The sequence below is a fragment of the Kitasatospora sp. NPDC088779 genome, from assembly GCF_040685395.1.
In the GTDB taxonomy this organism is placed as follows: Bacteria; Actinomycetota; Actinomycetes; order Streptomycetales; family Streptomycetaceae; genus Kitasatospora.
Window position 1 is genome coordinate 1 of the sequence record NZ_JBFBHW010000034.1, and the last position, 92,804, is coordinate 92,804.

At 73.8% G+C, this 92,804-nt stretch carries 86 protein-coding genes and 2 pseudogenes; 49 read left to right on the forward strand and 39 right to left on the reverse strand.

Annotated elements, in window-relative coordinates; genetic code table 11:
- The 5 genes and pseudogenes from AB0P03_RS27300 to AB0P03_RS27320 all read right to left on the reverse strand — a co-directional run.
- A pseudogene (locus AB0P03_RS27300) lies at positions 1-113 on the reverse strand (electron transfer flavoprotein subunit beta); the annotation flags it as partial.
- 235 nt (positions 114-348) lie between these two features.
- The gene (locus AB0P03_RS27305) at positions 349-1,146 is read right to left on the reverse strand and encodes a family 1 encapsulin nanocompartment shell protein (RefSeq protein WP_350884446.1); all 798 of its coding nucleotides are present in this window, start codon (positions 1,144-1,146) and stop codon (positions 349-351) included.
- 28 nt (positions 1,147-1,174) lie between these two features.
- Positions 1,175-2,245 (reverse strand): Dyp-type peroxidase, encoded by a 1,071-nt coding sequence (locus tag AB0P03_RS27310; RefSeq protein WP_363631374.1) that lies wholly within the window; start codon positions 2,243-2,245, stop codon positions 1,175-1,177.
- 309 nt (positions 2,246-2,554) lie between these two features.
- The gene (locus AB0P03_RS27315; RefSeq protein ID WP_363631375.1) at positions 2,555-3,178 is read right to left on the reverse strand and encodes an FMN reductase; all 624 of its coding nucleotides are present in this window, start codon (positions 3,176-3,178) and stop codon (positions 2,555-2,557) included.
- Positions 3,175-4,302 (reverse strand): LLM class flavin-dependent oxidoreductase, encoded by a 1,128-nt coding sequence (locus AB0P03_RS27320; RefSeq protein WP_363585627.1) that lies wholly within the window; start codon positions 4,300-4,302, stop codon positions 3,175-3,177. The genes AB0P03_RS27315 and AB0P03_RS27320 overlap by 4 nt, the downstream gene beginning before the upstream one ends.
- Positions 4,303-4,459: 157 nt before the next feature.
- Here AB0P03_RS27320 and AB0P03_RS27325 point away from each other — a divergent pair, with 157 nt between their 5' ends.
- The gene (locus tag AB0P03_RS27325) at positions 4,460-5,221 is read left to right on the forward strand and encodes a protein phosphatase 2C domain-containing protein (protein ID WP_363585628.1); all 762 of its coding nucleotides are present in this window, start codon (positions 4,460-4,462) and stop codon (positions 5,219-5,221) included.
- A 128-nt stretch (positions 5,222-5,349) separates the two neighbouring features.
- Here AB0P03_RS27325 and AB0P03_RS27330 read toward each other — a convergent pair whose 3' ends face one another.
- Both AB0P03_RS27330 and AB0P03_RS27335 read right to left on the reverse strand, forming a co-directional pair.
- On the reverse strand, positions 5,350-7,581 hold the full coding sequence (locus AB0P03_RS27330) for a M9 family metallopeptidase (protein WP_363631377.1): 2,232 nt from the start codon (positions 7,579-7,581) through the stop codon (positions 5,350-5,352).
- Between the two features lie 313 nt (positions 7,582-7,894).
- Complete coding sequence (locus AB0P03_RS27335; protein ID WP_363585630.1) at positions 7,895-8,464, reverse strand: DoxX family protein; 570 nt, start codon at positions 8,462-8,464, stop codon at positions 7,895-7,897.
- Positions 8,465-8,647: 183 nt separating this feature from the next.
- On the opposite strand from AB0P03_RS27335, the gene AB0P03_RS27340 reads away from it, so the two are divergent.
- A complete protein-coding gene (locus AB0P03_RS27340) occupies positions 8,648-9,244 on the forward strand; it encodes a TIGR03086 family metal-binding protein (protein WP_363631379.1) in 597 nt (198 codons plus the stop codon).
- Positions 9,245-9,324: 80 nt separating this feature from the next.
- A complete protein-coding gene (locus AB0P03_RS27345) occupies positions 9,325-9,846 on the forward strand; it encodes a hemerythrin domain-containing protein (RefSeq protein WP_363631380.1) in 522 nt (173 codons plus the stop codon).
- A 3-nt stretch (positions 9,847-9,849) separates the two neighbouring features.
- Here the strand turns inward: AB0P03_RS27345 and AB0P03_RS27350 are convergent, their stop codons facing one another.
- Together AB0P03_RS27350 and AB0P03_RS27355 are read right to left on the reverse strand one after the other, a co-directional pair.
- Positions 9,850-10,638, reverse strand: coding sequence for a VOC family protein (locus AB0P03_RS27350; RefSeq protein ID WP_363585633.1), 789 nt, complete (start codon positions 10,636-10,638; stop codon positions 9,850-9,852).
- Positions 10,639-10,758: 120 nt separating this feature from the next.
- Complete coding sequence (locus tag AB0P03_RS27355) at positions 10,759-11,340, reverse strand: Uma2 family endonuclease (RefSeq protein ID WP_363631382.1); 582 nt, start codon at positions 11,338-11,340, stop codon at positions 10,759-10,761.
- Positions 11,341-11,577: 237 nt separating this feature from the next.
- On the opposite strand from AB0P03_RS27355, the gene AB0P03_RS27360 reads away from it, so the two are divergent.
- From AB0P03_RS27360 to AB0P03_RS27375, 4 genes are all read left to right on the forward strand, one after another.
- Positions 11,578-12,255, forward strand: coding sequence for a TetR/AcrR family transcriptional regulator (locus tag AB0P03_RS27360; protein WP_363631384.1), 678 nt, complete (start codon positions 11,578-11,580; stop codon positions 12,253-12,255).
- A 171-nt stretch (positions 12,256-12,426) separates the two neighbouring features.
- The gene (locus AB0P03_RS27365) at positions 12,427-13,956 is read left to right on the forward strand and encodes an MFS transporter (protein WP_363585636.1); all 1,530 of its coding nucleotides are present in this window, start codon (positions 12,427-12,429) and stop codon (positions 13,954-13,956) included.
- A gap of 251 nt (positions 13,957-14,207) precedes the next feature.
- A complete protein-coding gene (locus AB0P03_RS27370) occupies positions 14,208-15,818 on the forward strand; it encodes a cytochrome bc complex cytochrome b subunit (protein ID WP_363631386.1) in 1,611 nt (536 codons plus the stop codon).
- Positions 15,819-15,854: 36 nt separating this feature from the next.
- Positions 15,855-16,295 (forward strand): PPOX class F420-dependent oxidoreductase, encoded by a 441-nt coding sequence (locus tag AB0P03_RS27375; protein WP_363585638.1) that lies wholly within the window; start codon positions 15,855-15,857, stop codon positions 16,293-16,295.
- 105 nt (positions 16,296-16,400) lie between these two features.
- Here the strand turns inward: AB0P03_RS27375 and AB0P03_RS27380 are convergent, their stop codons facing one another.
- Entirely contained in the window at positions 16,401-16,604 is a 204-nt protein-coding gene (locus AB0P03_RS27380) for a hypothetical protein (RefSeq protein ID WP_363585639.1), read from the reverse strand.
- Complete coding sequence (locus AB0P03_RS27385) at positions 16,601-16,870, reverse strand: DUF1876 domain-containing protein (RefSeq protein WP_063346968.1); 270 nt, start codon at positions 16,868-16,870, stop codon at positions 16,601-16,603. Before AB0P03_RS27385 ends, AB0P03_RS27380 begins: the two co-directional genes overlap by 4 nt.
- Before the next feature lie 155 nt (positions 16,871-17,025).
- Here AB0P03_RS27385 and AB0P03_RS27390 point away from each other — a divergent pair, with 155 nt between their 5' ends.
- The 9 genes and pseudogenes from AB0P03_RS27390 to AB0P03_RS27430 all read left to right on the forward strand — a co-directional run bounded on the left by AB0P03_RS27390 (position 17,026) and on the right by AB0P03_RS27430 (position 24,522).
- Positions 17,026-17,868: a YndJ family protein gene (locus AB0P03_RS27390; protein WP_363631387.1), complete on the forward strand. Its 843-nt coding sequence runs from the start codon at positions 17,026-17,028 to the stop codon at positions 17,866-17,868.
- A complete protein-coding gene (locus tag AB0P03_RS27395) occupies positions 17,865-18,377 on the forward strand; it encodes a DUF1990 domain-containing protein (RefSeq protein WP_363631389.1) in 513 nt (170 codons plus the stop codon). The genes AB0P03_RS27390 and AB0P03_RS27395 overlap by 4 nt, the downstream gene beginning before the upstream one ends.
- A gap of 85 nt (positions 18,378-18,462) precedes the next feature.
- Positions 18,463-19,203 carry a hypothetical protein gene (locus AB0P03_RS27400; protein WP_363631391.1) on the forward strand — a complete coding sequence of 247 codons (741 nt, stop codon included), beginning with the start codon at positions 18,463-18,465 and terminating at the stop codon, positions 19,201-19,203.
- Positions 19,204-19,317: 114 nt separating this feature from the next.
- Positions 19,318-19,719: pseudogene (locus AB0P03_RS27405) on the forward strand (thioredoxin domain-containing protein); the annotation flags it as partial.
- Positions 19,720-19,873: 154 nt separating this feature from the next.
- On the forward strand, positions 19,874-20,608 hold the full coding sequence (locus AB0P03_RS27410; protein WP_363631392.1) for an alpha/beta hydrolase: 735 nt from the start codon (positions 19,874-19,876) through the stop codon (positions 20,606-20,608).
- Positions 20,609-20,765: 157 nt separating this feature from the next.
- Positions 20,766-20,984, forward strand: coding sequence for a hypothetical protein (locus AB0P03_RS27415; protein ID WP_363631394.1), 219 nt, complete (start codon positions 20,766-20,768; stop codon positions 20,982-20,984).
- Positions 20,981-22,423 (forward strand): NAD(P)/FAD-dependent oxidoreductase, encoded by a 1,443-nt coding sequence (locus AB0P03_RS27420; protein ID WP_363585645.1) that lies wholly within the window; start codon positions 20,981-20,983, stop codon positions 22,421-22,423. The genes AB0P03_RS27415 and AB0P03_RS27420 overlap by 4 nt, the downstream gene beginning before the upstream one ends.
- A 169-nt stretch (positions 22,424-22,592) precedes the next feature.
- Positions 22,593-23,687: an exo-alpha-sialidase gene (locus tag AB0P03_RS27425; protein WP_363631395.1), complete on the forward strand. Its 1,095-nt coding sequence runs from the start codon at positions 22,593-22,595 to the stop codon at positions 23,685-23,687.
- 73 nt (positions 23,688-23,760) lie between these two features.
- Positions 23,761-24,522, forward strand: a complete 762-nt coding sequence (locus AB0P03_RS27430) for a GNAT family N-acetyltransferase (RefSeq protein WP_363631397.1) — start codon at positions 23,761-23,763, stop codon at positions 24,520-24,522.
- A gap of 62 nt (positions 24,523-24,584) precedes the next feature.
- Here the strand turns inward: AB0P03_RS27430 and AB0P03_RS27435 are convergent, their stop codons facing one another.
- Positions 24,585-25,442 (reverse strand): DMT family transporter, encoded by an 858-nt coding sequence (locus AB0P03_RS27435; protein WP_363631399.1) that lies wholly within the window; start codon positions 25,440-25,442, stop codon positions 24,585-24,587.
- A gap of 74 nt (positions 25,443-25,516) precedes the next feature.
- Here AB0P03_RS27435 and AB0P03_RS27440 point away from each other — a divergent pair, with 74 nt between their 5' ends.
- Positions 25,517-26,383: a MurR/RpiR family transcriptional regulator gene (locus tag AB0P03_RS27440; RefSeq protein ID WP_363585649.1), complete on the forward strand. Its 867-nt coding sequence runs from the start codon at positions 25,517-25,519 to the stop codon at positions 26,381-26,383.
- A 66-nt stretch (positions 26,384-26,449) separates the two neighbouring features.
- The gene (locus tag AB0P03_RS27445; RefSeq protein WP_063346980.1) at positions 26,450-27,496 is read left to right on the forward strand and encodes a LacI family DNA-binding transcriptional regulator; all 1,047 of its coding nucleotides are present in this window, start codon (positions 26,450-26,452) and stop codon (positions 27,494-27,496) included.
- A 70-nt stretch (positions 27,497-27,566) separates the two neighbouring features.
- On the opposite strand, the gene AB0P03_RS27450 is transcribed toward AB0P03_RS27445, so the two are convergent.
- On the reverse strand, positions 27,567-28,079 hold the full coding sequence (locus tag AB0P03_RS27450; RefSeq protein ID WP_363631401.1) for a GNAT family protein: 513 nt from the start codon (positions 28,077-28,079) through the stop codon (positions 27,567-27,569).
- A gap of 158 nt (positions 28,080-28,237) precedes the next feature.
- A complete protein-coding gene (locus AB0P03_RS27455; protein ID WP_363631402.1) occupies positions 28,238-28,690 on the reverse strand; it encodes a molybdopterin-dependent oxidoreductase in 453 nt (150 codons plus the stop codon).
- 414 nt (positions 28,691-29,104) lie between these two features.
- Between AB0P03_RS27455 and AB0P03_RS27460 the strand changes: the two genes are divergently transcribed.
- Positions 29,105-30,700, forward strand: coding sequence for a PucR family transcriptional regulator (locus AB0P03_RS27460; RefSeq protein WP_363631403.1), 1,596 nt, complete (start codon positions 29,105-29,107; stop codon positions 30,698-30,700).
- A gap of 82 nt (positions 30,701-30,782) precedes the next feature.
- On the opposite strand, the gene AB0P03_RS27465 is transcribed toward AB0P03_RS27460, so the two are convergent.
- Positions 30,783-31,250, reverse strand: coding sequence for a MarR family transcriptional regulator (locus AB0P03_RS27465; RefSeq protein WP_063350998.1), 468 nt, complete (start codon positions 31,248-31,250; stop codon positions 30,783-30,785).
- Positions 31,251-31,379: 129 nt separating this feature from the next.
- On the opposite strand from AB0P03_RS27465, the gene AB0P03_RS27470 reads away from it, so the two are divergent.
- On the forward strand, positions 31,380-32,162 hold the full coding sequence (locus AB0P03_RS27470; protein WP_363631404.1) for a class III extradiol ring-cleavage dioxygenase: 783 nt from the start codon (positions 31,380-31,382) through the stop codon (positions 32,160-32,162).
- 22 nt (positions 32,163-32,184) lie between these two features.
- Here AB0P03_RS27470 and AB0P03_RS27475 read toward each other — a convergent pair whose 3' ends face one another.
- From AB0P03_RS27475 to AB0P03_RS27485, 3 genes are all read right to left on the reverse strand, one after another.
- Positions 32,185-32,832 (reverse strand): NAD(P)H-binding protein, encoded by a 648-nt coding sequence (locus tag AB0P03_RS27475; RefSeq protein ID WP_363585655.1) that lies wholly within the window; start codon positions 32,830-32,832, stop codon positions 32,185-32,187.
- Positions 32,833-33,065: 233 nt separating this feature from the next.
- On the reverse strand, positions 33,066-33,452 hold the full coding sequence (locus tag AB0P03_RS27480) for a VOC family protein (RefSeq protein WP_363585656.1): 387 nt from the start codon (positions 33,450-33,452) through the stop codon (positions 33,066-33,068).
- Between the two features lie 4 nt (positions 33,453-33,456).
- Positions 33,457-34,023 carry a GNAT family N-acetyltransferase gene (locus AB0P03_RS27485; protein WP_363631406.1) on the reverse strand — a complete coding sequence of 189 codons (567 nt, stop codon included), beginning with the start codon at positions 34,021-34,023 and terminating at the stop codon, positions 33,457-33,459.
- A 260-nt stretch (positions 34,024-34,283) separates the two neighbouring features.
- On the opposite strand from AB0P03_RS27485, the gene AB0P03_RS27490 reads away from it, so the two are divergent.
- A complete protein-coding gene (locus tag AB0P03_RS27490; RefSeq protein ID WP_363585658.1) occupies positions 34,284-35,822 on the forward strand; it encodes an AMP-binding protein in 1,539 nt (512 codons plus the stop codon).
- A gap of 27 nt (positions 35,823-35,849) precedes the next feature.
- Here AB0P03_RS27490 and AB0P03_RS27495 read toward each other — a convergent pair whose 3' ends face one another.
- Positions 35,850-36,632, reverse strand: coding sequence for a LuxR C-terminal-related transcriptional regulator (locus AB0P03_RS27495; RefSeq protein ID WP_363631407.1), 783 nt, complete (start codon positions 36,630-36,632; stop codon positions 35,850-35,852).
- Positions 36,633-36,791: 159 nt separating this feature from the next.
- Here AB0P03_RS27495 and AB0P03_RS27500 point away from each other — a divergent pair, with 159 nt between their 5' ends.
- Entirely contained in the window at positions 36,792-37,619 is an 828-nt protein-coding gene (locus AB0P03_RS27500; protein WP_363631409.1) for a TIGR03084 family metal-binding protein, read from the forward strand.
- Positions 37,620-37,683: 64 nt separating this feature from the next.
- On the opposite strand, the gene AB0P03_RS27505 is transcribed toward AB0P03_RS27500, so the two are convergent.
- The 3 genes from AB0P03_RS27505 to AB0P03_RS27515 form a co-directional block, all read right to left on the reverse strand.
- Positions 37,684-40,926 (reverse strand): error-prone DNA polymerase, encoded by a 3,243-nt coding sequence (locus AB0P03_RS27505; RefSeq protein ID WP_363631411.1) that lies wholly within the window; start codon positions 40,924-40,926, stop codon positions 37,684-37,686.
- An 81-nt stretch (positions 40,927-41,007) separates the two neighbouring features.
- A complete protein-coding gene (locus AB0P03_RS27510) occupies positions 41,008-42,699 on the reverse strand; it encodes a DNA polymerase Y family protein (protein WP_363631413.1) in 1,692 nt (563 codons plus the stop codon).
- Between the two features lie 3 nt (positions 42,700-42,702).
- A complete protein-coding gene (locus AB0P03_RS27515) occupies positions 42,703-43,422 on the reverse strand; it encodes a hypothetical protein (RefSeq protein ID WP_363631415.1) in 720 nt (239 codons plus the stop codon).
- Between the two features lie 200 nt (positions 43,423-43,622).
- On the opposite strand from AB0P03_RS27515, the gene AB0P03_RS27520 reads away from it, so the two are divergent.
- From AB0P03_RS27520 to AB0P03_RS27530, 3 genes are all read left to right on the forward strand, one after another.
- The gene (locus tag AB0P03_RS27520) at positions 43,623-44,225 is read left to right on the forward strand and encodes a DinB family protein (RefSeq protein ID WP_363631416.1); all 603 of its coding nucleotides are present in this window, start codon (positions 43,623-43,625) and stop codon (positions 44,223-44,225) included.
- 188 nt (positions 44,226-44,413) lie between these two features.
- A complete protein-coding gene (locus AB0P03_RS27525) occupies positions 44,414-45,568 on the forward strand; it encodes an SUKH-4 family immunity protein (RefSeq protein ID WP_363631418.1) in 1,155 nt (384 codons plus the stop codon).
- Positions 45,569-45,608: 40 nt separating this feature from the next.
- Positions 45,609-45,983 carry a hypothetical protein gene (locus AB0P03_RS27530; protein ID WP_159398386.1) on the forward strand — a complete coding sequence of 125 codons (375 nt, stop codon included), beginning with the start codon at positions 45,609-45,611 and terminating at the stop codon, positions 45,981-45,983.
- Positions 45,984-45,986: 3 nt separating this feature from the next.
- Here the strand turns inward: AB0P03_RS27530 and AB0P03_RS27535 are convergent, their stop codons facing one another.
- Both AB0P03_RS27535 and AB0P03_RS27540 read right to left on the reverse strand, forming a co-directional pair.
- Positions 45,987-47,351: an MFS transporter gene (locus AB0P03_RS27535; protein WP_363631420.1), complete on the reverse strand. Its 1,365-nt coding sequence runs from the start codon at positions 47,349-47,351 to the stop codon at positions 45,987-45,989.
- Between the two features lie 7 nt (positions 47,352-47,358).
- Positions 47,359-48,258 carry a DMT family transporter gene (locus tag AB0P03_RS27540; RefSeq protein ID WP_363631461.1) on the reverse strand — a complete coding sequence of 300 codons (900 nt, stop codon included), beginning with the start codon at positions 48,256-48,258 and terminating at the stop codon, positions 47,359-47,361.
- A 235-nt stretch (positions 48,259-48,493) separates the two neighbouring features.
- Here AB0P03_RS27540 and AB0P03_RS27545 point away from each other — a divergent pair, with 235 nt between their 5' ends.
- From AB0P03_RS27545 to AB0P03_RS27555, 3 genes are all read left to right on the forward strand, one after another.
- A complete protein-coding gene (locus tag AB0P03_RS27545) occupies positions 48,494-49,366 on the forward strand; it encodes a LysR family transcriptional regulator (protein WP_363585710.1) in 873 nt (290 codons plus the stop codon).
- 101 nt (positions 49,367-49,467) lie between these two features.
- Entirely contained in the window at positions 49,468-50,508 is a 1,041-nt protein-coding gene (locus AB0P03_RS27550; RefSeq protein ID WP_363631422.1) for a DUF2332 domain-containing protein, read from the forward strand.
- Between the two features lie 88 nt (positions 50,509-50,596).
- Positions 50,597-51,364, forward strand: a complete 768-nt coding sequence (locus AB0P03_RS27555) for a MerR family transcriptional regulator (protein WP_363631423.1) — start codon at positions 50,597-50,599, stop codon at positions 51,362-51,364.
- 42 nt (positions 51,365-51,406) lie between these two features.
- Here AB0P03_RS27555 and AB0P03_RS27560 read toward each other — a convergent pair whose 3' ends face one another.
- Positions 51,407-53,800: an FtsX-like permease family protein gene (locus AB0P03_RS27560; protein WP_363631424.1), complete on the reverse strand. Its 2,394-nt coding sequence runs from the start codon at positions 53,798-53,800 to the stop codon at positions 51,407-51,409.
- A gap of 118 nt (positions 53,801-53,918) precedes the next feature.
- Complete coding sequence (locus AB0P03_RS27565) at positions 53,919-54,632, reverse strand: ABC transporter ATP-binding protein (protein WP_363585671.1); 714 nt, start codon at positions 54,630-54,632, stop codon at positions 53,919-53,921.
- A 233-nt stretch (positions 54,633-54,865) separates the two neighbouring features.
- Between AB0P03_RS27565 and AB0P03_RS27570 the strand changes: the two genes are divergently transcribed.
- The 4 genes from AB0P03_RS27570 (at position 54,866) to AB0P03_RS27585 (ending at position 59,316) form a co-directional block, all read left to right on the forward strand.
- Positions 54,866-56,317, forward strand: coding sequence for a sensor domain-containing protein (locus AB0P03_RS27570; RefSeq protein ID WP_363631426.1), 1,452 nt, complete (start codon positions 54,866-54,868; stop codon positions 56,315-56,317).
- Positions 56,269-56,916 carry a response regulator transcription factor gene (locus tag AB0P03_RS27575; RefSeq protein ID WP_363585673.1) on the forward strand — a complete coding sequence of 216 codons (648 nt, stop codon included), beginning with the start codon at positions 56,269-56,271 and terminating at the stop codon, positions 56,914-56,916. The genes AB0P03_RS27570 and AB0P03_RS27575 overlap by 49 nt, the downstream gene beginning before the upstream one ends.
- A gap of 325 nt (positions 56,917-57,241) precedes the next feature.
- On the forward strand, positions 57,242-58,282 hold the full coding sequence (locus tag AB0P03_RS27580) for a 2-oxoglutarate and iron-dependent oxygenase domain-containing protein (protein WP_363631428.1): 1,041 nt from the start codon (positions 57,242-57,244) through the stop codon (positions 58,280-58,282).
- Between the two features lie 278 nt (positions 58,283-58,560).
- Positions 58,561-59,316, forward strand: a complete 756-nt coding sequence (locus AB0P03_RS27585) for a MerR family transcriptional regulator (RefSeq protein WP_363625264.1) — start codon at positions 58,561-58,563, stop codon at positions 59,314-59,316.
- Between the two features lie 187 nt (positions 59,317-59,503).
- On the opposite strand, the gene AB0P03_RS27590 is transcribed toward AB0P03_RS27585, so the two are convergent.
- The 4 genes from AB0P03_RS27590 to AB0P03_RS27605 are packed head-to-tail and all read right to left on the reverse strand — an operon-like array spanning position 59,504 to position 65,307.
- Complete coding sequence (locus AB0P03_RS27590) at positions 59,504-61,696, reverse strand: 3-hydroxyacyl-CoA dehydrogenase NAD-binding domain-containing protein (RefSeq protein WP_363631430.1); 2,193 nt, start codon at positions 61,694-61,696, stop codon at positions 59,504-59,506.
- 38 nt (positions 61,697-61,734) lie between these two features.
- Positions 61,735-62,949, reverse strand: coding sequence for an acetyl-CoA C-acetyltransferase (locus tag AB0P03_RS27595; RefSeq protein WP_363631431.1), 1,215 nt, complete (start codon positions 62,947-62,949; stop codon positions 61,735-61,737).
- Positions 62,950-62,989: 40 nt separating this feature from the next.
- The gene (locus tag AB0P03_RS27600) at positions 62,990-64,132 is read right to left on the reverse strand and encodes an acyl-CoA dehydrogenase family protein (protein WP_363585678.1); all 1,143 of its coding nucleotides are present in this window, start codon (positions 64,130-64,132) and stop codon (positions 62,990-62,992) included.
- Between the two features lie 2 nt (positions 64,133-64,134).
- On the reverse strand, positions 64,135-65,307 hold the full coding sequence (locus AB0P03_RS27605; RefSeq protein ID WP_363585679.1) for a CaiB/BaiF CoA-transferase family protein: 1,173 nt from the start codon (positions 65,305-65,307) through the stop codon (positions 64,135-64,137).
- 212 nt (positions 65,308-65,519) lie between these two features.
- Here AB0P03_RS27605 and AB0P03_RS27610 point away from each other — a divergent pair, with 212 nt between their 5' ends.
- The 4 genes from AB0P03_RS27610 (at position 65,520) to AB0P03_RS27625 (ending at position 69,885) form a co-directional block, all read left to right on the forward strand.
- Positions 65,520-65,981 carry a hypothetical protein gene (locus AB0P03_RS27610; protein WP_363631432.1) on the forward strand — a complete coding sequence of 154 codons (462 nt, stop codon included), beginning with the start codon at positions 65,520-65,522 and terminating at the stop codon, positions 65,979-65,981.
- 58 nt (positions 65,982-66,039) lie between these two features.
- Positions 66,040-68,160, forward strand: coding sequence for a hypothetical protein (locus tag AB0P03_RS27615; protein ID WP_363631433.1), 2,121 nt, complete (start codon positions 66,040-66,042; stop codon positions 68,158-68,160).
- Between the two features lie 5 nt (positions 68,161-68,165).
- Entirely contained in the window at positions 68,166-69,248 is a 1,083-nt protein-coding gene (locus AB0P03_RS27620) for a hypothetical protein (protein WP_363631435.1), read from the forward strand.
- A 91-nt stretch (positions 69,249-69,339) separates the two neighbouring features.
- Positions 69,340-69,885: a GNAT family N-acetyltransferase gene (locus tag AB0P03_RS27625; RefSeq protein ID WP_363631437.1), complete on the forward strand. Its 546-nt coding sequence runs from the start codon at positions 69,340-69,342 to the stop codon at positions 69,883-69,885.
- A 60-nt stretch (positions 69,886-69,945) separates the two neighbouring features.
- Here AB0P03_RS27625 and AB0P03_RS27630 read toward each other — a convergent pair whose 3' ends face one another.
- Together AB0P03_RS27630 and AB0P03_RS27635 are read right to left on the reverse strand one after the other, a co-directional pair.
- Positions 69,946-70,329, reverse strand: coding sequence for a DUF5955 family protein (locus AB0P03_RS27630; RefSeq protein ID WP_363631439.1), 384 nt, complete (start codon positions 70,327-70,329; stop codon positions 69,946-69,948).
- Positions 70,330-70,354: 25 nt separating this feature from the next.
- Positions 70,355-72,136 (reverse strand): hypothetical protein, encoded by a 1,782-nt coding sequence (locus AB0P03_RS27635; RefSeq protein ID WP_363631441.1) that lies wholly within the window; start codon positions 72,134-72,136, stop codon positions 70,355-70,357.
- Positions 72,137-72,753: 617 nt separating this feature from the next.
- Here AB0P03_RS27635 and AB0P03_RS27640 point away from each other — a divergent pair.
- The 3 genes from AB0P03_RS27640 (at position 72,754) to AB0P03_RS27650 (ending at position 74,494) form a co-directional block, all read left to right on the forward strand.
- Positions 72,754-73,527, forward strand: a complete 774-nt coding sequence (locus AB0P03_RS27640; RefSeq protein WP_363631442.1) for a histidine kinase — start codon at positions 72,754-72,756, stop codon at positions 73,525-73,527.
- Positions 73,524-73,652 (forward strand): hypothetical protein, encoded by a 129-nt coding sequence (locus AB0P03_RS27645; protein ID WP_363631444.1) that lies wholly within the window; start codon positions 73,524-73,526, stop codon positions 73,650-73,652. Before AB0P03_RS27640 ends, AB0P03_RS27645 begins: the two co-directional genes overlap by 4 nt.
- A gap of 194 nt (positions 73,653-73,846) precedes the next feature.
- Positions 73,847-74,494, forward strand: a complete 648-nt coding sequence (locus AB0P03_RS27650) for a Pr6Pr family membrane protein (protein WP_363371201.1) — start codon at positions 73,847-73,849, stop codon at positions 74,492-74,494.
- Between the two features lie 86 nt (positions 74,495-74,580).
- On the opposite strand, the gene AB0P03_RS27655 is transcribed toward AB0P03_RS27650, so the two are convergent.
- Both AB0P03_RS27655 and AB0P03_RS27660 read right to left on the reverse strand, forming a co-directional pair.
- On the reverse strand, positions 74,581-74,955 hold the full coding sequence (locus AB0P03_RS27655) for a toxin Doc (RefSeq protein ID WP_363625242.1): 375 nt from the start codon (positions 74,953-74,955) through the stop codon (positions 74,581-74,583).
- Positions 74,956-74,977: 22 nt separating this feature from the next.
- Positions 74,978-75,190 carry a hypothetical protein gene (locus tag AB0P03_RS27660; protein WP_063351004.1) on the reverse strand — a complete coding sequence of 71 codons (213 nt, stop codon included), beginning with the start codon at positions 75,188-75,190 and terminating at the stop codon, positions 74,978-74,980.
- 320 nt (positions 75,191-75,510) lie between these two features.
- On the opposite strand from AB0P03_RS27660, the gene AB0P03_RS27665 reads away from it, so the two are divergent.
- Positions 75,511-76,944: a S41 family peptidase gene (locus AB0P03_RS27665; protein ID WP_363631446.1), complete on the forward strand. Its 1,434-nt coding sequence runs from the start codon at positions 75,511-75,513 to the stop codon at positions 76,942-76,944.
- A gap of 43 nt (positions 76,945-76,987) precedes the next feature.
- Here AB0P03_RS27665 and AB0P03_RS27670 read toward each other — a convergent pair whose 3' ends face one another.
- Entirely contained in the window at positions 76,988-78,595 is a 1,608-nt protein-coding gene (locus AB0P03_RS27670) for an ABC-F family ATP-binding cassette domain-containing protein (protein WP_363631447.1), read from the reverse strand.
- Positions 78,596-79,123: 528 nt separating this feature from the next.
- On the opposite strand from AB0P03_RS27670, the gene AB0P03_RS27675 reads away from it, so the two are divergent.
- From AB0P03_RS27675 to AB0P03_RS27690, 4 genes are all read left to right on the forward strand, one after another.
- Positions 79,124-80,356 carry a hypothetical protein gene (locus AB0P03_RS27675; RefSeq protein WP_363631449.1) on the forward strand — a complete coding sequence of 411 codons (1,233 nt, stop codon included), beginning with the start codon at positions 79,124-79,126 and terminating at the stop codon, positions 80,354-80,356.
- Positions 80,357-80,460: 104 nt separating this feature from the next.
- A complete protein-coding gene (locus tag AB0P03_RS27680) occupies positions 80,461-82,098 on the forward strand; it encodes an ABC-F family ATP-binding cassette domain-containing protein (protein WP_063347012.1) in 1,638 nt (545 codons plus the stop codon).
- A gap of 134 nt (positions 82,099-82,232) precedes the next feature.
- Entirely contained in the window at positions 82,233-82,907 is a 675-nt protein-coding gene (locus AB0P03_RS27685) for a nitroreductase family protein (RefSeq protein ID WP_363631451.1), read from the forward strand.
- A 140-nt stretch (positions 82,908-83,047) separates the two neighbouring features.
- A complete protein-coding gene (locus tag AB0P03_RS27690; protein WP_363585693.1) occupies positions 83,048-83,668 on the forward strand; it encodes a GNAT family N-acetyltransferase in 621 nt (206 codons plus the stop codon).
- Positions 83,669-83,768: 100 nt separating this feature from the next.
- On the opposite strand, the gene AB0P03_RS27695 is transcribed toward AB0P03_RS27690, so the two are convergent.
- Positions 83,769-84,722, reverse strand: coding sequence for an aldo/keto reductase (locus tag AB0P03_RS27695; protein ID WP_363585694.1), 954 nt, complete (start codon positions 84,720-84,722; stop codon positions 83,769-83,771).
- Between the two features lie 496 nt (positions 84,723-85,218).
- Here AB0P03_RS27695 and AB0P03_RS27700 point away from each other — a divergent pair, with 496 nt between their 5' ends.
- Together AB0P03_RS27700 and AB0P03_RS27705 are read left to right on the forward strand one after the other, a co-directional pair.
- Entirely contained in the window at positions 85,219-85,815 is a 597-nt protein-coding gene (locus AB0P03_RS27700; RefSeq protein ID WP_363631452.1) for a choice-of-anchor C family protein, read from the forward strand.
- Positions 85,816-86,427: 612 nt separating this feature from the next.
- Positions 86,428-87,945: a carbohydrate binding domain-containing protein gene (locus tag AB0P03_RS27705; RefSeq protein WP_363631454.1), complete on the forward strand. Its 1,518-nt coding sequence runs from the start codon at positions 86,428-86,430 to the stop codon at positions 87,943-87,945.
- Between the two features lie 102 nt (positions 87,946-88,047).
- On the opposite strand, the gene AB0P03_RS27710 is transcribed toward AB0P03_RS27705, so the two are convergent.
- Together AB0P03_RS27710 and AB0P03_RS27715 are read right to left on the reverse strand one after the other, a co-directional pair.
- The gene (locus AB0P03_RS27710) at positions 88,048-88,554 is read right to left on the reverse strand and encodes a hypothetical protein (protein WP_363631455.1); all 507 of its coding nucleotides are present in this window, start codon (positions 88,552-88,554) and stop codon (positions 88,048-88,050) included.
- Positions 88,555-88,668: 114 nt separating this feature from the next.
- A complete protein-coding gene (locus AB0P03_RS27715; protein ID WP_363585698.1) occupies positions 88,669-89,412 on the reverse strand; it encodes an SDR family oxidoreductase in 744 nt (247 codons plus the stop codon).
- A gap of 98 nt (positions 89,413-89,510) precedes the next feature.
- Here AB0P03_RS27715 and AB0P03_RS27720 point away from each other — a divergent pair, with 98 nt between their 5' ends.
- Positions 89,511-90,092: a TetR/AcrR family transcriptional regulator gene (locus tag AB0P03_RS27720; protein WP_363585699.1), complete on the forward strand. Its 582-nt coding sequence runs from the start codon at positions 89,511-89,513 to the stop codon at positions 90,090-90,092.
- 116 nt (positions 90,093-90,208) lie between these two features.
- Positions 90,209-90,757 carry a hypothetical protein gene (locus AB0P03_RS27725; RefSeq protein ID WP_363585700.1) on the forward strand — a complete coding sequence of 183 codons (549 nt, stop codon included), beginning with the start codon at positions 90,209-90,211 and terminating at the stop codon, positions 90,755-90,757.
- A gap of 94 nt (positions 90,758-90,851) precedes the next feature.
- Here the strand turns inward: AB0P03_RS27725 and AB0P03_RS27730 are convergent, their stop codons facing one another.
- The gene (locus AB0P03_RS27730) at positions 90,852-91,445 is read right to left on the reverse strand and encodes a TetR/AcrR family transcriptional regulator (RefSeq protein ID WP_363631457.1); all 594 of its coding nucleotides are present in this window, start codon (positions 91,443-91,445) and stop codon (positions 90,852-90,854) included.
- Between the two features lie 164 nt (positions 91,446-91,609).
- On the opposite strand from AB0P03_RS27730, the gene AB0P03_RS27735 reads away from it, so the two are divergent.
- Positions 91,610-92,629, forward strand: a complete 1,020-nt coding sequence (locus AB0P03_RS27735; RefSeq protein WP_363631459.1) for a hypothetical protein — start codon at positions 91,610-91,612, stop codon at positions 92,627-92,629.
- The last annotated feature ends 175 nt before the right edge of the window (positions 92,630-92,804 follow it).

A 92,804-nucleotide genomic window follows, 5' to 3' on the forward strand; every position in this document is an offset into this window, starting at 1 on the left:
TCCGACAGGAGGCCGTCCACGCCCTCCCGGTCGGTGGTGTGGTCGTCCGCGAACCGACGGTCACCCGTCGCGTCCGGCACGTACTTCACACAGACGACGATCCTCAAGCTCATGAGTGGTTCTCCTGTCACGGTCGCGCTGGTCGATGGCCTCACGTCATGCCGAGGGTACTGAGTGCCAATCCCGGCCCGGCCGCGCCCTGCGCGCCGTGGGCGCCGCCTGGACCGGCATACCGTGTCGGCGCTCTTCGACTGGTGTCGGAGGCTCCGTGAAGAGGATACGGCACTCAGTACCCCTGGTAAAGGAACTCAGTACCCTTCCCGGTGTGTGCTGGGCCTCAGGACGCCCTCAGGCGGCCAGCACCACGGCGGCCTCTCCCGTGTAGACGCGGAAGGTGAGGGACTCCTGGAGGTAGAGCCGCACGGTGTCGGCGTCGTGGGAGAGGTAGCCGACGGAGACGTCCTGGCCGAGGAAGAGTTCGAAGTCGCCGCCCCGGGTGGAGAGGAGGAGGGCGCCCTCGATGGCGGGGGCCCAGATGATGTCCCCGTCGAGGAGGCGGGCGAGGTGGTTGTGGACGGGGTAGCCGTGGTCGCTGGTCTCGTTGACGGCGGTGAAGGTGTCCGCGCCGAGCAGGAGCGAGTAGGGGCCGCCGACGCCGGCCAGGCGCAGCGCGGTGAGGGCGCGGCTGACCGCCTCGGGGTACTCGCGGACGTCCTCGGGGAGCTGGACCGGCGGGTTGGTGGAGCCGGCTCGGATGCCCTCGATGGCGGCGGCGCGGTAGCCCTCGAAGACGGCGCGGTCCTCGGCGAGGGCGATGGTGCGGGCGGCGTCCTTCACCGGCTGCCAGTCGGAGTCGCGGGAGCCGCGCTCGACGTCGTCGACGGCCTCGCGGCGGACGGTGAAGGGGACGCGCAGCTCGACCACCGGCTGGGCGGCGCGGGCGTGGGCCTGGACGCCGTCGGCGGGCGGTTCGATGCCGGTCAGGTGGCCGGTGCCGACGGCGGCGAGGGTGGAGCCGTCGGGGCCGTTCAGGTCGACCACGCGGCGGCCGGCGATGTGGAGCTTGAAGGTCTGGCGGGCCTCCTCCTCGATCTCCGCCCAGGCTGCGGCGGAGACGGGGGCGAGGTCGCGGTGCAGGTTGTTCATGGTGCGGGTCCTTGTCGGGAGGTCCGGTTCAGGGCGTGCCGCGCAGGCTGCCGATGCCGAGTGAGCCGGTCGCGGGGGGAGTACTCGGCGCGGGTGGAGCGGGCGGAGCGGGCGGAGCGGGCGGAGCGGGCGGAGCGGGCGGCGCCGACCGCACCGGGGGCGCCGATGGCGCGGGCGGCGGGGCGTCGAGGAAGTCGGCGGTCGGGACGAAGAACAGCGAGCCGGTGGCGGCGGTGGAGAAGTCGAGCAGCCGGTCGGTGGTGCCGGGCGGGCGGCCCACGAACATGTTGCGCAGCATCTCCTCGGTCACCTCGGGATCGCGCGCGTAGCCGATGAAGTAGGTGCCGAACTCGCCGCCGCGGTCGAACGAGCCGAAGGCCATGTTGTAGCGGACGATCTTCCGTTCCTCGCCGTCCGGCCCGGTCACGGTGCTGAGCGCGACGTGCGAGTCGGCCGGTTTGACGGCGTCGTCGAGCTCGATGTCGGTGAGCTTGGTGCGGCCGACCGCCCGCTCCTGGTCCTCGACGCTCAGCGCGTTCCACGCGTCCAGGTCGTGCAGGTACTTCTGGACGATGACGTAGCTGCCGCCGGTGAAGTCCGGGTCCTCGGCGCCGACCACGGCGGCGGTCTCGGCGGCCCGGCCCTCGGGGTTCTCGGTGCCGTCGACGAAGCCGAGCAGGTCCCGGTCGTCGAAGTACTTGAAGCCCTGGACGGAGTCCACCACGGTGGCCGCCCCGGCCAGCCGGCCGGTGAGCTGGCCGGCCAGCTCGAAGCAGAGGTCCATCCGGGCGGCCCGCAGGTGCAGCAGCAGGTCACCGGGGGTGGCCGGGGCCCGGTGGCGGGTGCCGGCCACCTCCCGGAAGGGGTGCAGGCCGGCCGGCCTGGGGCCGTCGAAGAGCCGGTCCCAGGCGTCCGAGCCGACGCCGGTGACGCAGGTGAGGCCCCCCTCGGGGACCCGGAAGCCGACCGCGCGGCGCAGCCCGGCGAGGTCGGGCAGCAGGTCGCGGACGGCGTCCTCGCCGCCGGGCTCGACGGTGAGGACCAGGAAGACCGCCGCGCTGGTCAGCGGGGAGAGCACGGCTTGCGGTTCGGCCTGCATGGCGAGGGTTCCTCCACGGTGGCGCGGGAGGCCGGGCGGCGTCCCGCTCATGGCCGGTGGTCAGCGTGCCGCGGCTGCCGCCGACCGGGCGGGCCGACGGTGTGACGGACCAGCGGCGTGACGGACCAACGGACATCTGATCATGCGTACGATTACACCCCATAGCGGACCATTCGGCGCGGGCGGCACTCCCCCGAACGGCCCTCCCGGACGCGCCGTCCACCGAGGCCGTTCGGGGACGCCCACGGCCGGTGGGCACGCGGAAGGGGCGGACGCGCCGTCACGCGCCCGCCCCTTCCACCCCGGCTGTCAGACCCGCAGGGCCGCCAGCTGCTCGGCGAACGGCACCACCTGTTCGGGCAGCGCCGGCGCCGCCGGGCCGCGGCCGGCCAGCAGTGCCGCCAGTTCGCCCGCCGCGCGGTCGATCCGGCCCGGGAGGCCGTCGGTGAGCCCGTCCCCCGCCGTGCCCCAGTCGTCGGTGGCCGCGTAGACGGCGGTCGGCACCACCACCGCGCGCAGGTAGCTGAACAGTGGCCGGACGGCGTGCTCCAGGGCGAGCGAGTGCCGGGGCGTGCCGCCGGTGGCGGCGATCAGCACCGGCTTGCCGGTGAGCGCGTCGTGGTCGACCAGGTCGAAGAAGGACTTGAACAGGCCGCTGTAGGAGGCGGTGAAGATCGGTGTCACCGCGATCACCGCGTCCGCCCCGGTCACCGCGTCGATCGCCCCGCGCAGCGCCGCGCCGGGGAAGCCGGTGACGAAGTGGTGGGCGATCTCCGTGGCCAGGTCGCGCAGTTCGACCACCGTGACGTCCACCTGCCCTCCGTCATCGGACAGTTGACGGATCGTCGATTCGGAGAGGCGGTGGGCCAGCAGCCGGGTCGAGGACGGCTTGCTCAGCCCGGCGCTCACCACCACCAGCCGGTACGCGCTCACTTGGCCACCTCCACGCTCTCCCCGTCGGCGGACTTCCCGTCGGCGGACTCCTCGTCGCGGGCCGCGACCCGCGCGGCGTGCGTCGGCCCGTCCGGCACCGCGGCCGGGCGGTTCCTGGCGAACTCCTCGCGCAGCACCGGTACGACCTCCTCGCCGAGCAGGTCCAGCTGCTCCAGCACGGTCTTCAGCGGCAGGCCGGCGTGGTCCATCAGGAACAGCTGGCGCTGGTAGTCGCCGAAGGACTCGCGGAAGGCCAGCGTCTTCTCGATGACCTCCTGCGGGCTGCCCACGGTCAGCGGGGTCTGCTCGGTGAACTCCTCCAGCGAGGGCCCGTGCCCGTACACCGGCGCGTTGTCGAAGTACGGGCGGAACTCCCGCACCGCGTCCTGCGAGTTGCGCCGCATGAACACCTGCCCGCCGAGGCCGACGTACGCCTGCTCGGGCGTGCCGTGGCCGTAGTGGGCGTAGCGCTCGCGGTAGAGGGCGATCAGCTTCTGGAAGTGCTCCTTGGGCCAGAAGATGTTGTTCGCGAAGAAGCCGTCCCCGTAGTAGGCGGCCTGTTCGGCGATCTCCGGGCTGCGGATCGAGCCGTGCCAGACGAACGGCGCGACGCCGTCCAGCGGGCGCGGGGTGGAGGTGAAGGACTGCAGCGGGGTGCGGAAGCGGCCCTGCCAGTCCACCACCTCCTCGCGCCACAGCTGGTGCAGCAGCGCGTAGTTCTCGATCGCGAGCGGGATGCCCTGGCGGATGTCCTTGCCGAACCACGGGTAGACCGGGCCGGTGTTGCCGCGGCCCATCATGAGGTCCACCCGGCCGTCGGCGAGGTGCTGGAGCATCGCGAAGTCCTCGGCGATCTTCACCGGGTCGTTGGTGGTGATCAGCGTGGTCGAGGTGGAGAGGATGATGCGGTCGGTCTGCGCGGCGATGTAGCCGAGCATGGTCGTCGGCGAGGACGGGACGAACGGCGGGTTGTGGTGCTCGCCGGTCGCGAAGACGTCGAGGCCGACCTCCTCGGCCTTGCGCGCGATGGCCACCATGGCCTTGATCCGCTCGTGCTCGCTCGGGGTGCGGCCGGTGGTCGGGTCGGGGGTGACGTCGCCGACGGTGAAGATTCCGAACTGCATGCTGCTCACCACACTCCAGGTCGGCCCCTCGCCCGGGCGCTCGGGGCGCACGGGGCTCTCGGGGCGGATCGTTAAACTTTCAACCACCTTAGCACCCGGGTGCGGATCGTTATTCCCGCCCACAATTGAGGGGGGGCTCCGGAAGGGCGGCGAACCGATGGCGACGTACATCGCGGTGAGCGCGCTGAGCCACGAGGGCCTGGTGCGGCAGCACAACGAGGACAGCCTCACGGTCGGGCCGTGGACACTCTGCGCCACCGTGACCGGCAACCCGCAGACCCTGCTGTTCCCGCTCGGCCCGCCCTGCGTGGTCGCCGTGGCGGACGGCCTGGGCGGCCACCCCGGCGGCGAGGTCGCCAGCGCCCTGGTGGCCCGCCGGCTGGCCGCCGACGGCACCGGACTGGACGGCGAGGAGGCCGTCCGGGAGGAACTCCAGGAGTGCAACCGGGCGGTGTACGCGGCCGCCGCCGGCGAACCCGAGCTGGCCGCGATGGGCACCACGGTGGCCGGCCTGGTACTGCTGCCCGACCGGGCGGTGGCCTTCAACGTGGGCGACAGCCGGGTCTACCAGGTCACCCCGGACGGGCTGCGCCGGGTGAGCGTGGACGACAGCCCGCCGCTGCCGCCCGGCCGGCGCACCACCTCGGTGGTCACCCAGACCCTGGGCGGCTCGCTCGGACTGACCTTCGTCGAGCCGCACGTGCGCGCCGCACCGCTGGCCGCCGGCGACCGCTACCTGGTGTGCAGCGACGGCCTGACCGACCCGGTGCCGGAGGAGGAGCTGGCCGCGCTGCTCGCCCGGCCGCACGACGGCTCCGACCGCGCCGACGGGAGGGCCGCGTTCGAGCTCTGGAAGGCGGCGATCGCGGCCGGCGGGCCGGACAACATCACCCTGGCGCTGGTCCGGATCGGCGAATAGGCCCTGTCACCGACCTCCGTGGTCAGTACACCTGGCCGCCGACGGGAACGGACCCGCCCCGGCGGGGCGCCGAAGCGCTCCGCCGGGGCGGTCACCTGTCCGTGTTCGGTCGCTCGACGAGCGTCCGGTCAGAGTTCGCTCGTGACGCTCACCCCGCTGAAGCCCTGCTGGGCGTAGAGGCTGAAGTAGACGTAGCCGGCCGGCGGGTTGGTGATCGTCAGGGTCTCGGAGTTGTCCGGCCCCGCCGAGTGCGCCGTGCTGGCGTCGGTGTACGCCCAGGAGGCCGGGTTGTAGTAGAGGTCGCCGTTGCCGGTGCCGCCGCTGGTGGTGACCTTCACCTGCTTGGTGCCGGCCGGCACCAGGAGGTAGAAGTGCGCGTAGTTGCCGGTGGTCGCCGCGATGTTGCTGCGGGCGCAGTTGGCGTCCAGCTTGCGGATGTCGGTGCCGGCGCACTCCGGCAGCTGCGGCTGGGTGGGCGTGCCACCGCCGGAGGCGCAGGCGCCGTTGGCGCACGCCGTCAGCCAGCTGTCGAAGCCGGCGTCGTAGCGGGTGCCGATGGTGGTCTTGAGCAGGGTGCGGGCGCCGGCCCAGTCGCCCGCGCGGTACTTGGCGAGGACGGAGTCCAGGTCGCCGCGGTGCTGCTCCAGCATGTAGCGGACGGCGAGGTAGCCCCAGCGGTAGACCCGGTCCTGGTCACCGTAGGCGGTGTCGAAGAGGTCGCTCAGCTTGTAGGTGTGCTGGGCGGCCGCCGCGATGGCGGCGTCGTTGGTCACCTTGCGGTACGAGTACGAGATGTACTCGGCGAAGCCCTCGACCCACCAGACGGTCGGGGTGGTCATGCCGGCGTTGAAGTCGCCGTACATGTCGAACCGGCCGTCGAGGTAGTGGGTGTACTCGTGGTTGAGGTTCCAGATCTCGAACGACGGGCGGGCCCACTCGGCCTCGTAGCAGAGGAAGCGCGGCTGGTTGCCGGCCTTGGCCGGGTCGCCCTCCAGGTACATGCCGCCGTTGTTGGTGTCGATGCCGTAGATGGCCGCGGCCAGCACCTGGTAGTCCAAGGAGGAGTGGAAGACCACGACCTCGATCGTGGTGTTGCTGTCGTCCTTGACCGGACCGTTGTCGCGCACCACCGAGTGGAAGTACGCGTCCTGGCCGGTGAGGCTGGTGCAGGCGGTGCCCAGCTGGGTGTTGTCCAGCGCCTGGGCGATCAGCTTGATGCTCGGGCTGCAGGTGTAGTTGACCGTCAGCACGCCCGCCTTGAGCTGGTCGGAGGCGTTGCAGGTGCCGTAGTAGGCGCAGTTGGCGGCGTCGTAGTAGCCGACCCCGTCCGCGACCGCGGCCCACTGGTAGACGGTGCGACCGTTCGGCGCGGACTGCGCGACCAGCGACTTGGCGAGCGGACGGACCTTGGGCTGGAGCGCCGTGTCCTTCAGGAAGCGGGTCAGCTCCTTGGCCGCGTTGTAGACCAGCACGCCGAAGTCGCCACCGAGCTGGTCGTTGTTGCGGGTCGCGAAGCCGGACAGCGCGTCCAGCACGCTCGGGTCGGCCTCGACCGCCGCGTCGAAGCCGGTCACCTGGTGGCCGCGGAACAGCACCGTGAAGACCGGGTTCACCGCCCAGGCCATGCCGGCCGGGTTCCAGGTGGCGCTGTTGTAGTCGTTCAGCAGCTGCTTGACCACCGGGAGGTAGCGGATGTTCTCCTGCGCGCTGTCGATCAGGGTGACGGCCTCGCCCAGGATGGGCGCGTTGCCCGCGGCGACGTCCCGCACGTGCGCGCCGCCGAAGAAGGCGTCCAGCCCGGAGCGGATCGCCGTCTGGAGGGCGGTGCCGTAGGTGCCGACGTCGTCCTTGTGGTACCACTGCGCGAAGTACCCGGCGCGCAGGTACAGCACCAGTTGCTCGACGGAGGTCGAGTTGTCGCCCGGGTAGCTGCCGGACGCGTCGCGCAGCGCGTACGCCACGGTGGTCATCTGCTCCTCACGGAACGCGCCCCTCGCGTCCGCGCCGGTGAGCTGGAAGAGCCCGTTGATGCACTGGATGTCGGCGGCCTTGATGTGCTGGACCAGGTCGCCGCCCGTCCGGCCGGTGAAGTCGCCGACATTGCAGGGCTGTGCGGCCGCCGCGCCGAGGGCGAAGGCCTTGGCGGTCGGCCGGGCCTCGGCCGGCCGAGTGTCGAGCGGGAGCGGGGCTCGCTGGTCGGCAGAGGCGAACTGCCGGTCGGTGTGGCCGCGTTCGGGGGCGCCGGCGGCGGGCTGCGGCGCCGGTCCGGCGGGGGTGGTGGGGACGGACGCGCCGCCGCCGGGAGCGGCGGCGGGGGCGGCCTTGCTCTGCGGGGCGAACAGGCCGATCGTCAGGAACATGGTCAGGGCGAGTACTAACAGCCTTGCCAGCTGTGGGAGTCGCAGCAGACGCGCGGAACTCACGTGGGGGCCTCCGGGCCGTCGTCGGCCGCATTGGGGGTGCGGCCGGTGGGGTGGTGAGGACCGTTGGCGACGGCGCCTCGTGGGCGGCTCCGTCGTGCACACGGTGGGGAGTGTGACATGTACCATGGCACACATCACATGACGTTGGATAGCCCCGCTCATGTGAGCGATTGGCGGGGGAACGACGCAGGGGCCGTGATGGCGAATCGCCACCACGGCCCCTGCGTTTGGGGGTTGACGCCCCGCTCGACTACTTCCGCAGCAGCAGGATCACGCCGGCCGTCACCAGGCCGACCAGGACCGCCGCCGCGCCGTACGCCAGCCGGTGCGCGCGCAGCACCGGCAGGAAGCGGTCCACGGCGTAGCGGCCCGGGCCGGTCAGGGCGAGCGCGGCGGCACCCGCCGTGAGGAGCAGCTCGTACTCGCTGCCCTTCGGGGCGAAGAAGCCGCCGCCCCAGGTGACGGCGATCGCGTTGACCATCGTGCCGACGATCGCGGCGCCCGCCAGCGGGGTCAGCAGGCCGACGGCGAGGGCGAGTCCGCCGAGCGTCTCGGTGAGGCCCGCGACCACGGCCATGGCGTTGCCCGCCGGGTAGCCGCTCATGGTGAAGAACTGACCGGTGCCGTCGATCCCGCCGCCGCCGAACCAGCCGAACAGCTTCTGGCTGCCGTGCGCGGCCATGGTCAGGCCGAGGGCCAGGCGCAGGAGCAGGAGTCCGGCATCGTAGGCGTGCGGGGAGGTCGTCGCGGAGTCGGGGGTCACCCGGCCCGGGAGGACGGTGGTGGTGGGGGCGGTCGTGCTCGGGCTGCTGCTCGGCATGCGCGTCTCCATCGATCGGGATCGGTCGTAGGGGTGTGGTGGCGCGGCCGGGCGGGTCGTCCCGCGGCTGTTGTTCAAATTTGAACCGGCCACTCCTCGACCGTACCTTGGAGTTCGAATTTGAACAACTGACGCATCGTGGACAACTCGCGGGCCGGACCCCGCCCGGGGCAGGGTGGAGACATGGCTCAACGCAGGCAGCACCGGCGGACCGCGAAACCCGGCACGCCCTACCCCGAGGCCCTCGCCGCCTTCGGCGAACGCGTCCGGCTGATCACCCCCCGCCAGTGGGACGCCCCCACCCCGTGCGCCGGCTGGTCCGTCCGCGAGCTCGTCAACCACCTCACCGGCGAACAGCTGTGGATCCCCGAACTGCTGATGGGCGCCACCATCTCCGAGGTCGGCGGCCGCTTCGACGGCGACGTCCTCGGCGACGACCCGGTCACCACCTGGACGGAAGCCGCCGACGCCGCCCGGGACGCCTTCGCCGTCCCCGGCGCCACCGAACTCACCGTCCACCTCTCCTTCGGGGACGTCTCCGGGCAGTACTACCTGGACCAGCTCACCACCGACCTGGTCATCCACAGCTGGGACCTCGCCGAAGCCATCGGACGGCGCACCCGGCTCCCGGCGGAACTCGTCGACTTCGCCCTCGGCGAGTTCGCCGGCTACGGGGACCTCTCCGGGAGCGGCCTGTTCGACCCGCCCCTGCCCGTCCCCGACGACGCCGGTCCGCAGACCCGCCTGCTCGCCCTCACCGGGCGGCGCGACCGGCCCTGACCTGCGGCGACCGGCGTGGTGCCGGACGCCGGATACTGGAAGGAGCGGGGGCCGCGATCCGTGCGAGAGGCGGGCACGCCATGAGCCGCAGGCCGGACATCCTCGGCGAGTTCACCGCCGACCACCGGGCGGTCACCGAGCTGCTCGACCGGATCGAGCAGGCACCCACCGGCGCCGCCGAGCGCACCGACCTGCTGGCCCGGCTGACCGACCTGCTGTTCACCCACTGCGCGGCCGAGGAGGAACACCTCTTCCCGCTCGTGCAGCACGACGTGCCGGACGGCGGGGCGCTGGTGTTCGGCAGCATCCACGAGCACCTGGCGATCGGGCAGTACCTCTCCGACCTCCAGGGGCTCGGCCCGGCCGACCCGGCCTTCGACACCCTGCTGCGCGGCCTCGCCGACACCCTGCGGCGCCACCTCGCCGTCGAGGAGAAGCAGCTCTTCCCGGCCGCCCGCAAGGCCCTGCCGGCCACCACCCGAGCCGCGCTCGGCGACCGGCTGCGGGCCGAACGCGCGGAAACCGCCGAAGACGCCGAAGACGCCGAGGCCACCGGGCCCGCCGAGGCAGGCACCGCCGAGGCAGGCACCGCCGAGCCGTGAGCCTCAGTTCTTCGGGCTGATCACCGCGAAGCGGCCGCCCTCCCGGTCCTGCAACCGGGCCACCCGCCCGTACGGGGAGTCGAAGGCGGCTCCCACCGCCGAACCGCCCAGCTCCACGGCCCGGGCCAGCGCCCGGTCCGCGTCCGGGACGGCGAAGGACACCTCCCAGTGCGGCGGCAGCCCCGCCGCACCGCCCGCCTGCTCCCGCGCCAGCGCGGCCACGCTGTGGCCCTCCGCCCGCAGCACCACCCGGTCGTGCTCCCAGCGGACGTCGAACCGCTCCGGGTCACGGCCGTCCCAGCGGAACACCTGCCCGTAGAACAGGGCCGCCGCGAACGGGTCCGGCGTGCGCAGCTCGATCCAGACCGGTGCGCCCGGCAGGTCCAGCCGCCGGGCCCGGCCCAGCGGGCCCTCCCAGATGCCGAACACCGCCCCGGCCGGGTCCGCCGCGAAGGCCACCCGCCCGGCGTCGAAGGCCAGCGGGCCCACCGCCAGGGTCGCGCCGCGCTCGCGCACCGCGTCGGCGGCCTCGTCCGCGCTCTCCGTGCCGAAGTAGCTGGTCCACGCCACCGGCATCGCCCAGTCGCTGCCCGCGACCCCCAGCCCGGCCACCGCCTCCCCGCCGGTCACCGCATGCAGGTACGGGCCGAAGCGGTCCGGCCCCGGCTCGAACTCCCAGCCGAGCAGCGGCCCGTAGAACGCCTTCGCCCCCTCCAGGTCCCGGGCCGTCAGGCTCACCCAGCACGGAACGGCCGCCACGCAGCGCACCTCGGCGGTCTCACCGCTGCCCATCGCGGACCTCCTCGCCACCCGGCCGCCGGGCCCCTCCCGACTCCCACGGCCCACCGGCCGCCCGGGACGCCCACAGCCTAGGCCGAAGGGCGTAGCGCGTTCCGGGAGGCATGGCCGGGATCAGCGCACCCAGTTCTTGAGCGGCTCGGTGTCCAGCGAGATCCCCACCGGCTCGGGGAGGTGGACGGTCTTGCCGAACGGGAGGATCTGCGCGGTCTCGTAACGGACGCCGTCGGGCTGGCTGTAGACGGTGACCTCGGCGGAGTCGCGGTCGATCAACAGGTAGACGGGGATGCCGGCCTCCGCATAGGCCCGAGGCTTCTCGACACGGTCCCGCTGATTGGTATCGGAGTCGTAGGAGGTGACCTCGGCGACCATCAGCACGCCGCTGGTCTCGGCCCACTCCGCCGTGCCGACGAAGGCGTCTGCGTGCGCCAACGTGCCGTCCGGGCGGGCAAAACTGCCACGGTAGCCCTGGATCTTCAGCCCCTGATCGTGCAGATAGAGCTCAGGCCGAGCCTGAATGCAGATCCGCAGCAGCCACTGAATCATTCGGCCGTGGTCGCCGCCTGGCACGGGCTTGACCCCCAGCTTCCCGTTGATGAGCTCCGGCCGGATGCGTTCGGCAGTTCGAGCCAGAAGACGAGCGAACTCCTCGAACTCCTCGGGCAGCATCTGCGGGCGGTCGGAGATCGCGGTCACGGGCTTTCCTCCTTCGCCTGGGCACCCTGTGGTGCAACGAACACACCGGCAAGTGGTCACGGGCCATCTGGATTCCGACGATAGCGCCCACCGCCCGGCCCTCCCGGTCACACCAGAGCGGGTAAATGTGACCCAGGTCACATGGAAAGGCGAAATTTCCGGGGAGGGAATCCCCGTTTGGTCTTTCGTAGACAGAAGCGGGGAGAACTTCCCCGGTATCCTGAAGGAGCAGTCGCCGTGACCACCGCCGCCACCGAGCCGGTCCGACCCGTGGAGAACGTCCGTGCGCCCAAGCTGCGCGCTGACGCGACCCGCAACCGGGAGCGGATCGTCCTGGCGGCTCGCGACGCCTTCGTCGAGCACGGCGCGGACGTGCCGCTGGACGAGATCGCGAAGCGGGCCGGGGTCGGCAACGCCACGCTGTACCGGAACTTCCCGGACCGCTCGGCGCTGGTCCGCGAGGTGGCACTGCTCGTCAAGAGCCGTATCCTGGCCCTCGCCGAGACGGCGACGGTCGAGGCGGACGCCCCTGACGGCGTCCCGTTCGACGCCCTGCAGCGGTTCGCGCACGCGACCGTCGCGGAGAAGCTCGGCGCGCTCTGCCCGATGTTCACCAGCCATGTCGACCCGTTCGACCCGGACCTCACCGAGGCCCGCGAGCGTCTGACGGCCGCCGTGGGCGGTCTGATGGAGCGCGCCCGGGCGGCGGGTGAACTGCGGGCGGACGTCGACCACGGTGACCTGTTCATCGCGATCAGCCAGCTGACCCGGCCGCTGCCGGGGACGTCCTGCCAACTGCTCGACGACTTCGTCCACCGGCACCTGCAGCTGTTCCTGGACGGGCTGCGCACGCCGGCCCGTTCGGTGCTGCCCGGCCGGGCCGCGACCTTCGAGGACTTCCAACCCCACCACTGACCCACCAGCGGTACCCCGACCGACCGACCGACCCTCCGGACCAGGCCGACCACCGGCCCGCCAGGAGCCGATCCCCGCACGCCCCGCACCGACGCCCCGTACGGCGACCAGCCGTCCCCGTACGGCGGTCGACCCTTGTCGCACGCCACGCACCGTGAAGTGAGTACCCCCATGCCTGAAACCGACGCCCGACCGGCGACGCTGCCCGATCCCCGGCGCTGGAAGGCGCTGATATTCATCGGCCTCGCCCAGCTGATGGTCGTCCTGGACGCCACCATCGTGAACATCGCCCTTCCGTCCGCCCAGCGGGACCTGGGCATCTCCGACGGCAACCGCCAGTGGGTGATCACCGCCTACGCGCTGGCCTTCGGCGGCCTGCTGCTGTTCGGCGGCCGGATCGCGGACCTCTGGGGCCGCAAGCGGACCTTCGTGGTCGGCCTGGCCGGCTTCGCCCTCGCCTCCGCGCTCGGCGGCGCCGCGGCCAACACCGCGATGCTGCTCGGCGCCCGCGCCCTCCAGGGCGTGTTCGGCGCACTGCTCGCCCCGGCCGCGCTGTCGCTGCTGGCGGTGACCTTCACCGAGGCCAAGGAGCGCGCCAAGGCCTTCGGTATCTACGGCGCGATCGCCGGTGGCGGTGGCGCGATCGGCCTGATCCTCGGCGGCCTGCTGACCGAGTACATGAACTGGCGCTGGACCTTCTTCGTCAACGTCCCGTTCGCCATCGTCGCCGCCGCGGGCGCCGTCCTGGTGATCCGCGAGCCCGCCGAGGGCCGCAACCGCAACCGGCTGGACGTCCCCGGCGTGCTGCTGGTGACCACCGGCCTGGTCTCGCTGGTGTACGGCTTCACCCGCGCCGAGTCCAGCGGCTGGACGGCCGCCAGCACGCTGGCGCTGTTCGTCGCGGCCGCCGTGCTGCTGACCGCGTTCGTCCTGGTGGAGCGCCGGGTCAAGGCCCCGCTGCTGCCGCTGCGCGTGGTGCTGGACCGCAACCGCGGCGGGGTGTACCTGTCGCTCGGCCTGGCCGTGATCGGCATGTTCGGCCTGTTCCTGTTCCTGACCTACTACCTGCAGCTCGTGCGCGGCTACAGCCCGGTGCTGACCGGCGTCGCGTTCCTGCCGATGGTGGCGGGCATGATCACCGGCTCGACCCAGATCGGCGCCCGGCTGATGACCCGCGTCCCGGCGCGGTTCCTGATGGCCCCCGGCTTCCTGGTCGCCTCGATCGGCATGCTGCTGCTGAGCAACATCGGCCTGGACACCTCCTACCCGATGCTGATCCTGCCCGGCCTGGTCCTGATGGGCCTCGGCATGGGCACCGCGTTCATGCCGGCGATGAGCCTGGCCACGCACGGCGTCCAGCCGCGCGACGCGGGCGTCGCCTCGGCGATGGTCAACACCTCGCAGCAGGTCGGCGGCGCCATCGGCACCGCGCTGCTGAACACCATCGCGGCCAGTGCCACCACCAGTTGGCTGGCCTCGCACGCGGCCGCCGCGGCGGCCGCGTCGCCGGCCGCCGCCCAGACCCTGCAGTTCCAGGGCATGGTGCACGGCTTCACGACCGCGATCTGGGTGTCCTTCGGGATCCTGGTGGCGGCCTCCGCGATCGCCTTCACCCTCGTGAACGCCGGTCGCCCGGACGCGGCGTCGGCGTCGGGTGCCGGTGCGGCGAAGAACGACGAGGTGCCGGTGCTGGTGCACTGACGCCTGCGGGTTGCTCGGGTGCGTACGCGGCCCGTCCGGTGTCCCCTTCCTGGGGCTCCGGGCGGGCCGCTCGCCGTTCCGGGTCGACGGTTCCGGGGTCGACGGTTCCGGGGTCGACGGTTCCGGGGTCGGCCATTCGGGGTCTGGATCACAGCGACCCCGGGTAGAAGTGGGGACCGCTCCCCGATTATGGTGGCCCCAGCGAGAAGCGGGGAACTATCCCCACTTCCTTCCGACCGAGGTGCGTGCACATGACCCGGAATCAGAACCCAGGACGGGGGCGGCGGGCCGTCGACTGGGCGGACGGCCGGCTGGGGATCCACACCCTGGCCAGGGCCAACCTGCGCAAGATCTTCCCGGACCACTGGTCCTTCATGCTGGGCGAGATCTGCCTGTACACCTTCCTGATCATCATCCTGACCGGCGTCTGGCTGACCCTGTTCTTCAAGCCCTCCATGGGCGAGGTGATCTACGACGGCTCGTACGTGCCGCTCAAGGGCGTGCCCATGTCGCAGGCCTACGCCTCGACGGTGGACATCAGCTTCGAGGTCCGCGGCGGGCTGCTGATCCGGCAGATCCACCACTGGGCCGCCGTGGTCTTCGTCGCGGCCATGTTCGTGCACATGATGCGGGTCTTCTTCACCGGCGCGTTCCGCAAGCCGCGCGAGGTCAACTGGGTCTTCGGCTTCCTGCTGCTCTTCCTCGGCATGCTGGACGGCTTCTTCGGCTACTCGCTCCCGGACGACCTGCTCTCCGGCACCGGCATCCGGTTCATCGAGGGCGTGCTGCTGGCCATCCCGCTGGTCGGCACCTACCTCCAGATGTTCCTGTTCGGCGGCGAGTTCCCCGGGCACGACATCATCCCGCGGTTCTTCACCGTCCACGTGCTGCTCGTGCCCGGCATCATGCTCGGCCTGCTGGTGGCGCACCTGATCCTGGTCTTCTACCACAAGCACACCCAGTGGGCGGGCCCGGGCAAGACCGAGAAGAACGTCGTCGGCATGCCGCTGATGCCGGTCTACATGGCCAAGGCCGGCGGGTTCTTCTTCCTGGTCTTCGGCATCGTCGCGCTGATGTCCGCCGTCGCCACCATCAACCCGATCTGGGCGTACGGCCCGTACCGCCCCGACCAGGTCTCCACCGACGCCCAGCCCGACTGGTACATGGGCTTCGCCGAGGGCCTGATCCGGGTGATGCCCGGCTGGGAGGTCGGGCTCTGGGGGCACACCCTCAACCTCGGCGTGCTGATCCCGTTCACGCTGTTCCCGGTGATCCTCGGCGCGATCGCGGTCCACCCGTTCGTCGAGAGCTGGGTGACCGACGACAAGCGTGAACACCACCTGCTGGACCGGCCGCGCAACGCGCCCGTCCGCACCGCGCTCGGCGCCGCCTGGATCAGCCTCTACCTGGTGATGCTGGCCGGCGGCGGCAACGACCTCATCGCCACCCATCTGCACCTGTCGCTCGACACCATCACCTACGCGGTGCGGATCGGCTTCTTCGCCGTCCCGGTGGCCGTCTTCGTCATCACCAAGCGCTGGTGCCTCGGCCTCCAGCGCCGCGACCGCGACAAGGTGCTGCACGGACGCGAGACCGGCGTCGTCAAGCGCCTGCCGCACGGCGAGTTCACCGAGGTGCACGCCGGGCTCGCGCCCGCCGAACTGCACCGGCTCACCGCACACGAGCAGCCCCGCCCCCTCGAACTGCCGGCCCCCGTCGACGAGAATGGAGTCGCCCGGAGCGCGGGCGTGCTCACCCGCACCCGCGCCCGGCTGTCCCGCGGATTCCACGGCGAACACGCCCGGATCGCCAAGCCCACCGCCGAGGAGTACCGCGAGATCACCGAGGGCCACGGGCACTGACCCACGGCCCCGGTCCCCACGCCAGAGGGAGGACAGATGCACGACCGATCCGACCAGCTCGCCGACAACAGATACCTCCTGCTCACCACCTTCGGCGAGGACGGCACCCGCCAGGACTCGCAGATCTGGGTGGTGCCCGACGGCACGGCGCTCGGCGTCTGGACCCCGGCCCACTCCGGCGAGGCCGAACGGATCCGGCGCCACCCCCGGGTGCTGGTCGGCCCGTGCGACTCCCACGGGCGCCCGACCGGGCGGCCGGTGCCGGCCCGCGCACGGCTCTGCGACCCGGACGACACCGCCCGCTACCGCACCTCGCTGATCAACAAGTACGGCCTGACGGCGCTGATCGCCCTGGCCCGCAGCCGGTTCCGGGTCGGACTGGCCGGGACGGTCGGCATCCGGATCACGCTCAACGAGCTGGAGCAGCGGCTGGTCGGGCCCGAGTGGCAGCTGCCGACGACGTACTGCGTCAACTGACCCCGTCGGGCCACCTGATGACGCCGGGGGCAGGACCGGGCACGGACCGGCCCGGCCCCCGGCGCCGTTCGCGTGGTGAAGCGTTCGCGCTGCCGGGGAGCGCTGTCAGGGCCCGTCGTCCGGCGCCTTCGCCAGGTCCCCGGGTTCGCACGCCTCCCGGCCCGTCGCCACGTGCACGACCCTGACCGCCCGGTCGGGGCCGCCGGGCACGACCTGCTGTTCGTGCCCGCAGCGCGGGCAGATCAGCGGGATGCGCGGACGGTGCTCCCGGCCGCCGGCGTGGCCGCCGTCCGGGTGCGGGGCGCTCACGTCAACGGGTGGGTCGGGACCGGGCTGACCTCCTGGATCTCGCCGTGGGCCTTGGTGAGCAGCTGCGAGGCCAGGTCGTTGAGGGCTCTGGCCCCCGCGATCTCCTCGCCGACCCGCAGCTGTTCCGGGTCCGAGGGGTGGCGGCTGCTGTAGCCGTGGGCCCGTAGTTCCCTGCCGTCGCGCAGCCGCAGCATGGCCGCGGCGGTCGTGCGCGGGCCGTCCTCGCGGAACTCCATCTCGATGTGCCAACCGACCAGAGTCTGCATGGCGGATCACCTCCATCGGTTACTCCTCCAGAGTGCGCCGCACCCACCGTGAACACCAGGGCAGGCGGACCGGGGGCGAGTTGAACGCGTTCAACTCTGCGGCGTAGAGTCGTCGACGACCAAGATTTGAACGCGTTCAAGGAGGCGCTTCCGGCATGGGCAAGGGCACGACGGAGCTGGTGAACCTGCTGGTCCTGCTCGGTATGGGCGCCGTCGTCCCGCTCGGCCTCGCCCTGATCGGCGAACCCGGCCTCGCCCGCGTCCGCCGGCTCTGGCCGCTCGCCGCCGTCCCCGGCGCGCTCTCGCTCTGGCTCCCGCGCGGCGGCCTCGCCACCGGCAGCGCCGCCCTCTACGCGCTCGGCACCCTGGCCGTCGCCCTCCACGCACCGCTGCGGCTGCGCCGGACCCGCTCGCTCGCGCCCGCCGAACTCGCCGTCCTCACCGCGCTCGCCGCCCCGGCGGTGGCCGGCACCGCCCTGGTCGCCGAGCGCTCCGGCTACCCGCTGTTCGACTTCGAACCACACGTCCTGGCGCTGACCGTCCCGCACTTCCACTACGCCGGATTCACCGCCGCCCTCGTCGCCGGGCTGGTCTGCCGCAGCACCCGGGCGGGTTCCGGCGCCGCCCGCTGCGCCGCGCTCAGCGTGCCGGCCGGGACGCTGCTGGTGCTCGCCGGGTACTTCCTCGGCACCTGGGTCCAGTTCGCCGGGGCCTGCGTGCTCACCACCGGGATGTGGCTGGTCGGCCTGGTCACCTGGCGCGACCTGCGGCCGCGCGCCGCCGACCCGGTCACCGCCCGGCTGCTCACCGCCTCCTCGGCCGTCCTCGCCCTCACCATGCTGCTCGCCCTGTGGTGGGCCCTCGGCCAGGCGTCCGGGCTCCCCCACCCCACCCTGGCCTGGATGGCCGCCACCCACGGCGTCGGCAACGCGCTCGGCTTCGCGCTCTGCTCGCTGCTCGCCTGGCGCCGGATCACCACCGCGGAGGACCACCGATGACCGACCTCAGCTACCCGGAGCAGGGCGCCAGCGCCACCGGCCACCTGCCCGGCGGGTACCGCCACCTGCGCCACCGGGCGCTCGTCGGCCGGGGCCGCCCCGCCCTGGAGGTGGCCGGGGCCGCCCTGCTCGGCTGGCGGATGCACCGGCTGGCCGGCGTGCGGATCGACGCCGACGCGGACCAGGCCGCCCCCGGCGTCGCCGTGCACTGCGCGATCGGCGTCGGCCCGCTCCGGGCCGGCGCCCCCAACCGGGTGCTGGCCACCGTCGACGGCCCGGACCGGTACGGCTTCACCTACGGCACCCGGGCCGGCCATCTGGCCCGCGGCGAGGAGACGTTCCTGGTCGAACTGGAGGCGGACGGGGCGGTCTGGTTCAGCGTGACCGCCTTCAGCCGTCCGGTCGCCCGGTACGCCCGGCTGGCGGGGCCGCTGCTGCCGCTCGCGCAACGGGCCTTCGCCCGGCGCTGCGGCCGGGTCCTGGCCCGGATCGCGGCGGACGCGGGGTAACGCCTTGGCCCGACGGGCGGGCCGTCCGACATGATCACCCGGTGATGCGCACACAGTCGGCCCCCGACGTCACCGCGGGGCAGCCGTGACCAGCTTCCTGACCCACCGGGCCCGGGTGCACGACGAGCGGCTGCCGGCGCGCCGCCGGTTCAACGCCCTGCGGACCTGCCTGACCTGCTTCGCGCCGTACGGCTTCCGGGCCACCTACCACCACCTCACGCTCAGCGCCCGGATGCCCCGGCTGCTGGAGGCCGACCCGGACTCGCTGGTGCGGGCCGTGGAGGAACTGCACGAGGCACGGGTCCTGTGGCTGGCCGGGGCGCAGGAGTACGCGGCGCGGCGCCGGGCGGAGAAGCGGGCCGGGCGGCGGCAACCGCCCGAGCCGGTGTGGTGGAACCGCCCCTGGTGGGGCGCACCGGACGCGGCCTGGCGGGCGGACCCCTTCCTCCACCCGCCGCTGCGGCTGCCCGACTACGTCCGTCGGCAGAACGCGCTGCTGGACGGCGCCGAACTGCCCGGCTGCCCGGCCTGCGGGGACGAGGAGCCGGTGCTGTCGCGCTCGACCGGCCACGGCCTGGCCGAACTCTGCCGGACCTGCGCCTGGGTGCGGCAGCCGTGCCCCTGCGGACGGTGGCACAGCTTCGAGCCCGCCCTGCGGGTCGGCTGGAACCGCATCTGGCAACGGCAGCACCTGATCGGCGACGCCACGCCGAACCCGCGCTGGCCCGGCGTGCAGGGGCCGGCCCGGGTCGAGCGGCTGGCGGTGTACGAGGTCTCCCGCCCGTGGGGTTTCCGCTCCGCACGGTGTGTGGCGCCCGGGCGCTGAACCGGCGCGGGCAGCTGCCGGCAGAGGCGGCCACCGGCGCGCGGCCGCGGAATACCCCGTCGGGGCGCGCGGTTGTCGCGAGCACGTGATCGGTAGCGCCGCCTCCGGAAGGGAAGGAATCGCGAGATGAGCAGCACGGTCGAGCTGACCAAGGAGAACTTCGACGACATCGTCCCGGGTCCGGAGGGCCAGGACTTCGTCCTCATCGACTTCTGGGCCGGGTGGTGCGGGCCGTGCCGCCAGTTCGCCCCGGTGTACGAGAAGGCGGCCGAGCGCCACACGGACCTCGTCTTCGCCAAGGTGGACACCGAGGCGCAGGTGGAGCTGGCCGCCGCGTTCGGGATCCAGTCGATCCCCACGCTGGCGATCATCCGTGAGGGCGTGCTCGTCTTCTCGCAGGCCGGTGCGCTGCCGGAGTCGGTGTTCGAGGACCTGATCGGCCAGGCCAGGAAGCTGGACATGGCCGAGGTGAAGCGCAAGGTGGCGCAGGAGCAGGCGGCCGGGGGCCAGGCCTGACCCGCCCGGGCGTCCGGGCGTCCGTTCGTCCGAGGGCCCGGGGAGTCGCGCTCCCCGGGCCCGGCCGCTCGGAAATCCGGACGAAGTCCGGCCGGGGTCGGTCCTAGAGTCGTCCGCGACGGAGATCCCGCCCGACCGCGAGGAGCGACCCACCATGAGCACGTTCGTACTGGTCCCCGGTTTCTGGCTCGGCGCCTGGGCCTGGGACGAGGTCGCCGCGCCGCTGCGCGCCGCCGGGCACACCGTCCACCCCGTGACCCTGCCCGGGCTGGCGGAGCGCGCGGGCGAGGCCGAGCCGATCGGGCTGGCGGAGCACATCGCCGCGCTGGCCGACCTGCTGGTCCGCGAGGACCTTTGGGAGGTGGTGCTGGTCGCGCACAGCGGTGCCTGCGCCCCGGCCGGCGGTATCGCGGACCGGATGCCGGAGCGGATCCGCCGGGTGGTCTACCTGGACAGCGGCCCGATGATCGACGGCGGTTCGCTGTACGACCTCTGGCAGCCCGACCACCGTGCGGCGGCCGATGCCTCGGTGGTCGACGGCCGCCTCCCGATGCCCTCCTGGGCCGACCTCGCCGCCGACGGCGCCGACGTGGAGGGCCTGGACGAGGCCGCGCTCGCCCGGATCCGCGAGCGGGCCACCCCGCACCCGGCCGGGGCGTACCGGGACCGGCTGCGGCTGACGGGCGCCTCGGCCGCGCTGCCGCAGGCGCTGGTGACCTGTTCCTTCCCGCTCGCCCAGGTGCAGGCGATGATCACGGCCGGGCACCCGTGGTTCGCCGGGCTCGACGGGCCGAACTGGGAGCTGCGCGAACTGCCCACCGGGCACTGGCCGATGTTCTCCCGCCCGGCCGACACGGCGGCGGTGCTGGCCGAGCTCGCGGCGCTCTGACCCGCCCTCGGCTCCCACCCGCCCTCGACTCGGGCCCGTCGGCGGGTTCGACTGCGCGAAGCCCCGCCGGCGTCGCAGGATGGGCACGGCGCCGGGCACGCGGCCCGGCGCCCGTCCGGCCGGGGGCCGGATCCCACGGGAAGGCGAGCCCCTGCGGATGCACGCGGAGCGCGAGAAGTGGCCGCCGGAGGCCGTTCGGGTCAGGCTCGGGTACGAGACGAACGGCAGCCGCGGGCCGACCTCCCGGAAGGTCGCCCTCACCGGCGCGCCGGCCGACGCCCGGCGCGCCCGGCTGCTCGACGTCCGCGACCACACGCCCGTCACCCTGGCCCTGCGGGCCGGGGTGGCCATCGACACCACGGAGGACCGGGTATGACCAGCAGCGCCGAGGAGTACGACGTCATCGTCCTGGGGGGCGGCCCGACCGGCGAGAACGTCGCCGACCGGACGGCCTCCGCCGGGCTGCGCACGGTCGTCGTTGAGGCCGAACTGGTCGGCGGCGAGTGCTCGTACTGGGCCTGCATGCCGAGCAAGGCGCTGCTGCGCCCGGTGGCCGCGCTGGCCGAGGCCCGCGCGGTGGCGGGCTCCCGGGAGGCGGTCGGCGGCAGGCGGCTGGACCCGGCCGCGGTGCTGGCCCGGCGGGACTCCTTCACCTCGCACTGGAACGACGACGGCCAGGTGCAGTGGCTGCGGGACGCCGGCATCGAGCTGGTGCGCGGCCACGGCCGGCTGGCGGGCGTGCGGACCGTCACCGTGGAGGCCGAGGACGGCACCGAACGGGTGCTCACCGCCCGGCACGCCGTCGCCGTGTGCACCGGCAGCCGTCCCGTGCTGCCCACGGGCGTGCCGGGGCTGGCGGAGGCCCACCCGTGGACCAACCGGGAGGCGACCGCCGCTCCGGCCGTGCCCGGGCGGCTGGCGGTGGTCGGCGGCGGCGTGGTCGGGGTGGAGCTCGCGACCGCCTGGCGGGCGCTCGGCTCCGAGGTGGTGCTGCTGGTGCGCGGCGACCACCTGCTGCCGCGGATGGAACCGTTCGCGGGCGAGCTGGTCGCGGAGGGCCTGCGCGAGGCCGGGGTGGACCTCCGGTTCGGGACGGAGGCCACCGCGCTGGAGCGGGCGGACGGCGCCGGGCCGGTGGTCCTGACGCTCGGTGGCGGCGAGCGGCTGACCGTGGACGAGGTGCTGTACGCGACCGGACGGGCCCCGCGCACCGCCGACGTCGGGTTGGAGCAGGTCGGGCTGAAGCCGGGCGGCTGGCTGGAGGTGGACGACAGCTGCACCGTGCTCGGCGTCGACGGCGAGTGGCTGTACGCCGCCGGGGACGTCAACCACCGGGCGCTGCTCACCCACCAGGGCAAGTACCAGGCCCGGATCACGGGCGCGGCGATCGTGGCCCGCGCCCAGGGGCGTGCGCTGGACACCTCCCGCTGGGGCGCGCACGCCGCGTCGGCCGACAGCGCGGGCGCGCCGCAGGTCGTGTTCACCCATCCGGAGGTCGCCGCCGTCGGACTGACCCTGGCGGCGGCCGAAGGGGCCGGTCTGCGGGTCAAGGCCGTCGACCACGACTTCGGCGCCGTCGCCGGGGCCTCGCTGTACGGCGACCACTACCGCGGCCGGGCCCGGGTGGTCTTCGACCTGGACCGCGAGGTGCTGGTCGGCGCCTGCCTGGTCGGCCCCGGGGTCGCCGAACTGCTGCACTCGGCGACCGTCGCCGTGGTCGGCGAGGTGCCGATCGACCGGCTCTGGCACGCCGTGCCCTCCTACCCGACGATCAGCGAGGTGTGGCTGCGGCTGCTGGAGGGCTGCCGGGGGTGAGCCGGGCGGGTGAGCCGGACGCACGGGTGAGCCGGACGCACGGGCCTTCCTGGTGAGCGGGCCTTCCGGGTGATCGGGCGCGGCGAGATGTGGCCACCGGTGGACGGCGGGACACTGGGCGCCGGGGGCCGTCCCGGGGGGCCGTACTCGTCACCAGGTGGTGTGGGGCATGACCGAAGTGCTGTTGGCCGTCGGAACCGAGAAGGGCCTCTTTCTCGGCCGCAGCCGCGACCGGCTGGACTGGGAGTTCAGCGGGCCGCACTTCCGGATGAACGCGATCTACTCCGTCTCCATCGACCGCCGCGACGGCCGCACCCGGTTGCTGGTCGGCGCCGACAGCAGCCACTGGGGGCCTTCCGTCTGGCGCTCCGACGACCTCGGCGCCACCTGGTACGAGCCGCCGCGGCCGGCGATCCGCTTCCCCGAAGCCACCGGCGCCTCGCTCACCAGGGTCTGGCAGCTCCAGCCGGCCGGCCCGGAGGCCCCCGGCGTCGTCTACGCGGGCACCGAGCCCGCCGCGCTGTTCCGCTCCGAGGACGGCGGCGAGACCTTCCGCCTGGTCGAGTCGCTCTGGAACCACGCGCACCGGACCGACTGGGGCGCCGGCTACGGCGGCCAGGGCCTGCACACCGTCGTCACCGACCCCCGCGACCCGCAGCGGCTGCTGGTCGCCGTCTCCACCGGCGGCGTCTACCGCAGCAAGGACGGCGGCGACAGCTGGGAGCCCGCCAACACCGGTCTGCGCGCCGAGTTCCTCCCGGAGGAGGGCCAGTACCCCGAGTTCGGCCAGTGCGTGCACAAGATCGCCCCCGACCCCGTCGACCCCGACCGGCTGTACCTGCAGAACCACGGCGGTGTCTACCGCAGCGACGACTGGGGCGCGAGCTGGCGCTCCGTCGCCGACGGACTGCCCGCCGCGTTCGGCTTCGCCGTCGCCGCCCACCCGCGCCGGGGCGACACCGCCTACCTGTTCCCGCTCAGCGGCGCGGACGACCGCATCCCGCCCGACCACCGTTGCCGGGTCTTCCGCACCACCGACGGCGGCACCAGCTGGCAGCCGCTCGCCGACGGCCTGCCCGGCGAGGACCACTACGGCATCGTGCTGCGCGACGCGCTGCGCACCGACGACGCCGAACCGGCCGGGATCTACTTCGGCAACCGGACCGGCGACGTCTACGGCAGCCACGACGAGGGCGAGAGCTGGTCGTTGCTGACTTCCCACCTGCCGGACGTGCTCTGCGTCCGCGCCGCGGTGGTGGCCTGACAATTCGGTTGCCCCCGGGAGCGCTCTCGTCGACCATGACAGCGGACGAACGACCGTACGAATGGGGCTTGGTGTGACCGAGACGGATTTGATGATCGGGCGTAACGGCGAGGGCGTACCGGTGGTGCGCTACCTCCCGGGCGAGCGGGAGGGCCGGCCCTGGGCCGACCTGCTGGAGGTGGTGGACGAGACCGGCGGCATCGACCCGGTGGAGTTCGTGCGCACCGAGATGGCCGGGTGGGTGGTCTCCGGGACGCCCGAATTCGGCCTCGCCCTGCTGGAGCACGGCGCCACCGTGCTCCGGCACGCCCACGCCATGCGGCGCGACCTGGTCGCCGACCCGCCGCCCGCCGACTGGACCGGGGCCCCGCTGCACGGCGGCCTGCGGGCCGTGCCCTGCGACCGCGCGCCCGAGGACCTGTTCGAGGCCTGGCGGGCCGCGTTCGCCCCGGGGCACCCGGACCACTTCGCGGGCGACGACCGGCAGGCGCTGGCGGAACGGATCGCCCCGCTGCTCGCCGGCGAGGTCATCGGGCCGGTGCTGCCGTCCAGCCTGCTCGCCGTGGACGCGCAGGACCGGGTGGTGGCCGGGATCGTCCTCACCGACCGCGGCGGCCTGCCGTGGATCGCCGACGTCTTCCGGCACCCGGAGCTCGGCTACCGGGGCCTCGGCGCGGACCTGCTGCGCCGCGCCCTCGCCGACGCCGCCGAACGCGGGCTCGTCGAGGTGCAGTTGGCCGTCACCGACGGCAACCCGGCCCGCCGGCTCTACGAGTCCCTGGGCTTCGAGCTGCTGAGCACCGCGCTGACCGTGATCGTGCCGGAGAAGGGCTGACGGCCACCGGGCCCTGTCCGGCCGGTCTCGGGGGGATCGGCCCGCGATCGGCCGGACAGGGCCTACGGCCGGGCCAGCTCCAGGACGGCTATCCCGGCCAACACGGTGAGGCTGGCGCTCAGCCGCAGACGGCCGAGCCGCTCGCGGAACACCACGGTGGCGATCAGGGCGGCGATCACGATGCTCGTCTCGCGCAGCGCCGCGATCGTCGCCAAGTCCCCCCGGGACTGCGCCCACACCACCAGGCCGTAGGCCGTCAGCGAGAGCACGCCTCCCGCGATCCCCACCGGCACCACCTTGCCGACCCCGGTCAGCAGCGAACGGCCGCGCCGGGCCCAGGCGATCAGCGCGAGCGTCGGCCCCTGCAACAGGAACAGCCAGGCCACATAACCGCCGACCGTCCCGGCGTGCCGGACGCCGCTGCCGTCCAGCACCGTGTAGACGGCGATCATCACGCCCGTCCCGGCGGCGGCCCCGAGCGCGGGCAGTTGCGCCCGCCCCGGGACGCCCTTGGCGAAGGCCAGCCCGATCAGGCCGCAGGAGATCACCACCACGCCCAGCAGCTCGCCCGCGCCCGGGTGCTGACCGAGCACGGTGGCCGACAGCAGGGCCACCAGCAGCGGCGCCGAGCCGCGCGCGATCGGGTACATCTGCCCGAAGTCGCCCAGCTGGTAGGCGCGTAGCAGCAGGACCGTCGACGTCGTCTGGACGGCGACCGAGGCCAGCAGGTACGGCCAGGACGAGGCCGCCGGCAGCGGGTTGAGCAGCACCAGGGCGAGCGCGCACGCGGTGTAGGTCAGGTTGATCAGCGCGAAGCCGACCAGCTTGTCCGCGATCCGGTGGGCCAGGCCGTTCCAGACAGCGTGCAGCCCGGCCGCGGCGAGCACGGCCACCGGCACGGCCGGCACGATCTCGGACATGGCGAAGCTCCCCTCCGACGGCCTTCCGGCGATCCGGCACGGCCTGGAACCGAATTCCACGCTACCCTAGCGCCATGGAAGGACATTCCGACATGACGCCCCTGGAGTCCCAGCTCGCCGCGCGGATCCGGGCCCGGCTCGGCGACCTGCGCGGCGCCGAGGCGCGGGTGGCCGAGGTGGTGCTCGACCGGGGCGCCGGCCTGGTGCACCTGAGCGTCAGCGACGTCGCCGCACTGGCCGGCACCGCCCCCTCCTCCGTGGTCCGGGCCTGCCAGCGGCTCGGCTTCCGCGGCTACCAGGAGCTGAAGATCGCCGCCGCCCGGCACTCCCCCGCCACGGCCCCGGCCCCCGCCGACGACGCGCGCGACCCGGCCGCCCGGGCCCTCGCCGACACCCTGCGGGCCGCCCGCGCGGCCCTGGACGGGATCACCGCCACGCTCACCGCCGACGACCTGCGGGCGGCCGCCGAGGTGCTGGCCGGCGCCGGCCAGGTGGTACTGGTCGGCTCCGGACTGTCCGGCGCGGTGGTACTCGACCTCGCCTACCGGCTGCGCGCGCTCGGCCTGCGCGTCGACGCCCCCGCCGACCCGCTCACCGCCCAGCTGGCCGCCGCCCAGCTCCCGCCCGGCGGCGTCTGCTTCGCGGTCAGCCACGGCGGCGCCACCCCGCTGGTGATCGACGCCGCGCGCCGGGCCCGGGCGGCCGGGGCGGCCGTGGTCGCGCTCACCAGCTACGCCCGCTCACCGCTCACCGAGACGGCCACCCACACCCTGGTCGCGGGCGGGCAGGACCTGGTCTTCGGCCTGGAGACCACGGCCAGCCGGCTCGCCCACCTGGCCGCCGTCGACGCGCTGGCCCAGACCCTGCTGGCGCTGCGCGGGCGACCCGCCGAACAGGCCCTCGGCCTCTCGGCGGACATCACCGCGGACCACACGTACTGACCGCGGCGGGCGTCCGGCGGCGACGGCAGCCCGGAGCCGTCGGAGGCGCTGTGTAGGCTCGCGGGCATGGCGAGGGTGACACGGGACGATGTGGCGCGGGTGGCGGGGACGTCCACGGCGGTCGTGAGTTATGTGATCAACGACGGGCCGCGGCCGGTGGCGCCCGCGACCCGGGCGCGGGTGCTCGCGGCGGTCGAGGAGCTCGGCTACCGCCCCAACCGGGTCGCCCAGGCGATGGCACGGCGGCGGACCAACCTGCTCGGCATGGTCGTGCCGGACGCCCGCCAGCCGTTCTTCGCCGGGCTCGCGCACGCCGTCGAGCAGGCCGCCGCCGACCACGGCCGGCTCCTGCTGATCGGCAACTCCGACTACGTGGACGAGCGCGAGGCGCACTACATCCGCGCGTTCCTCGGCATGCAGGTCGACGGGCTGATCCTGGTCACCCAGGACCCGGCCACCCCCGGGCTCACCGGCTTCGACGTGGGTGACGGCACCTCGGTCGTGCTGCTGCACCACCGGGCGGAGACCGCCGACGGCGTCGCGGTGGTGGCGGACGACGAGGGCGGCGCCCGCGAGGTGGTCCGGCACCTGCTCGGGCACGGCCACGCCGAGGTGCACTGCTTCGGCGGCACCCTCGCGCTCAGCCCGCACGACCCGGTCACCGGGCGGACGGCCGGCTGGGCCGCCGCGCTGGCCGAGGCCGGGCTGGCGACCGAGGGGCGGCTGGTGCCGGCGCCGTTCGACCGCGTCCGGGCGCACGCCGAGGCGCTCGCCCTGCTGGCCCGGCCCGACCGGCCGTCCGCCGTGTTCTGCACGACCGACGACCAGGCGATCGGCCTGCTGCGGGCCGCCGACGACCTGGGCATCCGGGTGCCGGAGCAGCTCGCGGTGGCCGGTTTCGACGACATCGCCGAGGCGGTGATCGCCGGCCCGGCGCTGACCACCGTCGCGACCGCGCAGGACGAGATGGCCCGCGCCGCGGTGGACCTGGTCCTCGGCGGGGCCGAGCGGCGCTCCACCGGCGCGCGGACCTTCCCGGCCCGGCTGGTGCTGCGACGCACCTGCGGGTGCCCGGCGCCGGAGCGGGCGACCGCGGGCGCAGCCGCGATCTGACTCCGCGTCACGCGCGCTCCGGTTCGGTCGAGGCGCTGCCGGGCCGCCCACCACCGCGCGGGCGCACCGGTCAGCGGAGTTCGTCCGCGAGGAGGTCCATCAGCAGGTTGTCGTGCCAGGTGCCGTCCGGGCCGCGCTCGTACTGGCGCATGGTGCCGACGGAGCGGAAGCCGACCTTCGCGTAGCAGCGGATCGCGGCCGTGTTGTCGGCCGCCGGATCGATGATCAGCCGGTGGTAGTGGTGGTGGTCGACGAGGTGGCGGGCCAGCGTGCGGACGGCGTCGGCGCCGAGGCCGACGCCGTGGACCTCCGGGTCGAGGTAGATGTCGATGCCGGCGTGCCGGTACTCGTCGTCGTTGTTGGCGTACCACTGGATGGCGCCGACGATCTTCCCGCCCACCTCGACGGCGAGGGTCTCGGTGTCGGGCTCCTCCAGGTCGCTGGCGACGGCGTCGGCGAGGTCGTCACCGCCCCGCCAACGGGCGAACACCTCGGGCGTGCCGCGGATGGCCGCGAGCGCCGGGATGTCGTCGGTGTCGGCGGTGCGGAGGGTCACCAGGGTGCCGTGCAGAATCGTCCCCATATGGGGCATGTTGGCACGGAAACAGGCATCCGGCGAGCTGTTTTCCGGTATTCCCCGCGATCGCCCGCACCCCCTCCGAGCAGCGACGATGCTCCACCGCGAAGCACTCGCCGAGAGCGGGCCCCGGGGCGGGGCCAAGGCCCGCCCGCGGCCGGGGCTCAGGCCTCCGGTTCACCCAGCGGGCCGAGCCACACGGCCGTGACCCCGCTGACGTAGCGGGCGCCGCAGTGGTCGTCGGGGACGACGAGCTGCGGGCCGGCGGCGTCCAGCGGGGCGCCGTCCATGCTGGTGGCCAGCAGGATCCGCTGGCCGCCGAAGTCGGGGTCGATCTCGGCCCAGGAGACGACGGCCCGGTGGCCGTCCGCGCCGCTGACCGACAGCAGGAAGCGCAGCCGCTGCTTGCGGCCGGAGAAGTCGATCCGGGGCCGGGCCGCGCACAGCACGTCCCAGAGCGCGGGCCCCTCGTAGTCGTGCCGCTGCTCGCCCTCGGCCAGGCAGTCGAAGCTGACCTCGACGCGGTGCGCGGGGAGGGCGCGCAGCTGGTCGACCGACAGCTCGGCGGGCCGGTCGAAGTGGCCGTGCAACCGGACGGTGGGGCTCGACGGGGTCATGGCGCTCCCTCCTCCCGGGCCGCGCCGCCGCGACCCGGGAGGGGGTTACCCGAGGGAGGGCCCGGGCATTCGCAGCTGCGGCACCGAAAGGATGATTTCAGCGGTATCTGCGATGGGTGAAGCCGCTTACCGCCAGCAGCTGCGATGGCACGGGCGGGCATGTCCGAGGAGACGGCTCGACGCGCCCCGCACCGGCGGAAGCCGATCGAAGCCGGCGGAAACCGCTGGAAGCAGCACCGCAATCGGGTGGACGACTGGTTCCGCACACCCGCCGAGGGGCCCACGCTGGATGATCCGACAAGAAGAATCACTGCCGCATGACTTGCATTTACGATGCCCAAGAGCACCTGAACCTTGCACTTGCGAGGCACAGCCGGGCGCGGCACGCAAGGGCGAGAGCGAGATGAGCGAGAGATGATCGTCGGCGACCTGCTGCACCTCGACGACCTGGACATCCGCCTGGCCTGGGGCACCCCGGACCTGCTCGACCGCCCGGTCACCGGGCTCAGCTCCACCGACCTCCAGGACCCGGCCCGCTACCTCCAGCCCGGCGAACTCGTCCTCACCGGCCTGGTCTGGTGGCGGCCCGCCGACGCCTCCGGCGCGCTGCGCTTCGCCACCGCCCTGCGCAGCGCGGGCGTGGCGGCGCTGCTGGCCGGCGAGGGCACCCACGGCAGCGTCCCGGACAGCCTCGCCGACGCCTGTCGCACCCACGGCATCCCGCTGCTGACGGTGCCCGCCGGAGTCAGCTTCCGCGCCGTCACCGACCGCGTCTACCTGCGGCTCTGGGGGGACCTGCGGGTCGGCGCCCAGGACACCGCGGCAATCCCGGAGACCGTCCGGCACGAGCTGCTCGACCTGCTGCACGCGGACGCCGGGGCCGGCGAGGTGCTGGCCCACGCGGTCGGCCGGCTCGGGGTCCCGGACTGCTCGATCACCACCGCCGGCGGCCGGGCCGTCGCCGCCACCGCCGCACCCGCACCCGCACCCGCCAATGCCGCACCTACCACCGCCGCATCCGTCCCGCCCGCCGGGCGCGGCGACACCGGGCTGCCCGTCGGGCCCCAGGACGGCTCGCCGTTCGACGGTTGGCGGCTGCGCCCGCACCTGCGCTCGGCGGCGGCCGAACCGGCGCTCCAGTCCCTGGCCGAACTGCTCGCCCCGCTCGCCGCCCGTGCCCACGCCGACGCGAGCGCGCGGCGCCGGGCCGCCGGGCGGCTACTGGACGCGCTCGCCGGGGAGGCCGGGCTCACCGAGCCGCTCGCCGCCTGCGGGCTGGGCGGGGCCGAGTCGCTGGTGGCGGTCACCGCGCGGATCGACGGCGGCCGGGCGGGCGAGGCGGGTGCCGCGCCGGGCGACGGCCCGCCCGCCGCCTGGGCGGCGCACGCACTGGCCGAGGCACTGCACTCGCTCGGCGCGCCGTACGCCGCCGGGACCGACCGCGACGGGCGGTCCGCCGCGCTGGTCGCCGCGCCGGTCGAGCAGGTCGCCGAACGGCTGCGCCGGGCCCGGCCCGCGCTGCAGAGCCGGCTGACCGGCCGGCGCACCCTGCGGGTCGGCGTCGGCCCGGCCGCCCCGCCCGCCCCCGCCGCACTGCGGGCGGCGCTGGTGCAGGCCCGCTACGTCCTGGAGGGCTCGGCCGGCCCGGTCGGCAGCGCCGCCGAACTGGACTCGCTGGACGGACTGCTGCGCGGCATCCCGCCGGAGGTGACGGCCGCCTTCCACGTCCGGCTGCTGGCCCCGCTGGCCGCCCACGACCGGGAGAACAGCGTCTCGCTGCTGGGCACCCTGGCGGTCTTCCTGGACCACGACGGCTCGTGGGCGCGGACGGCCGAGGCGCTGTGCATCCACGTCAACACCGTGCACTACCGGATCCGCCGGATCGAGGAGCTGACCGGCCGCAGCCTGGCCAGGCTGCGGGACCGGCTCGACCTGCGGACCGCCCTGCTCTGCGCCCCGCAGCCGGCCCGGGCCCGGGCTCAGGCTCCGGCTCCGGCTCCGGCTCGGTAGATCGCCGAACGGGAGCGGCAGTTGCTGCTGCGGGGAGCGGCGCGGGGGGGGGACCGACTGAGGGGCTCGGGGCTTCAGGAATTCAGGGTGTGTCGTCGAGGCGCAGCCGGGCACTGACCTCGCCGAGGCTTTCGGCGAGCACGGCCAGCTGCTCGCGGGTGAGCACGTCGATCAGCAGCTCGCGGACCAGGGCGACGTGCCCGGGTGCGGCCTGCCGCAGCGACTCCCGCCCCTGGTCGGTGAGTTCGGCGATGACGCCGCGCACGTCGCTGGGACAGGAGCGGCGGGCGACCAGGCCCATCCGCTCCAGCTGGGTGACCTGGTAGGTGAGGCCGCTCTTGGAGGTGACCAGCTTGTCGGCGAGTTCGGTCATCCGCAGCGCGTGGGCCGGGGCCGCGGACAGGTGCACCAGGATCTCGTACTGCTGGTGCGAGAGGCCGGAGTCCTCCTTGAGCTGGCGCTCCAGTCGGCGGTTGAGCAGGTTGCTCGCGACGACGAAGCCCCGCCAGGCAGCCATCTCGTCCTGGTCCAGCCAGCGGGGTTCGTTCAGTGTGGACATGTGGTGAAGTCTACTCCTGTTGTTCAAATTCGAACGAAGGTGTACGGTCAGCGAGTAGAGGTTCAAATTTGAACTACTCTTCTGAGCCACCCGTTCCGTTCGACCCAGGAGGAGGACGCCATGAGCACCGCGGCCCCCGAGCGTATGCCCGCCCTGTACCTCTCGCACGGCGCGCCGCCGCTCGCCGACGACCCGGTCTGGCCCGGCGAACTGGCCGCCTGGTCCGCCGACCTGCCCCGGCCCAAGGCCGTCCTGATGGTCTCCGCCCACTGGGAGGAGGCACCGCTCGCCCTCGGCGCCGTCACCACCGTGCCGCTGGTGTACGACTTCTGGGGCTTCCCCGAGCACTACTACCAGGTCCAGTACGCCGCTCCCGGCGCACCGGCGCTCGCCGACCGCGTCCGCAAGCTGCTGCGCGCCCCCGGCACGCCCGTCCAGGACATCCCCGACCGCGGCCTCGACCACGGCGCGTACGTCCCGCTGGTGGAGATGTTCCCGGAGGCCGACATCCCCGTCCTCCAGATCTCCATGCCCACGCTCGACCCGCAGCGACTGCTGGAGATCGGCCGCCGGCTCGCCCCGCTGCGCGACGAGGGCGTGCTGATCGTCGGCAGCGGCTTCTTCACCCACAACCTGCGGGCGCTCAGCAACGACGGCCGGATCAGCTCGGTGATGGCCGAGTTCGACGACTGGGGCCGGCGCGCCCTGGACGCCCATGACCTGGACGCGCTGCTCGACTTCGAGCGCAAGGCCCCCGCCGGACGGCTCGCCCACCCGCGCACCGAGCACTTCGCCCCGCTCTTCGTCACCCTCGGCGCCGGTGAGGCCGACCTCGGCAGCCAGCGCAGCGTCATCGACGGGTTCTGGATGGGGCTCGCCAAGCGGTCGATCCAGCTGGGCTGACCGGGCTCGCCGTAACCGAGAGTCACAGCGCGCAGCAGGTGAAGCGCTCGCCGATGTGCTCGGGCTGCTCGGCCTCGTCGACCAGGGCGACCGCGTAGTCCGGCACCGAGATCCGGCTGCGCCCGGCAGCATCCGTGAGCAGTTGCTCCAGGCCCGTCCGGTAGCGGCCGGTCCGCTCCCCCGGGCCGATCTCGGCGGCCGGGCTGAGCACCGTCCAGCGGACGTCGGAGACCGCCCGGTAGTAGTCCAGCGCCGCGCCGTGCGCGTGCATGATCTCCAGCACCGGCTCCGGCAGTCCCGGCGCGTCCCAGACCCGCACCCCTGGCGCGGTCTCCAGGCTGCCCGCGCCACCGACCGCGATCAGCCGGGGTGCGGCGTCGCCGAGCGAGCGCAGGCCCTCCACCAGCGACCGCGCGGCCGGCTCGATCAGCGCCAGGTGGCCCGGGCCGTCGCCGCCGCCGACCGCGCTCACCAGGACGTCCTGGCCGGCCGCCACCCGGGCCACCTGGGCCCGATCCAGGACGTCCGCGCGTTCGACGAAGGCCGCCTCACCCCGGTAGTGGTCCGGGTCGCGGACCACCGCGGTGACTTCGTGCCCGCGCGCGGCCGCCTCCGCGACGGCGGCGCTGCCGATGGTGCCGTTGGCGCCGATCACGGCGATCCTGGCCATGGGGTACCTGCCTGTCTCTCGGGTGGTGGGGTCGGGGAAAATCGCCGCGACGTGGCATCAGCCAGGTTCGATTATCGGACGGTTCCACTGCGACGGCCCGAGACATCGGCCTGTCGTGTGACGGGTGCACCGGGCGGGGCGAAACGAACGGCCGCCGGGTCCTCGTGGACTCGGCGGCCGTTCGTTCAGGCGGTGGCCCAGGCGGTGGCCCGAACGTTGGCTCAGGCGTTGGCTCAGGCGTTGCCGGTGGCGATGCGCTCGGCCTGGCTGCGCTCGACGCACAGCTCGTTGCCCTCGGGGTCGCCCAGGGTGACCCAGCCCTTGCCGTCCGGGGTGCGGTGGTCGCCGAGCACCGTCGCGCCGAGCGCGACCAGGCGCTCCACCTCCTCGTCCCGGCTGCGGTCCTGCGGCTGGAGGTCGAGGTGGACCCGGTTCTTCACCGACTTGCCGTCGGGCACCCGGATGAACAGCAGCGAGGCGCCGGCGGACTGCACCACCGCCTCCTCGTCACCCGGGTTGTCGTCCTCGGCCAGGGTGCCGTCCAGCGCCTGGGCCCAGAACTGCGCGAGGCCGTACGGGTCGGCGCAGTCGATCGTCACGTGTCGTACCAGAGATCCCATCCGGCTACTCTGACCTGCCGTGTTCGGTTCCGTCCAGCCTTTTCCTGGAGTGCCGGTGACCGTCCGACGGGAACTCCGGCGGCAAGGCCGTCAGCACCTCCTGGAAGGCGTAGCCGCTCTTCTCCGCGACCCGGCAGGAGGCCGGGTTGTCCACCTGGTGCAGCAGGTCGATCCGGACCAGGCCATCGTCGGCGAGCACGTCGAAGGCCCAGGCGGTGAGCGCCACCACCGCGCGCGGGGCCACCCCCCGGCCGCGGGCGGCGGCCGCCGTCCAGTAGCCCACCTCGGCCGCCTCCCCGCCCGGGGTGCCGCGCTTGAGCGCGACGTTGCCGAGCAGTTCGCCCGTGCCGGGCTCCAGCACCGCGAGGCTGTACCGGCGGCCCTCCGCCCGGCCCCGGTACTGCAACCCGAGCCAGTGCGCGGCCTCCTCGGCGTTCCCCACCGGGACGCGGGTGAAGCGGCGCAGCGTCTCGTCCCGGTACGCCGCTATCAGGGCCGGTGCGTCCGCGTCCTCGAAGGGGCGCAGCAGCAGGCCCTCGGCCCTCGGGTGCGCGGTGGCGGGGGCGGTCACCGCAGTCCCCCGGCCTCGTGGAGGGTGCCCGGGTCGTCGGTCGCTCATGGTGCTTCTCCCCGTGGGTGTGTGGCCGTTCGCCGCGATCTTCCCAGCAGGAGGCCGGCCGGCCCACCGCATTGGTCGCCCGTCCGTTCGCGACGGGCTCAGCAGACGGAATCCGCCCCTTCCGCCCGACTTTCACCCTCCTTCCGCCCTTCCGCAGGTGACACCCCCGATCGGGGGTGTCCGGCGGGCGGCCGGGAGAGGACAGTGGGCGCATGCAGATTCCACTCTCCGTGATGGACTTCCTCGACCGGGCCGAGCTGGTCTACGGCGACCGGGTCGGCATCGTCGACGAGCCGGTGCAGCCGGCCGAATCCTGGGGCGAGCTGAGCTACCGCCGGGTCGCCGAACTGGCCCGGGCGCAGGCGGCCGGGCTGGACCGGCTGGGCGTCGGGCCGGGCGAGCGGGTCGCCGTCGTGTCGCACAACTCGGCCCGGCTGCTGACCTCCCTGTTCGGGGTGAGCGGGCACGGGCGGGTGCTGGTCCCGGTGAACTTCCGGCTGAAGGCCGAGGAGGTGGCGTACATCGTCGAGCAGAGCGGCGCGTCCGTCCTGCTGGTCGACCCCGAACTCGCCGACGCGCTGGACGGGGTGGCGGCCAAGCACAAGTTCGTGCTCGGCGCGGACAGCGACGCGCTGCTGCACGACTTCGACAACTCCCCCCGGCGGTACGAAATCGCCGAGAACGACACCGCCACGATCAACTACACCAGCGGAACCACCGCCCGCCCCAAGGGCGTTCAGCTCACCCACCGCAACATCTGGCTGAACGCGGTACTGATGGGCCTGCACTACGGCGTCGGCGACCGGGACGTCTACCTGCACACCCTGCCGATGTTCCACGCCAACGGCTGGGGCCTGCCGTTCGCCCTCACCGGGCTCGGCGCCCGGCACATCGTGCTGCGCAAGGTGGACGGCGCGGAGATCCTGCGCCGGGTCGAGCGGCACGGGGTGACCTTCCTCAGCGGCGCGCCCGCCGTGGTCCAGATGGTGCTGGACGCGGCCGCCGAGTGGGACGGCCCGGTGCCGGGCCGGGACCGGGTGCGGATCGTGGTGGCCGGCGCGCCGCCGCCGACCTCGGTGGTGCAGCAGGTCGAGTCCGAGCTGGGCTGGGAGTTCATGCAGCTCTACGGCCTGACCGAGACCTCCCCGGCGGTCACGGTCAACCGCTCGCGCGCCGAGTGGGACGCCCTGCCCGCCGCCGAACGGGCCGAGAAGCTGGTGCAGGCGGGCGCCCCGGCGCTCGGCACCCGGCTGCGGGTCGACGCCTCCGGCGAGGTCCTGGTGCGCTCCAACACCGTGCTGGACGGCTACTGGCAGCAGCCCGCGGCCACCGCCGACGCCCTGCGGGACGGCTGGTTCCACACCGGCGACGGCGGCGTCCTCGGCCAGGACGGCCAACTGACCATCTCGGACCGGAAGAAGGACGTCATCATCAGCGGCGGGGAGAACGTCTCCTCGATCGAGGTGGAGGACTGCCTGTACGGCCACCCGGCGGTCGCCGAGGCCGCGGTGATCGGAGTGCCGCACGAGAAGTGGGGCGAGACCGTCAAGGCGCTGGTGGTCCTCCGAGAGGGCCAGGAGGCCGTCACCGAGGCCGAGTTGATCGCGCACTGCAAGCAGCGGCTGGCCGGCTACAAGTCGCCCACCTCGGTGGAGTTCCGGGCGGCCCTGCCGCGGACCGCCACCGGGAAGCTACAGAAGTTCCGGCTGCGCGAGCCGTACTGGACGGGGCGGGATCGGCAGGTCGGCTGAGGCCCGCCACCGGCCGACCGGGCGCGCTCACCGGCCGACCAGGCCGGACTCGCGCGCCGCCAGGGCGAGTTCGGTGCGGTTGCGAACACCGAGCTTGTGCATCGCGGACTTCAGGTAGCCCGTCACGGTGTTGCAGGTGAGGCCCAGCCGGGCGGCGATCTCCGGGTTGGTCCGGCCGGTCGCCGCCCAGCGCAGCACCTCGTGCTCGCGCGGGGTCAACGGCCGTACGGGGGCGGCCCGTCGGGGCGGCGCGGAGCGCCAGGCGGCCGCCCCGGCCAGGGCCCGGGTCGCGGTCGCGGCCAGTTCGCCGACGGCGGCGATCCGCACGTCCCCGAACGGGACGACGGCGCGCAGCGACGCGTACACCACGCCGTACACGGTGTCGCCGTGCAGCAGCGGCACGGTGAGCATCGCGTACAGGTCCTCGGCGCTGACGGCGGCGTCGTGGTCGTGCGAGATCGTGGTGGCGGCACGGTAGTCGGGCACCCAACTGGGCGCCCGCTCGGCCAGTGCCCGCCCGCCCAGGCCGGTGCCGGTCGGGACGGCCCGGTCGTGCAGCAGGTCGGCCCGGGTGCCGGCCCAGTGGCGCAGCACCATGCCCGCGTCGCTCCCCCGGGGCCCGGACGGCGGCTGCGGCACGCCGACCAGTCCGACGTCGGCCCCGCACTCGGCCACCACCCGCCGCGCGAGGTCGCCGAGCACGGCGTCCCGCACCAACTCGGCGGCGCGGGCGGCGAGCCCGGGATCGTCCGGGTGCGCCGGGGTGGTGAGGGTGTCCGCGGCCCCGGGGCCCGTCTTCGCCCTTGTCATCGCGAGATTGTCACACGCGGCACGGCCGCTGGCGAGAGTGCTGACGTGGGTGTTCCCCGCGTCTTCGACGGAGTGGCGGGCGCGGCGGCCGGGCCGGGCGTAGGGTGCGGCCGTGGCTTACCGGCGGGTAACGCGCCGGACCCGGAAGGAGGGAACCCGATGACGGACCCGAACACCCCGACGACGCCCGCGGCGGACGTCCTGACCGCGCTGCTGGACGACCTGCGGGCCGAGAGCGCGGCGCTGGACGCCCTGGTGGCCGGGCTGGACCCGGCCGGCTGGGCGCGCCCGACGCCCGCCGAGGGCTGGACGATCGCGCACCAGATCGCCCACCTCGCCTGGACCGACGACTGGACGGCGCTGGCCGCGCGCGACGCGGACGGCTTCGCCGCCGCGCGCGACGAGCGCTTCGGCACGCTGCCGGCCGCCGGCGTCGACCCGGTGGACGAGGGCGCGGCCGGCGGCGCGGCCGCCGCACCCGCGGACCTGCTCGCCCGCTGGCGCGCCGGCCGGGAGGAGGTGTCGGCCGCACTGGCCGCCACCCCGGCCGGCACCCGACTGCCGTGGTTCGGCCCGCCGATGAAGCCCGCCTCGATGGCCACCGCCCGGCTGATGGAGACCTGGGCACACGGCCAGGACGTCGCCGACGCGCTCGGCGCCGCCCGCGAGCCCACCGCCCGACTGCGGCACATCGCCCACCTGGGGCTGCGCACCCTCGGCTTCGCGTTCACCCTGCACGGGCTGCCCGCCCCCGAGTCGCCCGTCCGGCTCGAACTGACCGCGCCCGACGGCGGCCTGTGGACCTTCGGGCCGGACGGCGCCACGGACCGGGTGACCGGACCGGCCCTGGACTTCTGCCTCCTGGTGACCCAGCGCCGCCACCGCGACGACCTCGCCCTCACCGCCACCGGCCCCACCGCGACCGCCTGGCTCCCCATCGCCCAGGTCTTCGCCGGCGCCCCGGGCAAGGGGCGGACGCCCGCCTGAGCCGACCGGGTCGCCATCTGCGGCGGTGCGGACGGCAGGCCTGGAGGCCACCCCCCTGCCCCGCTCAGAGTCCGATCCGCAGCGGGGTGAGCCGGGTGGCGATCAGGTTGGTGGCGCCGCGGTCGCGCTCGATGCGGCCGTGGACCAGCAGGCCGGCCCGGTCGAGGGCCGTACGGCGCTGGGACTCCCAGACCGGGCGGTTGCAGACCACGTTGATCAGGCCGGTCTCGTCCTCCAGGCTGAGGAAGAGCACCCCGCCGGCCGTCGGCGGCCGCTGCCGGTGGGTGACCAGGCCGCCGACCACCACCTCCGATCCCGGTGCCGTGTCCGGGAGTTCGGCGGCGGACAGGGCGCCGCCGCGCTCCAGGCGGGCGCGCAGGTGCTGGAGCGGGTGGCTGGTGGCGGAGGTTCCGGTGGCCCACAGGTCGGCGATGGTCTCCTCGACCGGGCTCATGCCGGGCAGCGGCGGCACCTCCGTCCCGGGGGTGGTCCCCGGGATCAGTGCGGCCGAGATACCGGCGAACGCACCGGCGGTCCACAGCGCCTGACGTCTCGTCAGCCCGAAGCAGTCGAAGGCGCCCGCCGTCGCCAGCGCCTCCAGCGCCGGCGCGGGCAGACCGGTACGGCGCGCGAAGTCCTCCAGGTCGGCGTACGGTTGACCGGCCGCGATCGCCGCGGCCTGCGGGGCGCCGATGCCGCGCACCGTCTCCAGGCCCAGCCGGATCGCCGGCTGCGGGCGGCCCGCGGTCAGCGGCGGCTCCGGCGTCGGCCCCCGGTGCGGCTCCAGGGTGGGGCGCGGCGCGCTGGCGTTGACGTCCACCCCGCGCACCCGCACGCCGTGCCGCCGGGCGTCCGCGACCAGGCTCAGCGGCGAGTAGAAGCCCATCGGCTGGTTGGCCAGCAGGGCGCAGGTGAAGGCCGCCGGGAAGTGGTACTTGAGCCAGGCGCTGGCGTACACCAGGTAGGCGAAGCTGATCGCGTGGCTCTCCGGGAAACCGTAGTTGGAGAACGCCTCGATCTTGCCGTAGACGTCCTCGGCGACCTCCTCGGGGATGCCGCGCTCGGCCATCCCGCCGAGCAGCCGCTCGCGCAGCCGGGCGACCCGCTCGTGCGAGCGCTTGGCGCCCATCGCCTGCCGCAGCCGGTCCGCCTCGGCGGGCGTGAACCCGGCGCAGTCGATGGCGAGTTGCATCATCTGCTCCTGGAACAGCGGCACCCCGAGGGTCTTGCCGAGCGCGTTCTCCATCAACGGGTGCGGGCAGCCGGCCGGTTCGGCGCCCGCCCGGCGGCGCAGGTACGGGTGGACGGAGCCGCCCTGGATCGGGCCGGGCCGGATCAGCGCGACCTCGACCACCAGGTCGTAGAAGTGGTCCGGCTTGAGCCGGGGCAGCGTCGCCATCTGGGCCCGCGACTCGACCTGGAACACGCCGACGGTGTCCGCCCGGCGCAGCATCGCGTACACGCCCGCGTCGCCGTCCGGGATGGTGGCCAGGTCGTAGCGCAGGCCGTGGTGCTCGGCGACCAGGTCGCAGGCGTCGTGCAGCGCGGCGAGCATGCCGAGGCCGAGCAGGTCGATCTTCACCAGCCCGGCGCCGGCCGTGGACTCCTTGTCCCACTGCAGCACCGAGCGCCCGGGCATCCGGGCCCACTCGGTCGGGCAGATCTCGCCGATCGGCTCCCTGGTGAGCACCATGCCGCCCGAGTGGATGCCCAGGTGGCGCGGCAGGCCGTGGAGTTGGCCGGCGAGCGAGAGCACGTCGGCGGGGATCACGGCGTCCGCGCCGGGCGCGGAGCGGAAGTCGGTCTGCCGGCTGAACGCGTCCACCTGGCCCTGCGGGTAGCCGAGCACCCTGGCCGCGTCGCGGATCGCCAGCCGGGGCCGGTAGGTGATCACGTTGGCGACCTGCGCGGCGTGCTCGCGGCCGTAGCGGCGGTAGACGTACTGGATGACCTCCTCGCGGCGGCGGTTCTCGATGTCCAGGTCGATGTCGGGCGGGCCGTCCCGGGCGATGGACAGGAAGCGTTCGAACAGCAGTTTGTAGTGGACCGGGTCGACGGCGGTGATCCCCAGGGCGTAGCAGACCGCCGAGTTGGCGGCCGAGCCGCGGCCCTGGCACCAGATGTCCTGGCTCCGGCAGAAGTCGACGATGTCGTGCACGATCAGGAAGTAGCCGGCCAGGTCGAGGTCGTCGATGACGTCCAGTTCCAGGGCCAGCTGGCGTCGGGCGGCGGCGTTGCCGGGCCCGAAGCGGACCGGGCCGTCGGCGGCGACCAGGGCGCGCAGGTGGCTGATCTCGCTCTCGCCCTCCGGGACGGGGAAACCCGGGAGCTCCGGGTCCAGCCCGGTGAAGTCGAAGGCGCAGGAACGGCCGAGTTCGGCGGTGGCCCGCCGCACCCCCGAGAAGCGGGCCAGCCGGGCGGCCATCTCCCGGCCGGAGCGCAGGTGCGCGGTGCCCGCGGCCCGTGTCCAGCCGACCGCGTCCTGGAGGGTGCGGCGCCCGCGCAGCGCGGCCAGGCTCTGTGCCAGCCGGCCCTGGGCCGGGCCGGCGTGGTGGGCGTTGGTGGAGGCGACCACCGGGAGGCCCTGCTCGGCGGCGAGCGCGGCGAGGGCGTCATTGCGCCGGTCGTCGCCGGGAAGCCACTGGTCGATCAGCTCCACGTGGACGTTGTCGCGGCCGAACGCATCGGTCAGGGTGCGGAGTTGGTGCCCGGCCGTGCCGTCGTCGAGTTTTGCCGGGACGCGGCCGAGGCGGCAGCCGGTGAGCACCGCCCAGTGCCCGTCGTGCGCCCCGGCCAGTGCCGCGAGGTCGTACGCCGGGCGGCCCTTCGCGCCGCCGGCCAGCTGGGCGGCGGCGATCGCGGCGGACAGCCGGCGGTAGCCGGCCGGGTCTCGGGCCAGGACCAGCAAGTGTTCCACCTCTGCGCCGTTGTGACGGATCGTCAGTTCGGCGCCGAACGCGGTGGCCACGCCCGTCCCCCGGGCCGCCTCGGCCAGCCGGACCGCGCCGTACAGGCCGTCGTGGTCGGTGATCGCCAGCGTCTCCACGCCCAGCCGGGCCGCCTCGGCGACCAGGTCCTCCGGGTCGCTGGCGCCGTCCAGGAAGCTGAAGGCGGAGTGGACGTGCAGTTCGGCCCAGGGCTCGCCGCCGTCGCCGGGGGCTCCGGGGGCGGGGGCTCCGGGGACTCCGGGGGCGGGCTCCTCCTGGGCGGGGCGGCGCAGGGGGACGACCGTACGGTCCGGCACGGCGCCGGTCAGGCGGCGGTGCAGCTCGCTCCAGGGGAGGGTGGGGTGGCTGGTGAAGCCCATCGGGGGTCGCCTTCGTTCTCGCGGTTCGTCACCTCTCCCCCCTCGGGTCCCCCTCGGATCCCCCCCTCGGGCCGGCGGCCGTCAGTCGTAGCCGGCCTCCAGGTACCACGCGCCCCCCTCCACCGTGAGCAGCAGCGCCCGGCCACCGCCCAGCACGACCTGGAACCGGGCCCGGCGGCGGGCGAGCGACTGGTCCCACCAGTACTCGACCGCCGGCCAGGGGCCGGTCCAGCCGTCCACCCGCTCCTGTCGCCCCTGTCCCCCACGGCCCGGCCGGCCCTGGAACACCACCAGGGCCGGCCGGGCCGACACCCCCGCCCGGCCGTCCACCGTGACCGGCAGCCCGGCCTCGTCCAGCACCCGCACCGGCACCGGTTCCCGCAGCACCACCGCCGGCCACACGTCCGGCAGCCGCCCGGGCCAGGGCGCGCCGGCCGGCCCCGCCGCCTCGTACGGCTCGCCCCACGGCACCTTGACCGCCTGCTCACCCGGACCGCGCCCGCCGGCCGGCTCGATCCGGCGCAGCCCGGCGTGTCCGAGCACCGCCTGCACTCGGGCCACCGCCCGCTCCACCCGGTCGTCCGCGACCGCCTGGCCCCACAGCGCCAACTGACGGCTCTGGTCCGGGGAGAGGCCGTCGGGGGCCAGCCGGAGCAGGGCGAACCCGGCGTCGGGCGCTTCCCCGGACGCGGCGAACGTGCCCGCGCCCTGCCAGGCCTGGAGCTGCCAGCGGACCCGCTCGGCCAGCGCCGTCGCCGACAGCCCGCCCTCGTGCCGCCACAGCCGCGAGGCCGTCCGCCCGTCCGCGCAGGCCACCTCGACGGCCACCCGGCGGCAGGTCAGCCCGGCCCCGGCCAGCCGCTGGTGCAGCTGCTCGGCCAGTGTGCGGGCGACGAACACCAGCGGCTCCGCCAGCGGCTCGGGCGGGTCGAAGCGCTGCTCGACGGCGAGGTCCGGCTCCTGGTCGCGCGGCACCAGCGGACGCGGCTGCAAGCCCCGGGCCAGCCGGTGCGCCACCGCCCCGGCCGGGCCGAAGCGGTCCACGACCGCCTCGGACGGCAGCGCGGCGAACGCCCCGACGGTCGGCAGGCCGAGCCGCCCCAGCACCTCCGCCAGCGCCTCGTCGCCGAGCACGCCCACCGGGTACGGCGCGAGGAACTCCGCCGTCCGCCCGGCCGGCACCAGCACTCCGGCGCGGGCGGCGAGCACGGCGGCGAACAGGCCGTCGGCGACCCCGACCTGGGCGGGCGGGGGCGGGGGGTGCTCGGTCCCGGTGGGGGCGGGGGGCGTGGCGGCAGGGGTGGCGGGGGGTGTGGTGGCGGGGGTGGCGTCCGTACCGGGCACGGAGACCGCGCCGGGGGCGGCGTCCGGGACCGGCTCCCGCGCCAGCGCATCCGCCACCGCCGTCCGGACCTTGGCCGCCAACGCCTCCTCACCGCCGAAGTAGCGGCCCGGCCCCTTCACCGGGATCGCGCACAGGCCCGGGCGGACCACCTCCACCCGGGGCGTGAACGCCTCCACCGCCGCGACCACCGGCTCGAAGCGGCCGGTCTCCGCCTCCGGGTCGCGGTCGCGCAGCTCCAGCGCCGGGCAGAGCCGCTGGGCCAGCTTGAGCCGCTGCCCCTGCCGCACCCCGGCCGCCCGGGCACCCGCCGAGCAGGCGAGGATCCGCCCGCCCTCGGTCACCGCCACCGGGTCGTCGCCGGTGACGGCCGCCACCGGCCAGTCCGGGCACCAGACCACCAGCACCCGCGGTGTCCTGTCGTCCGCCATCGCTCACACCACCGCTACCCGTTCGAGCGGCTGCTCGACGGCCCCGGGCCGCCCCGGAACGGGACGCTCCAGGACGGGGCGCTCCAGGGGCGGCCGGTCCAGGACCGGTCTGTCCGGGACCGCCCGTACCGCGCCGTGCTCGTCCGGCAGCCAGAGCCGGGCGGTCCTCCCGCGCACCGCCGAACCGCGCCCCTCGGCCACCACCTCCACCTGCCGCCCGGCGAGCTGCCCGTAACCGTCCCCCAGCCCGAACCAGCGCCCGGACCGGACCCCGAGCCGCAGGGCCGCCCCCGGCCACGGCCCGGCCACCAGCAGCACGCAGCCGCTGCGCCGCAGCACCGCCGCCAGCCGGGTGGCCAGCTTCGGCGGCACCGGGCCGTCCGGGCGCAGCATGACCAGTTCGACCGCGCCGGCCAGCACCGACACCACCTCGGCCCAGTGCGGCCCCGGGTCGTCCGCGACCAGCAGCCGCCGCAGGTCCAGCCCGTACCCCTCGGCCGCGGCCAGCCCCAGGTCCGGCAGCCCGACGGCCGCCGCCCAGCCGCCCTCGGTCTCCTTCACCCCGGCTGCCAGCGCCAGCAGCAGCCCGGTGTCCCCGCCCGCCACCGACACCGCCGTCCCCCGCCGCAGCCCGCCGTCCGGCAGCACCTCCCGCAGCGCCGGCACCACCGGCACCACGCCCCGCCCGGCCCGCCCTTCCGCCGGCACGGCGGCCGACGCCACCGGCCGGAGCGTCGGTCGCTCGGCGATGGAATCGAAAACAGGTTCGAAAACGGACACAACCCCAGGATCGAACATTCGTTCGCAAAGATTCAAGTCCACACCCTCCCCGCCCCACCCGTCACACTCCGTAGTTCCCCTTGCCGGCCCCTGGGTGCGCGGAATTCGGTGGACAGGTCCGACGCGATCAACAGACTGATGCCATGACGGCAACCGATCCCAAGACCGATCCCAGGACCGACCTCCGGATCTATCTCCAGGACGCCCGCGACGTCCTGCTGTGGAAGCTCGACGGCCTCTCCGAATACGACCTCCGGCGCCCGCTGACCCCGACCGGGACCAATCTGCTGGGGCTGGTCAAACACGTCACCGGGGCCGAGGCGATGTACTTCGGCGACACCTTCGGGCGGCCGTTCCCCGAACCGACGCCGCTGTGGTTCACCGGCGACGCCGAGCCGAACGCCGACCTGTGGGCGCGGGCGGACGAGACCACGGAGGAGATCACCGGACGCTACCGCCGGGTCTGGGCGCACACCGACGCCACCATCGAGGCGCTGCCGCTGGACGCGATCGGCCGGATACCGTTCGGCCGGCGGGCCGAGCAGACCTTGCACCGGGTCCTCGTCCACATGATCGCCGAGACCCACCGCCACGCCGGCCACGCCGACCTCCTCCGCGAACTCGTCGACGGCACCACCGGCCAGCGCCCGGACGGGATCAACACCGCCCCCGGCGACGCGGCCTGGTGGCAGGCCCACCACGCCCGCGTGGAGCGGGCCGCCCAGGAGGCCGGCGGGCTCGTCTGACCCGCCCCGTACGGCGCCCGGGTGGGGTGGGGGGCGGATCCGGGAAACCGGCTCGCCCTGGTCCGCCCTGGTCCGCTCTGGTCCAGCTGGAGCCCTGCGGCGGCTTGCGGCGGCTTGCCGGCTCTGGTGTCGGATGGGGCGGCTAGGGTCTGGGGGTCAAGGGTCGGGGCGGTGGAGGGCGGGGGGACGTGGGGTGTGCGCGGGTGGCGGCGGACAGGTTGCCGAGTGGGGTGGTGCATCCGGGGAGCCGGGAGTTCCTGATCCGGGAGGGGCTGCCGCTCTCGGGGGCGTTCCTGGATTTCGGGGTGCTCGGCGGCGGGCCGCCTCCGGCGCTGCCGGAGGCGGAGCGGCTGTTCGTCCTGGGCGAGACGGAGTACTGCGCGCCGTTCGCCGCGGCCGGCGGCCTGGTGCTGCTCGACGGAACGACCGGCGAGGTGTTCCTCGGCGAACCCGGCCCGCGGCGGGACCTGCTGGCCTCCGGTCTGCCCGCGCTGGCCGGGCTGGTGCGGGAGGTGGAGGCGGTCGCCGAGTCGGCCCGGCGGGCGGACGCGCTGGACGGGCGGCGCGGCCCCGCGGTGGTCGCCGAGGTGACGGCCGGGGCCGAACGGCGGATGCGGGAGATCGACCCCGGGCTGTTCGGGCGGTCCGCGACGCCGCCCGCGCACTGGGGCACGGCGCTGCTCGTGCGAGCACTGGGCTGGGGCGCGCTGCCGGGCGGTCCGGGCGGTCCGGCGTACGAGGTCGGCCCGGAGCTGGTGGCGGAGCTCGCCGCGCTGACGGGCGAGGAGGGCGGCGCGGGCCTGGTGCACCGCTACCGGGCGCAGGAGCTGCCCGCCGGGCTGGTGCACGAGCCGACCCGGCGGCTGCTGACCGAGATCGGACTGCCGCTGGGCGGGGCGATGTTCGGGGTCTGCGAGGAACCGCTGGTCACGATGGCGGAGGCGTACCCGGAGTACTTCGACGGCGAGGAGGAGCGCCCGTACCAGCGGGAGTTCCTGGCCCTCGGGGACTGGCCGACGGATCTGACGATCGCCCTGGACGGTGTCACCGGCCGCCTGGAGCTGCCGGACTGGTACGACGACGGCCAGCCGGAGGCCTACCTCAACCGCGACCTGTCCGCCCTGCTGTACGCGCTGTGGACGTACGAGCGGCTGCGCGCCGAGTGGGAGCGCTGGGACTGCGGGCGGGCCCGGGACACCTGGGCGGTGTTCGACCCGCAGTCGCTGCTGAGCACCGTGGTGGACCGGCTCGTCGAGGCCGTCGACCCGGAGGCGTTCGCCTCGCCCGGGTGCTCGTGGCGGCTGCTCGCCGAGGACGCGCACATGGGCGGCCTGCTCGGGTGATCACGGGGCGCCCCGGCTGGGGCGCCGGTACGCTGCCCCGGTGACGAACATCCGTACGGCGACCGGGCGACGGCGGGCGGTGCTGCTCACCTTCGGCGCCGTCCTGTCCCTCGCGGCGGCGGGCTCGCTGTACGGGCTGCTGTACGTGCGGTCACTGGACTTCGGCGAGCGCTGCGAGCAGGGCCTGGTACCCGGCGGCGGACGGCTGCTGGAGACGGGCGCGTCCTGGCTGCCGCCGGACGCGTGGTGCCGGTTCGAGGACGGGAGCATGTCCACCACGCCGTTCTGGGCGCTGCTGCTGTTCTACGCCCTGCTGACCCTGGTCGTCTGGTCGGTGACCGCGCTGCTGCGGATCCACCGCCCGCGCCCGCACCTGGGGCTGGACTGGCAGCCGGGGCACGGGCCGGGCTGGTAGGTCTCAGGCCTGTCGGGGCTGCGCGGGGAGCTGGGTGGGAGTCTGCGCGGGGACGGGGCCTTCGGAGGCTTCGGCTTCGGCTTCGGCTTCGGGGAGCCGGCGGCGGGTGCGGATCGGGGAGAGGAAGACCGGCAGGAAGGCCACCGCGAGGACGGCTCCGCCGCACCAGAGGGTGGCCCGCAGGCCGACGAGTTCGCCGAGCAGCCCGGACAGCGCGGAGCCGATCGCGAGCGCGCCGGTGAGCAGGAAGCGGAAGGTGGCGTTCATCCGGCCGAGGAGCGCGTCCGGGGTCATCCGCTGGCGCAGGCTCACCCCGAGGACGTTGTCCATCCCGGTCTTGAGCGAGACCAGCAGCCAGCCCGCCCCCGCCGCGAACAGCCAGGGGCCGTGCCCGATCAGCGGCACCAGCAGCCCGGCGGGCGCCACGCAGACGCCGGCCAGGCCGAGCGTACGTCCGTAGCCGAGTCGGGCGGCGATCGGGCGGGCGCAGCGCGAGCCGAGCAGGATGCCGACCCCGCCGACCGCCCAGAACAGGCCCAACGCCCCGGCGGAAAGGCCCAGTTCCCGCACGAACAGCACCGGGAGCAGCGTGTTGACGAGTTGGAAGCCCAGGTTGGTGAGGGCCGCGGTGAGGGCGAGCGCGCGCAGTTCCCGGTTGCCGAGGACGTGCCGCAGCCCCTCGGCAATCTGCGCTCCGAGCCCGCCGCCCTCGCCCCTGCCCTTGCCCCTGTCGGCGTCCCCGTCCCCGCCCTCGCCCCTGCCCCTGTCGGCGATCGGTTCGGAGGCGGGGGTGCGGCGCAGCCCGATCAGGCGAAGCGCCGAGCCGAGGTGGCTGAGCGCGGTCGCGACGATCGCGAACGGCGCGGTGAGCAGTTGGACCAGCAGGCCGCCCGCGCCGCGCCCGGCGACGTTGCCGACCGCCATCAGGCCGACGACGGCGGCGTTCGCCTGCACCAGGTGCCCGCGACCGACCAACCGGGGCAGCACGCTCTGCGAGCCGACGTCGAAGAAGACCGTCGCGCAGCCGGTGAGCAGCGCGACCGTGTACAGCTGCCAGAGGGTGAGCCCGCCCAGCCACCAGGCGAGCGGGATGGAGGCGTACAGCGCGGCCTTCACCAGGTCGGCGACGATCAGCACGCGGCGGTGGCGCATCCGGTCCACCCAGGCGCCGGCGGGCAGGCCGATGAGCAGGAAGGCGAGGGTGCTCAGGGTGGCGAGGACGCCGACCTGCCCCGGGCCCGCGTCGAGCGCCTCGACGGCGATCAGCGGGACGGCGACGTAGCCGACGTTGGTGCCGAGTTGAGCGAGGGCGGTCGCGGTGAAGAGGGTGCGGAAGTCGGCGGTTCGCCAGAGGGAGTGGGGGTGCATGGTCCGTTCAGTCGCGTGAAGCGGTGGGGGTCGGCATGAGGGCGGGGGCCTGGGCCCTGTGATGTTTCGTCAGGAAAACACCGGCGAGTACGACGACCATTCCGGCAACGGTCCGGATCGTCAGCTCCTCGCCGAGGACGAGCGCGCCGAGCGCGGTGGAGACCACCGGCAGCAGATAGCCGACGGTGGCCGCACTGGTGGGGCCCTCCGTGGCGATGAGGCGGTAGTTGAGGTGGAACGTGAGCCCGGTGCAGGCGACGCCGAGGACGGCGACGGCGACGAGTCCGAGCGGATCGGCGCCCGCGACCGGGTCGAGCGAGCCGCCGACCGGCAGCGCGAGCGTGCTCAGCCCGGCCGCGGCGGTGAGCTGGGCGGCGGAGAGGGCCAACGGGGCCGCTCCCGTGCCGGTGAGGGCACGGGCCATGTAGGCGAAGGCGATGGCGTAGCTGGCCGCCGCACCGAGCAGGGCGAGTGCGGGCAGGGCGGGGAGGCCACCGCCGTCCCGCCACGGGGAGAAGATCAGCAGCACGCCCGCGAAGCCGAGCACCAGACCACCCGACCGCAGCGGGCCGCGGGCGCGTTCGGTGCCGAGGGCGAGACCGACCAGCAGGGACCAGAGCGGGGTGGTCGCGTGCAGCACCCCGGCCAGGCCGGAACCGACGCCGCGCTCGCCGTACGCGGTCAGGAGGAACGGCAGCGCGTTGCAGAGCAGCGCCGCCAGCGTGAGCCGGCGCCAGACGGCGGCACCGCGCGGCAGGCGCTGCCGGGCGGAACGGGCGAGCAGCAGCAGGACGGCGGCGCCGAGGACCGAGCGGAGCACGGTGATCTGCACGGGGGTGAGCCCGTGCTGGAGCGCGAGCCGGATCCAGAGGAAGCCCGAGCCCCAGAACAGGGCGAGAACGGCCATCCGCAGCACGGGCGGTGCTCCTTCTGTCGAGGTGACGGTGTCGGGTGTGTCGATGTCGGGTGTCGGGGGGCGCGTGTCGGGGGGCGGGTGTCAGGGGGCGGGTGTCAGGGGGCGGGTGTCAGGGGGTGTCGGGGCGTTCGACGACGGTCCCGCGACGGGATCCGGTAGCACAAGCGAAATGTTCTTCACCACCTTTAAGCTGAGCTACATGAATGAGGTGCTCGACGTCCGACGGATGCAGGTCCTGCGGGCCGTGGTCGACCACGGCTCGGTGAGCGCGGCGGCCGGCGCGCTCGGCTACACCCCGTCCGCCGTCAGCCAGCAGGTGGCGGCGCTGGAGCGGGAGACCGGGACGGCCCTGCTGGAACGCGTCGGGCGCGGCGTTCGGCCGACCGCCGCCGGACTGCTGCTCGCCGGGCACGCCGCCGTCATCGAGCGGCAGGTCGCGGAGGCCGGCGCGGCGCTGGCCGACCTGCGGGCCGGGCGCAGCGGCAGCCTCACCGTGCGCTACTTCGCCACGGCCGGCGCCGCGTTGGTGGCCCCGGCGGTGGCCGCGTTCCGCCGGACGCACCCGGGCGTACGACTCGACCTCGGCATGACCGACCCGGAGGACCCGCTCACCGAGGTGCTGGACGGCCGGGCCGACCTCGCGGTGGTGGTCCGGTCCGACGGCGCCGCGCACCCGGGCCTGCGGCTGGTTCACCTGCGCGACGACCCGTACCGGGCGGTGCTGCCCAAGGGCCACCGGCTCGCCGCGAAACGCGTCCTGGACCTCGCCGAGCTCGCGGACGAGCCCTGGGTGGGGGCCGAGCCGCCCGGCCCGTGCCGGGAGGTCGTCCGGGGGGCCTGCGACGCGGCCGGGTTCGGGCCGTCCGTCGCGGTGGACAGCGCCGACTACGCGACGGCGCAGGGCTTCGTCGCGGCCGGACTGGGCGTCGCCCTGGTCCCCGCCCTCGGGCTCGCCCAGCGCCACCCGGGCGTCACCGTGCGCCGGCTCCGCGGCCCGGAGCCGGTCCGTGCGCTGCACGCCGCAGTGCGCGAGGGCGCCTGGGGACAGCCGGCGCTCGGCGCGCTGGTGTCCGCGCTGCGGGCGGCGGCGCAGCCGTAGGACCACCGGCCCGACCGGAAAGGCACGGGCCGGGCTGTGCCAATTCGTTGAAGAGAGCTGAAGAGAGCTGAAGAGAGTCGAAGAGAAAGGAAGTACGGAACGTGGACAGTGCTATCGGGGACCTCTACCGGGCCTTCGCGGAGCGGGAGGCGCGCGGCAACTCGGCGAGCTACCAGGGCCTCGCCGAACGCGCCGCCGGGGACGATGAGTTGTGCGCCCTGCTGGACGGGCTGCCGGCCGCGAAGCGGCAGCCGAACCTGCTGTTCGGCTCGGTCCGCCACCTCGGCGGACCGGTGACGGCCGGCTATCCGGCCTTCCGCACCTGGGTGTCGGCGCACTGGGACGAGGTTGCGGCGACGATGCTGCGACGGCGGACGCAGACCAACGAGGCCGGCCGGTGCGCCACCCTGCTGCCGCTGCTGGCGGCGCTGCCGCAGCCGCTCGCGCTGATCGAGGTGGGGGCCTCGGCGGGGCTCTGCCTCTACCCGGACCGGTATCGGTACCGATACACGGTTGAGGTGGGCGAAGTAGGCGAAGCCGGTGAAGCAGGCGGCCCGGCGATCGAGTTCGGCGCCCAGGAGAGCCCGGTGACGCTGGAGTGCGCGGTGCGCGGGCCGGTACCGCTGTCGGCGTCGTTGCGGGAGCGGCTGCCCGAGGTGGTGTGGCGCGCCGGGATCGACCTCAACCCGCTGGACGTCCGGGACGAGGAGGACATGCGCTGGCTGGAGTCGCTGGTCTGGCCCGAGCAGGCCCACCGGCTGGAGCGGCTGCGCGGCGCCGTCCAGGTCGCCCGGGCCGAGCCGCCGCACCTGGTGCGCGGCGACCTCAACGCGACGGTGAGGGAGTTGGTGGCACAGGTGCCCGCCGGTGCCACGCCGGTGGTGTTCCACAGCGCGGTGCTCGCCTACCTGTCCCCGGAGGCGCGGGAGGAGTTCGCGGTGACCATGCGCGGCCTGCCCGGGCACTGGATCTCCAACGAGGCCGTCTCGGTGCTGCCGACCGTCGAGCGACGTCTCCCCCACCCCGCGCCCGTCGGATCCGGGCTGTTCGCGCTCGCCCTGGACGAGCGGCCGGTGGCCTTCACCGGACCGCACGGGCAGTCCCTCGACTGGTTCCAGCCCCGGGACGGTCTCGGGGCTTGAAGCTGCCGCAGCGTCAGCTTCTACCGTCGTGACCAGGGCCGGAGGAACCGGCCCTGGTCCAAGCGAACGTGAACGAGGGAGACGGCGCATGGCAGCGGTCTGGCCGATCGCGGAAGTCGTCCGGATGTCGGGCGTGACAGCCCGGACCCTGCGGCACTACGACGAGATCGGACTGCTGCCACCGGCCTGGATCGGCTCCAACGGCCACCGCTACTACGAGGAACGGCAGTTGCTCCAGCTGCAACAGATCCTCGTACTGCGGGCGCTGGGGGTCGGGCTGACCGAGATCGCCCGGATCCTGGGCGACCAGGTGGACGAGCTGGAGGCCCTGCGGGACCACCGGCACCGGCTGCTCGCCGAGCGCGACCGGCTGGACACCCTGGCCGCCACCGTCTCCCGCACGATCGCCGACCTGGAACGTTCCCGAGAGGACGGCACACCCATGACCAGCATCAACCGACCGGAGAACCTGTTCGAGGGCATCCAGCCCGGCGACGTCGAGGAGAGCCTGCGGGACTTCCCCGAGCACGCCGAGGCGGCGCGGCGCGCCACCGCCGCGATGAGCCAGGCCGACGTCGAGGCCGGACAGCGCGAGCGGACGGCACGGATGATCCGCCTGGCGGAGCTGCTGACGGCCGGCCACCCGGCGGACGCCGAGCCCGTGCAGAACCACATCGACGCCGAGTACCGGGCGCTCAGCGCGCTCCGGACGGTCTCCGTCGAGGAGTTCCGCGCGATCGCGCGCTCCTGCACGGAGAACGCCCAGTGGAGCGCCGCGTACGAGGCCATCACCCCGGGCCTGGCCGCGTACCAGCGGGCCGCCTTGGAGGCGTACGCGGCGGCACGGCTGGTCTGAGTCACCGGCGGAGCGGGCCTTCCCTACCGCCCCGCCCCGCCGTCACTCGGTGCGCAGCGCCGTGACCGTCCGGGTGCGAGCCGTCCAGGCGGCGGGGAGGAGGGCCCCGAGCAGCGCCAGCACCAGGCCGCCGAGTATCAGCGGCCCCACCACCGAGGGGTGGAACACGGTGAGGTCCGCCTCCGGCACCCCGACCCCGGCGGCGCGGGCCATCGCCGGCATCACCTGGTGGTGCAGCAGGATCCCGATCGGTACCCCGATCAGCCCGGCCGTCAGCCCGCTGCCGCAGACCGAGGTGAGCACCATGCCGACCGTCTGCCGGGGCGACATCCCCAGCGCCTTGAGCACCCCGAGGTCGTGCACCCGCTCCCGGGTGTCCAGCAGCACCGTGTTGAGCACGCCCAGACCGGCCACCACGGCCAGCAGCAGGGTGAGCGTCCCGGCGAGGGTGTTCATGGCCAGCATCACGATGCTGATCTGCTGCCCGCCCGCTTCGGCGCTCAGGCCCAGCGGCCGGACGGCGTCGTCGAGCCCGTCCGCGTACGCCTTCGCGTCCGTGGCCGGGGTGAGGTCGATCTGGAAGGCGACCGCGTCGGCCTGGACGGCGGTGCCGAGCGGGGCCAGTGCGGCCCGGTCGACGAACACCTGGTCGCTGGTGGTCAGGACCTCACCGCTGATCCGCACCGGGGTGCTGCGCCCGTGGTCGGTGAGGGTGACGGTGTCGCCGACGCGCACCTGGTTGGCGCGCAGGAAGGCGGTGGCGACGACCACTTCGCCGGGGCCCTGGAACCACCGGCCGGAGATCAGCTGGTAGCCGCCCCAGGAGGCGTCCCCGGTGAAGGCGATCACCGCGGTGCGCCCGGTGTTCCCGGCCACGGCGACCGGCGTCGGAGCGGTGCTGTACCAGGCCCGGGTACCGGGGCGGCCGGTGATCGCCCTGGTCGCGGCGGCCTCGTCCACGTGGTCGGGGGCCTTCGTCGAGCTCTCGATCGGGGTCTGGAGCACGACCTTGCCGGAGCGCCCGGCCTGGAGGCCGTCCTGGAAGGAGCCGAGCGAGAGCGTCAGGCCGACGCACAGGGTGACTCCGGCCGTGCCGAGCACCACCGCGGCGGCCGTGGTCGCCGAGCGGCCCGGCCGGGTGAGCGGGGTCGCCAGCCCGAGGCTCAGGGCGCGCGGCACCGGTAGGCGGCCGATGAGCTGCTGGATCCTGGCGGCCGGACCCGACGCCCCGGCCGGACCCGGGCCGCCGCGGGAGGCTGCCCGCCGGGCGCCCGGCGCCGTCCGGCCGACCGCGAGCGCCTCCACCGTGCGCAGCCGGCCGGCCCGCAGCGCGGGCACCAGGGCGGTGCCCGCCACGGCCGCCAGGGCCACCGCCGAAACGGCGACGTCCACCCAGAGCGGGATGCCGAGCAGGCCGCCGCGCAGGGCCTTGTGCGCCATCCCGAGGACGGGCACGGACAACAGGTTTCCGCCGAGCACGCCGAGCGCCGTGCCGACCCCGGCCGGGATCAGTGCCTGGCCGACGTAGGCGCGCGCCACCTGGGACGGGGTGAAGCCGAGGGATTTGAGGATGCCGATCCGCCGGGTGGCGGCGCTGACGGCGCCGCTGACCACGACGCCGATGATCAGCACCGACATGGCCAGGCCGAGCACCCCGAAGGCCGTCACGAACGGGACGAAGGTCGCGGCCGTCCGGTTGGCCTCCGCCTGGGCCGGCCGGTACGAGGTGGCCCTGGCGAGGGCGCCGCCCGGCACCGCGGCGGCGAGCGCGGCGCGGTCCGCCTCCACCTCGGCGTCGGTGTCGGCGTGGGCGAAGCGGTAGAGGTACTGGGCGGCGGGCGCCGCACCGGGCGCGGTGAGCCCGGCGACCTGTTCGGGGGCGATCCAGCCGTCCGCGCTCCAGGAGGGGGAGGCGGCCAGGCCGACGACCTTGAGGACCGGGTGCCCGGGGAGGTCGGGGAACTGCATGCTGTCGCCGACGCCCAGCGGCGAGTGGCCGTCCAGGAACACCACCTCGCCGGGGCCGGCGAGCCAGCGGCCCATGGTGATCCGCAGACCGTCCAGCGGGCCGTCCTTCGCCCGGCCGACCAGCGTCACGGGCGGGAGCAGGCTGCCGGCCGGCGGGATCCGCAGCTCGTCACCGGCGCGCGGCTGGACGGTGAGCGCCGGGTAGGGGCCGGCCGAGGCCGTCACGCCGGGGGCGTGCGCGGTCGCGGCGAGTTGGGCGGGGCTCGCCCTGGCCGGGTCGTACAGCGCGTTGAGGTGCGCGCCGCGCTGGTCGGCGAAGGTGCGCTGGTACGGGCCCTGGGAGGCGACCAGCAGGCCCGTGGCGAGGATGCACGCCGTCACGGCCGCCATCGTGGTGAGCACCATGACCAGGGTCTGCACCCGCTTGCGGCCGACGCCGGCGCGAACCACCTTGCCCAGTACGCTCATGCGCCCGCCTCCCTTCGCCCGGCGGGGGCGTTCGCCCGCACGCGCCCTCCCGTGATCCGCTCTCCCCCAGCCTCCGGCCGGGGGCACCCCCACCACTCGCTCATCGCGCACCGCTCGCTCATCGCGCACCGCCGGGGGCCGGCACGGCCGCCGTGTCCCGGACCAGCCGGCCGTCGAGCAGTTCGATGGTCCGGTCGGCGCAGGCCTCGGCGAGCGCGGTGTCGTGGGTGACCAGCAGGATCGTCTGGCCCTCCGCGTTGAGCCCCCGGAGCAGGTCGCGGACGTCGGCGGCCGAGGCGGTGTCCAGCGCCCCGGTCGGCTCGTCGGCGAGCAGCAGCGGCGGGCGGTTCATCAAGGCCCGCGCCACCGCGACGCGTTGGCGCTCGCCGCCGGAGAGCCGACCGGGGAAGGCCTTGGCGTGCCGGGCCACCCCGAGCCGCTCCAGCAGCTCGCCGGCCCGGACCCGGGCCGGCTCCCGCCGCATCCCGGCGAGCTGGGCCGGGAGCAGCACGTTGTCCTCGACGTTCAGGTCGTCCAGCAGGTTGAAGAACTGGAACACCATGCCGATCCGCTTCCGCCGGTACTCGGCCAGGGCGGCCTCGCCGAGCTCGTGGACGGCCACGCCGTCCACCTCGACGGCGCCCTCGCTCGGGCGGTCGAGGCCGGCGACCAGGTTCAGCAGGGTGGACTTGCCGCTGCCCGAGCGGCCGAGCACGGCCAGCGCCTCGCCGGCCCGGACCTCCAGGTCGAGCCCGGCCAGCGCGGGGTGGGCGGCGTCGGATCGGTCGTACGTCTTGCTGACGCCGCGGATCCGGATGATCGGCGCGTTCACGGGCCCTCCACGATTCGAGGTCCGGCGCCGGAAGTCCGGGCCGGCTGACGGGACATGACGCTACGAATCCGGGGCGGGGCGCGGACAGCCGTCTGGACGGCCTCTCGGGGGTGTATCCAGGTACACCCCGGATTGGGGGCGCAGACCTAGAGCGCCGCACGTCACGGCGCGGCAGACTGACGCCGGATGATCAACCGGGGCCGCGGGGCCACCGACCGGAGGGGAGGCGCGGGATGAGGACGAGCGCAGTGTCCAGGGCCGTCGCGCAGCTGGAGGGGGCCGTCGTGGCCGGCGTGCGGGCGCTCTACATGGTCACGTTGGCCGTCACGGGGCTGATGGCGCTGCTGGCCGGGCCGGTCCTGCTGGCCGCCGCCCTGCTCGGCCCCGACGACACCGAGCCATTCGCCCACGGTCCGGGCGGGCCGCTGATCCTGCTGGTGCCGCTGGCGCCGGTCGCCCTCTGGGCGCTCTGCTGGGCCACCGGGGGCGGCGGCCGGGCGGCCGGGGCCGTCCTGTTCGCGCCGGGCTCGCTCGCGCTGATGGCCACCGACCTCTACGGCGGCGCCCCGCCCGGCGGCCGGTCCGGATCCCTCTGCCTGGGGCCGGCGATGCTGGTGCTCGGCCTGCTCGGCACGCGCTGGATCGCGACGGAGAACCGGCGGATCGTCGGCCGGTGGAGCGGCCGGCCGATCCCGGTGCCGTACCACCGCGTCGACGCCGGGCCGTGGCAGCGACTGCGCGCCGGCGGCTGGCTGACCGATCCGGCGACGTGGCGGGACCTCCTCTGGGTGCTCGTCTCCGGCTGCGCCATCCCGATCACCGCCGTGATCGTCGTGCTGACCCCGATCGCCCTCCAGGTGCTCGGCCGGAACGGGCCGTTCCTCCCGCTGGGGCCCCTCTACCTGATGGGGCTCTACATCTCCCCGCTGGCCGCCCTGTGGGCCGCGCCGCCGGTCCTGCGGGTGCACGAGCGGGCCGCCCGCGCCCTGCTCGGCCCGTCCCGACGGAGCGAACTCGCCCGCCAGGTCAGTCATCTGGCCCGGACCAGGGCGGACACCATCGACGCCGGGGCGGCCGAACTGCGCCGGATCGAGCGGGACCTGCACGACGGGGCGCAGGCCCGGCTGGTCGCCCTGGGCATGCTGCTGACCGTGGCCGAGCAGGTGAAGGACGACCCGAAGGCCCTGCAACCCCTGCTGGTCGAGGCCCGGATGTCCTCGGTCAAGGCCCTGAGCGAGCTGCGCGACCTGGTCCGGGGCATCCATCCGCCGGTGCTCGCCGACCGAGGCCTGGCCGACGCGGTCGAGGCGACCGCGCTGGACCTCCCGCTGCCGGTCACCTTCACCGGCGGGTTGCCCGGCCGGGCGCCCGCTCCGGTGGAGTCCGCCGTCTACTTCGCGGTGAGCGAGCTGCTGGCCAACGTGGTGAAACACGCCGGCGCCTCGCACGTGTGGATCGAGATAGGGCACAGTGGCGGGCTGCTGCGGATATCGGTCACCGATGACGGGCGCGGTGGCGCCAACCCGTCCCGGGGGACCGGCCTCAGCGGAACCGAACGCCGACTGGCCGCCTTCGACGGGGTGCTCGCGATCAGCAGCCCATCCGGTGGCCCGACCATTGTGAACCTGGAGATCCCGTGCGCGTTGTCATCGCCGAAGACCTCTTCCTCCTCCGGGACGGCCTGACTCGGCTGCTGGAGGCCAGCGGCATGGAGGTCACCGCGGCGGTCGAGACCGGCGACGAACTGCTCGCCGCAGTGGCCGCCGACCGGCCGGACATCGCCGTGGTCGACGTCCGGCTGCCGCCCGGCTTCACCGACGAGGGGCTGCGGGCGGCGCTGGCCGCCCGCCAGGCGCACCCCGGGCTGCCCGTCCTGGTGCTGTCGCAGTTCGTGGAGCAGTTGTACGCGCGCGAGCTGCTGGCCGGCAGCACCGGCGGGATCGGCTACCTGCTGAAGGACCGGGTGCTGGACGGCGCCCAGTTCATCGACGCGGTGCAGCGGGTCTCCCGGGGCGGCACCGTGATGGACCCGGAGGTGATCACCCGGCTGCTCGCCCACAACTCCTCGGCCGGCCCGGTCTCCACCCTCTCCCCGCGCGAGCGGCAGGTGCTGGCGCTGATGGCCGAGGGGCGCTCCAACGCGGCGATCGCCCAGCAGTTGGTGATCACCGAGCGGGCCGTCGCCAAGCACACCGCGTCGATCTTCGTCCGGCTCGACCTCCAGCCCTCCGACGACGACAACCGCCGCGTCCTGGCCGTGCTGGCCTACCTCAACAACGGCTGAGAGGGGCGACACACGAAGGCTTTCCACCCTTGAAGGGCCACTGCCAAGTGAGAGGCAGCCCTCCGCCGCAGGGGGCTCGCCCGCTCCGGTCAAGGTCATCTACGCTGGTGACGTGCTCATCCTTGTTCGCCGTCGCCACGTGGACCTGCTCCGCGTGACAAGCATGTCCTGTCGACGCTCCAGCTGAACCTCGCGCCACCACCCTCAAGGGCAGCCTCCACCCGGCCGCCTCCGCCTCCCGGCTCCCGGAGCACCCGCCGCACCAGGCGGCCACTCCGGCCATCCCCCGGTCGATCACCGGGACCGGCCGGGACGAGACCAGCGGATGTCACACATGTCGCAGCAGTACACCCCCATATCCGACTCCCTCCCGGTGATCGACCTCTCGCTCGCCGACGGCGGCCCGGACGACCGCCGCCGGCTGCACGACGAACTCCGTGCCGCGGCCACCGACGTCGGGTTCTTCCAGCTCGTCGGCCACGGCATCACCCCGGAGGAGACGGCCGCGCTCGCCGACGCGATGCGCGCCTTCTTCGCCCTCCCCGAGGCCGACCGGCTCGCCGTGAGCAACCTCAACTCCCCCCACTACCGCGGCTACACCCGCACCGGCGACGAGCGCACCGGCGGCAGCCAGGACTGGCGCGACCAGCTGGACATCGGCGCCGAGCTGCCCCCGCACGTCCCCGGCACCGACGAGCCCCCGTACTGGTGGCTGGAGGGCCCCAACCAGTGGCCCGCTGCGCTCCCCGAGCTGCGCACCGCCGCGCTCGGCTGGATCGACCACCTCAGCGGCACCGCCCGCCGACTGCTGCACGAGCTCCTCACCGCGATCGGCGCCCGCCCCGACTTCTACGACGAGGCCTTCGCCGGCCACCCCCACCTGCGGCTCAAGCTGGTCCGCTACCCCGGTACCGCTCCGAACGGCGCCGGCCAGGGCGTCGGTGCCCACAAGGACTACGGCTTCATCACGCTGCTGCTCCAGGACACCGTCGGCGGCCTCCAGGTCGAGCGCCCGGACGGCACCTTCCTGGAGGTCCCGCCGATGCCGGGCGCCTTCGTCGTCAACCTCGGCGAGCTGCTGGAGGTGGCCACCGACGGCTACCTCAAGGCCACCAACCACCGCGTGGTCAGCCCGGTCGGCGCCCGCGAGCGCTTCTCCGTCCCGTTCTTCTACAACCCCCGTCTCGACGCCCACATCGAGCCGCTGGACTTCCCGTTCGCCCGGCACGCCCCCGGCGCCACCGAGGATCCGGACAACCCGCTGTTCGCCGAGTTCGGCCTCAACGAGTGGAAGGGCTACACGAGGGCCCATCCCGAGGTCACCCGCCGCCACCACGCCGACCTGGCCGACGCCGCCTCCCGGTAGCCCCACGCCGCGGAGGCCGGGACCAGCCGCGCCACAGCGCAGGAGCAGCGCCGGTCAGAGCAGGCTCCGGCCAGAAGCGGCGCCGCCAGAGTCACCGGCACCCCGAGTCCGCCCCCGCCGCTCCCCAGCGGCGGGGGCGGACTCACGTGCGCGGCGGGCCGCCGTCGCCGGTGGACCAGCCGGTGGACCAGCCGCTGGACCAGCCGGTGGACCAGGGGGACGGGCACTGTCACACTGCTGCTGTCACAGTGGAAGTGTGCCAGTGCAGGAGGCGGCAGATGGGGGAGCGCGGGGCCGTGGGAGACGGGGGCGGTGTGCGGCTGACGGTCGACGAACTGGCGGCGCGGGCCGGGGTGACGGTCCGGACGGTGCGGTTCTACGGGACGAAGGGCCTGCTGCCACCACCGGAGTTGGGGCCGCGCCGGGTCGGGCTGTACGGGGCGGCGCACCTGGACCGGCTGGAGCTGATCGAGGAGTTGCAGCGCCAGGGGCTGACGTTGGCCGCGATCGAGCGGTACCTGTCCCGGCTGCCGGAGGACAGCACGCCGCTGGACCTGGCGATCCACCGGGCGCTGGTGGCGTCCTGGACGCCCGAGGCGGCGGAGGAACTGGGCCGGGCGCAGTTGGAGCGGCGGGCCGGGCGGGGGCTGTCGGAGGAACAGGTGCAACGCCTGGTCGCGATGGGGGCGTTGGAGCGGACGGCCGATCCGGAGCTGTTCCGGGTGGATCCGGGCCTGCTGCCGCTGGGGGTGCGGATCCTGGACGTGCCGATCCCGCTGGAGACGCTGCTGGCCGCGCGGGCGGTGGTGCTGGAGCACAGCCGGGCGACGGCCCGGGAGTTGCAGCGGCTGTTCCGGGAGACGGTGTGGCGGCCTTACCGGGAGAGCGAGCCGGCGCCGGACGAGCTCGCCCGGATGAGGGCGCTGACGGACCACATCCAGCCGATGGTGGCGCAGGCACTGGTCACGGCGTTCCAGCGCTCGCTGCGGGAGGAACTCGGCGAGGAACTGCGGGAGGACTCGGCGGGGAGCTGAGCGGGAAGCTGAGCAAGGAACTCGGCGAGGAACTGCGGGAGGACTCGGCGGGGAGCTGAGCGGGAAGCTGAGCAAGGAACTCGGCGAGGAGCTGAGCGGGAAGCTGAGCAAGGACCTGGGCGGGCAACCGCAGGAGGAGCCGGGTGGGGCCGTCCGGCACCCGGCCCCACCCGCTCAGGCCTGACGGTCAGTCGGTGAAGGTACGCCCCTCCGCCGCGATCCGCTCCAGCAGCGCCGGCGGCGCGAACCGTTCGCCGTAGGCGGCGGCGAGTTCGCGGGCCCGGGCCGCGAAGCCGACCGGGCCGCCCTCGTACCCGTTGATGTACTGGAACACGCCGCCCGTCCAGGCCGGGAAGCCGATGCCCAGGATGGAGCCCACGTTGGCGTCGGCGACCGAGGTCAGCACGCCCTCCTCCAGGCAGCGCACCGAGTCCAGCGCCTCGCTGAACAGCATCCGCTCCTTGAGGTCCTCGAAGAGGAGGTCCTCGAAGGGGACGTCCGCGGCCGGCTCGCCGAAGTGCTCGCGCAGCCCCGGCCAGAGCCGCCCGCGCTTGCCGTCCTCGCCGTACTCGTAGAAGCCGGCGCCGCCGCTGCGCCCGGGGCGGCCGAACTCGTCGACCATCCGGTCGACCACCGCGTCGGCCGGGTGGGGCGTCCAGCCGCCGCCGGCGGCCTCGACCGCGCGCCGGTACTCGTCGCGGATCTTGCGCGGCAGGGTGAGGGTGAGCTCGTCCATCAGCGAGAGCACCTTGGCCGGGTAGCCGGCCTGGGCGGCGGCCTGCTCGATGCTGGCCGGGGGGACGCCCTCGCCGACCATGGCGACGCCCTCGTTGAGGAACTGGCCGATGACCCGTGAGGTGAAGAAGCCGCGCGAGTCGTTGACCACGATCGGGGTCCGGTCGATCTGCCGGACCAGGTCGAAGGCGCGGGCGAGGGCCTCGTCGCCGGTCTGCGGGCCGCGGATGATCTCGACCAGGCGCATCTTGTCGACCGGGGAGAAGAAGTGCAGCCCGATGAAGTCCGCGGTGCGCTCGACGCCTTCGGCGAGCAGCCCGATCGGCAGGGTGGAGGTGTTGGAGCAGAGCAGCGCGTCGGGGGCGAGGACGCCCTCGACCTCCTGGAACACCTTGTGCTTGAGCTCGGTGTTCTCGAAGACGGCCTCGATCACCGCGTCGCAGCCGGCCAGGTCCGCGGCCTCGGCGGTGGGGGTGATCCGGGCGAGCAGCGCGTCCCGCTTGGCCTCGGTGGAGCGGCCGCGGGCGATCGCCTTGTCCAGCAGCCCGGCGGAGTAGGCCTTGCCGCGTTCGGCGGCGGCCATGCTCACGTCCTTGAGCACGACCTCGATGCCGGCCTTGGCGCAGGTGTAGGCGATGCCCGCGCCCATCATCCCGGCGCCGAGCACGGCGACCTTGCGGACGAGTCGCTTCTCGACGCCCTGGGGGCGGCCGGCGCCGGAGTTGACCGCCTGGAGGTCGAAGAACAGCGCCTGGATCATGTTCTTGCTGGTCTGTCCGCAGGCGAGCTCGGTGAAGTAGCGGGCCTCGATCGCCATCGCGGTGTCGATGTCGACCTGGGCGCTCTCCACGGCGGCGGCCAGGATGTTGCGCGGGGCCGGGTAGGGCGCGCCGTTCAGCTGCTTGCGCAGGTTGGCCGGGAAGGCGGGCAGGTTGGCGGCGAACGCCGGGTTCGCCGGGGTGCCGCCGGGGATCTTGTGGCCCTTGACGTCCCAGGGCTGGACGGCGGTCGGGTTGGCCTCGATCCAGGCCCGCGCCCGGGCGGTCAACTCCTCCGGGTTGGCCACGAGTTCGTGGACCAGCCCGTGTTCCAGGGCCTGCGCCGGGCGGTACTGGCGGCCCTCCAGGAGGAACTTCAGCAGGGCGTCGGTGATGCCGAACAGCCGTACCGTGCGGACCACTCCGCCGCCGCCCGGCAGCAGGCCGAGGGTGACCTCGGGCAGGCCGAGCCGGCTGGCGGGGTTGTCCAGGGCGATCCGGTGGTGGCAGGCGAGGGCGATCTCCAGGCCGCCGCCGAGCGCGCTGCCGTTGACGGCGGCGACGACCGGCTTGCCGAGGGTCTCCAGCCTGCGCAGCGCGCGCTTGATCCGCTGGGACTTCTCGAAGACGGCGGCGGCGTCCTCGGGGCGGGCGGCGGAGAGCAGCCGGAGGTCTCCCCCGGCGAAGAAGGTCTTCTTCCCGGAGGTGACGACGACGCCGCGCAGCCCGTCGGCGGCGGCGAGGCCGGCCAGCCGGTCGACGACGGCATCGAGGTCGGCGGTGAAGGCCTCGTTCATGGTGTTGACGGACTGGGTCGGGTCGTCGAGGACGAGGGTGACCACGCCGTCCTGGTCCTGCTCCCAGCGGATGGTGGTGGTGTCGCTCATGAGTTCAGGGTCTCCGAGGGGATCCGAGGGACAGTGGGTCAGATGCGCTCGACGATGGTGGCGACGCCCATGCCGCCGCCCACGCAGAGGGTGATCAGGCCGTAGCGCAGGTCGCGCCGCTCCAACTCGTCGATCACGGTGCCGAGCAGCATCGCGCCGGTGGCGCCGAGCGGGTGGCCGAGGGCGATCGCGCCGCCGTTGACGTTGACCTGCTCGGGCCGGAAGCCCAGTTCGCGGATGAAGCGCAGGGCGACCGCCGCGAAGGCCTCGTTGATCTCGACCAGGTCGATGTCGGCGGCGGTGAGCCCGGCCTTGGCGAGCGCCTTGCGGGTGGCCGGGGCGGGGCCGGTGAGCATGACGGTGGGCTCGGAGCCGGAGACGGCGGCGGAGACGATCCGGGCGCGCGGGCGCAGCCCGTACCGCTCGCCGATCTCCCGGCTGCCGATGGCGACGAGCGCGGCGCCGTCGACGATGCCGGAGGAGTTGCCGGCGTGGTGGACGTGGTCGATGGCCTCGACCCAGTGGTACTTCTGCAGGGCGACGGCGTCGAAGCCGCCGGCCTCGCCGATGCCGGCGAAGGAGGGCTTGAGGCCGGCCAGGGTCTCGACGGTGGTGCCGGGACGGATGAACTCGTCGCGCTCCAGCACGACCAGGCCGTTGCGGTCGCGGACCGGGACCACCGAGCGGTCGAACAGGCCGTCCGCCTGCGCCTTGGCGGCGCGGGCCTGGGATTCGGCGGCGAAGGCGTCCACGTCGGTGCGGGAGAAGCCCTCGATGGTGGCGATCAGGTCGGCGCCGATGCCCTGCGGGACGAAGTTGGTCTCGTACGCGGTCATCGGGTCCGCGAACCAGGCGCCACCGTCGGAGGCCATCTTGACCCGGGACATCGACTCGACGCCGCCGGCCAGGATGAGGTCCTCCCAGCCCGAACGGACCTTGGCGGCGGCCAGGTTGACGGCCTCCAGGCCAGAGGCGCAGAAGCGGTTCTCCTGGACGCCGGCCACCGTGTCGGGCAGGCCGGCCGCGATGGCCGCGATCCGGGCGATGTCGGAGCCCTGGTCACCGACCGGGCTGACCACGCCGAGCACGATGTCGTCGATCGCCGCCGGGTCCAACTCCGGGTGCCGGTTGCGCAGTTCGTGGATCAGGCCGACGACGAGGTCGATCGGCTTGGTGCCGTGCAGCGAGCCGGTGGCCTTGCCCCGGCCGCGCGGGGTGCGGATCGCGTCGTAGACGTACGCTTCGGTGGTCACGGTCAAACGCCTTTCGGGGCAGGGGGTTTCGCGGGAGGTCTCAGCCGAGGACGGACCGGCCGACGATCTCCTTCATGATCTCGGTGGTGCCGCCGTAGATGGTCTGGATCCGGCCGTCGGTGAACGCCCGGGCGACCGGGAACTCGCTCATGTACCCGTACCCGCCGTGCAGCTGGAGGCAGCGGTCGGCGGTGCGCTTCTGCAGTTCGGTGGCCCACCACTTGGCCATCGAGGCGTCCACCGGGGTGAGCGCGTAGCGGTTGTGCTCGGTGATGCAGCGGTCGACGAAGGCCCGGGTGACGGCGCACTCGGTGGCGAGTTCGGCGATCTCGAAACGCACGTGCTGGAGCTTGGCCAGCGGGCGGCCGAAGGCCTCGCGCTGCTTGACGTAGTCGGTGGTGATCTCGACCAGGTACTCGGCGCCGGCGATCGCCGCGGCCGCGATGGTCAGCCGCTCCTGGGCGAGGTTCTGCATCAGGTGGACGAAGCCGCCGTTGAGCTCGCCGAGCAGGTTCGCCTTCGGCACCCTGACGTCCTCGAAGAACAACTCGGCGGTGTCCTGGGCCTTCTGGCCGATCTTGTCCAGGTTGCGGCCGCGCTCGAAGCCGGGCGTGCCGCGCTCGACCACCAGCAGGCTCAGCCCGTGCGCGCCGCCCTCGGGGGTGGTGCGGGCGACCACGACCACCAGGTCGGCGAGGATGCCGTTGGAGATGAAGGTCTTGGCGCCGTTGAGCAGGTAGTGGTCGCCCCGGTCGACGGCCTGGGTGCGGATGCCCTGGAGGTCGGAGCCGGTGCCGGGCTCGGTCATCGCGATCGCGGTGATCAGCTCGCCGCTGCAGAAGCCGGGCAGCCAGCGGCGCTTCTGCTCCTCGGTGGCGAGCGAGGTGAGGTAGGGGCCGATGATGTCGTTGTGCAGGCCGACGGCCAGCCCGGAGGCGCCGGCCCGGGCGAACTCCTCGGCCAGCACGGCGGCGTAGCGGAAGTCCGGGGCGCCCCCGCCGCCGTACTCCTCGGGGACGGCCATCCCGAGCAGGCCCTGGCGGCCGGCCGCCAGCCAGGCGGAGCGGTCGACGATGCCGGCCTTCTCCCAGCGGTCGTAGTGCGGCAGCACCTCCTTGGCGAGGAAGGCCCGCACGGCGGCCCGGAAGTCCTCGTGCTGCTCGGTGAAGATCTCGCGCTGCAACGCTACGCTCCTTGTCCTGCATCGGAGTTGAGGGACGGGACGGCCCAGTCGCGGGCCACTTCGGCGGTGTCCGCGCCCGGCCGGGCCGGCGGGCGGCGCAGCGTGCCGGGGGTGGCGGAGAAGCGCGGGGCCGGGGCGGGCTGGGTGACGCCGCCCGCCTCGACATAGGTGCCGCGCGCCAACAGGTGTTCCTCCCGGGCTGCCTGACGCAGCGTCAGCACCGGTTCCACGCAGGCGTCGGACCCGGCGAAGACGGCCTCCCACTCGGCCCTGGTCCGGGTGGCGAAGCGGTCGGCGATCAGGGCCCGCAGTTCGGGCCAGCGGGCCAGGTCGTACTGCCCGGGTGCCTGCGGGCCGAGGTCCAGCAGGCGGGCGAACTCGGCGTAGAACTGCGGTTCCAGCGCCCCCACGGCCAGGTGTCCGCCGTCGGCCGCCCGGTAGACCGCGTAGAACGGCGCGCCGCCGTCCAGCAGGTTGGCGCCCCGGCGGTCCTGCCAGTGGCCGGCCGCGAGCAGCCCCCACAGCATGCTGGACAGGTGCGCCGCGCCGTCCACGATCGCGGCGTCGACGACCTGGCCGGCGCCGGTGCTCCTGGCGTGCTGCAGCCCGGCGAGCAGGCCGACGACCAGGTAGAGCGAGCCGCCCGCGTAGTCGCCCAGCAGGTTGGCCGGGATGCCGGGCGCCTCCTCGGGCCCGCCCGGCCCCGCGACCAGGCCGAGTACCCCGGCCACCGCCGCGTACCCGAGGTCGTGCCCGGCGCTGGCGGCGCGCGGGCCCTGCTGCCCCCACCCGGTCATCCGCCCGTACACCAGCGCCGGGTTGCGGGCCAGGCAGTCCTGCGGCCCGACCCCGAGCCGCTCCGCGACCCCGGGCCGGTAGCCCTCGATCAGCAGGTCCGCCCGCTCGACCAGGTCCAGCACCAGGCCGGGCCCCGCCGGGGACTTGAGGTCGACCAGCACCGACCGCTTGTTCCGGTTGGTCACGTCGTACGCCGGGTCGATGCCCAGCGGCGACGGATCCGGCCGGTCCACCCGCACCACGTCGGCGCCCAGGTCGGCCAGCAGCATCGCCGCGAACGGCCCCGGCCCGATCCCCGCGAGCTCGACCACCCGCACCCCCGCCAACGGGCCGGGGCCGGCGGCCGTGGCGCCCGGCGGACTGCTCGTGTCACGCACTGGCTGCAGAACCCTTCTGGGTTTGACAGTAAAGCTGTAACACCCGTGATGATAGGGAAGCGACCCGCCGGTAACAAGACCTCCTCCCCCATCCACCCGCCGTGCGACCGCGAACACGGAGGGTGCGTCAGTGCACTGACGGAGGGCCCCTGTACCGTCGTCATGCCACAGGGGGGATTGACCCCTTCTCGACGAGAAGGAGTTGCACACACATGGTTAGCCCGTACTTCACCACCGGGCCGGTCTCGCCGGCCTCGGCTCCGGCACCCGGCTCGGCCAGGACCGCGCCGTACGCCCCACCCGTCCAGTCCGGTGGCGGCAACGTGCCCGCGCCCGTCCTCGCCCCGGGTCTGGTGACCACCCGGCTGGACGTCCCGCACGAACTCAACGCCTCGGCCGGGATGGCCCGACAGATCGCCACCGACCTCGACAACGCGAACGGCAAGGCCGGGCCCGGCGCACACGGCCTCACCGAGTACGCGAGCACCGCGGCGACCAGGATCCGCGGCTTCTCCTTCGGCGGCGCCCTCACCGGCTGCACCGAGCGCTGGATGCAGCAGTGCAAGGCCCTGCACAACACGCTCGGCAAGGCCGCCGGCAACCTCGACAGGACCGAGCAGTCCTACAGCGCCAACGAAGCCGCGACCGCCGCCGACCTCCGCGCGGGCCGCTAGGCCCTGTTTGGCCCCAGAAGAACAGCAGTTGGAAGACCAGAAGGGGGAACCCGGACACATGGTGTCCTTCAAGGAACTGCACGAGGCCGACTTCTCCGGGATCACCGACGCCGCCGAAGCCTGGGCCGGCGTCGCCAAGGCCCTCACCGCCCTGGACGGCCGGGTCGCCAAGGACCTCACCAGCACCGCGCAGCGGGCCGGTTGGAAGGGCGCGGCGGCCGACGACGCGACCAAGGTGCTCCAGACCGTCGACGGCGACTTCAAGCAGGCCTCGGCCGTCGCCACCGCCCTCGCCGCGATCATGAAGACCGCCGCCGAGGACTTCGCCGCCGCCCGCCGCGACCTCAACACGGCGATCCACGACGCCCAGAGCGACAACATGACCGTCGCCGCGGACGGCCAGGTCAACTGGACCCTGCCGAAGGAGACGAGGAACGACCCCGACGGCGAGAAGCTGGCTCAGACGCTCGCGGCCAAGGCCGAGGCCATCGCGGCCCGGCTGACGAAGGCCGTCGAGAAGGCCGACTCCGCCGACCAGCGGGCCACCGCCGCACTCCAGGGCGACATCGGCACCAGCACCACGGCCTTCAACCCCACGCCCTACGGCGGCGGCCCGATCGCCGACGCCAACCGGGCCAAGGACCTGATGGCCAAGGCCGGCAGCCTCAGCGATCCGCAGCTGAAGCAACTGCAGGACATCATGGCCGCCAACGCGGGCAACAAGGACTTCTCCACCACGCTGCTCAACGGCCTCGACTACGGCGGGAAGACCGGCCCGGACGCCCTGCTGGAGTACAGCAAGGTCTACGACGGCCTCGCCCACGGCAACCACAACGCCAAGGGCTACCAGGACGTCTACGGCAACCTGTCGGTGGTGCTCGCCACGGCCACCCATGACGGAGGAATGGGCAAGGCCTGGGAGGACGGCCTGCTGGCCGCCGCCCGCCGCCCGGGAGGCTCTGCGGCGGGGTTCAACGACAACTACCCGGCGATGACGGCGCTGATGGGGGCGAAGGGGACGTACGACAAGGCGTTCCTGCTCAAGGTCGGCAACGACCTGGTCGACTACGAGCGCACCAGCAAGGCCAAGGGCGAGGACCTCTGGGGCCCGAACTGGAACGGCCGGGTCGACCAGTCCGACCCGATGGGCGGTCTGATGAACGCGTTCAGCCGCAACCCCGAGGCGTCGAAGGACTTCTTCGACCCCGGGAAGAGCAAGAACCTGGACTACCTGCTGCACGACCGGAAGTGGCCCTTCCAGGGAAACGAGCAGAACGTTCCCGCCGACTTCACTCCCTCCCGTAGCGCATTCGGCTATGCCCTGGAGGCGGCCACGACCGGTCGGGACCCACACAGCGACCAACCGGTCGTCCGCCCGCACGACAAGGTCATGTCGCAGATCATGGACGAGACGATGAAGTCGTTCGCGGGCGCCGGCCCCGGGGACAAGACGTCCCTTCCGGCCGGACTCCGTCGGCCGATGGCCGACATGATCGCCGACTACGCTGCGGACACGCACGAGATCCTCGGCAAGGACCTGTACGGCGCGTCCCAGCCGGACGGGCTCACCGTCAACCGCGAGCAGCTGTTGCGCCTGATCCGAGGCACCGTCGAGGACCCGGCGGCATTCGCCGTCATCCAGCACGCCGAGACCCAGGAGATCGCCCGCCGCCTGGACGGGTACGGCCCCGACGCGGTGAAGCCCGATGCGACGGGTGGTGTGAACCACGGACTGGATGCCCTCGTCCACGAGTCCGGCAGGACGCTCGGCGCGCTCGACGCGGTGTACGCCGACTCCGTCGTCGACCACGCGGACTCCGCCAAGTCTGCCCAGGACTGGCAGGCGAAGATGAATTACCACCTGCTCGGCACACCCCTGAACTTGATTCCGGGTGTGGGCGACATCGCGCAGCGCTACGCCGATATCGGGACGGCCACCTACGCCGACGCCGCCAAGGCCAAGATCGACAGCAAGCTCCAGGACAACCTGAGCTCCCACTTCTCGGCAGGACAGCAGCAGCTGAAGGCGATGATCGACTACAAGCTGATCATGTCCGGAGTCGACCATCAGACCATGGACCTCGACGGGGGCGTGCCACAGCAGCTCCAGAGGACCGCGGGATCCGCCTACAACAACGGAATCGACACCACCTATCGCACCGTGTTCGGCAGGGCGTGAGGACTATGGAGACCAAGAGCAAGAGCAAGAGCGGGCGTCCCGACGACGCCGTAGGGCTGGCCGGCAGGGTCGACGCGGCACTCAATCGGCGCGGGTTCACCACGCGCGCCCTGCGGGTGCGGTTGACGGCGGTGCTGTTGGCATTCTCCCTCGCCCTGGCAGGGGCGGCGGGCTTCGCGCTGTACCGGCTGACGAACATCGGCGGGCCCGACAGCGTGTGCGACGGAGCGGCCACAGCGGAGCAGGTGCACGACCTGCTGGGGTCCGGACCGATGAGTGAGAACAAGAAGGGCTACTCGGCGACGAAGAACTCCACCGGGAACAGCTGCTCCGCCACGGTCAGCTCCGGCTTGTTCGAGACCTCCAAGAAGGTCGTGCGGTTCACCATCGTCCTCAACACCGCTGACGGCCCGGGCGCATTGGCCGCGTCGGATGCCCGGCTGTTCTCCGGCGAATCGGCCGGCTCGGTCACCCCGGGCGCCGCGTGGGCCGTGCTCCCCGAGGCGTGCCAGAAGGGCGTACGTGCCGAGGTGAGCACCAGCGAGGCGGGCCATGACGAGGCCAGGGCCCGCCTGGCCGTGGCCTTCGCCAACAGTGTGGCCAAGGCCCGCTCGTGCGCGAACCGGACACTTTCAGGACCGAAGAGCCTGTCGGCGAAGGCGGCCCAGACGGAACCGGACTGGGCCAACCTCTGCGGCCTGCCCGGGTTCGCACCCGCGAAGAACCCCGAGGCCCAGTGGCCCATGCCGCAGCAGGTCACCACCGCGTCCAACCCGATCTGGTCCTGCACGATCGGCGAGGACCCGAGGCACGACAGTCGGTCACAGGAATTCACGATCACCACCGAGCCGCGGGTCACCGCCCTAGCCCAGAAGGACGGCAAGGAGCCGTCCGAGTTCGGGCGAGCCAGCTGGGTCGCCGGCGGGACACTCGTCGCCACCTGTCAGGGCAAGGACGTCTTCTTCACCGTCAACGGCGGGTACGAGCACAGCCTCGAAAGGCCCTTCCTGTTCCCCGATCAGAAGGACCTGGTGCGCCAGTTCCTCACCGCCGGGGGCAAGGCGATCGGGTGTGAACCGATCCTGTAGCCGGGGCGGGTGGGCGGAAATGGTCGGGCGACTGTCGGGGTAATGGCCTATGGTGCGGTAGACCTATTACGCACGACACGGGGGAAGCGCCATGACCACCACCGGACACGCCACCGGACCCGCCACCCGCACGATCGTCACCGCCTCCGAGCGGCTGGTCCTCGGCCGGCCCCAGGAGGGGGACGTGGAGGCGGTGTTCGCGATCCACGGGGATCCGGAGACCAACCGCTACAACCCCAACGGGCCCCACCGCGACCGGGCGGCGAGCCAGGAGATGCTGGACGGCTTCGTCGCCGACTGGGCGCGGGACGGGGTGGGGTACTGCACCGTGTCCACCCGGGAGGAGCCGGAGGCGGTCATCGGGTTCGCCGGGCTCTACCTGCACACGCTGGACGGCGAGCGGGTGTTCAACCTCTACTACCGCTTCCGGCCGTCCGCCTGGGGCCTGGGCTACGCCGCCGAGGCGGCCCGGGCGGCGATGGCGGAGGCGCTGCCGCGCTTCCCCGGCGTGCCGGTGGTCGCGCTGATCCACCCGGACAACGTGCCGTCCCGCCGGCTCGCCGAACGGCTCGGGCTGCTGCCGGACCCGGACGGCCGCACCGACGACGAGGGCCGGCTGATCCACCGGACGGCCTGAGCCCAGGGGCCGGGCTGGGGAACCGGGCGAGCGGACGGGCGAGAGGCCAGAGGGCGGGCCTCAGAACCAGGGGGCGGCGGCCGAGGTCAGGGCCCGCAGGGCCTCGGTGAGGGCCGCCGCGGCCCCGAGGGCGCCGGTGAGCGTGAAGACGGCGCGCCCGACTCGGCCGCCGTCCGGCTGCCGGCCCTCAGGGGCGGCAGCCGCCAGCTCGTCGAGCGCCTGCCCGGCCACCTCCGCGGCGGCGGGCGGCAGTTCGTCCGGGGCGAGCGCCCGCAGCCGCTCGCGCAGCGCGTCCGCCGCCGCGAGCAGGGCGCGCAGTTCGGGTGCCTCGCCCGGGGTGGGGGCGGTCTGCTGGTGGGTGTACTCGGCGCGGGCGTGGCTGCCGCTCTGCACGATGCCCGTGACGTTCCCGGTGATGCTGATCCCGTGGCCGTCGTCGTTCACGCTGTTCCCCTGTTCCTGGTGCCGTTCAGTCCTGCCGGGTGCCGCCGACGCGCGGCGCCGGGGTGGTGAGCGTCCGGTACGAGGCGTTGGCCGCGTCCCCGGTCTGCACGACGCCGTGGACGTCGCCGTGCACCTGCACGCCGTTGTTGATCACCACGTGCTGCAACTGCTCCGCCCCGTCCGTCCGGTAGCCGTGGTCCCGCAGACAGTCGCGGACGGCCGACACGATCCGGGCCCTGACGCACTTCACGTACCGCTGGACGTCCATCTCCTGGAACAGTTGCTGGTACGCGCGCTCCGCTCCCAGCTCCCGGACGGACAGCGTGGGGCCGTGGTCGACCAGCCGGTTCTCCCGGCACATCCGGGCGTAGCGGAGCGCGTTGCGCCCGACGGCGCGCCGGCTGCGCGCGGCGCGGCGCAGCACGCCGACCGAGCCCGCCACCAGAGCGGGCAGCGCCGCGAGGGACGCCGCGCAGAGGCCGAGCCAGTCGCCGAGATCGGCGGGCGGGGCCGCGGTGTCGATCGCGTGGTAGGCACGCGCGATCGGCGGCAGCACGAAGGCCCTGCTCTCCAGGAACAGCTGCCCGCCCTGGAGTTGGGCCCGCACGAACACGGTGACGACGATCTCCTCGCGCCAGCCCGCGACCCGCACCGCCAGGTAGTGCCGCATCCGTTCCTCGGCGGCGAGGTCGACGCTCTCCACCCACCAGTGCTCCGGGTCCGGCCCGCCCCCGTTCAGCGCGGCGGCGCAGTGGGCCGCGTACGGGGCGAGGGCGGCGAACGCGGTGCCGGGGCCGTGGCCGCACCAGTCGGCGGCGGGGCCGAGGCGCTTGCCGCTCTTGAACACGAGGTCGTGCACGGCGATCCCGTGCAGGCGGTCGCCCGGGTAGGCGGGTGTGTCGGCGGCGCCGAGGCGGGCGAGTTCGGTGCGCAGCCGGGCGTGGACGGCCGGAACGGTCAACGCCCGTGCGGTGGCCGCCGGTTCCGCCTGGGCCTCGGGCAGCGGGTCGTCGGGCAGCAGGTCGTCGGCGAAGGACCAGTGGTCGATCTCGATCCCGGCGCCGACGAAGGGCGCGTAGTCGCTGTAGACGACGTCGGGGTCAGCCTGCTGCCGCGCGAGCCGCCGGTACAGGTCCTTGCGGAGGGGGTCCTCGGGGGCGGCGGCCCGGCCGGTGCCGAGCTCGTACAGCGTCTGTTCGAGCCGCCGCCGGCCGACCAGGGACACCGCGAACCAGACGGCCAGCAGGGCGGCGATCCAGTGCCACCCGAGCACCTCGACCGCGCCAAGCAGGCAGCCGACGGCCAGCCAGTTGCCGGTCCGGCGGCGCCGGGGCCGGTCGGACCGGATCAGCCAGGCCGCCACGAACACCAGGGGGACGGTCAGTTGCAGCAGCCAGAGCCGCAGCAGCACATCGAGCGCGTGCGGCACGTCGGCCTGACCGGACGCCATGAGGGAGACGGCGCCGCACACCGCGAGCACGGGCAGCACGGCCGCGGTCAGCAGGACCAGCACCGCCCGCCCCACCGCCTGCCGCCGCGCCGCGTAGCACTCCTTGAGCACCGCCGCCAGGTCGACCCCGGGGGTCGGCGGCGGTACCCGGTACGGGTGTTCGGCGAGTTCCTCGATCACCGCGTCCCGGAAGGCCGGGTCGAGGTGCGCCCCCGCCCGCAGGTAGGCGGTGGCGTCGCCGCGCGGCGCGCCGGTCTGGGCCTGGATGAGCTGCTGCAGCGGGTCGGGCACCGTCGGGGCGACCGGTGGCAGGTGCGGGTACCGGGGCGGCGGTACCGGTACGGACGGTTCGGCCATGGCGGTGTCCTCTCCCGTCCACCTGCGTGTCTCGTGAGGCGTGTGTCCGGGTCAACGACGCTCCCCCGGCCCGGGAGGAGGGTCGCAGGGCAAGATCCCCCTGGAGGGGGAGGGGGACCGTTCGCCGGGTTGACGCGTCGGCCCGGGGGGGCGGCGGGACCGTGGACGGCATGAGGACCAGGGAGGACGCGCGGCGCCGGCCCGGGCTACTGCCGGCCCCGTCGGCGGGCGCGGTGGCGCCGGCCGGACGGGCGGCCGCGGGCCGCGCACCCGCTGACGCAGGGTCACCCGGGTGAACACGGGGGCGGGCGGCCGGATGCGGCGGGCGGCGGGGGCGCTGCTGGGGCGGCGGGCCCGGCTGCGCTGGGTGCACCTGGTGCTGGGCGGCGCGCTGCTGATGCCGTACTGGCTGCTCTCGGTGGTGATGCTCGGGGCGCTCAACCCGGACCAGGGGCAACTGCGCCAGACGCTCCTACAGCTCACCGCGCTGTTCACCTCCCTGCCGATGGCCGCCGCCACCGCGCTGGTGCCGACCGTACGGGCGCTGGAGGGGGGCCGCGGCCCGGGCACTGTGCGGGGATCTCGCGAGGTACCGGGAGGGCCGCTTCCCCGGCTGGATGCTCACCGGCCCGGCGCTGGGCCTCGCCCTCCTGCTGCTGATCGTCGCCACCAGCGCCGGCTGCGGCGCCCTGCTGGCCCGCTGGGCGCCGGCCCTGCTCGGCCCGACCCCGGAGGAGCGGCTGGCCGCCGCCGAACGCCGGACCACCGTGCTCGCCCAGCGCAACCGGCTGGCCCGCGAACTGCACGACTCGGTCGGGCACGCGCTCAGCGCGGTCGGCATCCAGGCCTCGGCGGCCGCCCGGGTGCTGCGCACCGACCCGGACTTCGCCGCCGAGGCACTCCAGGCGATCGAGCGGACCACGCGAGCGGCCGTCGCCGAACTGGACGCCGTGCTCGGGCTGTTGCGCGAGGAGGAGGCCGACGCCGACCGGCCCGCCGGGCCGACGCTCGGCGGGCTGGACGACCTGCTGCGCCAACTCGCCCGCACCGGTGTGACGGTGAACGCCGAGCTGGCCCCGGGCCTGGCCCGGCTGCCCGCCGGGGTCTCCCGGGAGGCGTACCGGATCGTGCAGGAGGGCCTGACCAACGTGCTGCGGCACGCCGGGCCCGCGCCGGCCGGACTGCGGGTCGTCCTGGCCGGGGGCCGGTTGGAGATCGAACTCACCAACCCGCTGGGCCCCGCCCGCCCGAGCCGCCCTGGCGGCGGGCGCGGGCTGCGCGGGATCGGGGAGCGCGTGACCGCCCTGTGCGGCGGGAGCACGGCGGGGCCGAGCGAGTGCGGGACGACGTGGCGGCTGGCCGTCTGGCTGCCGGGGGGAGGGACACGATGAACGAGGACGACCACGGCGGGAGCGCGCACGGCGAGAACGCGCACGGCGAGAGCCGCGACGGGGCCCGCGACGGCATCCGCGTGGTGATCGCGGCGTACGAGTCGGGCTTCGTCCTGCCGGGTTGAGCCGAGGGGGACTCAGGGACTCAGGGCCTCAGGGGCCGGCAGGGCTGCGGAGTCCGGCGGGTCCAGCGGGTCCGGCGGGTCCGGCCCCGAGCAGGACCGTTTCTTCCGTCCCCCCGCTACCTGCGAGTAGAGTGCGGCGTTCCCCCTTAGCCGTCCGATACCTCCCGTATCGCCTGAAACGAACTGGTGGCCGCATGACAGTCCGGACCCGCCCCGCGCTGTGGTGGCGCATGGGCATCGTGCTCTCGGCGGGCCTCGGCCTGACCCTCGGAACCGCGCCGCTGGTGTTCTTCACCGTGCAGAGCAACGTCATCGTGCTCGGCTACTTCATCGGCGCCGTGTACTGGATGCTCAAGCGCGACACCGTGGACGCGCCCGCGCCCCGGCTGCGCGGCGCCGCCACCCTGTACATACTGATCACCGGGCTGGTCTCGCACGTCCTGCTCCAGCACGGCGCCAACCCGCTGCCCGGGCTGGTCAGCGGGCCGGACAAGCTCGCGCACTGGTCGTCGTTCTTCCTGCACTACGTGACGCCGGTGATGGTGATCGCCGACTGGCTGGTGCTGAAGCCGCGCAACGCGGCGGCCTGGAAGGACATCCCGCTCTGGCTGGCCTTCCCGCTCGGCTACGCGGCGATCGTGCTCGCCCGGAACGCGCTGTTCGACGACTACCCGACGCCCTACCCCTACTTCTTCTTCGACCCCACCACCAAGGGCTACGGCTACGTCTGGGGCCAGATAGCCCTGCTGACGGTCGAGTTCGTGGTGCTGGCCGCCGCCGTGGTCGGCCTGGACCGGCTGGGAACGCTGGTCGCGGGCAAGCTGAGGTCCGCCAAGTCCTGAATGCCCGGGCGCAGATGGCGCCCTTCCCGGGGTCGCCCTCTCCCGGGGGCTCCCTTCCCGGGTGACCGTCCGCGCGGCGGCCGGCCTCAGATCCGCCAGGAGCGGATCCGGTCGGCCGCCGCGAACACGTCCGCCCCGCCCGCCGCGATGTCGCGGGCCAGCTCGACCAGCGCCCCGTACGGCGGGTCGATGCCCTCCTTGGCCGCGTGCATGTACGCGGCCGTCGTCATGCAGGCGTACAGGTTGTTGCGCACCGGCAAGGGGCGCAGCAGCACGATGGTGTGCATCAGGGTGGCCGCGCACCAGGCGGCGTCGGCGTCGTGGCCGAGTTGCGCGGTGTTCACCCGGTGCCGGGCGACGGCGGCCTGGAGCGCGGAGTAGTCCCGCACGCTGAGGTCCTCCGGCGAGGCCAGCTCCTGCACGTCGAGCAGCCAGCGCAGGTCGACGTGGAGCGGCATCATCCCCGCACCCCCGCCGCGCCGTTCACGCCGCCGGCGCGTCCTCCGGGAACGCGGCGTCGAACTCCGCCCGGTGCGACTTCCAGAACGCCACCGCGTGGTCCACGAACACCCGCCGCTGCTGCTCCCGCACGCTCAGGTCGTGGATGTACGCCTTGATGCTCTTGCCGTCCGCGGCGGCGGCCTCGCGGATCGCGGCGAGCTCGTGCTCCGTGTACTCGATGTTGAGCGCAGGCATGGCGCCGATGGTACTGGAGCGCACCGGAGTTGGGACCACCGACGGAGGATTTTCACCCACCGTCAAAAGGGTTTGCTGTCGATACCCCCACGGAGTGGTTTCGGCGGAGCCGCGGGTAGCCCCGAAGTCGGGCGGGGGTCGGGCGCGCGGGATGACGCCGGGGCGGTGGGGGCCGCCGTAGCGTCGGGGGCAAGGCGGCGGAGCGGTTCCGCGGGGGAGGCCGGGCGGTTCGGCGGAGGCCGGAGATGACGCGCAGGGCAGTGGGCAGGGCCACAGCGAGCAGGACGACGCCGAGCCGGGCGACGGCGAGCGGGGCGGCAGTGGGCAGAGCAGCGGTCGGCAGGGCGGTGGCGGCCACGGCGGTGGCGCTCGCGACGACGGTCACGGTGGCGGCGCCGGGGGTGGCCGCGACGCGGGCCGACGGCCAGGACAGGCGGGGCGGGTCCCTCCAGGGGGTCTGGCAGATGGACGGGTACGGCCTGGTGGCCGTGGTCTCCGGGAGCAGCCTGGCCACCTACGACGTGACGACGCACAGCTGCGTGCCGGGGTGGGTCACCGGGACGCAGGACGGCGCCCCCGGCCGGGACGGCACCGTCCGGTACGTCCTGGGCGACAACGCCCTCACCCTCACCCCGCAGCCGGGCGGGCGCCGGGCGATCGACGTCGAGGAGGGCGGGACGGGCACCAAGACGCTGCGCCGCCTGGACGCGCTGCCGGCGCTGTGCACCCGGCCCTCCCCCAACGACCCGCTCGCGGTCTTCGACCGGTTCTGGGAGACCTTCGAGGAGAACTACCCCTTCTTCGCCGCCAAGGGGATCGACTGGCACGCGGCCCGCGACGAGCAGCGCGCGAAGATCACTCCGGCGACCACCACCGACCAGCTCCAGCAGATCTTCATCGACCTGCTGACCCCGCTCAAGGACGCGCACACCAGTCTGGCCCGGGTGACCGGCACCGGCCCGACCGGCGTCTACTCCGGCCGGCGCGACGGCTCGCTGAAGTCGACGCCCGCCCTGCGGGACGCGGCCCGCAAGGCCGTCGACGCACAACTGACCGGCCCCGAACAGGAGTTCGCCGTCAACGCGCAGGGGGTGAGTCGGCTGGGCGTGGGCCGGCTCCCGGACGGCGTCGGCTACCTGCGGGTGAGCGGCTTCGACGGTTACGCGACCGGCGGATTCGCCGCCCAGGCCAAGGAGCTCGACCGGGCCCTGGACGCCCTGCTCGCCGACCCCGACCGGCTCAACGGCCTGGTGATCGACGTCCGGCTGAACGGCGGCGGCTCGGACGCGCTCGGGCAGCAGATCGCCGCCCGGCTCACCGACCGCCCGTACGTCGCCTACCGCAAGGTGGCCCGCGACGACCCGGCCGACCCCACGAAGTTCACCCGGCCGCAGCCGGTCGTGGTGCGGCCCGCGCGCACCGAGCACTTCACCGGCCCCGTCGCCCTGCTCACCTCCTCGCTGTCGATCAGCGCCGCCGAGACCTTCACCCAGACCCTGATGGGCCGCTCCCCGCACGTCGTCCGGATCGGCGAGAACACCCAGGGCGTCTTCTCCGACGTGCTGATCAAGACCCTCTCGCCGGACTTCATGGTGGTGCTGCCGAACGAGAAGTACCTCACGCCCGACGGCAGCACCTTCGACGGCCCCGGCATCCCGCCGGACGTCCGCACACCGGTGTTCACCGATGAGGAGTTGGCCGGGCTCAAGGACTCCGCCCTGAGCACGGCCCGCCGCGTCCTCGGCGAGCAGTAGCGGCCGCGTCGCGGGCGGGGCCGCCCGCGCCGTACCGGTCCCCCTACATCGGATCCACCCCCCGCAGTTCGCCGTCCAGCTCCAGCCACCGGGTGAGGCCCAGGCCGCGCAGGAACGGCACGTCGTGGCTGGCCACGATCAGCGCGCCCTGGTAGGCGGCGAGCGCCTGGGTGAGCTGGCGGACGCTGGCGAGGTCCAGATTGTTGGTCGGCTCGTCGAGCAGCAGCAACTGCGGCGGCGGGTCGGCCAGCAGCAGCGCGGCCAGGGTGGCCCGGAACCGCTCGCCGCCGGAGAGGGTGGCGGCGGGCTGGTCGGCCCGGCCGCCGCGGAACAGGAAGCGGGCCAGCCGGGCACGGATCGCGTTGTCCCCGGCGGCGGGGGCGAACAGCTTGACGTTCTCCGCCACGGTCAGCTTGTCGTCCAGCAGGTCGAGCCGCTGCGGCAGGTGGCGCAACGGCACCGGCGTGCTGACCTCGCCCTCCAGCGGGGCGAGTTCGCCCGCGATGGTGCGCAGCAGGGTGGTCTTGCCGGAGCCGTTGCGGCCGACCAGGGCGATCCGCTCGGGGCCGCGCAGGTCGAGGTCGGCGGTGGTGCCGTAGGGCAGCCGGACCTTCTGCAGGGTGAGCACGGTGCGCCCGACCGGGACGGCCGTGCGCGGCAGGTCGATCCGGATCTCGGCGTCGTCGCGCACCGCCTCCTCGGCGGCGGTGAGCCGCTGCCGGGCCTCCCCCAGCCGCTCGGTGTGAATGCCCTGGAGCCGCCCGGCCGTCTCCTGGCCCTGGCGTTTGAGCTTGCCCGCGAAGATGTGCGGGTCGTTGCGGGTGACCGAGCGCTTCTTGCCGTAGCTGGCGCTGCGGTCCAGCCGGGTGCGGGCCTCGGTCAAGTCCCGTTTCTGGCGCTCGACGTCGGCCTCGGCGTTGCGCAGCAGCCGCTCGGCGGTCTCCTGCTGGGCGGCGAGGGTGCGCTCGTACTCGGCGAAGTTGCCGCCGTACCAGGTGACCGCGCCGTCCCGCAGGTCGGCGATCTGGTCGACGTGCTGGAGCAGTTCGCGGTCGTGGCTGACGATCAGCATGACGCCGTGCCAGCCTGCGACCGTCTCGTAGAGCCGCTCCCGGGCCGTCCGGTCCAGGTTGTTGGTGGGCTCGTCGAGCAGCAGGACGTCGGGGCGGCGCAGCAGCAGGGCGGCGAGGCGCAGCAGGACGGCCTCGCCGCCGGAGAGCTCCCCGGTGGTGCGGTCGAGGCCGAGGCGGTGCAGGCCGAGCCGGTCGAGGGTGGCGCGGGCGCGCTCCTCGACGTCCCAGTCGTCGCCGACGGCGTCGAAGTGGCGCTGGTCGGAGTCCCCGGACTCGATGGCGTGCAGGGCCTCACGGGTGGCCCGGATGCCGAGCGCCTCGTCCACCCGCACGGTGGTGTCCAGCGTCAACCCCTGGGGCAGGTAACCGAGTTCGCCGTCGACCCGGACGGTGCCGCCGGTCGGGGTCAGCTCGCCGGCGATCAGCCGCAGCAGGGTGGACTTGCCGGCGCCGTTGAGCCCGATCAGGCCGGTGCGGCCGGGGCCGACGGCGAGGTGGAAGCCGTCCAGGACGGGCTTGCCGTCGGGCCACTCGAAGGTGAGATCGGTGCAGAGGACGGCGGTGGTGGGTTGTGCCATGGAGGGCCTCCCGGGTGGTTGCCGAAGGGAACGATGAGCAACACGGGGAGACACCGCGGGTGCGGGCCGGTACGGCCGGGGGAGGGCGGGGCGGATCCGGATCAGCCGGATCGGGCTCGCCACGGGGCCGTGACTGAGGTCGCACACTCGCACACCGCGCGGCGAAGGGCCTGCGCGGCGGGGGCGGTGTCTCGGGACCTCAGTAGAGCAACGGCCTTCTCCTTGTCTGGCGGGTGACTCCGTCCACGCTACGCACGGCGCCGGACCCGGGCAACCGAATTTCGGCGCACCGGGAAGCACCCCTGGACACGCGTCGGGAAGCGGCTCGCCCGACCGGATTCCGGGCGCCCGGAGGAGGGCGGGTGCCGGTCCGGTGCCGATCCGGTGACGGCCCCGCCCCAGTCCGGGGGTGTGCGTAAGGGGCCTTTATCCGCATGGCAGACTCCTCCCCTGCCACGCCTGCGGCTCCCCGGAGCCGTACCCGAGGAAGGGGTCGCGTGGCGGTTATTCACAGGGGGATCTGAACTCATGTCACCGATGTACCGGCCGAACCGTGCCGTCCTGGGCGCCTCCGTCGCCGCGCTGACCGTGCTGGCCGCGACCGCGTGCGGCCCGGACAACAGCGACCCGGTCACGGCCCGGACCACGGCTCCGACGGTCGCGGCCGGCGCCACCGGCAAGCCGGGCGCGGCGCCGATCAAGCTGCCGACCGCCGAAGAGCTGAAGACCTGGAAGTTCGAGGACTGGGACAAGTGGGCCCAGCAGAACGTGATCACTCCGGCGGTCAAGGGCTACTGGACCCTGCAGCGGATCCTGAACGCCAAGCCCAAGCCGATGCCGCAGCCGCAGCCCGACCCGACGCAGCCGCCCGCCCAGCCGACCGGCGCGGCCCCGGCGCAGCCGACCTCGAAGCCGGCCGCCCCGGCCCCGGCGCAGCCCACCACCGCCCAGCCCCCGAGCACCGGCGACGCACTGCCCACCGTCATCGAGGCCAAGCCGACCCAGCACCCGTTCGCGAAGAACCTGCACGTCAACGGCAAGCTCTTCTTCAAGGACGGGAACGAGGACTACGTGTGCTCCGGCACCGTCGTCTCCGACCCGGCCAACCCCGGCAAGAGCAACCTGGTCTGGACCGCCAGCCACTGCCTGAACGGCGGCAAGGGCGGCACGTACTACACCAACATCTCCTTCGCCCCGGCCTACAACAGCAACGGCCTGCTGAGCGGCGGCAAGCAGGCCAACGAGACCGCCGCCGAGCCGTACGGCGAGTGGGGCGCGACCGCCGGCATGGTCTCGCCGCAGTGGTCGACCGAGGCCGACCCGGAGCACGGCGGCCCGTGGAGCCAGTACGACTTCGGGATCATCAAGGTCGCCAACCCGAGCGGCGACGGCAAGTCGCTGGAGGAGACCGTCGGCGGCTCCGTGCCGATCTGGTTCAACGCCCCGCGTGAGCAGCTCAGCAGCGTCAGCGCCTACGGCTACCCGGCCGGCAAGCCGTTCGACGGCGTCGAGCTGGACCACTGCGACAGCGGGAAGCCGGTGAAGAAGACCGGCGACCCGAGCCGCCCGGCGATGCTGATGATCGGCTGCAACATGACCGGCGGCAGCAGCGGCGGCGGCTGGGTCGCCGCCAAGGACGGCAAGCCGGCCCTGGTCAGCGACACCTCGATCGGCAACGGCGCCAGCACCTGGGAGGCCGGCCCGTACCTGGACGACGTGGCGGCCCGGATGTTCGACTACTTCTCGAAGAAGTCCAAGTGACCTCCTGACCGGCCCGCGTGGCCGGTCCCCGGGGTCGCGGCAGCCGCGCCGCGGCCCCGGGCTTTTCCGCCACCCGGCCCGCTCCTCCTACAATCGGGCTCATCATGAGCGCCACACTCGTAGTCAAGGACCTCGCCGCCGGTCACGGCGAACGCACCCTCTTCTCCGGCCTGGACCTGGTCGTCGCCCCCGGTGACGTGATCGGCCTGGTCGGCGTGAACGGCGCCGGCAAGTCGACGCTGCTGCGGCTGCTGGCCGGGCTGGACACCCCCGAGGGCGGTTCGCTGCGGCTCAGCCCGGCGACCGCCAACATCGGCCACCTGCCACAGGAGCCGGAGCGGCGCGAGGGCGAGTCGGTGCGCGACTTCCTGGCCCGTCGCACCGGCGTGGCGGCCGCGCAGACCGCGCTGGACGAGGCCACCGAGGGCCTGGTCGAGGGCCGCCCGGGCGCCGACGACGCGTACGCGGCGAGCCTGGACCGCTGGCTGGAGCTGGGCGGCGCCGACCTGGAGGAGCGCGCCGAGGAGGTCGCCGACTCGCTCGGCCTGAAGGTCTCGCTCGACCTGCCGATGACGGCGCTGTCCGGCGGCCAGGCCGCCCGGGCCGGCCTCGCCTCGCTGCTGCTCTCCCGCTACGACGTCTTCCTGCTGGACGAGCCCACCAACGACCTCGACCTCGACGGCCTGGAGCGGCTGGAGGCCTTCGTCAAGGGCCTGCGCGCGGGCACCGTGCTGATCAGCCACGACCGCGAGTTCCTGGCCCGCACCGTCACCAAGGTGCTGGAGCTGGACCTGCACCAGCAGCAGGTCAACCTGTACGGCGGCGGCTACGAGGCGTACCTGGAGGAGCGCGCGGTGGCCCGCCGGCACGCCCGCGAGGAGTACGACGAGTACGCCGACACCAAGGCCGGGCTGGAGGCCCGGGCCCGGATGCAGCGCGGCTGGATGGAGCACGGCGTGCGCAACGCCCGCCGCAAGTCCTCCGACAACGACAAGATCGGAAAGGCGCAGCGCGCCGAGTCCACCGAGAAGCAGGCCTCCAAGGCCCGGCAGACCCAGCGGATGATCGAGCGGCTGGACGTGGTCGAGGAGCCGCGCAAGGAGTGGGAGCTGCGGATGGAGATCGCCACCGCCCCGCGCTCCGGCTCGGTGGTCGCCACCCTGCGCGCGGCCGTCGCCCGCCGCGGCGACTTCGCCTTCGGCCCGGTGGACCTCCAGATCGACTGGGCGGACCGGGTCGCCATCACCGGCGCCAACGGCGCGGGCAAGTCGACGCTGCTGGCCGCCCTGCTCGGCCGGCTCGAACTCGACGGCGGCAGCGCCTCGTTGGGCTCCGGCGTGGTGGTCGGCGAGGTGGACCAGGCGCGCGGGCTGTTCCTCGGCGGCGAGCCGCTGGCGGACGCCTTCGCCGCCGCCGTCCCGGAGTTCACGCCGGAGGAGGTGCGCACCCTGCTGGCCAAGTTCGGCCTCAAGGCGGTGCACGTGAAGCGCCCGGCCGGCACCCTCTCCCCCGGCGAGCGCACCAGGGCCGCGCTGGCGCTGCTCCAGGCGCGCGGGGTCAACCTGCTGGTGCTGGACGAGCCCACCAACCACCTGGACCTGCCCGCGATCGAGCAGCTGGAGGCGGCGCTCGGCTCGTACACCGGGACCCTGCTGCTGGTCACCCACGACCGACGGATGCTGGACACCGTCACGGTGAACCGGCGGATCGAGGTCCGGGACGGGCGGGTGCACGAGCTGTAGTCCCGCCCGGCCGGGCGGCCCCGCCGGGCGGCCCTGCCGGATGAACCTGCCGGATGGACCCGCCGGATGGACCTGATCTGCGGATTGGTCTCGACCTCTTCCCGGCGCGGCCGTCATGTGCTGTGCTGTCGACCATGGTTGACAGTGCAGTGGCAGGGACGCCCTATCCGACCGTCCCCCTCACCCCGATGACGGTGCCGGCCCACGAGGCCGAGGCCCGCAGCAAGTCCTTCCACGACGTGATGGCGCAGCGCCGGACCGTCCGCGACTACGCGACCCACCCGATCCCGGACGGGGTCGTCGAGTGGGCGATCCGGACCGCCAACACCGCGCCCAGCGGTGCGCACATCCAGCCCTGGCGGTTCGTGGTGATCACCGACCCGGAGCGCAAGCGGCGGCTGCGCGAGGCCGCCGAGGCCGAGGAGCGCGAGTTCTACGCGCACCGGGCGTCGGAGGAGTGGCTGGCCGCGCTGGCGCCGATCGGCACCGACTGGCGCAAGCCGTTCCTGGAGGACGCGCCGGCGGTGATCGTGGTGTTCGAGGTGCACAAGGGGCCCGATTCGCCGCGGCCTTACTACACCAAGGAGTCGGTGGGGATCGCGGTCGGACTGCTGCTGGCCTCGCTGCACCAGGCCGGGCTGGCGACGCTGACCCACACGCCGAGCCCGATGAAGTTCCTCAACGAGGTCTGCGAGCGTCCGCTGGAGGAGCGCGCCGCGTACGTCATCCCGGTCGGCTACCCGGCCGAGGGGGCGCGGGTACCGGATCTGCGGCGCAAGGAGCTGGACGAGGTGCTGATCCGGCTCTGACCGCCGGGCGTGTGCGCGCCCCGGTGCGCCGGGAGTGCGGCCGGGCGCGCCGGGGTGTGGCGGGGACCGGTGAGAGGCCTGGTGGGAGGCCGTCTGGAATTCATTGGTGACAGGTCCCGGCCAAGGACATAATCGCGGCCATGAGCCACCCGCAGTCACGGTCCTGCAAGTACCCGCCCGCCCCGCTCCACGTGCCCGCTCCCGCCGCCGTCACCGCCGGGCGGCCGCCCGAGGAACTGCGGCTGCCCGGCGGGATCTCGCTGCTGCGCCGCCGCAGCACGCACGCGGTGGCGCTCAACAAGGCCGTCCGCGCCAACCTGGACCACCTGCGGCCCTGGATGGAGTGGGCGGCCGAGCCCCCCACCCGGGCGCAGACCGCCGAGCTGGCCCGGGCCGGCTCCCTCGCCTGGGAGGCCGGCACCGACTTCATGTACCTGGTCGGCCTGGACGCCGAACCCGGCGGCGTGGTCGGCGCCCTCGGCCTGCACGGCCGGATCGGCCCCGGCGCACTGGAGATCGGCTACTGGGTCGCCGCCCGGCACGCCGGCCGCGGCATCGCCACCACCACGGCCGGGGCGCTGACCGAGGCCGCCCTGGCGCTGCCCGGCATCGCGCGGGTGGAGATCCACTGCGACGAGGCGAACGGCGCCAGCGCGGCCGTCCCGCGCAAGCTCGGCTACCGGCTCGACCGGGTCGCCGAGGCCGCCGTCCGGGCTCCCGCCGAGACCGGGCGGCAGCTGATCTGGGTCCGGGAGGCCTGACGGCGTTCCGAGGCGGGGCCGGCCACCCGGACGGCCCATGCCGCTCGGTACCGCTCGCCGCTCAACACCGCTCGCCGTTCAGTACCGCTCGCCGCTCAGCTCAGTACCGCTCGCCGGTCGGAGTCGGCAGCGCGTCCAGGTCGGCCAGGTCCGCAGCCGAGAGCACGACCTCGGCCGCGCCCGCGTTGTCCACCAGGTAGCGCGGCGTCTTGGTACCCGGGATCGGGAAGACGTACCGGCCCTGCGCCAGCACCCAGGCCAGCGCGACCTGCGCGGGCGTCGCGCCGATCCGCTCGGCGACCTCCTTGACCCTGCCGACCAGTGCCAGGTTCTCCTTCAGCGCGTCCTGCTGGAAGCGCGGCAGCCGGCGGCGGAAGTCGTCGGCGGGCAGTTCGTCGAAGGAGGCGATGCTGCCGGTCAGGAAGCCCCGGCCGAGCGGCGAGAACGGCAGGAAGGCGATGCCCTGCTCCTCGGTGTACGGCAGCACCTCGGCCAGCACGTCCCGGGTCCAGAGCGAGAGCTCGGACTGCACGGACGCCACCGGGTGCACCGACTGGGCCCGCTTGATCTCCTCGACGGTCACCTCGGAGAGCCCGATCCGGCGGGCCTTGCCGGCCGCGACGGTCTCGGCGAGGGCGCCCCAGGTCTCCTCGATCGGGACGGCCGGGTCGACCCGGTGCAGCTGGTAGAGGTCGACGTGGTCGGTGCCGAGGCGGCGCAGGCTGTCGTCGATCGAGCGGCGCACGTGCTCGGGGCTGCCGTCGCGGGCCGACTGGCCGGACCCGCCCGGGACGATGCCGACCTTGGTGGCGAGGAAGGCGCGTTCCCGGTACGGGCCGGCCAGCGCGGCGCCGACCACCTCCTCGTTGGTGTAGGGGCCGTACATGTCGGCGGTGTCGATCAGGGTGACACCGAGGTCCAGCGCCTGCCGGATCACCCGGACGGAGTTCTCGTCGTCCCGGTTCTGCACGTCGTAGGCCCAGGTCATCCCCATGCAGCCGAGGCCGATGACGCCGGTCTCCGGGCCGTTGGTACCGAACGTGGCGTTGCGCATGACGGTGCTCCGATCGTGGTGGTGTGCTTGGCCGCTCGCGGGGTGCTGCGGTGGATCAACGCGTCCAGCTTTCACCTTGGAGTGCACTCAAGGTCAAGCCCGTCCGGACGCGCCTCGGATCCGCCTCGGATCCACTTCCGATCCGCCGACCGCCAGAGGGGCCGTTGATCATATGAGCGGCCCTCGGCTCACCCGGGGGTGCGATGCGCCCGAGGCGCAGGCGGAGCGCGTGCGACGGACTTCACCACCATGCGAGCGGACACGACCATCCGAACCGTGCGTTCGCACCACGGCCCGCCGCCGGGCGGGCGCAGGCCGGCCGCCCGGCCGACACCAGGTGATCACCCGTCAAACCGGCGCGCGGGAGCCCGTCGGCGGAACCTCCGCACCACCGGGCGCCATCCGCCCGGTCTTGGCAGGGCTCACGGCGACGGCGGACCCTCTGGGCACAGCCGATCATCGGCTCATCCAGTCGTATCCCGTTGGGGAGGAACCCATGACGTTCTCGCGCACCCGCCTCGCCGCCGTCGCCGTGATCGTGGCCGCCGCCACCGCCGTGACCGTCCCGGCGCAGGCCGCCGGCGGCCACCGCGCCCTCAGCCGCTTCGACGACGGCAGCTTCGAGTCGCCCAAGGCCCCGGCGAACAGCTTCGCCGAGTTCAGCGCCGGACAGACCATCGGCCCGTGGACGGTCACCACCGGCAGCGTCGACCTGATCGGCGCCGGGTTCTGGCAGGCCGCCGAGGGCGACCAGTCGGTGGACCTCAACGGCGCCACCACCGGCGCCGTCGCCCAGTCCTTCACCACCGTCCCGGGCGCCACCTACTCCGTGACGTACGCGCTGGCCGGCAACACGTCGGCCGCACCGACCGTGAAGACCGGCCGGGCGCTCGTCGACGGCCAGGACTTCCAGGACTTCTCCTTCGACATCACCGGCAAGACGCCGACCAACATGGGTTACGTGGGGCGCCAGTTCAGCTTCGTCGCGCGGAACGCCTCCACCACGCTGACCTTCGCCAGCACCAACGCGGGCTCGGCCGGCCCGGTCGTGGACGACGTCCAGGTCAAGGAGTGCAAGCCGTGCTGCGGGTGATCCACTGAACCGCCCGCCCGCCCGCCGGTTCGAGACCAGCGGGCGGGCCTTCTCCTCCTTGCCGACCGTTGTTTCCCCCTCGCTTAAAGTGCTTCACCCCGCACGACGAGCCCTGACAGGGTCAGTTACCGGAAGAGCTACGCCGAAGCCGAATGGGACGCTCAGGGTTCGCTGACCCGGACCATCGGCGCGGGCGCCATCACGGCAAGTGCCATCAGCGGCAAGTGCCATCAGCGGCAACGGAATCGTGGGCGGGACGGCGTTCGTCGGGTCGACTCCGCGGCCCGGCCTTCACCGCCGTCGCTTTCGCGGCCGCCTCCTGCCGGGAGCCGAAAATCCTCCTGCCAGGGCGCCGGAGGTCGACAGGGGTGCCGTCCGAGGGCGCGAAGCGGTGTTCCAGGAGCGGGATCCCGGAGCCTTAAACCGTTCCTAAAACCTTCCCACAGCGGGCTTCCGATGCCCCGGAAGTGCTTGACGTGCACAGCTGGTCTAGTCCAGTTTGATGCTCAGCACCGCGCTCCTCCCCCGCACCGGACCAGCCCCCATGCTGCCGCCCGCCCCGCGTATCCCCCTTCGCGGCGCGGGCGGCCCCACGTCCCGAGAGGCACCCCCATGCCCAGCGCGCCCCAGCCCGCCCCCACGCACCGCCGCACCGCCGGTCGCACCAAGCTGCTGAGCCTCGCCGCCGCCACCGCGCTCGCCGCCGGCGGCCTCGCCACGCTCGCCGGGAACGCCGGCGCCGCCGACGGCAACCTGCTGGCCAACCCCGGCCTGGAGAGCGGCACGCTCAGCCCGTGGAGCTGTTCCGGCGGGACCGGCAGCGTCGTCAACTCCGGTGCGCACAGCGGCAGCTACGCACTGAAGGGGGCGGTCGGCGCGAGCGACACCGCACAGTGCGGCCAGACCGTCACCGTCCAGCCCAACACCACGTACAACCTCAGCGCCTGGGTGCAGGGCCAGTACGTCTACCTGGGTGCCACCGGCAGCGGCGTCACCGACCCGGCCATCTGGACGCCGGGCGGCGCCAACTGGCAGCAGCTGTCCACCAGTTTCACCACCGGCCCGGCCACCACCAGCGTCACCGTCTACCTGCACGGCTGGTACGGGCAGGGCGCCTACCTCGCCGACGACATCACGCTCACCGGCCCCGGCGGCGGCAACCCCACCACCCCGCCGCCCACTTCGGGCACCCCGACCGGCGGCCCCACCGGCACGCCCACCGGCGGCCCGAGCACCCCGCCGCCGAACGTCGCCGTCCCCGTCGCGCCCTACATCGACATGGGCGCCTGGCCCACCCCGTCCATGCCCGACATGGCCAAGTCCGGCAACCTCAAGGCCTACACCATGGGCTTCGTCACCGGCGTCGGCTGCAAGGCCAGCTGGTTCAACGCCTACGACCCGCGCACCGGCTGGGCCAAGGACCAGATCGACGCGCTGCGCGCGTCCGGCGGCGACGTCAAGCTCTCCTTCGGCGGCGCCAGCGGCACCGAACTCGCCGCCGCCTGCACCACCGTGGACTCGCTGTTCGCCGAGTACGACGCCGTGGTCAACGCCTACAACCTGCGCTACGTCGACTTCGACATCGAGGGCGCGGCCATCGCCGACACCGCCTCCAACGACCGCCGCTCCGCCGCGCTCGCCAAGCTCCAGCAGGCCCACCCCGGCCTCAAGGTCTCCTTCACCCTGCCCGTCCTGCCCGAGGGCCTGACCACCGAAGGCGTCGCCATCGTCAAGTCCGCCCGCGACGCCGGGGTCGCCGTCGACCTGGTGAACATCATGGCGATGGACTACTACCGGACCGGCACCGACTACGGCAACGCCGCCGTGCAGGCCGCCCAGGCCCTGTTCGGCCAGCTCAAGGCGCTCTACCCGGCGAAGACCGACGCCCAGCTGTGGGCCATGGTCGGCGTCACCCCGATGATCGGCGAGAACGACGACCACCAGATCTACAACCAGGCCGCCGCCCAGCAGTTGGTGACCTTCGCCCGGCAGAACCACCTCGGCCTGCTGGCCTTCTGGGACGCCACCCGCGACGCCAACGCCTGCACCGGCGGCTCGCTCTCCAAGTGCACCAACATCGCGCAGCAGCCGTACGAGTTCGCGAAGATCTTCGCCCAGTACGCGGGCTGACCGCACCTCACGGGCCGACCCCCGCCTCGGCAGGGGTCGGCCTGGTGCCAGGGGTGTTCCTCAAGGGCCGCCAGGAGGCGAAGCGGTGACGGTGGCCGCGGCTCAGGTGTCGTAGCAGCCGTCCCACGGGGCGTGGAAGCCGAGGCCGTCGGGGTAGAGCTCGGCCCAGACCCCGCCCTCGCCGTCCTCGCCCTCTTCTTCCTTGTCCTCGTCCGTCTCGTCCGTCTCGTCCGTCTCGATGACCAGCCCGAACAGCGACCCCTCGCCCCGGACGGCGAACGGCGCGATGGCGATGTCCCCGTACGCGCGGCCGGGGAGGGCGTCGAGCCAGTCGGCGAGGAGTGCGCGGGCGGCCTCGACGGCCGCCTTCTCGCCGTCCGCCGTCGTGCCGGTCGAGTGGATGCGCGAGTCGAGGTGCCGGCCGGCGTCGTCGAAGCGGTGGAGCACCGCGAACCAGCGCTTCTGCGCCTGCCAGTTCTCGACGTCGGCCCCGACCTCCGGGAAGGCCGCCGTGACGGAGGCGAGGAACTGGCCGCCCTCGCACCGGCCGATGGTGCGGGTGCGGTAGTCGGGCTCGTACCGGATGGGGATCAGGTCGGGAACGCTCATGACCGAACCGTACGGCTGAGCTGTGACAACCCCCGGCCCGGAGACGGCTCCGGGCCGGGCACTGCTGCGGGCCGGAGCCGACTACGGGCCGGGCCCGGTCGGCCGACGGTTCGTTCAGCGCCCGGTGGGCAGGTTGGCCCCTCCCGTGCAGTCGAACACCACGCCCGTCACGAAGGTGTTGGCGGCCAGCAGGTGGATCGCCTGCGCGACGTCCTCGGCCCGGCCGACGCGGCCGACCGGGGTGGTGGCGGCGAGACCGTCGAACAGCGCCGTCCGCTGCCCGGCCGGGACGCGGTCCCACCACGGGGTGTCGATGACGCCGGGCGAGACGGCGTTGATCCGCAGCGGGGCGAGTTCGACGGCCAGCGGCGGGACCATCGCCTCCAGCGCGCCGTTGATGGCGGCGAGTCCGGCGGTGCCGGGGAACGCGGCGCGGGCGGAGGCCGCGGTGATCAGCGTGACGGATCCGTCCGACCGCAGGTGCGGCAGCGCCGCCTGGAGAACGCGGACCTGCGGCCAGAACTTGGCGTCGAACCCGGTGGCGAGGTCGGCCAGGTCGAGCTGGGCGAACGGACCGCTGCCGGCCGCGCCGCTGACCGCGACGACCAGGTGGTCGACGGTGCCGGACTGGGCGAAGAAGGCCGCGACGGCCTCGGGGTCGGCCGCGTCCAGCTGGTGGCCGGTGGCCCTGCCGCCGATCCGGGCGACGGCGGCGTCCAGCCGGTCCCGGCCGCGGCCGGTGATCACGACCTCGGCGCCGTCCGCGGCGAAGGCGGTGGCCGCGGCCTCGCCGATGCCCGAGCTGCCGCCCATCACGACGACGCGCTGTCCGGTGAAGAGGTTTGACGTGGTGCTCATGGTGGCGTGTCCTTCATATTGTCGAGACCGCTAGTTCCGTCAATAATGTTATCGAGACTGATAGTCTTGTCAAGCGGGGGAAGAGGAAAGGGAACACGATGACCGAAGCCCGCCCGCACACCGGACGCCGCCGCAACGAGGCCGCCCACCAGGCGATCCTCGACGCGGCCCTGCACCTGCTCGCCGAGTCCGACGGCACCCCCGTCACCATCGACGCCATCGCCCGCAGCGCCGGCGTCGGCAAGCAGACCGTCTACCGCTGGTGGCCTTCCAAGGGCGCCGTCCTGCTCGACGCCCTCACCGACCGCGCCGACCAGGACGTCCCCGGCCCCGACACCGGCACCCTGCGCACCGACCTCCGCGCCTTCATCGCCACCACCTTCGACGGCTCCCAGCGCGACACCACCGCCCCCGCCCTGCGCACCCTCGTCCGCGAAGCCGCCCGCGACCCCCACCTCGCCGACCTCATGCAGACCTTCACCGCCACCCGCCGCACCACCCTGCGCGACCTCCTCGCCCGCGGCCGCGAACGCGGCGAACTCGCCGACGACACCGACCTCGACCTGATCGTCGACCAGGTCTACGGCGTCTTCTGGTACCGCTTCATCCTCGGCCACGCCCCCCTCGACGCCACCGTCGCCGACCGGCTCACCAACTCCCTGGTCGCCGGGAACAGTTAGGCCCCCTCCGGCGGATCCTGCCGGGCGCCCACGCCAGTTGTTCATCCGATCCGCCTTCGGTACCGTCCCGTGGGGCCCTCCCTGCGGGACGGCACCCGTCCGGGGAGGGGACATTCATGCAAGGGCGAGGCGCAGCAAGGCCGTTCACATCCCGCCCGGCGCGACGCTCGGCCGCGCTGGTCGCGGCCGCGACCGCCGCCGTCGCCCTGGCGGCCGGCTGCGCGGCCGGGGACCCGGATCCGGATCCGAGGGCGTACCCGGGCAGCCCGAAGGGGCAGACCCTCGAAAAGGTGACGAAGGCGTTCGGGCTGGACCTGCCCGCGTGCGACCTTCAGGGCGTCGGGTTCCACGGATCGGCGAAGTACCCCGGGGAGGTCCTGAACCTGAGCTTCCGGGCACCGAAGGACTGCGTGGACCGCTTCCTCGCCGACCACTCGGTGGACCTGGCCCGCCCCGTCCCCTGGAGCCCCGGGCAGGGGGCCGGGACGGGCTTCGACTCCGACACCGAGACCCGGACCTTCGGCTGGTCCTTCGACAAGAACGTGACCTACGACCTCTTCGTCGACTTCACGACCTCCACCGGAAGCCGCTTCAGCGTGCTGGCCGACCCCGGGCAGACCGAGCGGACGGTGTACCTGGAGGCCCGCCACCTCGGCGGTTCCTGAACCCGGAGGCCCGCGCCCGCCCTCGGCCCGCCCTCAGCCCGCCCTCAGCCCGACCGACGAGTCCCGCTGGGCGCCGCTCCAGGGCCGTGTCCGTTCAGACGTCCGACGGCCCGCGGCGCCGGATCAGCGGCAGGTAGACCTCGTCCACGATCTCGATCAGGACGTCGTCGGGCGCGGTCGGCACGCCCCGCACCACGAACTCGTTGCGCAGCAGCACCACCGCCACCGTGGCGACCCTGGGGTGGAGCGCCTCGGGGGCCGCTTCGCCACGGGCGACCGCGCGCCCCAGGACGGTGAGCCAGGGGGCGGCCGCGGCCTCGCCGGACTGGTCCTGGAGCTGCGCCAGGAACTCCGCCGCGCCACCGGCGGCGGCCAGGAGTTCGCGCAGGATCGCGCCGAGCGGGGAGCTCCAGTGCCGGTTCGCCTGGCGGAGCAACTCCAGGGCGTCCCCGCGTAGTTCACCGGTGTCGGGGGGCACGGCGGCGGTGGCCAGCTGCTTGTAGGCGGCGATGCCGAGGGCCAGGCGGTTGGGCCAGCGGCGGTAGAGGGCGTTCTTGTTGGTGCTGGCGCGGGCGGCGACCTTGTCCATGGTCAGCCCGGCGAATCCGGACTCGGTGAGCTCCGCCACCGCCGCCCGGAGGATCGCCTCCTCCAGCGCCGCCCCGCGCCGCCGCGTCTGCCCGGCCATGGCCCTCGTCCCGTCCGATCCAGTCCGACCCCGTCGCCGGTACCGCCGTCGATACCGCCCCCTACCCTCCCATCCTTCTTGTCCTCTCCGTCCCACACCAACTAGGGTACTGGCCGTACCGTATTTGCCTGCTCCCCGTCCCACCCCCAGGAAGGCAGGACACCGTGCGCGCCAAAGGCATCAGCTACGACACCGGATTCGTCAGGAACGGGTCGTACTCCCGCAGCCGGTTCGACCCGAAGGAGGTCGAACGCGAACTGCGCATCATCCGCGACGACCTGCACTGCAACGCGGTCCGCATCATGGGCGGCGACCCCGACCGGATCGAACTCGCCGCCGGACTCGCCGCCGACCTCGGACTGGAGGTCTGGTACTCCCCGTACCCGCTGGAACTCGCCGCCGACGAACTCCTGGCCCTGTTCGCCGACTGCGCCGAGCGCGCGGAACGGCTGCGGCGGCGCGGGGCCGAGGTGGTGTTCGTCACCGGGGCCGAACTCAGCCTGATGAACCCGGGGTTCCTGCCCGGCGACACCACGGACGAACGCATCGCCCTGCTCAGCCGACCCGAGCTAGTCCGCGAACACCTCGGACCGGTCAGCGGCCGGGTCAACGCGTTCCTCGACCAGGCCGTGACCACCGTCCGCGAACACTTCGGCGGACGCGTCACCTACGCCGCCGTACCACTGGAGCGCGTCGACTGGACGCCCTTCGACCTCATCTCCCTCGACCTCTACCGCTCCGCCGAGACCGCCGACCGGTTCGCCGACGGCGTCCACGGCCTGGCCTCGCAGGGAAAGCCCGTCGCCATCACCGAGTTCGGCTCCGCCGGCTACCGCGGCGCGGGCGACCGGGGCGCGCTCGGCCTGGACATCGTCGAGTACGACGCCGAGAGCCCCGTCCGCCTGAAGGCCGCGCACGAGCGCGACGAGGCCGGCCAGGCCGCCTACCTGCGCGAACTGCTGGAGGCCTTCGACGCCGGCGGCATCGACGCCACCTTCGTCTTCACCTTCGCCCTCTACGACCACGTGCACCGCCCCGACGCCGACCCCCGCGACGACCTCGACCTCGCCAGCTACGGCATCGTCAAGGTCTACGAGGACCGCCCCGGCACCACCTACCCCGACCTCCCCTGGGACCCCAAGGCCGCCTTCACCACCCTCGCCACCTACCACCACACCCACTGACCAGGCCCCGCCCGCGCACCGCCCGCGGGAAATTATGCAGACCGGTCTACTGATCCCCACCCTCGCGCGCTGGCCCCCCCCCCCCCCCCCCCCGCGGGGGGGGCCCCCCCCCCCCCCAAAACCCCCCCCCCCCCCCCACAAGCGAAAGAAAAAAAAAAGCAGAAGCAGAGGGGTG

What these genes read in the sequence shown, in the direction of transcription:
- AB0P03_RS27505 (WP_363631411.1), bottom strand. Translation starts at nt 40,926, where the DNA reads ATGGGCTTCACCAGCCACCCCACCCTCCCCTGGAGCGAGCTGCACCGC.
- AB0P03_RS27350 (WP_363585633.1), bottom strand. Translation starts at nt 10,638, where the DNA reads ATGGGCAGCGGTGAGACCGCCGAGGTGCGCTGCGTGGCGGCCGTTCCG.
- AB0P03_RS27680 (WP_063347012.1), top strand. Translation starts at nt 80,461, where the DNA reads ATGAGCGCCACACTCGTAGTCAAGGACCTCGCCGCCGGTCACGGCGAA.
- AB0P03_RS27445 (WP_063346980.1), top strand. Translation starts at nt 26,450, where the DNA reads ATGGCGAGGGTGACACGGGACGATGTGGCGCGGGTGGCGGGGACGTCC.
- AB0P03_RS27725 (WP_363585700.1), top strand. Translation starts at nt 90,209, where the DNA reads ATGCAAGGGCGAGGCGCAGCAAGGCCGTTCACATCCCGCCCGGCGCGA.
- AB0P03_RS27455 (WP_363631402.1), bottom strand. Translation starts at nt 28,690, where the DNA reads ATGACCCCGTCGAGCCCCACCGTCCGGTTGCACGGCCACTTCGACCGG.
- AB0P03_RS27470 (WP_363631404.1), top strand. Translation starts at nt 31,380, where the DNA reads ATGAGCACCGCGGCCCCCGAGCGTATGCCCGCCCTGTACCTCTCGCAC.
- AB0P03_RS27395 (WP_363631389.1), top strand. Translation starts at nt 17,865, where the DNA reads ATGACCGACCTCAGCTACCCGGAGCAGGGCGCCAGCGCCACCGGCCAC.
- AB0P03_RS27620 (WP_363631435.1), top strand. Translation starts at nt 68,166, where the DNA reads ATGGAGACCAAGAGCAAGAGCAAGAGCGGGCGTCCCGACGACGCCGTA.
- AB0P03_RS27560 (WP_363631424.1), bottom strand. Translation starts at nt 53,800, where the DNA reads ATGAGCGTACTGGGCAAGGTGGTTCGCGCCGGCGTCGGCCGCAAGCGG.
- AB0P03_RS27320 (WP_363585627.1), bottom strand. Translation starts at nt 4,302, where the DNA reads ATGCAGTTCGGAATCTTCACCGTCGGCGACGTCACCCCCGACCCGACC.
- AB0P03_RS27450 (WP_363631401.1), bottom strand. Translation starts at nt 28,079, where the DNA reads ATGGGGACGATTCTGCACGGCACCCTGGTGACCCTCCGCACCGCCGAC.
- AB0P03_RS27535 (WP_363631420.1), bottom strand. Translation starts at nt 47,351, where the DNA reads ATGCACCCCCACTCCCTCTGGCGAACCGCCGACTTCCGCACCCTCTTC.
- AB0P03_RS27500 (WP_363631409.1), top strand. Translation starts at nt 36,792, where the DNA reads ATGACGGACCCGAACACCCCGACGACGCCCGCGGCGGACGTCCTGACC.
- AB0P03_RS27490 (WP_363585658.1), top strand. Translation starts at nt 34,284, where the DNA reads ATGCAGATTCCACTCTCCGTGATGGACTTCCTCGACCGGGCCGAGCTG.
- AB0P03_RS27345 (WP_363631380.1), top strand. Translation starts at nt 9,325, where the DNA reads ATGAGCCGCAGGCCGGACATCCTCGGCGAGTTCACCGCCGACCACCGG.
- AB0P03_RS27645 (WP_363631444.1), top strand. Translation starts at nt 73,524, where the DNA reads ATGAACGAGGACGACCACGGCGGGAGCGCGCACGGCGAGAACGCGCAC.
- AB0P03_RS27650 (WP_363371201.1), top strand. Translation starts at nt 73,847, where the DNA reads ATGACAGTCCGGACCCGCCCCGCGCTGTGGTGGCGCATGGGCATCGTG.
- AB0P03_RS27705 (WP_363631454.1), top strand. Translation starts at nt 86,428, where the DNA reads ATGCCCAGCGCGCCCCAGCCCGCCCCCACGCACCGCCGCACCGCCGGT.
- AB0P03_RS27730 (WP_363631457.1), bottom strand. Translation starts at nt 91,445, where the DNA reads ATGGCCGGGCAGACGCGGCGGCGCGGGGCGGCGCTGGAGGAGGCGATC.
- AB0P03_RS27460 (WP_363631403.1), top strand. Translation starts at nt 29,105, where the DNA reads ATGATCGTCGGCGACCTGCTGCACCTCGACGACCTGGACATCCGCCTG.
- AB0P03_RS27440 (WP_363585649.1), top strand. Translation starts at nt 25,517, where the DNA reads ATGGAAGGACATTCCGACATGACGCCCCTGGAGTCCCAGCTCGCCGCG.
- AB0P03_RS27635 (WP_363631441.1), bottom strand. Translation starts at nt 72,136, where the DNA reads ATGGCCGAACCGTCCGTACCGGTACCGCCGCCCCGGTACCCGCACCTG.
- AB0P03_RS27660 (WP_063351004.1), bottom strand. Translation starts at nt 75,190, where the DNA reads ATGCCTGCGCTCAACATCGAGTACACGGAGCACGAGCTCGCCGCGATC.
- AB0P03_RS27370 (WP_363631386.1), top strand. Translation starts at nt 14,208, where the DNA reads ATGACCCGGAATCAGAACCCAGGACGGGGGCGGCGGGCCGTCGACTGG.
- AB0P03_RS27580 (WP_363631428.1), top strand. Translation starts at nt 57,242, where the DNA reads ATGTCACACATGTCGCAGCAGTACACCCCCATATCCGACTCCCTCCCG.
- AB0P03_RS27610 (WP_363631432.1), top strand. Translation starts at nt 65,520, where the DNA reads ATGGTTAGCCCGTACTTCACCACCGGGCCGGTCTCGCCGGCCTCGGCT.
- AB0P03_RS27545 (WP_363585710.1), top strand. Translation starts at nt 48,494, where the DNA reads ATGCAGGTCCTGCGGGCCGTGGTCGACCACGGCTCGGTGAGCGCGGCG.
- AB0P03_RS27690 (WP_363585693.1), top strand. Translation starts at nt 83,048, where the DNA reads ATGAGCCACCCGCAGTCACGGTCCTGCAAGTACCCGCCCGCCCCGCTC.
- AB0P03_RS27715 (WP_363585698.1), bottom strand. Translation starts at nt 89,412, where the DNA reads ATGAGCACCACGTCAAACCTCTTCACCGGACAGCGCGTCGTCGTGATG.
- AB0P03_RS27385 (WP_063346968.1), bottom strand. Translation starts at nt 16,870, where the DNA reads ATGCAGACTCTGGTCGGTTGGCACATCGAGATGGAGTTCCGCGAGGAC.
- AB0P03_RS27670 (WP_363631447.1), bottom strand. Translation starts at nt 78,595, where the DNA reads ATGGCACAACCCACCACCGCCGTCCTCTGCACCGATCTCACCTTCGAG.
- AB0P03_RS27305 (WP_350884446.1), bottom strand. Translation starts at nt 1,146, where the DNA reads ATGAACAACCTGCACCGCGACCTCGCCCCCGTCTCCGCCGCAGCCTGG.
- AB0P03_RS27625 (WP_363631437.1), top strand. Translation starts at nt 69,340, where the DNA reads ATGACCACCACCGGACACGCCACCGGACCCGCCACCCGCACGATCGTC.
- AB0P03_RS27390 (WP_363631387.1), top strand. Translation starts at nt 17,026, where the DNA reads ATGGGCAAGGGCACGACGGAGCTGGTGAACCTGCTGGTCCTGCTCGGT.
- AB0P03_RS27720 (WP_363585699.1), top strand. Translation starts at nt 89,511, where the DNA reads ATGACCGAAGCCCGCCCGCACACCGGACGCCGCCGCAACGAGGCCGCC.
- AB0P03_RS27640 (WP_363631442.1), top strand. Translation starts at nt 72,754, where the DNA reads ATGCTCACCGGCCCGGCGCTGGGCCTCGCCCTCCTGCTGCTGATCGTC.
- AB0P03_RS27520 (WP_363631416.1), top strand. Translation starts at nt 43,623, where the DNA reads ATGACGGCAACCGATCCCAAGACCGATCCCAGGACCGACCTCCGGATC.
- AB0P03_RS27480 (WP_363585656.1), bottom strand. Translation starts at nt 33,452, where the DNA reads ATGGGATCTCTGGTACGACACGTGACGATCGACTGCGCCGACCCGTAC.
- AB0P03_RS27330 (WP_363631377.1), bottom strand. Translation starts at nt 7,581, where the DNA reads ATGTTCCTGACGATCGGCCTGTTCGCCCCGCAGAGCAAGGCCGCCCCC.
- AB0P03_RS27655 (WP_363625242.1), bottom strand. Translation starts at nt 74,955, where the DNA reads ATGATGCCGCTCCACGTCGACCTGCGCTGGCTGCTCGACGTGCAGGAG.
- AB0P03_RS27410 (WP_363631392.1), top strand. Translation starts at nt 19,874, where the DNA reads ATGAGCACGTTCGTACTGGTCCCCGGTTTCTGGCTCGGCGCCTGGGCC.
- AB0P03_RS27685 (WP_363631451.1), top strand. Translation starts at nt 82,233, where the DNA reads ATGGTTGACAGTGCAGTGGCAGGGACGCCCTATCCGACCGTCCCCCTC.
- AB0P03_RS27335 (WP_363585630.1), bottom strand. Translation starts at nt 8,464, where the DNA reads ATGCCGAGCAGCAGCCCGAGCACGACCGCCCCCACCACCACCGTCCTC.
- AB0P03_RS27495 (WP_363631407.1), bottom strand. Translation starts at nt 36,632, where the DNA reads ATGACAAGGGCGAAGACGGGCCCCGGGGCCGCGGACACCCTCACCACC.
- AB0P03_RS27475 (WP_363585655.1), bottom strand. Translation starts at nt 32,832, where the DNA reads ATGGCCAGGATCGCCGTGATCGGCGCCAACGGCACCATCGGCAGCGCC.
- AB0P03_RS27540 (WP_363631461.1), bottom strand. Translation starts at nt 48,258, where the DNA reads ATGGCCGTTCTCGCCCTGTTCTGGGGCTCGGGCTTCCTCTGGATCCGG.
- AB0P03_RS27365 (WP_363585636.1), top strand. Translation starts at nt 12,427, where the DNA reads ATGCCTGAAACCGACGCCCGACCGGCGACGCTGCCCGATCCCCGGCGC.
- AB0P03_RS27435 (WP_363631399.1), bottom strand. Translation starts at nt 25,442, where the DNA reads ATGTCCGAGATCGTGCCGGCCGTGCCGGTGGCCGTGCTCGCCGCGGCC.
- AB0P03_RS27325 (WP_363585628.1), top strand. Translation starts at nt 4,460, where the DNA reads ATGGCGACGTACATCGCGGTGAGCGCGCTGAGCCACGAGGGCCTGGTG.
- AB0P03_RS27510 (WP_363631413.1), bottom strand. Translation starts at nt 42,699, where the DNA reads ATGGCGGACGACAGGACACCGCGGGTGCTGGTGGTCTGGTGCCCGGAC.
- AB0P03_RS27570 (WP_363631426.1), top strand. Translation starts at nt 54,866, where the DNA reads ATGAGGACGAGCGCAGTGTCCAGGGCCGTCGCGCAGCTGGAGGGGGCC.
- AB0P03_RS27555 (WP_363631423.1), top strand. Translation starts at nt 50,597, where the DNA reads ATGGCAGCGGTCTGGCCGATCGCGGAAGTCGTCCGGATGTCGGGCGTG.
- AB0P03_RS27340 (WP_363631379.1), top strand. Translation starts at nt 8,648, where the DNA reads ATGGCTCAACGCAGGCAGCACCGGCGGACCGCGAAACCCGGCACGCCC.
- AB0P03_RS27695 (WP_363585694.1), bottom strand. Translation starts at nt 84,722, where the DNA reads ATGCGCAACGCCACGTTCGGTACCAACGGCCCGGAGACCGGCGTCATC.
- AB0P03_RS27425 (WP_363631395.1), top strand. Translation starts at nt 22,593, where the DNA reads ATGACCGAAGTGCTGTTGGCCGTCGGAACCGAGAAGGGCCTCTTTCTC.
- AB0P03_RS27585 (WP_363625264.1), top strand. Translation starts at nt 58,561, where the DNA reads ATGGGGGAGCGCGGGGCCGTGGGAGACGGGGGCGGTGTGCGGCTGACG.
- AB0P03_RS27675 (WP_363631449.1), top strand. Translation starts at nt 79,124, where the DNA reads ATGTCACCGATGTACCGGCCGAACCGTGCCGTCCTGGGCGCCTCCGTC.
- AB0P03_RS27615 (WP_363631433.1), top strand. Translation starts at nt 66,040, where the DNA reads ATGGTGTCCTTCAAGGAACTGCACGAGGCCGACTTCTCCGGGATCACC.
- AB0P03_RS27700 (WP_363631452.1), top strand. Translation starts at nt 85,219, where the DNA reads ATGACGTTCTCGCGCACCCGCCTCGCCGCCGTCGCCGTGATCGTGGCC.
- AB0P03_RS27375 (WP_363585638.1), top strand. Translation starts at nt 15,855, where the DNA reads ATGCACGACCGATCCGACCAGCTCGCCGACAACAGATACCTCCTGCTC.
- AB0P03_RS27415 (WP_363631394.1), top strand. Translation starts at nt 20,766, where the DNA reads ATGCACGCGGAGCGCGAGAAGTGGCCGCCGGAGGCCGTTCGGGTCAGG.
- AB0P03_RS27710 (WP_363631455.1), bottom strand. Translation starts at nt 88,554, where the DNA reads ATGAGCGTTCCCGACCTGATCCCCATCCGGTACGAGCCCGACTACCGC.
- AB0P03_RS27590 (WP_363631430.1), bottom strand. Translation starts at nt 61,696, where the DNA reads ATGAGCGACACCACCACCATCCGCTGGGAGCAGGACCAGGACGGCGTG.
- AB0P03_RS27420 (WP_363585645.1), top strand. Translation starts at nt 20,981, where the DNA reads ATGACCAGCAGCGCCGAGGAGTACGACGTCATCGTCCTGGGGGGCGGC.
- AB0P03_RS27310 (WP_363631374.1), bottom strand. Translation starts at nt 2,245, where the DNA reads ATGCAGGCCGAACCGCAAGCCGTGCTCTCCCCGCTGACCAGCGCGGCG.